The organism is Sphingomonas sp. (genome assembly GCF_017745215.1).
Lineage (GTDB): Bacteria > Pseudomonadota > Alphaproteobacteria > Sphingomonadales > Sphingomonadaceae > Sphingomonas.
Map to the genome: position 1 here is coordinate 1 of NZ_JAGHZV010000016.1, position 83990 is coordinate 83990.

The 83990-nt window shown below is 69.1% G+C and carries 82 protein-coding genes and 1 tRNA gene; 30 read left to right on the forward strand and 53 right to left on the reverse strand.

What is annotated here, in order from left to right:
- Positions 1–242 precede the first annotated feature (242 nt).
- From J7495_RS15305 to J7495_RS15315, 3 genes are read right to left on the reverse strand one after another with little or no spacing between them, the layout of a single operon-like run.
- A complete protein-coding gene (locus J7495_RS15305) occupies positions 243–1055 on the reverse strand; it encodes an alpha/beta fold hydrolase (RefSeq protein WP_294057572.1) in 813 nt (270 codons plus the stop codon).
- A gap of 10 nt (positions 1056–1065) precedes the next feature.
- The gene (locus J7495_RS15310) at positions 1066–1944 is read right to left on the reverse strand and encodes an alpha/beta hydrolase (RefSeq protein ID WP_294057573.1); all 879 of its coding nucleotides are present in this window, start codon (positions 1942–1944) and stop codon (positions 1066–1068) included.
- Between the two features lie 14 nt (positions 1945–1958).
- Positions 1959–2603, reverse strand: a complete 645-nt coding sequence (locus J7495_RS15315; protein WP_294057574.1) for an isochorismatase family cysteine hydrolase — start codon at positions 2601–2603, stop codon at positions 1959–1961.
- Between the two features lie 401 nt (positions 2604–3004).
- Between J7495_RS15315 and J7495_RS15320 the strand changes: the two genes are divergently transcribed.
- Positions 3005–3376 carry a response regulator gene (locus tag J7495_RS15320; RefSeq protein WP_294057575.1) on the forward strand — a complete coding sequence of 124 codons (372 nt, stop codon included), beginning with the start codon at positions 3005–3007 and terminating at the stop codon, positions 3374–3376.
- Between the two features lie 80 nt (positions 3377–3456).
- A complete protein-coding gene (locus tag J7495_RS15325; RefSeq protein WP_294057576.1) occupies positions 3457–4080 on the forward strand; it encodes a response regulator in 624 nt (207 codons plus the stop codon).
- A 311-nt stretch (positions 4081–4391) separates the two neighbouring features.
- On the opposite strand, the gene J7495_RS15330 is transcribed toward J7495_RS15325, so the two are convergent.
- Positions 4392–6902, reverse strand: coding sequence for a PAS domain S-box protein (locus J7495_RS15330; protein ID WP_294057577.1), 2511 nt, complete (start codon positions 6900–6902; stop codon positions 4392–4394).
- 80 nt (positions 6903–6982) lie between these two features.
- Positions 6983–9517, reverse strand: coding sequence for an ATP-binding protein (locus J7495_RS15335; protein ID WP_294057578.1), 2535 nt, complete (start codon positions 9515–9517; stop codon positions 6983–6985).
- A 169-nt stretch (positions 9518–9686) separates the two neighbouring features.
- Here J7495_RS15335 and J7495_RS15340 point away from each other — a divergent pair, with 169 nt between their 5' ends.
- Together J7495_RS15340 and J7495_RS15345 are read left to right on the forward strand one after the other, a co-directional pair.
- A complete protein-coding gene (locus J7495_RS15340; RefSeq protein ID WP_294057579.1) occupies positions 9687–10055 on the forward strand; it encodes a response regulator transcription factor in 369 nt (122 codons plus the stop codon).
- Positions 10056–10057: 2 nt separating this feature from the next.
- Entirely contained in the window at positions 10058–10579 is a 522-nt protein-coding gene (locus tag J7495_RS15345; RefSeq protein WP_294057581.1) for a response regulator transcription factor, read from the forward strand.
- On the opposite strand, the gene J7495_RS15350 is transcribed toward J7495_RS15345, so the two are convergent.
- Complete coding sequence (locus J7495_RS15350) at positions 10511–11005, reverse strand: GAF domain-containing protein (RefSeq protein WP_294057582.1); 495 nt, start codon at positions 11003–11005, stop codon at positions 10511–10513. The genes J7495_RS15345 and J7495_RS15350 overlap by 69 nt on opposite strands.
- Before the next feature lie 178 nt (positions 11006–11183).
- On the opposite strand from J7495_RS15350, the gene J7495_RS15355 reads away from it, so the two are divergent.
- Positions 11184–11768 (forward strand): DUF4142 domain-containing protein, encoded by a 585-nt coding sequence (locus tag J7495_RS15355; protein ID WP_294057583.1) that lies wholly within the window; start codon positions 11184–11186, stop codon positions 11766–11768.
- Between the two features lie 27 nt (positions 11769–11795).
- Here the strand turns inward: J7495_RS15355 and J7495_RS15360 are convergent.
- Positions 11796–11885: transfer RNA gene (locus tag J7495_RS15360), tRNA-Ser, on the reverse strand.
- 134 nt (positions 11886–12019) lie between these two features.
- On the opposite strand from J7495_RS15360, the gene hspQ reads away from it, so the two are divergent.
- From hspQ to J7495_RS15380, 4 genes are all read left to right on the forward strand, one after another.
- Positions 12020–12400: a heat shock protein HspQ gene (hspQ, locus tag J7495_RS15365; protein WP_294057584.1), complete on the forward strand. Its 381-nt coding sequence runs from the start codon at positions 12020–12022 to the stop codon at positions 12398–12400.
- Between the two features lie 261 nt (positions 12401–12661).
- Complete coding sequence (rplU, locus tag J7495_RS15370; protein ID WP_294057586.1) at positions 12662–13054, forward strand: 50S ribosomal protein L21; 393 nt, start codon at positions 12662–12664, stop codon at positions 13052–13054.
- A gap of 23 nt (positions 13055–13077) precedes the next feature.
- Positions 13078–13347, forward strand: a complete 270-nt coding sequence (gene rpmA / locus J7495_RS15375) for a 50S ribosomal protein L27 (RefSeq protein ID WP_294057587.1) — start codon at positions 13078–13080, stop codon at positions 13345–13347.
- A gap of 177 nt (positions 13348–13524) precedes the next feature.
- Complete coding sequence (locus J7495_RS15380; protein ID WP_294057588.1) at positions 13525–14097, forward strand: GNAT family N-acetyltransferase; 573 nt, start codon at positions 13525–13527, stop codon at positions 14095–14097.
- 214 nt (positions 14098–14311) lie between these two features.
- Here the strand turns inward: J7495_RS15380 and J7495_RS15385 are convergent, their stop codons facing one another.
- Positions 14312–15154, reverse strand: coding sequence for a metal-dependent hydrolase (locus J7495_RS15385; RefSeq protein ID WP_294057589.1), 843 nt, complete (start codon positions 15152–15154; stop codon positions 14312–14314).
- 56 nt (positions 15155–15210) lie between these two features.
- On the opposite strand from J7495_RS15385, the gene J7495_RS15390 reads away from it, so the two are divergent.
- The 7 genes from J7495_RS15390 (at position 15211) to J7495_RS15420 (ending at position 21107) form a co-directional block, all read left to right on the forward strand.
- On the forward strand, positions 15211–15810 hold the full coding sequence (locus J7495_RS15390; RefSeq protein ID WP_294057590.1) for a helix-turn-helix domain-containing protein: 600 nt from the start codon (positions 15211–15213) through the stop codon (positions 15808–15810).
- Between the two features lie 20 nt (positions 15811–15830).
- The gene (locus tag J7495_RS15395; protein ID WP_294057591.1) at positions 15831–16196 is read left to right on the forward strand and encodes a hypothetical protein; all 366 of its coding nucleotides are present in this window, start codon (positions 15831–15833) and stop codon (positions 16194–16196) included.
- Between the two features lie 355 nt (positions 16197–16551).
- Positions 16552–17601, forward strand: coding sequence for a GTPase ObgE (obgE, locus tag J7495_RS15400; protein WP_294057592.1), 1050 nt, complete (start codon positions 16552–16554; stop codon positions 17599–17601).
- Between the two features lie 47 nt (positions 17602–17648).
- Complete coding sequence (locus J7495_RS15405) at positions 17649–18206, forward strand: Uma2 family endonuclease (RefSeq protein WP_294057593.1); 558 nt, start codon at positions 17649–17651, stop codon at positions 18204–18206.
- An 89-nt stretch (positions 18207–18295) separates the two neighbouring features.
- On the forward strand, positions 18296–19072 hold the full coding sequence (locus J7495_RS15410; protein ID WP_294057595.1) for a hypothetical protein: 777 nt from the start codon (positions 18296–18298) through the stop codon (positions 19070–19072).
- Between the two features lie 29 nt (positions 19073–19101).
- On the forward strand, positions 19102–20205 hold the full coding sequence (proB, locus tag J7495_RS15415) for a glutamate 5-kinase (RefSeq protein WP_294057596.1): 1104 nt from the start codon (positions 19102–19104) through the stop codon (positions 20203–20205).
- On the forward strand, positions 20202–21107 hold the full coding sequence (locus tag J7495_RS15420; protein ID WP_294057598.1) for an NAD(P)H-binding protein: 906 nt from the start codon (positions 20202–20204) through the stop codon (positions 21105–21107). Before proB ends, J7495_RS15420 begins: the two co-directional genes overlap by 4 nt.
- 110 nt (positions 21108–21217) lie before the next feature.
- Here the strand turns inward: J7495_RS15420 and J7495_RS15425 are convergent, their stop codons facing one another.
- Together J7495_RS15425 and J7495_RS15430 are read right to left on the reverse strand one after the other, a co-directional pair.
- Positions 21218–21643 carry a hypothetical protein gene (locus J7495_RS15425; RefSeq protein ID WP_294057599.1) on the reverse strand — a complete coding sequence of 142 codons (426 nt, stop codon included), beginning with the start codon at positions 21641–21643 and terminating at the stop codon, positions 21218–21220.
- A 14-nt stretch (positions 21644–21657) separates the two neighbouring features.
- Complete coding sequence (locus J7495_RS15430) at positions 21658–22191, reverse strand: Pycsar system effector family protein (RefSeq protein WP_294057601.1); 534 nt, start codon at positions 22189–22191, stop codon at positions 21658–21660.
- Between the two features lie 76 nt (positions 22192–22267).
- On the opposite strand from J7495_RS15430, the gene J7495_RS15435 reads away from it, so the two are divergent.
- The 6 genes from J7495_RS15435 (at position 22268) to lptG (ending at position 30119) form a co-directional block, all read left to right on the forward strand.
- Entirely contained in the window at positions 22268–23818 is a 1551-nt protein-coding gene (locus J7495_RS15435; RefSeq protein WP_294057602.1) for an HAD-IIIC family phosphatase, read from the forward strand.
- 193 nt (positions 23819–24011) lie between these two features.
- The gene (locus J7495_RS15440; RefSeq protein ID WP_294057603.1) at positions 24012–24254 is read left to right on the forward strand and encodes an acyl carrier protein; all 243 of its coding nucleotides are present in this window, start codon (positions 24012–24014) and stop codon (positions 24252–24254) included.
- A gap of 1 nt (position 24255) precedes the next feature.
- Positions 24256–25518 carry an aminotransferase class I/II-fold pyridoxal phosphate-dependent enzyme gene (locus J7495_RS15445; RefSeq protein ID WP_294057605.1) on the forward strand — a complete coding sequence of 421 codons (1263 nt, stop codon included), beginning with the start codon at positions 24256–24258 and terminating at the stop codon, positions 25516–25518.
- 224 nt (positions 25519–25742) lie between these two features.
- A complete protein-coding gene (locus tag J7495_RS15450; protein ID WP_294057606.1) occupies positions 25743–27674 on the forward strand; it encodes an ATP-binding protein in 1932 nt (643 codons plus the stop codon).
- A gap of 136 nt (positions 27675–27810) precedes the next feature.
- Positions 27811–29013: an LPS export ABC transporter permease LptF gene (lptF, locus tag J7495_RS15455; protein WP_294057608.1), complete on the forward strand. Its 1203-nt coding sequence runs from the start codon at positions 27811–27813 to the stop codon at positions 29011–29013.
- Positions 29010–30119, forward strand: coding sequence for an LPS export ABC transporter permease LptG (lptG, locus tag J7495_RS15460; protein ID WP_294057609.1), 1110 nt, complete (start codon positions 29010–29012; stop codon positions 30117–30119). Before lptF ends, lptG begins: the two co-directional genes overlap by 4 nt.
- A 170-nt stretch (positions 30120–30289) precedes the next feature.
- Here the strand turns inward: lptG and J7495_RS15465 are convergent, their stop codons facing one another.
- Positions 30290–31390 (reverse strand): fatty acid desaturase, encoded by a 1101-nt coding sequence (locus J7495_RS15465; protein ID WP_294057610.1) that lies wholly within the window; start codon positions 31388–31390, stop codon positions 30290–30292.
- Positions 31391–31541: 151 nt separating this feature from the next.
- Here J7495_RS15465 and J7495_RS15470 point away from each other — a divergent pair, with 151 nt between their 5' ends.
- The gene (locus J7495_RS15470; protein WP_294057611.1) at positions 31542–32711 is read left to right on the forward strand and encodes an N-acetyltransferase; all 1170 of its coding nucleotides are present in this window, start codon (positions 31542–31544) and stop codon (positions 32709–32711) included.
- 120 nt (positions 32712–32831) lie between these two features.
- Here the strand turns inward: J7495_RS15470 and J7495_RS15475 are convergent, their stop codons facing one another.
- The 8 genes from J7495_RS15475 to J7495_RS15510 form a co-directional block, all read right to left on the reverse strand.
- On the reverse strand, positions 32832–33107 hold the full coding sequence (locus tag J7495_RS15475; RefSeq protein WP_294057612.1) for a hypothetical protein: 276 nt from the start codon (positions 33105–33107) through the stop codon (positions 32832–32834).
- Between the two features lie 236 nt (positions 33108–33343).
- Positions 33344–34168: a transporter gene (locus J7495_RS15480; protein ID WP_294057614.1), complete on the reverse strand. Its 825-nt coding sequence runs from the start codon at positions 34166–34168 to the stop codon at positions 33344–33346.
- Positions 34169–34175: 7 nt separating this feature from the next.
- A complete protein-coding gene (gene xth, locus J7495_RS15485) occupies positions 34176–34946 on the reverse strand; it encodes an exodeoxyribonuclease III (protein WP_294057615.1) in 771 nt (256 codons plus the stop codon).
- Positions 34947–34956: 10 nt separating this feature from the next.
- On the reverse strand, positions 34957–35292 hold the full coding sequence (gene erpA / locus J7495_RS15490; protein WP_294057617.1) for an iron-sulfur cluster insertion protein ErpA: 336 nt from the start codon (positions 35290–35292) through the stop codon (positions 34957–34959).
- A gap of 227 nt (positions 35293–35519) precedes the next feature.
- Positions 35520–36707 carry a M23 family metallopeptidase gene (locus J7495_RS15495; protein WP_294057618.1) on the reverse strand — a complete coding sequence of 396 codons (1188 nt, stop codon included), beginning with the start codon at positions 36705–36707 and terminating at the stop codon, positions 35520–35522.
- A 121-nt stretch (positions 36708–36828) separates the two neighbouring features.
- Entirely contained in the window at positions 36829–37623 is a 795-nt protein-coding gene (locus tag J7495_RS15500; RefSeq protein WP_294057619.1) for a ferritin-like domain-containing protein, read from the reverse strand.
- On the reverse strand, positions 37623–38096 hold the full coding sequence (locus tag J7495_RS15505) for a peroxiredoxin (RefSeq protein ID WP_294057620.1): 474 nt from the start codon (positions 38094–38096) through the stop codon (positions 37623–37625). Before J7495_RS15505 ends, J7495_RS15500 begins: the two co-directional genes overlap by 1 nt.
- Complete coding sequence (locus tag J7495_RS15510; RefSeq protein WP_294057621.1) at positions 38096–40789, reverse strand: bifunctional [glutamine synthetase] adenylyltransferase/[glutamine synthetase]-adenylyl-L-tyrosine phosphorylase; 2694 nt, start codon at positions 40787–40789, stop codon at positions 38096–38098. The genes J7495_RS15505 and J7495_RS15510 overlap by 1 nt, the downstream gene beginning before the upstream one ends.
- A 74-nt stretch (positions 40790–40863) precedes the next feature.
- Between J7495_RS15510 and J7495_RS15515 the strand changes: the two genes are divergently transcribed.
- The gene (locus J7495_RS15515) at positions 40864–41049 is read left to right on the forward strand and encodes a hypothetical protein (RefSeq protein WP_294057622.1); all 186 of its coding nucleotides are present in this window, start codon (positions 40864–40866) and stop codon (positions 41047–41049) included.
- A 67-nt stretch (positions 41050–41116) separates the two neighbouring features.
- Here J7495_RS15515 and J7495_RS15520 read toward each other — a convergent pair whose 3' ends face one another.
- Both J7495_RS15520 and J7495_RS15525 read right to left on the reverse strand, forming a co-directional pair.
- The gene (locus tag J7495_RS15520; RefSeq protein ID WP_294057623.1) at positions 41117–41770 is read right to left on the reverse strand and encodes a sigma-70 family RNA polymerase sigma factor; all 654 of its coding nucleotides are present in this window, start codon (positions 41768–41770) and stop codon (positions 41117–41119) included.
- Between the two features lie 314 nt (positions 41771–42084).
- On the reverse strand, positions 42085–42888 hold the full coding sequence (locus J7495_RS15525) for a response regulator (RefSeq protein WP_294057624.1): 804 nt from the start codon (positions 42886–42888) through the stop codon (positions 42085–42087).
- A gap of 247 nt (positions 42889–43135) precedes the next feature.
- Here J7495_RS15525 and J7495_RS15530 point away from each other — a divergent pair, with 247 nt between their 5' ends.
- From J7495_RS15530 to J7495_RS15540, 3 genes are all read left to right on the forward strand, one after another.
- Positions 43136–43309, forward strand: coding sequence for a NepR family anti-sigma factor (locus J7495_RS15530; protein ID WP_294057625.1), 174 nt, complete (start codon positions 43136–43138; stop codon positions 43307–43309).
- Positions 43310–43318: 9 nt separating this feature from the next.
- On the forward strand, positions 43319–44893 hold the full coding sequence (locus J7495_RS15535; RefSeq protein ID WP_294057627.1) for a histidine kinase dimerization/phosphoacceptor domain -containing protein: 1575 nt from the start codon (positions 43319–43321) through the stop codon (positions 44891–44893).
- A gap of 271 nt (positions 44894–45164) precedes the next feature.
- A complete protein-coding gene (locus J7495_RS15540) occupies positions 45165–45302 on the forward strand; it encodes an entericidin A/B family lipoprotein (protein WP_294057628.1) in 138 nt (45 codons plus the stop codon).
- Between the two features lie 35 nt (positions 45303–45337).
- On the opposite strand, the gene tatC is transcribed toward J7495_RS15540, so the two are convergent.
- From tatC to J7495_RS15565, 5 genes are read right to left on the reverse strand one after another with little or no spacing between them, the layout of a single operon-like run.
- Positions 45338–46114, reverse strand: coding sequence for a twin-arginine translocase subunit TatC (gene tatC, locus J7495_RS15545; protein WP_294057629.1), 777 nt, complete (start codon positions 46112–46114; stop codon positions 45338–45340).
- A complete protein-coding gene (gene tatB / locus J7495_RS15550; RefSeq protein ID WP_294057631.1) occupies positions 46111–46596 on the reverse strand; it encodes a Sec-independent protein translocase protein TatB in 486 nt (161 codons plus the stop codon). The genes tatC and tatB overlap by 4 nt, the downstream gene beginning before the upstream one ends.
- A 54-nt stretch (positions 46597–46650) precedes the next feature.
- Complete coding sequence (locus tag J7495_RS15555) at positions 46651–46884, reverse strand: twin-arginine translocase TatA/TatE family subunit (protein WP_294057633.1); 234 nt, start codon at positions 46882–46884, stop codon at positions 46651–46653.
- A gap of 27 nt (positions 46885–46911) precedes the next feature.
- Complete coding sequence (gene scpB / locus J7495_RS15560) at positions 46912–47514, reverse strand: SMC-Scp complex subunit ScpB (protein WP_294057634.1); 603 nt, start codon at positions 47512–47514, stop codon at positions 46912–46914.
- The gene (locus J7495_RS15565; RefSeq protein ID WP_294057635.1) at positions 47511–48245 is read right to left on the reverse strand and encodes a ScpA family protein; all 735 of its coding nucleotides are present in this window, start codon (positions 48243–48245) and stop codon (positions 47511–47513) included. Before J7495_RS15565 ends, scpB begins: the two co-directional genes overlap by 4 nt.
- A 295-nt stretch (positions 48246–48540) precedes the next feature.
- On the opposite strand from J7495_RS15565, the gene J7495_RS15570 reads away from it, so the two are divergent.
- Positions 48541–50280, forward strand: a complete 1740-nt coding sequence (locus J7495_RS15570; RefSeq protein WP_294057637.1) for a cytochrome c — start codon at positions 48541–48543, stop codon at positions 50278–50280.
- Positions 50281–50360: 80 nt separating this feature from the next.
- Here the strand turns inward: J7495_RS15570 and nagZ are convergent, their stop codons facing one another.
- The 5 genes from nagZ to J7495_RS15595 form a co-directional block, all read right to left on the reverse strand.
- Positions 50361–51368 carry a beta-N-acetylhexosaminidase gene (nagZ, locus tag J7495_RS15575; protein ID WP_294057638.1) on the reverse strand — a complete coding sequence of 336 codons (1008 nt, stop codon included), beginning with the start codon at positions 51366–51368 and terminating at the stop codon, positions 50361–50363.
- A gap of 136 nt (positions 51369–51504) precedes the next feature.
- A complete protein-coding gene (locus J7495_RS15580; protein ID WP_294057640.1) occupies positions 51505–52203 on the reverse strand; it encodes an SPOR domain-containing protein in 699 nt (232 codons plus the stop codon).
- 3 nt (positions 52204–52206) lie between these two features.
- Positions 52207–53931 (reverse strand): arginine--tRNA ligase, encoded by a 1725-nt coding sequence (argS, locus tag J7495_RS15585; protein WP_294057642.1) that lies wholly within the window; start codon positions 53929–53931, stop codon positions 52207–52209.
- 209 nt (positions 53932–54140) lie between these two features.
- Positions 54141–55310: a DUF1501 domain-containing protein gene (locus tag J7495_RS15590; protein WP_294057643.1), complete on the reverse strand. Its 1170-nt coding sequence runs from the start codon at positions 55308–55310 to the stop codon at positions 54141–54143.
- A 3-nt stretch (positions 55311–55313) separates the two neighbouring features.
- Entirely contained in the window at positions 55314–56825 is a 1512-nt protein-coding gene (locus tag J7495_RS15595) for a DUF1800 domain-containing protein (RefSeq protein WP_294057644.1), read from the reverse strand.
- Positions 56826–57059: 234 nt separating this feature from the next.
- Between J7495_RS15595 and J7495_RS15600 the strand changes: the two genes are divergently transcribed.
- A complete protein-coding gene (locus J7495_RS15600; protein ID WP_294057645.1) occupies positions 57060–57356 on the forward strand; it encodes a hypothetical protein in 297 nt (98 codons plus the stop codon).
- A gap of 265 nt (positions 57357–57621) precedes the next feature.
- Here J7495_RS15600 and J7495_RS15605 read toward each other — a convergent pair whose 3' ends face one another.
- The 22 genes from J7495_RS15605 to J7495_RS15710 all read right to left on the reverse strand — a co-directional run bounded on the left by J7495_RS15605 (position 57622) and on the right by J7495_RS15710 (position 83080).
- A complete protein-coding gene (locus J7495_RS15605; RefSeq protein ID WP_294057646.1) occupies positions 57622–58788 on the reverse strand; it encodes a deoxyguanosinetriphosphate triphosphohydrolase in 1167 nt (388 codons plus the stop codon).
- Complete coding sequence (locus J7495_RS15610) at positions 58785–60527, reverse strand: SPOR domain-containing protein (RefSeq protein WP_294057647.1); 1743 nt, start codon at positions 60525–60527, stop codon at positions 58785–58787. Before J7495_RS15610 ends, J7495_RS15605 begins: the two co-directional genes overlap by 4 nt.
- Positions 60528–60743: 216 nt before the next feature.
- Complete coding sequence (gene ftsZ / locus J7495_RS15615) at positions 60744–62273, reverse strand: cell division protein FtsZ (RefSeq protein WP_294057648.1); 1530 nt, start codon at positions 62271–62273, stop codon at positions 60744–60746.
- 169 nt (positions 62274–62442) lie between these two features.
- On the reverse strand, positions 62443–63705 hold the full coding sequence (ftsA, locus tag J7495_RS15620; RefSeq protein WP_294057649.1) for a cell division protein FtsA: 1263 nt from the start codon (positions 63703–63705) through the stop codon (positions 62443–62445).
- 6 nt (positions 63706–63711) lie between these two features.
- Positions 63712–64692: an FtsQ-type POTRA domain-containing protein gene (locus J7495_RS15625; RefSeq protein ID WP_294057650.1), complete on the reverse strand. Its 981-nt coding sequence runs from the start codon at positions 64690–64692 to the stop codon at positions 63712–63714.
- On the reverse strand, positions 64689–65639 hold the full coding sequence (locus tag J7495_RS15630) for a D-alanine--D-alanine ligase (RefSeq protein WP_294057651.1): 951 nt from the start codon (positions 65637–65639) through the stop codon (positions 64689–64691). Before J7495_RS15630 ends, J7495_RS15625 begins: the two co-directional genes overlap by 4 nt.
- Positions 65606–66490, reverse strand: a complete 885-nt coding sequence (gene murB, locus J7495_RS15635; protein ID WP_294057673.1) for a UDP-N-acetylmuramate dehydrogenase — start codon at positions 66488–66490, stop codon at positions 65606–65608. Before murB ends, J7495_RS15630 begins: the two co-directional genes overlap by 34 nt.
- An 8-nt stretch (positions 66491–66498) precedes the next feature.
- The gene (gene murC, locus J7495_RS15640; RefSeq protein ID WP_294057652.1) at positions 66499–67917 is read right to left on the reverse strand and encodes a UDP-N-acetylmuramate--L-alanine ligase; all 1419 of its coding nucleotides are present in this window, start codon (positions 67915–67917) and stop codon (positions 66499–66501) included.
- On the reverse strand, positions 67914–69065 hold the full coding sequence (murG, locus tag J7495_RS15645; RefSeq protein ID WP_294057653.1) for an undecaprenyldiphospho-muramoylpentapeptide beta-N-acetylglucosaminyltransferase: 1152 nt from the start codon (positions 69063–69065) through the stop codon (positions 67914–67916). Before murG ends, murC begins: the two co-directional genes overlap by 4 nt.
- Positions 69062–70198, reverse strand: a complete 1137-nt coding sequence (locus J7495_RS15650) for an FtsW/RodA/SpoVE family cell cycle protein (RefSeq protein ID WP_294057675.1) — start codon at positions 70196–70198, stop codon at positions 69062–69064. Before J7495_RS15650 ends, murG begins: the two co-directional genes overlap by 4 nt.
- Positions 70199–70305: 107 nt before the next feature.
- The gene (gene murD / locus J7495_RS15655; RefSeq protein WP_294057654.1) at positions 70306–71595 is read right to left on the reverse strand and encodes a UDP-N-acetylmuramoyl-L-alanine--D-glutamate ligase; all 1290 of its coding nucleotides are present in this window, start codon (positions 71593–71595) and stop codon (positions 70306–70308) included.
- Positions 71592–72662: a phospho-N-acetylmuramoyl-pentapeptide-transferase gene (gene mraY, locus J7495_RS15660; RefSeq protein WP_294057655.1), complete on the reverse strand. Its 1071-nt coding sequence runs from the start codon at positions 72660–72662 to the stop codon at positions 71592–71594. Before mraY ends, murD begins: the two co-directional genes overlap by 4 nt.
- On the reverse strand, positions 72650–74029 hold the full coding sequence (gene murF, locus J7495_RS15665; protein ID WP_294057657.1) for a UDP-N-acetylmuramoyl-tripeptide--D-alanyl-D-alanine ligase: 1380 nt from the start codon (positions 74027–74029) through the stop codon (positions 72650–72652). Before murF ends, mraY begins: the two co-directional genes overlap by 13 nt.
- On the reverse strand, positions 74026–75441 hold the full coding sequence (locus tag J7495_RS15670; RefSeq protein ID WP_294057658.1) for a UDP-N-acetylmuramoyl-L-alanyl-D-glutamate--2,6-diaminopimelate ligase: 1416 nt from the start codon (positions 75439–75441) through the stop codon (positions 74026–74028). Before J7495_RS15670 ends, murF begins: the two co-directional genes overlap by 4 nt.
- Positions 75438–77150 carry a penicillin-binding protein 2 gene (locus J7495_RS15675; RefSeq protein WP_294057660.1) on the reverse strand — a complete coding sequence of 571 codons (1713 nt, stop codon included), beginning with the start codon at positions 77148–77150 and terminating at the stop codon, positions 75438–75440. The genes J7495_RS15670 and J7495_RS15675 overlap by 4 nt, the downstream gene beginning before the upstream one ends.
- Complete coding sequence (locus J7495_RS15680; RefSeq protein ID WP_294057661.1) at positions 77147–77689, reverse strand: hypothetical protein; 543 nt, start codon at positions 77687–77689, stop codon at positions 77147–77149. Before J7495_RS15680 ends, J7495_RS15675 begins: the two co-directional genes overlap by 4 nt.
- Positions 77690–77691: 2 nt before the next feature.
- Positions 77692–78636 (reverse strand): 16S rRNA (cytosine(1402)-N(4))-methyltransferase RsmH, encoded by a 945-nt coding sequence (gene rsmH / locus J7495_RS15685; RefSeq protein ID WP_294057663.1) that lies wholly within the window; start codon positions 78634–78636, stop codon positions 77692–77694.
- Complete coding sequence (locus tag J7495_RS15690) at positions 78633–79121, reverse strand: division/cell wall cluster transcriptional repressor MraZ (protein ID WP_294057664.1); 489 nt, start codon at positions 79119–79121, stop codon at positions 78633–78635. Before J7495_RS15690 ends, rsmH begins: the two co-directional genes overlap by 4 nt.
- Before the next feature lie 518 nt (positions 79122–79639).
- Positions 79640–79900, reverse strand: coding sequence for a hypothetical protein (locus tag J7495_RS15695; protein WP_294057666.1), 261 nt, complete (start codon positions 79898–79900; stop codon positions 79640–79642).
- A 95-nt stretch (positions 79901–79995) separates the two neighbouring features.
- Positions 79996–80988, reverse strand: coding sequence for a cysteine synthase A (locus J7495_RS15700; protein WP_294057667.1), 993 nt, complete (start codon positions 80986–80988; stop codon positions 79996–79998).
- A 56-nt stretch (positions 80989–81044) separates the two neighbouring features.
- Positions 81045–82445, reverse strand: coding sequence for a hypothetical protein (locus J7495_RS15705; protein ID WP_294057668.1), 1401 nt, complete (start codon positions 82443–82445; stop codon positions 81045–81047).
- Positions 82442–83080: an ABC transporter ATP-binding protein gene (locus J7495_RS15710; RefSeq protein ID WP_294057670.1), complete on the reverse strand. Its 639-nt coding sequence runs from the start codon at positions 83078–83080 to the stop codon at positions 82442–82444. Before J7495_RS15710 ends, J7495_RS15705 begins: the two co-directional genes overlap by 4 nt.
- Positions 83081–83398: 318 nt before the next feature.
- Here J7495_RS15710 and J7495_RS15715 point away from each other — a divergent pair, with 318 nt between their 5' ends.
- The gene (locus J7495_RS15715; protein ID WP_294057672.1) at positions 83399–83875 is read left to right on the forward strand and encodes a methyltransferase domain-containing protein; all 477 of its coding nucleotides are present in this window, start codon (positions 83399–83401) and stop codon (positions 83873–83875) included.
- The last annotated feature ends 115 nt before the right edge of the window (positions 83876–83990 follow it).

The following is an 83990-nucleotide window of genomic DNA, read 5'->3' on the forward strand; positions in this document are numbered from 1 at the left end:
GACGCTCCGCGGCTTCACACCCTACGAATATGTCGCACGCATCTGGACAGAAGACCCGGCCCGATTCAAAATCGACCCGTACCGCCTCTCCTCGGGACTAAACACGTAGAGGCTGTACGGATCGGATTGAACCAGGTCGTCATCCCGGCGAAAGTCGGGACCCAGAGTTACAAAGGGCGTCGCTCGTGGCCCTGGGTCCCGGCTTTCGCCGGGATGACGATTCAAATTGAATCGGACACGCTCTAGGCCGCGATCCCCGCGGGCACGGCGCCCGGCGTCGCCAGCCGCAGCCCGTCGATCCAGCCGAGCACCAGGTCGACGACGCGCTCCCACCCCGGCTCGGCGATCAGCAGGTGCGACTGGCCCGGCAGCATCGCGAACTCGGTCGGCGCGGGCGCCCGGCGCTGGATGCGATAGGCCGCGCGCGAGAGATAGGGTGTGACCAGCAGGTCGCGGTCGCTGCCGGTGATCAGCAGCGGCTGGGTGCGGCGGCGCGGACCGATGCGCGTGCCGAGCCACAGCGCGGCCTGGTGGAACACCTTGCCCGGCGCCGGGATCACATAGCGCGCCATCGCTTCGTCGATCAGCGCCTCGGGCGCGCCGGTGGCGTAGAGCGCGGCGAAGCGCCGGCGGCTGAAGGCATAGGGCCGCGCCCAGCCGCGCGGGCGCAGCACGATCGGCGCGATCGCCTGGAGGGCGCGCGGGCCCGGCACGATCCCGCCGATCGGCACCGGGTTGAGCACCGCTGCCGCCACCCCCAGCCCGCGGTCGAGCAGCAGCTGGGTCAGCAGCCCGCCCACCGAATGGCCCACCAGGATCGGCGGCTCGGGCAGGCTCGCGACGAACGTCGCGAGATGGTCGACGATCCGCCCGACGCCCAGCGCGCCGAAGCCCTGCGGCACCGAAGCGTTGATCGCGGCGGCGTCGAGCCCCTCGATCAGCGGCCAGCTCGGCGTGTGGACGACATGTCCCGCCGCGCGCAGCCGCCCGGCGAACCGGTCCCAGCTCGCCGGGGTGACCCAGGCGCCGTGGATGAGGACGATGGTCTGCGACATCTCCCCGGCCTCAGGCGATGTCGGCGCGGCTTCGCGTTCGCACGAAGCTCGCGATGAGGTCCGCAACGAACCCGGGCGCCTGGTGCTGCGGGCCATGGCCCATCTGCGGCAGCACGACGAGGTGCAGGCCCTTCCATTCGCGGTTGAGCGCGAACCAGTTCGGCGTCGGGAAGACGATCTCATGGTCGCCCGCGATCACCAGGATCGGGATGCCAGCCGTAGCGAGGAAATCGCGATAGCCGCCGCGATCGGGGAAGATGTCGTCGGCGCGGCGTTCCTGGAGCAGGCGGAGATAGGTCTCGGGCAGCACCGGCGGGCTGCGGTCGCCGGTGCGCTCGGCGATCCGCCGGTTCGAGGCGCGCGCGGCGGCGCGGCTCGACGCGCTCTCGGGCTCGAAGAACAGCACTTCCTCGTCGGCGAGGTCGTTGATCGGCTTGAGCGCGCGCTCGAGGAATACGGGCTCGGACGCATGCTCGGCCTTGCCGGGCGGGATGGTACCGATCAGCACGAGCTGGCTCACCCGCTCGGGCGCCATCACCGCCACGACCTGCGCCGCCATCCCGCCGAGCGACCAGCCGCCGAGCACGAACCGGTCGATGCCGAGCGCGTCGGCGAGGTCGAGCACGTCGTTCGCCATCGTCTCGGGGATGTAGCTCGCGGCGCCGGTCGACTGGCCGAGGCCCGACCAGTCGAAGGTGATGACGCGGAAACTCGTGGAAAGCGCATCGAGGAAGGCGGGGTCCCAGCTGTCGAGCACGCCGCGGAAGCGCAGGCACAGGATCAAGGGCGTGCCCTGGCCGATCTCGCGATAGGCGAGCGCGCGTCCACGCGCTTGCACGAAGCGCGTGGCGACGTCTCGGGCCGTGGGCGTGAGCATGTCGATCGTCATCTCGGGCAATTCCTTCAGGCGGGCTCGGCGACGGCGAGCGCCGCGACGAGCTCCTGGGTGGTGAGGATGGCGTGAGCGAAGGTCGGCCCGTTGATCTCGTGCGCCGAATGCAGCGCCTCGGGGCTCGCCGCGGCGGTGGCGTCGCGCACCAGCGTGACGTGGTAGCCGAGCTCGGAGGCGAAGCGCCCGGTGGACTCGATGCAGGTGTTGGCGATCAGCCCGACCAGCACGACATGGGTGATGCAGCGCTGCTTCAGCCGCAAGTCGAGATCGGTGTTGGCGAAGCCGCTGCCGCCCCAATGTTCCTTGACGACCGTGTCGCCGGGGCGCGGCGCGAAATCGGGATACCATTCGGCGCCCCAGCTGCCGCGCGCGAACACTTCGTGCCGCGCGGCGCCGAGCTGATAGGGCGTGGGATGGTCCCAGTCGGCATAGTCGCCCGGCTCCCATTGCCGGTGCGGCACGATGAACACCGCGAAGCCCGCCGCGCGCGCGACGCCCAGCGCGATGCGCAGATTGGCGTGGAGGTTGGTCTGCTCGGCGACGGCGGCGACCAGCGGCCAGAGCTTGCCCCTGGCGTCGAGGAAATCATTGTACGGATCGACGAACAGCAGCGCCGTGCGGGCCGGATCGTAGCTGGGCAGCGGCGTCTCGGGCATCTCGGGGCTCCCTCCTGGATACCCGTGGAGCCTAGGGTGCGCGGCGGGCTCGCGTCATTTCTACGAGCGATTGACCGGCTCATACCTTCGCATAGCGGCGTGGCCGACCCGCCCCGAAGAGGGGGCGGGCGGGCCGGCGTCTGGGGGGAGGATGCCGGCCCGCCCGGGTTGCATCGGGGGCTGCCCGATTGCGCGTTGCACCCGGATGGCGAGGGGGGATGCCAGGTGCCCCTCTCCTATCCCCGATCGGCGCCGCGGCCGCCATTAGACTTAAGGGTTAACGCGCCGCGACTGCGGTTGTGCCGGGGCGGGGCAGCGCTCAACCATCGTATAGTTGCGGTTGATCCCCGCACGGACACACTCGCCGAGGCCCGTTCGCTGCGGGCGGAGGCGCGCAACGCATGACGGAGGCCCCGGTGATCGCAGTCGTCGACGACGACGAGTCCATCCGCACCGGCGTGGCCCGCCTGCTGCGCGCCGCCGGCTATGGCGTGCGGGTGTTCGACAGCGCCGAGGCCTTCCTGGCCGACGATGCCAATCCCGCCACCGCAGCGCTGGTCACCGACATCCAGATGCCGGGGATGAGCGGGCTCGACCTCCAGGCGATGGTCAACCGCGAGCGCCCGGAGCTCGGGGTGCTGATGATGACCGGCTATCCCGATGCCTTGACCCGCCAGCGCGCCCTCGACGCGGGCGCGCGCTGCGTGCTGAGCAAGCCTTTCGACGCGGACGAGCTGCTTGCCGAACTCGAAACCGCGATCAGGGGGAGCTGACCATGTATCAGCGGACGGGATTTTACTCGACTTTGGAGCGGATTTTGCCCGCGGCCGAAGAGCAGGATATAGTCCCTTTGATGGACTCGGCCGCTCTCGTCCACGTGATCGACGACGATCCTTCCATGCGACGCGCGGTTGCCGCGCTTCTGCGCTCGGTAGGGATCGAGTCCGCGACCTATGAGACGTGCAGCGCGTTCCTAGCCGCCGAGCTTCCCGACCAGCCCTCGTGCCTGCTGCTCGACGTGCGGCTGCCGGGGATGAGCGGGCTCGATTTCCAGGGCCAGCTCGAGGCGCTGGGCATCCGGCTGCCCGTCATCATGATGACCGCGCACGGCGACGTGCCGATGACCGTGCGCGCGATGAAGGCCGGCGCGATGGACTTCCTGCCCAAGCCCTTCCGCGACCAGGATCTGCTCGACGCGGTCGCCGCCGCGCTCGAGCTCGACGGCCGGCGCCGCAAGACCGACGGCGAGCTCGCCACCCTCTCGCGCCGCTACGAGGGGCTGTCGTCGCGCGAGAAGCAGGTGATGCAGCTGATCACCGCGGGCCGGCTCAACAAGCAGGCGGCCTATGACCTGGGGCTGAGCGAGATCACCGTGAAGCTCTACCGCGCCGCGGCGATGAAGAAGATGGAAGCGCGCACGCTGGCCGACCTGGTCAAGATGGCCGAGCGGCTGAAGATCGGCGAAGCGGTGGTCTAGGGCGCCTGCAAATCGAAGACTTCGTCACGCTGAACTTGGGAACGTCATGATTTGCGAGAGGGGATTGGATTCCCCAATCGTCATCCCGGCGAAAGCCGGGACCCAGGGCCGCGAGCGATGCCCTTCGTAACCCTGGGTCCCGGCTTTCGCCGGGATGACGGCTGTGGGGCGAGGCCAGTTCGGCGATTGAGGACACATCCTTGTTTCAGGGTCCATGCCGAGGACTTTCCAACGGCCGGAGGGCTTGAGGAGACGGCACGGCATCGATGCTGAAACAGGTTCGGCAGACGGGGCTGTCAAAACGGGCGTGCTCAAAGCCCCGGCGGCACCGGGAGGGTGAAGCGGAAGCACGCGCCTTCCGGCCCGTTCTCCGCCGCGATCGAGCCGCCGAGCGACTGGAGGATCGAGCGGCAGATCGGCAGCCCCATCCCCATCCCGCCTTCCTTCGTCGTGAAGAAGCCGGTGAAGAGATGGCCGAGATGCTCGGCCGCGATGCCGGGCCCGGTATCGCGCACCGCCACTTCGATCTCGCCCGCGCCGCCCCGCGCCGTGACGACGGTGATCCGCCGCTCTGCCGGATCGGCGGCGACGATCGCCTGGATCGCGTTGAGCGCAAGGTTGACGATGACCTGCTGGAGCTGCACCCGGTCGGCGACCGCGGGCGGCAGCCCGCCGGCGAAGCGCGTCTCGATCGTCACCTGGCGTGCCATCGCTTCGTGGCGAACGATCAGCAGCGCTTCCTCGATCATCGCATTGATGTCGACCGCGCCCGGATCGGGCTCGCGCTTCATCGCCATGCCGCGGATCCGCGCGATGATCTCGCTCGCGCGCCGGGCATCGGCGACGATGTCGGTCGCCAGCGCCGCGACTTCGCCCAGGTCGGGCTGCGGCCGGTCGAGCCAGCGCAGGCTCGCCTGCCCCGACGCGGCGATCGCGGCGAGCGGCTGGTTGACCTCATGCGCGATCGAGGCGGTCAGCTCGCCCAGCGTGGTGATCCGCGAGGCGTGCGAGAACTCCGCCTGGATCTCGCGCAGCCGCACCTCGGCGGCGCGGCGGTCGCTGATGTCGAGCGTCGCGACCACGGTGATCCCCTGCTCCTGCAGCGCGGGCGCGAAGGCGACGGTGAAGGCGACGTCCGCGGTGCCGCCGTCGAGCGTGCGGATCTGCGTCTCCTCGCTGTGCCCCATGGCGCCCGCATACCGCGCCTCGATTGCGTGGCGGAAGGCGGCGGTGCTCTGGTGCCAGAAGTCCCAGCCGGTACGCCCGGCGAAGTCGGCGGCGCTGGTGCCGCGGCACAGCCGCACCGCTTCGCTGTTGACTTCCTGGATCGTCACCAGCCTGAGGCAGCGCTCGAGCGCTTCGGCATGCGCGTCGAAATGCCGCGATAGGCTCACCACGCCCTGCGCGCGCCAGCCCTCGAACAGCCCGCCGAGCCGCGAGGTGTCGCACTGCCACAGCGCCACCGGGATATGCTCGAACAGGTCGCGGTAGCGATATTCGCTCTGGCGGAGCGCCAGGCTCGCCTGCTTGCGCTCGCTCAGGTCGATGAAGCCCACGACGTTGATCCCGCTCTCGACCAGCGTCAGCGGGAAGGCCATGGTGTAGATCACGTCAACCGGCTCGCCGTCGAGCCGGTTGACCACTGTCTCCTCGGTATAGTTGGGCCGTCCGCGCAGCCGCGCGGCGAGCGAGCGCCGGATCGTCTCGGGCCGCGCCTTCCACGCCCATTCGATCGGCCCGCGCAGGTCCTCGACGCTCTCGGCGCCGAACAGGCGGAGCGCCTCGAGATTGGCCTCCTCGATCGTCGGCAGGCGCAGCACTTCGTCGAGGAACTCCGGGGTGCGCTCGACATGGTCGGCGAGCTCGCTCGTGCCCGTGGCGTGGAGGTCGCTCAGCCGGTCGTAGAGCGGCTGGAGATTGATCTGCGCCAGCGCGATCGGCATATGCTGGAACAGCGTGCGGTAGCGTTCCTCGCTCGCCTCGAGCTTCTGGAAGGCGTGCTTGCGCCCGGTGATGTCGATCACGCCGACGAGCACGGTGCCGCGCGCCTTGTGGCCGCTCGGCCAGCAGACGGTGAACAGCGCGTCGATCCGCCGCCCGTCCCAGCCGCTCAGCACCGTCTCGACGCTGAAGCTGTCGCGCCGCTCGGCCGCGGCGACGAGCGATTCGGCGAAGACGTGGCGGCTCTCGGCGGGCCAGGCCCAGGCGGTGTCGCGCGCCAATGCCGCTTCGCGCGAGGGGATGCCGAACAGCTGCAGCGTCGTCTCGTTCACGTCGATCACGCGGACCATCGGGATCAGCCGGTCGACGAGCGCCGGATCGCCGCGCAGCCGCCCGACGAGATCGGGCTCGCCCGCCGCGACCAGCCCGCCGATCGTCTTGCGCACCTCGGAGAAGTCGAGCTCCCAGAAGGCCGCGGCCATCGCGTGGAACAGGTTCGAGAAACGGTGCGCGGCGATCTCGCTCTCGCTCACCTGCTCGGCCTCGCGCGACCATTCGAGGACCATATCGGCATCGGCGCGGAGCATCCGCCGGACGCTCAGGTGCAGCTCGCGCCCGTCGCCCGCCGTGCGGAACAGCTCGCCGTCCCAGCTGCCCTCGGCGGCGAGCTGATCGCGCAGATAGCCGAGCCCGAACGGATGGCGCGTCGCGAGCAGCTCCTCGATCGCCATGCCGATCGCGCGCGCCGCCGGCCAGCCATAGACTCGCTCGGCGCCGGGGTTCCAGGCGCGGACCACGCCTTCCCGATCGAACCCGATGATCGCATCGGGCACCAGCGCCGCGAACGCGTCGGCGTCGCGGTCGAGGAGCGGCAGAACCATCAGTTGCCGTAGCGTCGCCGGTGCATCGCGCAATGATGGCATAGCTGCGCAACTGCGCAAGGACGTTTTCGCCCGCTAAATCAGGCGGCTGCGCGCATCATCTCCACCACCGTGCCAACGATCCTCGGCACGGCGTCGGGCGAGGCCGCCTCGAGCTCTTCCTCGAGCTTGCCGGCGAAGTGCCCGAGCTCGAGCTCCTTGAACATCCCCGCCGAGCCGGCGAGCTTGTGGAGCAGCCCGCAAAGCTCTTCCACGGCCCCGGGATCGAAGCTGCCCGAGGCTTGCAACTGCTCGGCGAACGCCAGCAATTCGGCCTTGCGCGCATTGTAGCGATCGACGAGCGAAGGCTTCGCGGTGATCGCGGGCATCTCGGCCGGCGGCGCCTCGCGCACGGGACCCGCCGCGGGCGCCCAGCGGTGGAGCGCCTTGTCGAGCTGGGCGAGATCGAGCGGCTTGGCGAGATGCGCCTGCATCCCCGCGCTCAGGCACGCCGCGATGTCGTCGGCATAGGCATTGGCGGTGAGCGCGACGATCGGCAGCGCGGCTGCGTCGAAGCCGGCGTCCCGGATCGCGCGCGTGGCGTCGAGCCCGTTCATCACCGGCATCTGCATGTCCATCAGCACGATGTCGAACGGCTCGTCGGTCCGCCCCGCGCGCACCACCGCCTCGACCGCGAGCGCGCCGTCGCCGACGATGGTGGCGCGATGGCCGAGCCGCGACAGCATCGCTTCCATCAGCGCCTGGTTCACGTCATGATCCTCGGCGAGCAGCACGCGCAGCGGCCGGGTCGCGACGGTCTCGCCGAACATCGGGGTCCTGATCGTCCCGCCGCCGCCCGCGGGGACGAACGGCAGGCGCAGGATCATCGTCGTCCCATGGTCGGGCACGCTCTCGAGCGTGAGCTCACCGCCCATCAGCGCGGCGAGCTGGCTGCTGATCGTCAGCCCCAGCCCCGTGCCGCCGTAGCGCCGCTGGGTCGAGGCGTCGGCCTGGACGAACTCGCCGAACACCGCCGGCTGGCGATCGAGCGGGATGCCGATGCCGGTGTCGATCACGGCAATCTCGATCGTGTCGTCGAGGCGGTAGGCCGTGAGCGTGACGCTCCCCCGGGTGGTGAACTTGACTGCGTTGCCGAGCAGGTTGAGCACCACCTGGCGAACGCGCAGCCCGTCGACCATCACGAACTTGGGCAGGTCGGCGCCGAACTGGAAGTCGAGCTTGAGGCCCTTCTGGATCGCCGCGGGCTCGGCGAGGCGGACGCAGTGGCTGAGCGCATGGCGCAGGTCGGTCGGCTCGGTCGCGACCTGCATCTGTCCCGCCTCGATCTTCGAGAGGTCGAGGATGTCGTTGAGCAGGTGCATCATCGCCTTGCCCGAATCGACGATCAGCGCGGCCTGGCGATGCTGGTCGGGCGAAAGCTCGCTGCGCAGCAGCAGCTCGGCGAAGCCCAGCACGCCGTTCATCGGCGTGCGGATCTCGTGGCTCATGTTGGCGAGGAAGCTCGACTTGGCCTGCGCCGCCGCTTCGGCGCGCTCGCGTGCGGCGTCGACTTCGAGCTCGAGCCCCTTGCGCGACGTCACGTCGCGCAGCGAGGCGATGACTTCGCTCGGCTCGCCGGTCACCGGGTCGCGTACCAGCCCGGCGTGCGCCTCGATCCACATCAGCTGGTTCGGGTCGTCGTAGCGATAGGTGCGATAGAGGATGACGCCGCGATCGATCGCGCCGCTCGCGAGCAGCCCGTGGAACTGGAGGATCTCGGCCTGGTCCTCGGGCGAGACGGCGCCGTCGAGCGGCTTGCCGAGCAGCGCGCTCGGCTCCACGCCCAGCACCTGCCGCGCCGAGGGCGAAGCGTAGATGCAGCTCCCGTCGAGCGCGATGCGCAGCACCGCGTCGGTCGCATTGGCCGCGAGCAGTCCGAGCTCGGCCTCCGCGCGCTCGCGGCGGACGATGTCCGCTTCGAGCGCGGCATTGGCGGTGCGCAGCGCGGCCATCCGCTCGCGCCGTTCGCGCACGAACAGCCAGCCGATCGCGAAGGTGAGCAGGCCGCTCAGCGCCAGCGTGATGATCAGCGGCACTTCGAAGGCGCGCGCGCGTGCCAGCCGCTCGGCGAGCAGCCGCTGCTCCTCGCTGCGGATCGCGCCGATCAGATTGACCAGCTGCTGCGAGGCGCGCTGCGCGGCGGGATCGTGGATCTGCGCGGCGATCGCGGCGAGCTCGGCCTTGTCGAGCCGGGTGACGGTGTGGCGCGCGATCGTCAGCCGCTCGCGCGCGAGGGCGCCGAGCAGGAGGGTGCGCCGGTGCTGGGGCGGATTGTCCGCAGTGAGCGAAGCGAGCGCGTCGAGGTCCGCGGGCAGGCCGGCGGCGATCTCCTCCAGCCCGGCAGGATTGCGCGGGTCGGCCGCAAGCACATGGTTGCGGCGCAGCAGCTCGGAGCGGAGCATCTTGATGCGGATGCCCGACAGCCGGTCCGAGACTTCAAAGGTGTGGCGCACCCATTGGTCGGCCAGCTGCTTCTGCCAGGCGAGCCAGACCCCCGATCCGGCGCAGCAGCTCAGCAGCAGCAGCGCCGCCGCGAGCATGCGCTGCGATCGATGGCGGGCAGCACGGGTCAGCATCACAACTCCCAGAACGCCGGAACGGAGAAGCGGGAAGTAACCATATAAGGCTAACGGGCCGTTAGGACCTCTTGTGGCAATTCCTTAAGTGTTCGGAAGGCCGAAGCATCGTAGAGGCCGCGGGACTGGAGTAACGTTCGCCGATCCGGCGACCGAGGCGAGTTGGTCCATGGCGCGTATCATCATTGCCGAAGACGACGAGATCGTGGGACAGATTGCGCAGGACGCGCTGATTGCTGCCGGCCATGGCGCCGGCGTGGTCGGCAACGGCGTCGAGGCGCTGCGCGTGATCAAGGCGCGGCGGCCGGACCTGGTGATCCTCGATTGCAACATGCCCGAGCTTTCGGGCGTTCTGCTTGTCCAGGAACTGCGCAAGATGCCCGAGTTCGCCAAGCTGCCGGTGATGATGCTCACCGGCCGCCGCGGCGAGCGCGACGAGGAGCTGGCGCGCTTCGCCGGAGCGGACGACTATATGAAGAAGCCCTTCGATCCCGATGAGCTCGTCTTCCGCGTCGACGAGCTGCTCGCCAAGGGCTGAGCATGGCGCGCATCATCTATGTCGAGGACGATCCGCTGGTCGGCGAGGTCGTCCAGTCGATCCTCACCGAGGCCGGTCATCTGGTCGGCGTGATCGCGCACGGCACGCTCGCCTTCGACACCATCGCCTTCAAGAAGCCCGACCTGGTGATCCTCGATCGCGGCCTGCCGGGCATGACCGGCGTCGAGATCCTCGAGGCGATCCGGCGCCTCCCCGGCCTCTACCTCACGCCGATCCTGATGCTCAGCGCCAAGGGCAGCGAGGAAGCGATCGCGGAAGCGATGGAATCGGGCGCCAACGACTATCTGGTGAAGCCCTTCGAGCCCGAGGAGCTGGTCCGCCGCGTCGGGCAGGTGCTCAGGGCGAACAACTGGAAGCGCGAGGAGAAGGCGACCGCCGCCGCGGAAGTCGTCGAGACCGCCGAGGCTCCGGAGACGCCCGCGGCGCCCCCGTCCTCAGTTGAGCATGGTGGCGGTGATCTGACGCCCGAGCTCGCGCAGCTCGTGAGTCTGTTCCGGCAATAGCCGGGCGCGCGGCAGCGAATCGATCGCGCACAGCGCGCCGAAGGGCTGGCCGCAGGGCGTGACCAGCGGCAGTCCCACGTAGAAGCGGATGCGCGGCGTACGCTGTACCAGCGGGTTGCCCGCGAAGCGCGGGTCGAGCGCCGCATCGAACACGCACATGATCTCGTCTGGATTGGCGATGGCGTGGCCGCAGAAGGAGATGTCGCGCTCCACTGCGTGCATCTCCATGCCCTTGGCGGCCGAGACGACCTGCCGGTTGCGATCGATCACCGTCGCCACGCCGACCTGCGTGCCGAACAGCTCGGCGACACGCTCGACCAGCGGCTGCGCCCTCTCGGGCCGCCGCTTCGCCAGTCCGTAGCGATCCACCGCCGCCTGGCGCTGGGCCTCGTTCTTCAATCGGGGGGCGAGCGCGTAGAAGTTCACGGAAAGTCCTCGGAAATACGGTTCCAGGTCTTTGCGCGACAAAGGTGAGCGGACCGTAAATCCCGCGTCCCGGTGTTGTCCTCCCCGCCGCGACGCCGCGTGGACACGACATTCGTCGCATTCGCCGGAACGGGCCCTCTCCGGCTTCGTTGAGGCGCCGCAGAGAGGAGAATTCCTGATGAAACATGGGTTTATTTTGGCGCTCGGCGCGTGCGCGCTCGCCTTGTCGGCCTGCGGGAGCAAGACCGACACCGAGACCACGGCGACCAACAGCGGCTCGGTGACCGACATCTCGACCGACACCGACAACGGCACCGAGAACGCCACCGTCGCCGTGCCCGCGATGAGCGGCCAGGAATTCGCCGACGCCGCCGCTTCGACCGACGCCTATGAGATCGAGGCGGGCAAGCTCGCCGAGCAGAAGGCGACCGACCAGAAGCTCAAGGACTTCGGCAAGATGATGGTGGACAACCACACCACCTCGACCGCCAAGCTCAAGGCCGCGGCCGGCAAGGCCGATCCGGCGATCACGCCCAACCCCAAGCTCGATCCCGAACAGTCGGGCAACCTCGAAGCCCTGCGCGCGGCGACCGGTGCGGATTTCGACGCGCTCTACAAGCAGCAGCAGGTCGCCGCCCACCAGAAGGCGCTCGCTGCGATGAAGGGCTATGGCGAGACGGGAAGCGTGCCCCAGCTCAAGGACTTCGCCTCCGACACCGCGTCGATCGTGCAGACGCACCTCGACAAGATCCTGGGGCTGTAGTCGCGAGGATCCGCCTCGCAGGGAAGGTGGCGGAGAGGGTGGGATTCGAACCCACGTTACGGTTGCCCGTAAACCGCATTTCGAGTGCGGCGCGATCGACCACTCTGCCACCTCTCCGCAGAGGCGTTTTTCGGTTGCAGTCCCGCTTCGGGACCTCATCCGGGTCGCTGTGAGGCGCGGCCCTTAGACCAATCATTCGAGCCCCGCAAGCGCCCGCTTGTGCGACGCCGAACGCACACTAGATTATTGGCATGACTGGCGTACCCACCCGTTCCGCGCCGCTTGATCCCGGAGTTCCCCTGCCCCCGGTCGCGAGCGCACGCTTTGCGATCGGCGATGTCGTGAAGCATCGCCTCTTCGATTTCCGCGGCGTGATCTTCGACGTCGACCCCGTCTTCGCCAACAGCGAGGAATGGTATGAGGCGATCCCCGAGGACGTCCGCCCGCCCAAGGACCAGCCCTTCTACCATCTCCTCGCCGAGAACGCCGATTCGACCTACATCGCCTATGTCAGCCAGCAGAATCTGGTGACCGACGACAGCGGCGATCCGGTCGACCATCCGGCGATCGAGGGGCTGTTCGATGGTTACACCGGCAGCCGCTACACGCTGAAGCCGCTGCACCGGCATTAGACACGCCTCCGTCCCTTCAGTCGTCCCAACCCTTCCTTCGTCATCCCGGCGAAAGCCGGGACCCAGGACCGCGAGCGATGTCCTGCTTGACCCTGGGTCCCGGCTTTCGCCGGGATGACGGTTGGTGAGGCGCTTCCGGCCATCACACCGTCACAAAACCGGAACTAATGGTTGACTTCGAAGCGCCGCTCCCTTAGCTGCGCGCTTCCTCCTGCCGGGTCGCTGCCTGGCGGGCACAAGCATTTGGACAGAGAAGAAGCCATGTTCGCAGTGGTGCGCACGGGCGGCAAGCAGTATCGCGTTGCCGCGGGAGACAAGATCGTCGTCGAGAAGCTCGACGGCGAGGCCGGCTCGTCGGTCACGCTGGGCGACGTCCTGCTCGCCGGCGAAGGCAGCGAGCTGAAGCCCGTCGACGGCCTGACCGTCTCGGCCGAGATCGTCGCCCAGGCGAAGGGCGAGAAGGTGATCGTCTTCAAGAAGCGTCGCCGCCACAATTATCGCCGCAAGAACGGCCACCGCCAGCAGCACACGATCCTGAAGATCGTCGCGATCGGCGCGGCCGAGGAGAAGAAGGCGACCAAGGCCAAGGCCAAGAAGACCGCCGACGCCCCTGCCCCCGAAGCGGCTGCCGAAGCCCCGGCGGCGGAAGCCTGAGCGAGCGAAGAGGAGTATAGACAATGGCACATAAGAAGGCAGGCGGCTCTTCGCGCAACGGCCGCGACTCGCAGAGCAAGCGTCTCGGCGTGAAGAAGTTCGGTGGCCAGGCGGTCGTCGCGGGCAACATCCTCGTCCGCCAGCGCGGTACGAAATTCTACCCGGGCACCAATGTCGGCATCGGCAAGGACCACACCCTGTTCGCACTCGTGAACGGCCGCGTGTCGTTCCACGACGGCAAGCTCGGGCGGAAGTTCTGTTCGGTAGAGATGATTGCCGAGGCGGCCGAGTAACATCGGGCAACCAGCCGGGTTGCCCACCAGGGCGACCCGGGTCCGGACACGGACCAACGCATAAGGGAGACGGGTCGCCCCGGTCTCCCTTTTTTGCTGCTCCCTCAACCCGCTAATGTCTCGCTGGCGTCATCGTGGCGCGCCAGGGGCATGGCAAAAGAGTCGAGGAGAGTACGGATGTTCGTGCGTACCGAGAGACTGACGCTCAGGCCCTTCTGGCCCGAGGATGCGCCTGCGCTCGCTCGCGCGATCGGCCATGAATCGGTCGTGCGCAACCTCGCCAAGGTGCCCTGGCCCTATGCGCTCGGCGATGCCGAGAGCTTCGTCGCGACCCGCCACCGCGAGACGCCCGGCCCGGTCTTCATGATCTGGGCGCATGAGGGCGACGTGATCCGGCTGATCGGCGGCATGGGGCTGCACCCGCTCGAAGACGGCAGCCACGAGTTCGGCTATTGGCTGACCCCCGCGGCCTGGGGCCGCGGCTATGCGACCGAGGCCGGGCGCGGCGTGCTCCAGACCGCGCGCCACACGCTGCGGCTGAAGCGCGTCGTGGCGGGCCATTTCGTCGACAATCCGGCGTCGGGCCGGGTGCTGCGCAAGCTCGGCTTCTGCCCGACCGGCAAGGTCGAGCCGCGCCACTCGGTCGGCCGCGGCGGCGAAGCGCCGTGCGCGACGTTCGAACTCGAACTGGGTGGTGATGGGGTGGACTGCAATGGCCCGCAAGACGACCGAATGGCCGTGGCGGCGTGACTGGAGCTGAAGGCCCATCCTTTGTTGGGGAGGTCCTCCAGATCCAGCCGCCATCCCGGCGAAAGCCGGGCCCCAGGGCCACGAGCGACGTCCTCTGCAACCCTGGATCCCGGCTTTCGCCGGGATGACGGTGGAGGGATGCCCAAAAGCTCGTCTCGATTGGTGTCACGCCCCCATTTCAGGGTAGCGGTTCTTCGATCGCGGGCGCACCAACCTAAGCCAGCACCGCGGCGGCATAATCGCTCTCGGCCTTGCCGATCAGCGGCCGGTCGTCATGGTTCCAGGGGTGGAAGCCCGGCAGGTAATAGGCGACCAGCGCCGGCACCAGCCGGCGGAACAGCCCCGGCCTGCCCAACAGGAACCAGGTCAGCCCCCACTCCGCGCGCCAGCCGGTGATCCCGTCCTGCCGCAGCAGCTCCCGCGCCCCCGCGACGCGCTTGCGCCAGAAATTCATCGTCACGACGGTCATCATCACTGCCTTGAGCTTCCAGCGCTTCCACCGCGTCCAGTCGCGCGTGGCATGCAGCCAGGTGTCATAGGCGACGCCCTTGTGCTCGAGCTCCTCGATCGCGTGCCACTTCCACATGTCGGCAAGCTCGCGGTCGGTCTCGCCGAAGATAGCAGGGTCCTTGAGGAACAGCGTCGCGAGGATGGCGGTGTAATGCTCCAGCGCCATCGTCGCGGCGAGGTTCACGATCGCCGGGCGCCGGCGGATGATCGCGAGCGTCTCCTCGACCACCTGCTCGAGCGGCGCAAGATCGTAGCCCGCCTCGGTCACCCGCTTGTTGAACGCGACATGCTCGCGGCTGTGCATCACTTCCTGCTGGGTGAAAGCGCGGATCTCGGCCTCGAGCCGCGGCGGCGTGCCTTCGCGGAACGCCTTCACCGACTCGATGAAGAAGGCCTCGCCGGTCGGAAAGGTGATCGACAGCGAGTTGAGGAACGCCGTCGCCACCGGATCGCCGTCGTACCACCAGCGTGCCTGCGCCTTGCCCCGCCCGAAACGGCGGTCGCGCGGGGTGATCACGAGGTCCGCGGGAGTCTTTGCTTTCGCCACGGCGATTCCTCCATTAAGCCGGGAAGCTTCAGGGGGCGTAGAACTTACTTACATTGATGTCAATAACTCGCAAACGACTGTCCCCCGAGGAATCCCGCGACGCCGCCATCGAGGCCGCGCGCGAGCTGCTGCTCGAGGCGGGACCCCAGGCCGTCACGCTCAAGGCGGTCGCCGCCAAGATCGGGCGCACGCACGCCAACCTGCTCCACCATTTCGGCTCGGCCGCCGGGCTGCAGAAGGCGCTCGCGCAGAGCATCACCGGCTCGGTGCGCGACCGGATCGCCGACGCGGTGCTGCGGACGCGCGCGCGCGGCGACCATGATCCGCGCGAAGTGGTCGACCTGACCTTCGACGTGTTCGGCAAGGGCGGCGCCGGCGCGCTGGCGAGCTGGATGATCCTGACGGGCAATCAGGAAGCGCTCGCGCCGATCCTCGAATCGATCCGCGGCCTTGTCGACATGATCGGCAAGGACCATCCGCACAACGGCACCGCGCTCGAGGAGGAGACGCTCCACCTGGTGCTGCTCGCGCTCGGCGACGCGCTGCTCGGCGAGCCGATGGTCAAGGCGCTGGGCCTGAAGCGCGACGCCGCGCGCGGGCTTGCCACCCAGGCATTGATGGCGCCACACCTCCATGCCGAGGACGGCGAAGGCTAGGAGTCGCGGAGATGGTCGCAATGATGTTCGCCCTGATGCTCGCGGCTGCGCCGGCCGAGCCGCTCGCCAAATGCCCGGTCTCGGCGCATTGGCGCGACGGGCTGGTGGATACCCGGAAGATGGTGATCACGCCGCTCAGCAACGTGATCGACGTCAACGACGACAAGCTGTTCTGGAACGGCAAGCCCGTCGAGTTCGACACGCTGGTCGGCTATGGCACCGAAGTCGCCAAGCTCCGCCCGCGCCCGTGGATCAAGATCGACGCGAGCGGCGCCGATTGCACGACGCTGACCAAGGTGATGGAAGCCTTCGGCGATGCCGCCGCCTGCACGCCCGAGGCCTGCATGGTCTCGCGCAAGGCGATCCCCGAGGGCGAGCGGCACTAGGGTGCCGCTGGGGCGTCAATAGTGATGCAGTCACGCTGAACTCGGGGCTGTCATCAATCGCCGAACGGGTTTTCGGCATTCCTACACCGTCATCCCGGCGAAAGCCGGGACCCAGGGTTACTGAGGACATCACTCGCGGCCCTGGGTCCCGGCTTTCGCCGGGATGACGGCTCGAGAGGCAGCGCCGCTCCCGCAACACCTGCTTTCAAACCCGCCTCTGGGCGGTGCGCCCGTGGAGGGTTGGACCCTGAAACAAGTTCAACGTGACAAGTCCTCGGATGGAGCGCACGCTTCGATCTGAATGCCCAAACGAGCCGGGCTGGCGCTCCCGCCTCCCCTCCCCTAAAGCGCGGCGATGCATTTCCTCGACCAGGCCAAGATCTTCGTCCGCTCCGGGACCGGCGGCGGCGGCGCCGTGAGCTTCCGGCGCGAGAAGTACATCGAATATGGCGGGCCCGACGGCGGCGACGGCGGCAAGGGCGGCGACATCATCTTCGAGGCCGTCCCCGGCCTCAACACGCTGATCGACTTCCGCTACACCCAGCATTTCCGCGCCCAGCGCGGCCATGGCGGCGCCGGCAGCAACCGCACCGGCGCAGGCGGCGACAGCCTCGTCATCAAGGTGCCGATCGGCACCCAGATCCTCGCCGACGACGACGAGCGCACGCTGCTGCTGGACCTCACCAAGGAAGGCGAGCGCGTCGTCTTCCTGCGCGGCGGCGACGGCGGCCGCGGCAACGCGAGCTACAAGACGTCGACCAATCGCACCCCGCGCCAGCACGGCACCGGCTGGCCGGGCGATGAGGCCTGGGTGTGGCTCCGCCTCAAGCTGCTCGCCGACGCGGGGCTGGTCGGCCTCCCCAACGCCGGCAAGTCGACCTTCATCAACCAGGTGACCAACGCCCAGGCCAAGGTGGGCGAATATGCCTTCACCACCACGCGCCCGCAGCTCGGCGTCGTGCGCCACAAGGGCAGCGAGTTCGTGGTCGCGGACATCCCCGGGCTGATCGAGGGCGCTGCCGAGGGCGCGGGCATCGGCGACCGGTTCCTGGGCCACATCGAGCGCTGCCGCGTGCTGCTCCATCTGGTCGACGCCAACGACGAGGATGTCGCGACGAGCTACCACATCGTCCGCGACGAGCTCGAGGCCTATGGCGCCGGGCTGGTCGACAAGCCGGTGGTGGTGGGCCTCAACAAGATCGACACGCTCGACGACGAGCTGATCGCGGCGCTCTCCGAGGAGCTGGAGGAAGCGAGCGGGCATCCGGTGATCCCGCTCTCGGGCGCAAGCGGCGTCGGCGTCGACTGGGTGCTCGACAAGCTGCTCGAAGCGATCGGCCCCGAGCGCGGCAAGGTCGGCGAGGACGACGACGGCGAGGACGCGATCGAATGGTCGCCGATCTGAGGGCCGCATCGCTTGGTGCCATCGCCCAGCGATGGTAGAAGGGCGGCATGCGCGCCGACCCTGCCTATCGCAAGATCACTGCGGACGAGTTTCTCGAAATCGACTTCGGCACCGACCGGAAGTTCGAACTCGAGGACGGCGTCATCGTGATGATGACCGGAGGCACCGAGGCGCATGCCTGGGTGCAGGGCAACATCTTCGCTTGGCTGCGCACGCGGCTGAAGGGCAGCGGCTGCCGGCCCTATGGGTCGGAGATGGCGGTCCGCGTGAGCGAAACAGACGTGCGCTACCCTGATATCAGCATCTATTGCGGCCCTCGCGACGCGGTCACCGAGGCGAAGTCGCTGAGCGACCCGGTGGTGATCATCGAAGTCCTGTCGCCGAGCACCACCACCCTCGACCAGGGGACCAAGCTGGAGGAGTATCGGCGGATCGCCAGCGTCCGCACGATCGCCTTCGTCGATCCGATCAACGAAATGTGCCGAACCTTCGAACGCCAGTCCGAGAACGGCTGGCACGATCACATGTTCTCGGGCCGCGGCGGGATCGCGATCCCGGCACTCGACTTGACGATCCCCCACGACGAGATCTTCGCGCGCGACTGACCGCGATTCCGCGCCGGCGGAGTCGCGGGGCTGACGCAAATCGGGCAGAGAGCGTGCGCCGCGGCGTGGCGCCGAGTCGGGGGGACGCGATGAGTCTGGGCGATCTGTTCCGCCGGTTGTTCGGCGCGAAGGCAACCGTCGCTCCGGCGTCGCCCGAACCGCCTGCGGGCGACCCGCTCGCCGAGGCATCCTTCGACGCCCGCTCGCGCTTCTGGGCCCGGGCCGGCGCAGTCGAGCCCGACGTCCTCGCGCCGCTGATCAGCCCCGCCTTCCTCGGCGGGTCGCATTGGCCGACGCTGCGCCAGGCCTATCGCGTCGTGCGACGCCCCGAGGGCGGCGTGCTGCTCGCCACCGACGGGCTCTCCGATCCGTTCGAAGAAGGCGGCGACGCCAACGGCTACGGCCTCGAGCTCTTCCTCGAATGCGCCGACCTGCCGCCCGCGCTCGCCGGCGCGCCGGGCACCATCGCGCCGCTCCGGAAGAGCTGGATGTTCGCGCTGCTCAGCCATGTCGCCGGCATCGTCGCCGACAATGGCGGGATCGTCTCGCGGCTCGACCGCCACGGCGGCATCCTCTCGATGGAGCTCCCCGGCGTCTCCGAAGCCGAGACGATCCATTCGCAGCTTCCCGCGCAATTCGTTACCGCCGACGACGTGCTCGGCATCCTGATCGGCGGCCCGGCGCCCGATTTCGCGACCGACATGCCGGACATGCCGCTCTCGCCGGTACGCGCGGTGCCGATCGTGCTGCTCACCGCCGCCGAGCTCGCCGAGGTCCGCGCCGGCGACGACAGCACGCGCGACGCGGTCGCCCGCGCGCTCGCGAAACAGCCCTACACCCACCTGGCGCGCGACTCGCTGGTCTGAACCGCGGCACGCTGCTAACGCCCGGCGCCATGCTCTTCCCGCCCTCCTCCTGCCCGCGCCTGGTGGTCAAGATCGGCTCGGCGCTGCTCGTCGATCCCGACGGGCGCGTGCGCCGCGAGTGGCTCGAGGGGGTCGCCGCCGACATCGCCGCGCGGACACGCGAGGGCCAGCAGGTCGCCGTCGTCTCCTCGGGCGCGATCGCGCTCGGCGCACGGCGGCTCGGCCTCCCCAGGGGCGGGCGCGCGAGCCTCGAGGATGCGCAGGCCTCGGCCGCGACCGGCCAGATCGCGCTCAGCCAGGTCTGGGCCGACGTGCTCGGCGCTGAGGGCCTCACCGCCGCGCAGATGCTCGTCACGCTCGACGACCTCGAGGACCGCCGCCGCTACCTCAACGCCTCGGCGACGCTCGATCGCCTCCTCGGCCTCGGCGTCGTCCCCGTGCTCAACGAGAACGACAGCGTCGCCACCGAGGAAATCCGCTTCGGCGACAACGACCGGCTCGCCGCACGCGTCGCGCAGGCGGCGGGCGCGCAGGGCGTGGTGCTGCTCTCCGACATCGACGGGCTCTACGACCGCAACCCCGCCCAGCCCGGCGCGGTCCACATCGCGCGCGTCGAGAAGATCGGCGCCGAGATCGAAGCGATGGCCGATACCGGCTCGGGCTCGGGGATGGGCTCGGGCGGCATGGTCTCCAAGATCGCCGCGGCGCGCATCGCCAATGCCGCGGGCGCGGCACTCGCCATCGCTTCGGGCCGGATCGAGCGCCCGCTCTCCACCGAGGCGCGCCACACGATCTTCGTCGCGCAAAAGGCCGCTCCGGCACGCAAGGCGTGGCTGCGCGGCGGGCTCACCGCCAAGGGCACGATCCACATCGACGCCGGCGCGGCCAGGGCGCTGACCTCGGGCAAGAGCCTGCTCGCCGCCGGCGCGACGCGGATCGAAGGCAGGTTCGACCGCGGCGACCTGGTCGTCGTCGCCGGACCCGAAGGCACGCCTCTTGCTCGCGGCCTCGCCGAATATCCCAGCGACGATGCCGCACGCATCGCCGGCAAGCGCAGCGAGGAGCAGGCCGCGATCCTCGGCTATGCCCCGCGCGCGGCGCTTGTCCACCGCAACCACATGGCACTGCTGTGAGCGTGCTCGCGATCACCGGCGGCACGGGCTTCGTCGGCTCGCGGCTGATCGCGCTGGCGCTCGAGGCCGGCCACCGCGTCCGCGCGCTCACCCGCCGCGAGCAGGCCGAGCGCGTGTCGGTAGACTGGATCCCCGGCGACCTGCACGACACCGCCGCGCTCGCCCGGCTGGCCGAGGGTGCCGACGCGGTCATCCACGTCGCCGGCGTGGTCAATGCGCCGACCCGCGAGGGCTTCGCCAGGGGCAATATCGACGGCACCCGCAACATGCTCGCCGCTGCCGAGGCCGCTGGGGTGGCGCGCTTCGTCCACGTCTCCTCGCTCGCCGCGCGCGAACCGCAGCTCTCGTCCTATGGCTGGTCCAAGGCCGAGGCCGACAGGCTCGTCGAGGCGAGCCCGCTCGACTGGACGATCGTCTGCCCGCCCGCGATCTTCGGTCCCGGCGACCTCGAGATGCTCGAGCTGTTCAGGCTCGCCGCCAAAGGCCTTGCGCTCACCCCGCCGGGCGGCCGGCTGTCGGTGATCGAAGTCGGCGAGCTCGGCCGCCTCCTCCTCGCGCTGGCGCTCAGCGACTCCTACCGCCAGGTGATCGACGTCGACGACGGCCGCGCGAACGGCTGGGACCACAAGGAGTTCGCTCGTGCGATCGGCACCGCGGTCGGCAAGCGCGTCGCCGCCTTCGCGCTGCCGCGCCCGCTGATGATGGCCGGCGCCCAGCTCGACCGGCTCGTGCGCGGCAAGGGCGCCAAGCTCACCCCCGACCGCGTCGCCTATTTCTGCCACGAGGACTGGGTGGTCGACGCTGCGAAGCGCCCGCCCGCCAACCTCTGGCAGCCGCTGCGCACCACCGAGGACGCCCTCGCCGCGACCGCCGCCTGGTACCGCGACCAGGGGCTGCTCTGAAGCCATCACGCCGACGCCGTCATCCCGGCGAAAGCCGGGACCCAGGGCCGCGAGCGATGTCCTCCGTAACCCTGGGTCCCGGCTTTCGCCGGGATGACGGGTTGGTGGGATTAAACGGGCGGCTTGGCCAGGAACAGGATCCAGAACAGGCCGTAGAAGATGATCGCCACCGCCACCGCGCCGGCGATCCACTTCACCACGCTCAGCAAAGTCCGGAACCCACCCGAAGCCGGAAACAACACCATCAGCACGCTCGCCGCCCCGGCGACCACCGCGGCATAGAAGCCCGGCACCTCGAACAGCCAGGGCCCCTTGACCCAGTCGTTCATCCACGGCGTCTCGGAGGCGTAGAGCCGCGCCACATAGGCCGCCGGATAGTTCTTCGCGCAGAAGCGCAGCGCGAACAGCAGCGTGACGCAGTAGAGCACCGTCACCGCCAGCGCGACGAGCTTCGACGGCACGTCGATCCGCCAGCGCAGCAGCAAGGTCGCCAGGCTCAGCACGCAGAGTACCGCAAGCACGATCAGGTCGGTCATTCGGCTTCTTCCCCTTAGCCCAGATACGGCCGAGCGACGTCGAGCAGGAACGCCGCGAAGCTCGCCACCAGCCCGGCCAGGAACACGCGATAGGCCCAGCCGAGCATCCGGTATTTCTTGCGCCGCAGCACCTGGCCGTTCTGGTAGATGTCGCGCGCCATCAGCTCGAGGATGGTGCGGTCGCTCTGCGCGGCGTTGCGCAGTCCGGTAACGAACTCGGCTTCGGGCAGTTGCGTGAACGAGCCGAAGAACAGCAGGTTCAGCGGCGCGGGCTTTGCGTTCCGTCGCTTCCCCGCGCTCGGCAGCACCACCAGCATCGCGAGTACGGCGGAGACGAAGGCGAAGCCGCCGAGGATCGTCAGCGGCAGCGGCGGCAGCGCCCCGCGCGCCTGGCCGATCGCGAGCGTGAAGGTCAGGAAGGTCGCGCCCATCAGGATCGAGGCCTTTTGGTCGGCCATCTGGCTCAGCTGCAGGTGGATCGTCTGCGTGGTGCGCAGCATGTGGATATACTGCGGCGAATAGGCCGGCTCGGGCGCTTGCTCGTCCATCGCGTGGACCTCCCCCTGTCGCCGCGGAGCTTCGCATGCCCGTACGCCGCGCGCAATTCCGTCCTAGAATGAAGCCATGTGGACCGCGCCGATCAAGCTCATCATCTGGGACCTCGACGACACGCTGTGGCGGGGCACGCTCGCCGACGGCGACGACGTGACCCTCCACGAGACCCGCGCCGAGCTGGTCCGCGCCTTCAACGCGCGCGGCGTCGTCTCGGCGATCTGCTCGAAGAACGACCCTGGTGCCGCCCGCACCAGGCTGGTCGAGCTCGGCCTGTGGGACGAGTTCGTCTTCCCGCGCATCGCCTTCGCGCCCAAGCCCGAGGCGATCCGCGAGATCATCGTCGACATGCAGCTGCGCCCCGCCAACGTCCTCTTCGTCGACGACAATCCGATCAACCTCGGCGAAGTCCGCCACTGCCTCCCCGAGATCCAGACGCTCGACGCCACCGCGCCCGACGCCGACGACCAGCTCGCCGGCCTGCTCGCGCTCCAGACGGGCGCGCGCAGCCGCATCGACGACTATCGCATGCTCGAAGCACGCGTCCGCGACCGCGCCGCCGCGCCGACGCTCTCGAACGAGGATTTCCTCCGTTCGTGCGCGATCAGGGCCTGCGCGCCGCAGCGGATGGACAATCTCGAATTCGCCCCGCGCATCGCCGAGCTGATCAACCGTTCGAACCAGCTCAACTACACCCAGTCGCGCGTCGACCAGGCCGATCTCGAGCGCGACATCATCGACGTCGTCGGCTTCGACAGCTGGTCGATCTTCGCCTGGGACCAATATGGCCGCCACGGCCTGATCGGCTTCGCGATGGTCGACCGCAAGGCCGGCGCGCTCAAGCATTTCACCTTCTCGTGCCGGATCATGCACATGGGGCTCGAGGAATATGCCCTCGCCAAGGTGCGCGAGCTGTGGCCCGCGATCGACACCAGCGCCTGGGACGGCCGCTTCAGCCGCACCGCGCCGGACTGGATCGCCGACGCCGACTTCAACGACGCGCAGATCCGCGCGAGCCTGCGCGCCGACCAGTCGGCCCCCGCGGCCGAACCCGCGATCCGCATCATGTTCGACTGCCAGTCGGCCGGCATCGCGCATTTCAGCCGCTTCCGTCCCGCGATCGAGTTCGACAACCACCCGCGGCTCTTCGCGATGCGGATGATGGACGACGGCAGCTTCGCCGAGCAGCAGTTCCCGCCCTTCCTCGTCTATGGCGCGACGGTCGACTATCTCGACGTGCGCTGGCCGGGGAAGTGGCATCTCATCGACCTCGGCCTCTACGAGACCTGCGTGATCCGCACCTGCATCTTGCTGCTCGAGCGCGGCCTGCGCATGCTCGTCGTGCTGCCGCCGGAGGAAGCCGAGGAATCCAAATGGCGCCGCGGGCTCAACCACACCCCCGAGCGCGCGCGCCGCTTCAACGCGATCTGGCGCAAGGCGGCGCGCGAAAACCCCGCGCACGTCTATGTCCTCGAGGTCGCACACCTCCTCGACGACCCCGACGAGATGGCCGATGTGACGCATTATCACGCGAGCCTGCTCAAGAAGATCGCCGACCAGCTCGACGGCTGGATCCAGGACGTGGCCTTTCCTAAAGGCGAGGATCGCGCCGAAGCGGCCTGAGCCCAAATTTCCAACCGTCATCCCGGCGAAAGCCGGGACCCAGGGCCACGAGCGACGTCCTGCTTGGCCCTGGGTCCCGGCTTTCGCCGGGATGACGACTTGAAGGGTGGCCACTCTCCCCCGCCCCACCAGCGTCCCCTTTGCGCCGCATTCGCTTGGCACTGCCGGGCGATACCGTTAAGGACCCGACCCCATGAGCGACCGCCAGAGCATTTTCGAGACCGTTTCGGGTCTGATCGAGCCTTTCAACAAGAAGGGCGTGGCGCTGGCCGACGGCACCACCTTCGCCGGCGACCTGGAGTGGGACAGCCTGACGGTGATGGATTTCGTCGCCGCGATCGAGGACGAGTTCGACATCATCATCACGATGAACATGCAGGCCGAGATCGAGACCGTCGGCCAGCTCGTGGATGCGGTGCAGAAGCTGAAGGCCTGACATGACCGACGCGATCCAGACTGCCGACGCGACGCCGCTCAACCCGGCGCCGATCGCGCCCGAGCGCGACCTGATGAGCAAGTTCGACCCGCTGATCAACGAGCGGCAGAAGCTGCTCGACAGCGGTGTCACCGATCCCTTCGCGATCGTGATGGACGAAGTGAAGTCGCCCACGCTCGCGGTGATCAAGGGCCGCGAGACAATCCTCCTCGGCACCTACAACTACATGGGCATGACCTTCGACCCGGACGTGATCCAGGCCGGCAAGGACGCGCTCGACCAGTTCGGCTCGGGCACCAACGGCAGCCGCATGCTCAACGGCACCTTCCGCGACCATATGGCCGCCGAGCAGGCGCTGCGCGACTTCTACGGCACCACCGGCGCGATCGTCTTCTCGACCGGCTACCAAGCCAATCTGGGCATGATCTCGACGCTCGCCGGCAAGGGCGAGTACGTCATCCTCGACGCCGACAGCCATGCCTCGATCTACGACGGCTGCTCGATGGGCAATGCCGAGATCGTCCGCTTCCGCCACAACAGCGTCGAGGATCTCGACAAGCGCCTCGGCCGCCTGCCCGCGGAGCCGGGCAAGCTGGTGGTGCTCGAGGGCGTCTATTCGATGCTCGGCGACATCGCGCCGCTGAAGGAAATGGTCGAGGTCTCGAAGAAGCACGGCTGCATGGTGCTGGTCGACGAGGCGCATTCGATGGGCTTCTTCGGCCCCAACGGTCGCGGCGTCTATGAGGCGCAGGGGGTCGAGGACCAGGTCGACTTCGTCGTCGGCACCTTCTCCAAGTCGGTGGGCACGGTCGGCGGCTTCTGCGTGTCGAACCATCCCAAGTTCGAGGCGATCCGCCTCGCCTGCCGGCCCTACATCTTCACCGCCTCGCTGCCCCCCTCGGTGGTCGCAACCGCGGCGACCTCGATCCGCAAGCTGATGCACGCGCACAACAAGCGCCAGCACCTCTGGGAGAACGCAAGGCGCGTCCACGGCGGGCTCAAGGAAATGGGCTTCAAGCTCGGCACCGAGACTCCGGACAGCGCGATTATCGCCGTGATTCTCGAGGATCAGGAGCGCGCGGTGATGATGTGGCAGGCACTTCTCGAGAGCGGCCTCTACGTCAACATGGCCCGCCCCCCCGCCACGCCGGCGGGCACCTATCTGCTGCGCTGCTCGCTCTGCGCCGAGCACACCTCGGAGCAGGTCGAGCAGATCCTCGGCATGTTCAAGGCTGCAGGCCAGGCGACCGGCGCGATCGGCTGAAGACGCTGCCGCTGTCCTGTCCTTGGATCGTCATCCCGGCGAAAGCCGGGACCCAGGGCCGCGAGCGACGTCTTCCGTAGCCCCGGGTCCCGGCTTTCACCGGATGACGGTTGAGGGGCCGCAAGCCGTTCCCGCAGTAAATTGCTCGGCCCGGAAGCCGAAATCGGTGACGGTCCGCGTGCACACGGTTTGACCCGGTCGAGTTCGAAGCTAGAACCAAGTGCATGAGCGGCAATGGAGACGAGGCGCTGGCGAGGCAGCTCGACTGGCGCGCGATCCTGCTTGGCGTGCTCGCCCTGCTGGGCGCGCTGGTGCTCGTTGCGCTCGTCAACCTCCAGATGTCGACCGACCGCGAGCGCGACGAAGCGCTCGCCAAGCAGGCGCGAACCTATGAAGTGATCATCCGCGCCGGCCAGCTCTCGACCACCATCGCCCAGGCCGAGAGCTCGCTCGGCCGCTACGTGGTCAGCGCCGACAAGGCGATCGGCCGGCAATATGCCGATGCGATGGGCCGCGCCACCGACCAGATCGAGCGGCTCGACGCGACGACGCGCGACGATCCCGCGCTCCAGCAGCGGATCGGCGCACTGCGCAGCGCCTTCAACGCGCGGAGCAAGGAACTCAACGAGACCGCGCTCTATTCGGTGTTCAAGCGCGACCGCGACGCGCTCGGCGCCTATTATCAGGTCAGCGACACCCAGGCGCGCGCGGCGCTCGAGACGCGGCTCACCGCGGTGGTCGATCGCGAGCGCGACCTGCTCGGCCAGCGCAAGCTCGAAGCGGCAGCGCTGCTGGCCAGCTCGCGCACCACCACGACCGTGCTCGCGATCTTCGGCCTGCTCACCGTGCTCGGCTCGATCGTGCTCGGCGCGCTGATGGTCCAGGCGGTCCGCGAGCGTGCGCACGCCGATGCCGACGCCGCGGCCTCTGCCGCGCGCGCCGGGCAGCTCCACGAAGCCGTGGTCGAGGCGACTGCGCAGCTTCGCGAGGAGGCCCGCGAGCGCGAACAGGCCGAGGAGCGGCTGCGCCAGAGCCAGAAGATGGAAGCGGTCGGTCAGCTCACCGGCGGGATTGCGCATGATTTCAACAACATGCTCGCCGTCGTCCTCGGCGGGCTCGAGCTTGCAAAGCGTCACCTCCACCAGGGTGGCACCGACGCGGCGCGGCACATCGAGAATGCGATGGAAGGCGCCAATCGCGCGGCCACGCTCACGCGCCGCCTGCTCGTCTTCTCGCGCGAAGAGGCGCTGCTCCCCGCGTCGGTCGAGGCAGGCAAGGTGATCCACGGCATGTCCGATCTGCTCGATCGGACGCTCGGCGACCAGGTCACGGTCGAGACGCGCGACCAGGGGCTCGGCTGGCGCGTGTGGATCGACCGGCACCAGCTCGAGAATACGCTCCTCAACCTCGCGGTGAATGCGCGCGACGCGATGGACGGGCGCGGCACCCTCACCATCGCTACCGGCGGTGCGGCGCTCGGCGAGAATGAAGTCGGCGAGAATGCGGCGGGCGATTACGTCGTCATCACCGTGTCGGATACCGGCAGCGGCATGACCCCCGAAGTGCTCGAGCGCGTGTTCGAGCCCTTCTTCACCACCAAGCCGGTCGGCAAGGGCACGGGGCTCGGGCTCAGCCAGATCTTCGGCTTCGTCCGCCAGTCGGGCGGCGAGATCGCGATCGATACCGAGATCGGCCTCGGCACCTCGGTGAAGCTCTATCTGCCGCGCTACACCGGCGAAGCGGTCGCCGAGGAGGACGCCGAGGCGCATGTCGAAGCCGAGGGAGGCGAGCGGGTGCTCGACATCCTGGTGGTCGAGGATGATCCGCGCGTTCTCAACGCCACGGTCAGCGCGCTCACCGAGCTCGGCCATCGCGTGACATCGATCGACGATCCGCTCGCCGCGCCGGCGGCGATCGACCGGCTCGAATCGCTCGACCTGGTCGTCTCGGACGTGCTGATGCCCGGCCAGACCGGCCCCGAGATGATCGCGGCGCTGGAGCCGCGGCTCGCGGGCGTCGGCGTGCTGTTCCTCACCGGCTTCGCGGGCGAGGCCGGGGCGGACGCGTTCGGCGGCCATCCGGTGCTGCGCAAGCCCTATACCATGGCGGCATTGGCCCGCGCCGTCGCTGCGGCAGCCGCGCCGCGCAGCATGTGATTTCCGCCAGCCGTCCCATTGGCCGCAACTTTGCTGCTGACGCCCTCGGGAACCGCCTCTATAGCCCTGCGTCATACGCCTGCGGGTCCATCCCAGTCCCGCCGGGCCCAGGCAGTAAAGGCACAAGCCGCAGCGCATGAATTCGATCGATCGCTATATGGCGCGGCTGATCGCGGTGCCCTTGATCTCCACCCTCGTCATCGCTGCGATGCTGCTGGTGCTGGACCGCATGCTGCGCCTGTTCGACTTCGTCGCGACCGAGGGCGGGCCGATCAGCGCGGTGTGGCGGATGCTCGCCAACCTGCTCCCCGAATATCTCGGCCTGGCCGTGCCGATCGGGCTGATGCTGGGCGTGCTGCTCGCCTTCCGCCGCCTCGCGACCTCCTCGGAGCTCGACGTGATGCGCGCGGTGGGCTTGAGCTACACCCGGCTGCTGCGGGTGCCCTTCATCTATGCCGTGGCACTGGCCGCGGTGAACCTCGGCATCGTCGGCTTCCTCCAGCCCTATGCCCGCTACAATTACGAGGGGCTGCGCTTCGAGCTGCGTACCGGCGCGCTCGGCGCTTCGATCAAGGTCGGCGAGTTCACGCAGTTCGGCAGCCGGATGACGCTGCGGATCGAGAGCAGCCAGAAGGACGGGCGCGAGCTTTCGGGCATCTTCGTCCACGCCACCGCCAAGGACGGCACCTGGTATTCGGTCTCGGCGCGCAACGGCACCTTCCTGCGCACCGACAATCCCGACGAGATCGTCTTCCACCTCACCAACGGCACGCTGATCCAGAAGGGCAAGGATTCGCCGGTGCCGCGCGTGCTGACCTTCACCACGCACAACCTGCCGATCGCGCTCCCGAAATACGAGACCTTCCGAACGCGCGGCGGGCGCAACCTCGAGCTGACCCTGCCCGAGCTCGCGCGGATCGGCGGCGATCCCAAGGCCTCGACCGAGCTGCGCGACACCAGCCGCGCCGCCTTCCACTATCGCATCGCCGAGATCGCCTCGATGTTCCTGCTGCCCTTCCTCGGCGCGGCGCTCGGCATCCCGCCCAAGCGCTCGACCTCGGCGCTCGGCGTGTTCCTCTCGATCATCCTCATCGTGACCTATCACAAGGTCAACGAATATGGGCAGGCGTTCGGCGGCCTGGGGCGGGTGGACCCGATCATCTCGCAATGGGTGCCGTTCGCCGCCTTCGCGGGGCTGGTGTTCTGGATGTACTATACCGTCGCCTACGTCCCCGGCGGCCAGCCGATCGGCGCGCTCGAGCGCGGCTTCGCCAAGCTCAGCGCCTTCGTGATCCGCCACCTGCCCTTCCGCCGCGACCTGGGAGCCAAGCCGGCATGAGCGCGCTCGGCAATTTCGCCAACTTCTTCCCGTCGCGGACCATCTCGCTGTACATGGTGAAGATGTTCATGATCCGCACCTTCGCCATCCTGGCGGCGCTCGTGCTGGTCCTCCAGATGCTCGACCTGCTCTCGGAATCGGGCAAGATCCTCGCGGTGCCGGGCAATGGCGATGGCGAGATCTGGCGCTACGTCAGCATGCGCACGCCCGAGATCATCTCGCGCTTCCTGCCCTTCTCGGCGCTGCTCGGCACGATCATCACGCTCTCGCAGCTCAACCAGAACAGCGAAGTCGTCGCGATGAAGAGCTCGGGGCTCTCGGCGCACCAGGTGCTCGCGCCGCTGATCGTCGCGGGACTGGGCGTGGCGATCGTCTCCTTCGCGTTCAACGAGCGGATCGTGGCCCGCGCGACCGCGACGCTGGAGGCGTGGAAGGCGGTCGACTACAACAGGCTCCCGGTCGACCATGGCGATCGCAGCAACGTGTGGGTGCGCAGCGGCGACGACCTGATCCAGGTCGAGCAGATCAACGGGCGCGGCGACGCCGCGCGGCTGCGTGGGATCACGATCAACGAGCGCGACAAGGGCGCGCTCACCTCGATGATCATGGCCGACAGCGGCACGCGCGAGGGAAAGGGCTGGCGGCTGCAGAACGCCCGGCGCTTCGACGTGATGACAGGCAAGCTCACGCCGCTCGGCACGGTGCATGCCGCCGACGGGGTGCGGCCCGACCAGTTCACGCTGGCGCAGGTCGATGCGGATTCGCTGTCGTTCATCGGCCTGTCGGAGGCGATCACCGACCTCAAGGCCGCCGGCCGCCAGACCGACGCGCTCGAAGGCGCGCTGTGGCACAAATTCTCGGGGCCGCTTTCGGCGGTGCTGATGCCCTTGCTGGGCGCCGTGGCGGCGTTCGGCATCGCGCGTTCGGGCAAGCTGTTCCTGCGCGCGGTGGTCGGGATGGCGCTGGGCTTCCTCTATTTCGTCGCGGACAATTTCGCGCTCGCGATGGGCAACCTCGGTGCCTATTGGCCCTTCCTCGCCGCCTGGGGACCGTTCCTGCTGTTCCTGATGATCGGCGAAGCGGTGCTGCTGCGGACCGAGGAATAGTCCGCTGACCGTCACTCCGGCGACAGTCGGGGCCCAGAGTTACGGAGGACGTCGCTCGCGGTCCTGGCACCCGGCTTTCGCCGGGATGACGACCGAAGAGGGTGCGAACATGAAAAAGGCCGGAGCATCGCCGCCCCGGCCCCCGTTCCTGAAAACCCGGCCCTGAAAGCTCAGCGCGCGATCATCGTGCTCCGCACCAGCCGGACGACCAGCCCGGGCAGCCCCGGATAGCTCGCCTTGTGGTAGGCCGAGTCCCGCCCAAGCGCCTCGCTCAACCGGCGGTGTGCCTCGCCCAGCGCGTGATAGGGCACGCCCGGCAGCAGGTGATGGAGCGCATGGTAGCGCAGCCCCACCGGCGCCCAGAGCAAGGGCAGCATCCCCGGCGGCGGCACGTTGACCGAGTCGAGATATTGCGCGGTCACGCTCATCGGCTCGCCTTCATTCTCCCAGAGATGCGCGACGAGCGTGCGAACCTGGTTGATCACCGCGCCCACCGCGAACACGCCGAGATACGTCAGGAAGGCGCGCACCGGGATCACGTCGGCGACCACCATCGCGACCAGCGCGATCGCCCAGAGGCTGGTCGCGACCTCGAGCGCGAGCCAAAGCCGCTTCGCCTCGCCCTCGGGCGCGCGGCGGCGGAAGGCGGGGTTGATCGCCAGCGCCGAATAGCGTTCGACCACCAGCTTGCGCACCGGCGGGAAGACCAGCGAGAGCGGCGCGAACACCGCGAAGCGCACGATCAGCGCGACCGGCGCCAGCGCGGCGAGCAGCACGAACACCGGCACCGTCCAGGGCTTCATCAGCGCGAGCGGCAGATATTCGGGGTCCTCCGCGGTGCCGTAGCGGGTGCGGGCGTGGTGGAGGTTGTGCACGCCTTCGTACATGAACGAAGGCGCCATCGTCGGGATGCCGATCACCAGGTTCCAGTAGAGCCGAAACCCGGGCACCGCCGAATGCTTGATGTGCGAGACTTCGTGGATGAAGCTGCCCGCGCGGTAGAGCGCCAGCGCCGAGACGAGGCCCGCGACGATCGCCCAGCCGAGCGGCAGCATGATCGCGGCGCAGAGCGCGCCCCAGCCGACGATCACCGACAGCGTGAGATCGGTCCAATAGACCCAGGGCTTGGGCGCGTTGAGGTCACGCGTCAGGTCGGCGGCGGCGCGCAGCATCGCCTTGTCCTCGGCGCGGCGGACATCGGCAGCCGTCCGCGAAGACGCCTTGCCTGCGTCCGCGTCATGCCATTCGAAAGCGACGATACCACTGGTCATACTGGCCCCTTGCCCGGAGATAGTGGCTAGATGGTGGCATGGGAAGGGGTGCGCCCGGCCCGCCTGCCTCACCGCCGCCCTTCTCTAGGCGCTTGACACGGCCTCGCGCGAGCGAGACTGGATCCGCCGCGCAAAGACGAGGACCCATCACTTGGCACAAGCCGCACCGACCGTCCGCCCGATCTCGATCGACAACAAGGCGGACAAGAAGGCCTATATCGACCTGGCCTATCGCCTCAACGCCAAGGATCCCGCCTGGGTGCCGCCGCTGCGCGACGAAGTGGCGGGGATGATCGATCCCAAGAAGAACGGCTGGTTCAGCCATGCCGAGAACCAGCTGTTCCTCGCCGAGCGCGACGGCCGCGTCGTGGGGCGCATCTCGGCGCACATCGACTTCCTCGCGCTCGAGCAGCCGCCCGAGCAGGGCTTCGGCCCCGGCACCGGCTTCTGGGGCATGATCGAGGCCGAGGACGAGGCGACCGCGCAGGCGCTGATCGCCGCCGCCGAGGGCTGGCTCAAGGCCAAGGGCATGACGCGCGCGCTCGGCCCCGTCAGCCTCTCGGTCTGGGAGGAGCCCGGCCTGCTGGTGAAGGGCCATGAACAGTCGCCGACGATCATGATGGGGCACAACCTGCCCGAATATCAGGGCTGGATCGAAGCGCTGGGCTACGAGCGCGCGAAGACGCTGCTCACCTATGAGCTCGACGTGTCGAAGGAATTCCCGCCCGTCGTCCAGCGCATCGTCAGCTCGGGCGAGAAGAACCCGCGGATCAGGATCCGCATGGTCGACAAGAGCAAGTTCGCCGAGGAAGCGCAGGTGATCCTCGACATCATGAACGACGCCTGGTCGGGCAACTGGGGCTTCGTGCCGCTCACCCAGCGCGAAGTCGACGATGTCGGCAAGAAGATGAAGCCGATCGTCTTCGAGGAAATGATCCGCATCGCCGAGTACGACGGCAAGCCCGTGGCCTTCATGATCACGCTGCCGGACATGAACGAGGCGATCAAGCCGTTCAACGGCAAGCTCTTCCCGTTCAACTTCCTCAAGCTGCTGTGGTGGCTCAGGAAGCCGATGGTCCACACCGCGCGCGTGCCGCTGATGGGCGTGGTGAAGGAGCTGCAGACCAGCCGGCTTGCCAGCCAGCTCGCCTTCATGATGATCTCCTACATCCGCCGCGCGACCGTGGCGAAGTACGGCGCCAGGCGCGGCGAGATCGGCTGGATCCTCGAGGACAATATCGGGATGAAGTCGATCGCCGAAGCGATCGAGAGCCGCGTGAACCGCGAATATGTCATCTACGAAAAGCCGCTGACGGCCTGAATTGTCCGCGGCTTTCGGTACGGCTTCCGCGGCCGGGCGTGCCGTGGATGGGGGACCACGACACGCCCGTCGCAAGCCGGCAGCGCGAACGCGAGGGCGCTGCCGGAAGGTCGTGCCGGCTCAGCGAGCCTGAAGGTCCAGCGGATCGACGCCGTCTTCCTTGATCCAGCGCTCGCGGGTCTTGCAGGTCTGGTGGCCGATGCGCGAACCGGTGGTGAACTGCTTCACGCAGATCATGCGCGACTTGGAGACCTCGGCCTTTTCCTGGGTCTTGGCGACGGGCGCCTTGTCGCCGTCGGGCGACGCGGCGAAGGCGGGGGTCATCGTGCCGGCGAGCAGCGCAGCGGCGGCGATGGTGGCGGCGGTGCGGGTGGCGCGGCCGAACGTGGCGGTCATGTCTCTAACTCCCTCTCTGCTTCCTCCAGGCCAGGGGGGTCTCGGCCTGTACCCAAGGAATTGCATCGAGCGTGCCAGTTTATGATTTACTTTAATATCAATATCTTAGCTTAAACGAGAAGGCAGTGACGGTGCTATAGTACAGTAAATCACGCCAGCTTTTGGGAAAGCCCGCCGATGAGGCGGACGGAGGCGCGCAATGGCGAGCGGTTTTCCGAAAGGGGCCCGGGCCGCAATCAGAAGCGGCGGGCGATTCCGGCGTAGATCTCGGTGTCCGCGGCGTCGTGGTTGAGCCCCAGCGCGCCACCCACGTCGAGCTGGAGATCGTCCGAGACCGACCAGGCGAACGAGCCCCCGGCATAGCCCTGTGTCGTCCCGCCCGCGGGATCCTCGTCGCGGATCCACTGGCCCTCGAGCGTGAAGGACAGCGCCGAGGTGAGCGGCACGCCGAGCCCGACGACTTCGCTCGCCTGGAAATGGCGGCCATGCCCGTCGCCGTCGACCGCGGCGGCGAGCGTCGCGGTGCTCTGGATCGAGAAGTCGCCCGGAAGCGCGAGGCTGGCCGGAATGGCGAGCGCGGCGCTCCAGTCCCCTGCCCCGGCCGGCGCCTTGCCGACCGGCAGCATCACCAGCGGCTCGAGCGTGATCGAGAAGCCGCTGCCGTCTGGATGGACGAGGTTCTTGCGCAGGCCGAGCGTCAGGTCGCCCACCGCGCTGCCGGTAGCCACGCCGCCAGCATCGCGGACACGCTCGCGGACATAGGGGGTCCAGCCGATCTCGGCTTCGAAGCTGGTGCCGATCCCGGCGCGGACGAGCGTGTCGGCGAGCGTGATCGTGTCGGTCACCGCGCCGCCGCTCCTGTCATGCTGCCAGTCGGCAAGGCCCGTCTCGACCGAGACGCGGCCCGGCGCAATCGTGCAGGGCGTGTCGCCCAGGCCGGGGCGCGCGGGGCAATAGTCGCGCTCCTCCTGCGCCATCGCGGGGGTCGCGGCGGCCAGGGCGAGAGGTCCAACGATCCAGATCGGCTTCATCGCGATGCTCCAGTCTCCTGGACGCATCATAGCAGGCTCAGCGCAGCTGCACCCAGGTCGGCGCATGATCGCTCGCCTTCTCGCGGCCGCGATAGTCCTTGTCGACTCCGGCGTTGAGGAAGCGGTCGGCGGCGATCGGGCTCAGCAGCAGGTGATCGATGCGGAAGCCCGCGTCGCGCTGCCAGGCGCCGGCCTGATAGTCCCAGAAGGTCCAGACCCCGCCCTGGGGGAAGCGCGTGCGCAGCGAATCGGTCCAGCCCTGCGCGAGCAGGCCGCGGTAGCGATCGCGCGCCTCCGGCTGCATCAGCGCATCCTCGGCCATCGCGCGAACCGAGAAGGTGTCATCGTCGTTAGGGATGACATTGTAGTCGCCGGCAAGCACCACCGGCCGCTCCTCGGCGAGCAGCGCAAGGGCGCGGTCCTGCAGCCGCTCCATCCATTTGAGCTTATAGTCGAACTTGGGGCCGGGCTGCGGATTGCCGTTGGGCAGGTAGATCGACGCGACGATCAGGTCGCCGACCTCGCATTCGATGTAGCGACTGTGCGCGTCGTCGGGATCGCCCGCGAGCCCGCGCTGGCGCTCGACCGGCTGCTGGCCCTTCGCCAGCACCGCGACGCCGTTGAAACCCTTCTGGCCGTGCCAGACCGCGCCATAGCCGGCGGCCTCGATGTCCTTGGTGGGGATGCCCTCGTCGGCGCTCTTGAGCTCCTGGAGGCACACCACGTCGGGCTGCTGCTCGGCGAGATATTCGAGCAGCCGCTCGAGCCGGGCCTTGATGCCGTTGACGTTGTAGGTGACGAGCTTCAACGCGGCGCGCTCAGACCGAGAAGCTCGACCCGCAGCCGCAGCCCGAGGCGGCGTTGGGGTTGTCGACGCGGAACGCCGCGCCGCCGAGCGATTCGACGAAGTCGACGCTGGCGCCGCGGACGAGGTCGAGGCTGATCGAATCGACCACCAGCTTCACGCCGTCGGTCTCGGCGACGATATCGTCGCCCTCGATCCCCTCGGCGAAGCCGAACTTGTACTGGAAGCCCGAGCAGCCGCCGCCTTCGACCGAGAGGCGGAGGATCGCGGGCTTGCTGGTCTTCGCCGCGATCACGGCGACGCGCGCGGCGGCGGCGGGCGTGAGCGCGATGTCGGCGACGGTGGTCATGCGGGGGAGATAGTGGCGTGCGGGGCGAAGGGCAACCAGCCACCGCGCTCCATGACCGTCATCCCGGCGAAAGCCGGGACCCAGGGTCACGAGCGATGCGGCTTGCTGCCCTGGGTCCCGGCTTTCGCCGGGATGACGGCATCAGTATCGGGATTAGAAGTTCGCCAAAACGACGGAGGCCGCCTCTTCGGGCGGCCTCTCGCTCCTCTCCTGCTGGACTCGGAAACTCAGTCGGCGGCGGGGCCGCCCATCGCGCCCTTCTGCTGGATCGCGGCGAGATAGCCGCCGTTCTGCAGGAAGGGCACCGGGTTCACCGCCTTGCCGTCGACGCGCACCTCGTAGTGGAGGTGACTGCCGGTCGAGCGGCCGGTCGAGCCCATCAGGCCGATCAGCTGGCCGCGCTTCACCTTGGTGTTCTCGCCGATCAGGATCTTCGACATATGGCCGTAGCGCGTCGAGATGCCGTGGCCGTGGCTGATCTCGACCATGTTGCCATAGCCGCCGACGCGGCCGGCGCGCGCGACGACGCCATCGGCCGTCGCATAGATCGGCGTGCCGAGCGCCCCGGGGATGTCGACGCCCGGATGCATCGCCGCCGAGCCGCGGAACGGATCCGAACGCACCCCGAAGGTGCTCGAAAACGTGATGTTCTCGACCGGCTGGAGCGACGGGATCGAGATCACCGTCTGCTCGAGGTTGTCGAGCTTCTGCCAGGTGAGGAACAGCGAGCGGAACTGCGCGTCGGCATCGGCCGCAGCCGTATCGCCGCCATCGCCGTCGGCCGCTTCAAGCGGACCGCCCATGCCGCCCTGGACGATCGGGAAGCCGCCCTCGAAGCGCTGCGGATCGAGGCCGAGGCCGCGAATCTTCGCCGCGGTCTGGCTGTAGCGCGCGTTGAGCACTGCCTGCGCCTTGCCGGCGAGCGCCAGCTGGCGGCTCTCGAGCTTGCGCAGCGGCGCGAGGACTTCCTCGGCGATCGCGCTGGTCTTGTTCGCGGCGTCGGGGATCGGCTGGTTGATCTTGGCGCGATCGGCGTTGCCGGTCAGCGCGGCGGAGATCAGCGCCTGGTTGTGCTCGACGCGCGCGGCGTGCGCCTTGACCGAGGCCTTGGCGGCCTCGACGTCGTCCTGCATCTTCTGGACCTGCTTGGCCATCTCGGCCATCTGCGCCTGGGGCGAAGTGTCCTTGCCGGCCACGCCGCTCACCGAGATCGCGCCGACCATCGCCTGCGCCACGCCATAGCCCGAGAAGAGCACGGTGACGGCGCCCACGCAGGCGACCACCGCCTGGGTGCGCCCGGCGATGCTGAAGCGCTTCAGGTCGCGTCCGTCGTGAAAGATGAAGTCTCGCGTCGTGAACAGGGCGCGGATGCGGTCCGCGAGCCGCGCCTGTTTGCTGTACGATGCGTTAGCCATGAGTCCCCGGCAAACCAAGGAAGACAGCGCCGGTTGATCCCAGCGTCAGCCTTCGAATTTCACTATGTCGAACGCAGCCCCTCCGCGTCGCGACCCCTGCCACGACTTTTGGTATGGGAACTCATTGGGCCGCAAGTGGTTGGTAATAATCGCGCGTCAAACCGGCTGAGTCGCGCGCCGAGTCGTTGAACGGTGGCTTAACCAGCCCGCGGAAATGGCGCTCGACCAGCTCGCGCCACTTGGTTTCGGGCACGAAACTTTCGCGCGCGCAGCCCGATTCGAACCAATATGTCCCTGCCCGAACATGGCGGACCTCGTCGTTGAGAATCCGTGTGAGGATTCGGGCGCTGGCTGCATCGCCGACAGCCGAAAGCCGATCGATCGTCGAGGGCGTGACGTCGAGCCCGCGCGCCTCCAGCACCATCGGCACGATCGCGAGCCGCGCGAGCACGTCGTGCGCCGTCGCGGTCGCGGCGTCCCACAGCCCGTCGTGCGCAGGCAGCGCACCGTAGCGGCTGCCGAGCTGCTTCAGCCGCCGGTCGAGCAGCGCGAAGTGCATCGCCTCGTCGGCGCCCACGCCGAACCAGTCGTCGACGAACGCTCGCGGGAAATGCGCGCCGAACCGTCCGGCCATGTCGAACGCCAAGTCGATCGCGACGAACTCGATGTGCGCCAGCGCATGGATCAGCGCGATGCGGCTGCGTTCCGATCCCGCCTTGCCACGCTTGGGCATGCGGTTGGGCGGGAGCAGCTCGGGCTCGGCCGGGCGCGCCGGGCGATCGGGCATGGCGACGTCGAAGTCATGCGCCAGCCGGCCCATCCGCCAGCCGCGCGCAGCCGCTCGCGCCGCCATCACCTTGTCGCGCGGGTCGGCCGCCGCGAGGACGGCTCGCGCCGCCTCAGCGACGCTGCGCATCAGCCGTGGCCCAGGTCGCGCACGGCTTCGAGCACGTCGATCGCATGGCCGGGCACGCGCACCCGGCGCCAGGCGCGCACGAGCTTGCCCTCGGCGTCGAACAGGAAGGTCGAGCGGTCGATCCCCATGTATTTCTTGCCGTAGAGCGACTTCTCGACCCACACGCCGAACGCCTGCATCGCCTTGTCGTCGGTATCCGTCGCGAGCGGCACGGTGAGGTCGTATTTCGAGATGAACTTCTGATGCTTGATCGCGCCGTCCTTCGAGACGCCGAGCACCGCCGCGCCGAGCGCTTCGAACTCGGGCATCAGCGCCGAGAAGTCCTGCGCCTCGCGCGTGCAGCCCGAGGTATCGTCCTTGGGGTAGAAATAGAGCACGAACGGCTTGCCGACGCAGTCGCGCAGCGCGATCTTGCCGCCCGCAGGCGTGTCGAGCTCGATCGCCGGAATCTTGTCGCCCTCTTCGATTGCCATCAGCGTTTCACCTTGCCTCGTACCGACTGCCAGCACGCGCGCACCTCCTGCCGCGTGCGCTCGAACTGCGCAACCGTCTCGTCCCAGGTCGCAAGCCCGAGCGCGCGCGCGATCAGCGCCTGCGTGGCCGCGCCCGGCACCTGGCTGTCGGGCGCCACCAGCCGAAGCACGACGAGCAGGCGCGAGAGGAACTCATAGGCGGGGCGCATGCCCGGCTTGAGCTTCCTCGCCGCTGCGAGCGCGTCGATCGCGCGGCCGAGGTCGGGGTCGAAGCCCTTGCGGCTGGCGAGCTGGATCGTGTGGACCGCGAACTCGAGGTCGACGAGCCCGCCGTCGAGCAGCTTGGCGTCGAGCGGGCCGGCCGGCGGCTTGTGGGTGGCAATCTCGTGGCGCATCTTCACCGCGTCGGCGGCGATGTCGCGCTTGGGCCGCTTGCCGTCGAGCACGCGGCGGATGACCTGGACGACCGCCTCGCGCGCCGCCGGCGAGCCGTGGATCGGGCGAGCGCGGGTCAGCGCCATATGCTCCCAGGTCCAGGCTTCCTGCTCCTGGTAGCGGCGAAAGCCCTCGAGCGAGACGACCAGCGTGCCCTGCGCGCCCGACGGCCGCAGCCGCGTGTCGACTTCGTAGAGCGGGCCCGAGGCGGTCGGCATTGCCAGCGCGCCGCTCAGCCGCTGTGCGAGCCGATTATAGTAAGTCACTGCGCCAAGCGGCTTTTGTCCGTCGCTCTCGGCGAGATAGTCGCCGGTGAAGAGATAGATGAGGTCGAGGTCGGAAGCATGGGTCAGTGCCCCGCCGCCGAGCCGGCCGAGCGCGAGGATGACGAGCTCGCTGTTCGGCACCTTGCCGTGGCTGCGCTCGAACTCCTCCGCCGTGGCGGCGGCGAGCGTCTGGATCGCCGCCTCGGCGACACGGGCATAGCCGGCCGAGACCTCGAGCGGGTCCGACGTCCCCGCGACGATCTGCGCGCCCAGCGCGAAGCGTTTCTCGCCGACCAGCCGGCGGACGCGCTCGAGCAGCCGCTGGTAATCGTCGCCCCGCTCGCCCGCACGCATTTCGGCGGCGATGTCGTCCACCGACGCGACGGGCTCGAGCGCGCTCGCATCGATCAGCCCGTCGAGCAGCTCGGCGCGGCGGCTGAGCCGGTCGGCGAGCGTTGGCGCCAGCGCCAGGATCGCGCCGAGCAGCCGGGCGAGCGGCGGCTGCGCTTCGAGCAGGCGGAGGAAGTTGATCGCGCTCGGCAGCTTCGAGAGCATCGCATCGAAGCGCGCGATCGCCGCGGCGCTGTCCGGCCCTTCGGCGAAGGCCTTGACCAGCCCGGGCAGCACCGCCTCGAGCGCCTCGCGCGCCGCCGGGCTGCGCAGCGCCGGATAGGTGCCCGAGCGCCAGCCGTCGATCAGCCGCTGCGCGGTGGCGGGGTCGGCGAGTCCGGCCTCGGCGAGCGCCACGGCCATTGCCTCGCCGCCCGTGGGCAGTTGCGAGCCCCCCTCGCCCGCCAGTCCGTCATAGACGCGGCCGACGCATTCGACATGCGGGCGCAGCCGTGCGACCAGCGCCGCGCCATCGGCCATGCCGTCGAGCCGCGCGACATTGTCGAGCGTCGCCGGATCGGGCGGCAGCCGGTGGGTCTGCAGGTCGTCGACCATCTGCAGCCGGTGCTCGATCGTGCGCAGCTCGGTGTAGGCCCTAGACAGCGCCTGCGCCTCGACCCCGTCGACCCACCCCGCTTCGGCGAGCGCGGCGAGCGCGTCGCGGGTGGCGGGCGCGCGCAGGCCGGGATCGCGGCCGCCGTGGATCAGCTGGTGGATCTGCGCGAAGAACTCGACTTCGCGGATGCCGCCGCGCCCGCGCTTGAGGTCATAGCCCGGGCCGAACACCTGCCCGCGCGAATGATGGTCGCGGATGCGATGCGAGATGTCTCGGATCTCGCGGATCGCGCCATAGTCGAGCGCGCGGCGCCACACGAACGGGCGGATCGCGGCGAGGAAGCTCTCCCCCAGCGCAGTGTCGCCGGCGCAGGCGCGTGCCCGGATGAAGGCGGCGCGCTCCCAGGGCAGCGCCTGCGATTCATAATAGCTGATCGCCGCCTCGACCGGCAGCACGATCGGCGTTACTTCGGGCGACGGGCGCAGCCGCAGGTCGACGCGGAAGACATAGCCCTCGCCGTCGCGCTCCTGCATCAGGGCGACCACCCGGCGGCCGATGCGCACCGCGGCTTCCTCGGGCGCCTCGCGCTCGCGCGCCGGCAGCGTCGCGGGATCGAAGACCAGGATCGGGTCGATGTCCGACGAATAGTTGAGCTCGCGGCTGCCGAGCTTGCCGAGCGCGATCGCCGCGAAGCCGCGCGGCTCGGCGTCGGGGGTGCGCTCGCGGATCGCCGCGCGGATCGCACGGCCCAGCGCCTGGTCGGCGAAGTCGCTGAGCACGTTGGTGACGCGCGTGAGGTCATAGGCACCAGAGAGATCGCCCAGCGCGACGAGCAGCGCGAGCCGCCGACGCTCGCGCCGGAGCGCCGCGCCTTCGCTGGGCGCGTCCACACCCGCCCGCGCCGCCGCGATCGGATCGGCGAGCAGCGCGGGCGCGTCGGCGACCAGCGCGGGCTCGCGGTCGATCAGCTGGGCAAGGAACGGCGCGTGCGCGCGCGCGCGCGCGATTGCCGCATCGAGATCGGCTTGCTGGGGTGTCGAAACCATGACCTGCGGCGCCTTGCCCCAATCAATCCCTGCAATGTCAAGCAACAAATATGGAGAACGACCGTTTTAGGGGCATGGCACGCGAAGACGCCTTTCTTGATGCAGATCAGCACCAGCCCGGCCTCCGGGTCGAGCGCCCGCGCGCGGGCGACGCGATCGGCTTTGCGCTCCGCGATGCCTATGCCGGCGAGCGCGGCTTGCCTGACGATATGATGGCGATGCTCCGGCGGCTCGACGTGCCCGGGCCGCACGCGGGCTGATCCCGCACTCAATGTTCTCACGTAAAGCCGTCATCCCGACGAAAGCCGGGATGACGGCAATCGGAAATCAGCGCTCGCGGCTGAGGTCGTCGACCTGCCCCATGATCGCGTCGAGCGCGCTCTCGCCTGACGGAAGCCCGGACTCGCGCCGCGACGGCAGGCTGCCATCGTTCAGCAGCGCCTCCAGCGCCACGCGGCCGCGCGCGACGCGGCTCTTGATCGTGCCGACCGCGACCTGGCAGATTTCGGCCGCCTCCTCATAGGCGAAGCCGCCCGCGCCCACGAGGATCAGCGCCTCGCGCTGCGGCTGTGGCAGATGGAGCAGCGCGCGCTGCATGTCCGAGAGCTCGACGTGCTTGTCCTGGCTCGCCGGCGCCGCCAGCAGCCGGTCGGCGACCAAATCGTCCCACTCGCCCTTGAAGCGCGAGCGGCGCATCTGGCTGAGGTAGAGGTTGCGCAGGATGATGAAGGTCCAGGCGCGCATGTTGGTGCCGGCCTGGAAGCGCTTGCGCGCGGCCCAGGCCTTGAGCAGCGTCTCCTGCACCAGGTCGTCCGCCAGGTCGCGGCTGCCCGAGAGCGAGCGGCCGAAGGCCCGCAGGTGCGGGATGACCTGCGCCAGCTGCTGCTTGAACTCGGGATCCGACAGGGAGACATGCTCCACGGGCGTATTCTCGCCGGCGGCTTCCTCGTTCTCGTCCACGGATTTTTCGGGCTGAGTCATGCGATTCCATCGATTTGGCCGCGCGCCCGGGCGGCCGGAATTGAACCTAGGCGCGGCAGCGGCGCTTGCCAATTGCATCGTCCGACGCCCCCTCGCTCAAAGCAGGTAATAGATGAGGAGGAAGGCGATGATGACCAGCGCGAGGCCGAAGCCCAGGATGTAGCGAGTCATGTGCGGGGTAGCGCCGGCGCGGGCGTCTTCCGTGTCGATCTGCATGGGTTCCTTCTCCGCCATGCCACACCAACGCGCGCAAACCGTTTTGGGTCCGTATCAGGTGGAACTCGCCCAAACGGTTCGCCGCGCCCGCGCTACCGTCAGCCGTGCGCCGGAACGGTGGCCTGATCGAAGAACAGCGCCTGCGCGATCGTGGTCTTCACCGTCTCGCGCTGGAAGGGCTTGGTGATCAGGAAGGTCGGCTCGGGCCGCTCGCCGGTGAGCAGCCGCTCGGGGAAGGCCGTGATGAAGATCACCGGCACCGAGAATTCGGCGAGGATGTCCTTCACGGCGTCGATGCCGGAGCTGTCGTCGGCGAGCTGGATGTCGGCGAGCACCAGGCCGGGCCGTTCCTCCATCGCCAGCGCCACCGCTTCGTCGCGCGTGACGGCGACGCCGGTCACGTCGTGGCCCATGTCGCGCACGATCGTCTCGAGGTCCATCGCGATCAGCGGCTCGTCCTCGATGATCAGCACGCGCGTGCGCGTCTGGCGTTCGATTTCCGAAATCGCCTCGGCGACCAGCCCCGAGACGTCGCCCGCGGTCCGGCCGATCAGCATTGCGGTATCCTCCGTGGTAAAACCCTCCATCGCGGTCAGCAGCAACGCTTGGCGCGAAAGCGGCGCGAGGCGAGCGAGGCGGCGCCGGGCGATCGCCTCGGGCTCGCTCACGTCGCCGGCATCCTCGTCATGCTCGTCGAGGTGCGTGGTCTGCCAGATCGCCTGGAAGGTGCGGTAGAGCCCCAGCCGGGCATCGATGTCGCGCGGGAATTCGTCCGGCGCGGCCACGATCGCCTCGAGCGTGGCGCGGACGTAGCGATCGCCCTCCACCTGGCTGCCGGTGAGCGCGCGCGCATAGCGGCGCAGGAAGGGAAGGTGCGGCGCAAGCTGCTGTCCAAGCGACATAGTGAACTGTTTCTCCCTGGGGGACGGCCAGCTTTTGTCGCGCTCCCGCCCCCGCATTGCAATTGCCTTCATGCCCTTCCGCACATGCCCCTGCACGGAATCGCATCGGGTGTGGAACAAACGAGCCGCTGTTTGGTTTCATGCCCCATACGCCGCCATGCGCGGCACTCGCCACCGACGAGCGCTTGTGCTCGTCGGCAACAGTTTATATCCGAGCCCCCGGCCGGTCCGGGTTCCTCAGGGGGGAATGGTGCGTTCCGCGAAAAAGACCGTGAAGAAGCAGGATAGTACAGCGCAAGGCGGAACGAACGGGCGCAAAGGCGGAGGCTCCGTCGGCGCCGCGTTGCGGGAAGCCTATGACGAGACGCTGGGCGAATCGATTCCTGACGAGATGCTCGAGCTGCTGAAGAAGCTCGGCTGACGCCTGGCGATGACTCCTTCCAACCCGGAGACGCGCGGCAAGGGTGCAGCGGGTCTCCTGGCGCGCATGCCAACGGGCGCGAAGGTGTTCGCCATTCTGGTCGTCGCGCTGCTGCCGCTCGCGCTGATCGCGCTCATCACCACGCTCCAGACCACGCGCGAGGCCGACCTCGATGCGCGCGCGCGGCTGCACGCCGCCGCTGAGGAGAGTTCGGGCGTGCTCGCCAATACGCTCGCCAACCAAATCCCCGAGCTTCGCGACGCGCTCGCCGCGCTCGAGGCGAGCCCGGCCGACGCGCCGAGCTGCATGCGCGTCCTGGGTGCCTATGGTGCGCTCAGCGCCGCGGGCGTGCGGATCGCCATCACCGGCCGGCGCGGCGAGCAGCTTTGCGGCCAGCGCCTTTCGATTTCCGGCACCACGGTGCTGCGCGCAGGCCAGGTCGAAGCGACCATCGTCGACGAAGCGCTGGTGCTGCGCGTCGGGGGTACGCGCGGCGGCATCGCCACGGCCTATTACCCTTCCACCGCGCTTGCCGCGATCGCGCGGCCGAGCGGCTTCGTCCCCGATTACGGCGCGACGCTGGTGAAGGAGGACGAGCGGCTCGAACTGCGCGCGCTCGCCAGCACCGGCACGCTCGGCCGCAACGAGCGCGTCAATACGCCGCTCGGCATCGACGGGCTCGTGCTCGAGATGACGATGCCCGGCGCGCAGCTCACGCGCCCGCTGGTCATCGCGATGGTGATGCTCGTGCTGATGTGGATCACCGCGGCGGGAATCAGCTGGTTCGTGGTCGACCGGCTGCTGATCCGCCCGCTGCGACGGCTGCGCCGCGAAGTCAGCGCCTATGTGCCCGGCGAAGTGATCGATCCCGCCTGGTCGGGCGCGATGCCCGCACAGGAGATCCGCGAGCTCGGCAACACCTTCCGCGGCATCAGCCAGACGGTGAAGGACCATGAGGCGGGGCTCGCCGAGGGGCTGGTGCGCCAGACCAAGCTGACCCGCGAGGTCCATCACCGCGTGAAGAACAACCTCCAGGTCATCGCCAGCCTGATCAATTTCCACGCGCGCGGCGCCAGGAGCGCCGAGGCGAGCGACGCCTATGCCTCGATCCAGCGCCGCGTCGATGCGCTCGCGGTGGTGCACCGCCACCATTATGCCGAGATCGAAGTCAACCGCGGGCTCGAGCTCCGCTCGGTGATCGGCGAACTCGCCTCGAGCATCCGCGCGACGGCGCCCGAACATGCCTCGGGCTTCGGCATCACGCTCGAGATCGAACCCTATCTCGTCTCGCAGGACACCGCGATCGCCGTGGCCTTCCTGCTCACCGAGCTGCTCGAGCTGGCGATCACCTGCAGCGACAGCGCGCAGGTCCGCATCAGCGTGAAGCCCGAGGCCGAGCCCGATCGCGCGCTGCTGCGCGTCACCTCGCCCGCGCTGGTCGAAAGCGCGCAACTCGAGGAGCTGCTCGAGACGCGCCACGGCCGCATCATCGCGGGGCTCGCGCGGCAGCTGCGCACGCGGCTCCACCACGAGCCGCTGACCGGCGCCTATGAAGCGACGATCGCCGTCACCGGCCACGCCTGAACTTTTTTCGAAAAATTTTGAACTACGCGGGAACCAGGACCCACAGAGGACGTTCTACACCCCGGATAGTGACCATTTGCCCCCCCGCTCTCGCTATCCAAGACATGGGCCCGGAAGCGTCAACCCTCCCCCCCCCGGTGACGCTTCCGGGCCTAACATTTTCCAGCAGCATCGTTTTTCCACTCGCCGCAGGGCTCGGCCCATGCGCGGAACGATTTGCTGCGGCCGCGCATTGAGTGCGCGCCATCCCAGTTCCCAAAGGAGAGTATCGATGCGCAAGATTTTGGGCTTGACCCTCACCGCCACTGCCGCGCTGCTGCTGACGGCGTGCAACACCGTCGAAGGCGTCGGGAAGGACGTGCGTTCGGCCGGCGATACGGTCGCCAAGACCGCCGACGACGCCAAGTAAGAAATACCGAAGGCCCCTCCCCCATGCGGGAGGGGCTATTCCGCAGCGGCTTCCTTGGCTTCGGCCTCCACCTCCCGCTCGCGCCGCCGGCGCGTGAACCATATTCCCAACAGCGACAGGAAATAGAGGCCGCACAGCGGCACGGCGAGCAACAGCTGCGAGCCGACGTCGGGCGGCGTAAGCACCGCCGCGATCCCGAACGCGCCGACCACCGCATAGCGCCAGGCGCCCTTCAGCTGCTCATAGGTCACGATCCCCGAGCGCTCGAGCAGCATCAGCAGCACGGGCAGCAGGAACGAAAGCCCGAAGCCGAAGATGAACTGCATGATGAAGCCGAGGTACTTGCTGACATCGGGCATCGCCTGCTGATGCACGGGACCGAGGTCGCCCTGGAAGCTGAGCAGGAACTTCAGCGCGGTGGGGATCGCGACATAATAGGCCATCGCCGCGCCGGTCAGGAACAGGATCGGCGTCGCCAGCAGGAACGGCAGCAGCGCGCTCTTTTCGCGCCGGTAGAGCCCAGGCGCGATGAACTGCCACAGCTGGTTGGCGATGATCGGGAACGACAGCATCAGCCCGGCGAAGAAGGCGACCTTCACTTCGACGAGGAAGCCGCCGTAGATCTCGGTGTTGATGATCGTCACTTGCCCCGCGCTGCCCAGCGGCGCGACGAGGAAGGCGAGGATCGGCCGAGCAAAGACCATGCACAGGGCGAAGCAGATGACGAGCGCCGCGACCGACCAGAGCAGCCGCCGACGAAGCTCGAGCAGATGTTCGAGCAGCGGCGCCTGGGTATCGTCGATATCGTTCACGGCTGAGCCTTGGCGCGGGGCTTGCGCGGCTTGGGCGCCGGGGATGCGGACATATCCTGGACCGCCGCCTTGGGCTTGGCGGCCCGGCGCCTTGGGGCGGGCGCGACAACCTCGGACTCCGCCGGGGCGACCGGCTCGGGCGGGATGTGAATCAGCGGCTGCTCGACCATCACCGGCTCGGGATCGGCGGCCTCCGGGCCCGTATCCGAATGCCCGATCAGCGCGTGCGGCGCATTCAGCGACGGCTGGGGAAATTCGCGCATGATGCGCTCATTCTCGGCCTTCCACTGCTTCTCCATCTCGGCGAGCTCGGCCTCGCGCACCATCGCGTCGAAGCCCGAACGGAACTGGCGCGCGACTCCCCGCGCGCGGCCGACCCATTTTCCGGCCAGCCGCATGGCCTTGGGAAGGTCCTTGGGCCCGATTACCACCAGCGCCACCACGGCGACGACCAGCAACTCGGCAGGGTTGAAATCCAGCATTCAGCGATTAGCCCGGCAGGCGCGCATCATAATCGGCGCGCGGAAACGAAGCGCTCAGCGCTGCTCCTCGCGGACGCGCTCGGCGTCGCGGTCGACCTGCGGCTCGGGCGCGGCCTTGCCTTCGATCCGCGCGGCAGGCTTGGCCTCGTCGTCCTCGGACATGCCCTTCTTGAAGTTCTTGATGCCCTTGGCGACGTCGCCCATCATGTTCGAGAAACGCCCGCCGCCCAGCACCAGGATCGCGATGCCGGCGAACAGAAGCCAGTGCATCAGGCTGAAACCACCCATTTCAAATCTCCTCGATTCCGGGTGTATCTAGTCATCTTCCTCGACAGTTTCCACCTCGGTCGACTCGCTTTCGTCGATCATGAGGTGCTCCATTGCGAGATCGACCGGATCGAGCAGGCCCGCGGCGCGCAGGTCCTCGATCCCCGGCAGGTCGCGGCGGCTCTCCAGCCCGAAGTGCGTGAGGAAGCCCGCGGTGGTGGCGTACGTCAGCGGACGGCCCGGCACTTCGCGGCGTCCGGCGGGGCGCACCCAGCCCGCCTCCATCAGCACGTCGATCGTGCCCTTGGAGATCTGCACGCCGCGAATCGCTTCGATCTCGGCGCGGGTGACGGGCTCGTGATAGGCGATGATCGCCAGCGTCTCGATGCCCGCCCGGCTGAGCTTGCGGCGCTCCTCGCGGTCGCGGCGGAGCAGGTGGGCCAGGTCCGCGGCGGTCTGGAAATGCCAGCGGTTGCCGCGGCAGACCAGCTCGATGCCGCGCCCCGCATAGAGCCCCTGCAGCACTTCGAGCGCCCCCGCCACATCGGCCTCGGCGCCGACGTGCGCGCGAATCTCCTCGACGCTCACCGGCGATTCGGAAGCGAAGATTACGGCCTCCACCGCGCGTGACAGGTCGTCGGGCGCGATCATGCGCTCGCCTTGAGGTAGAGCGGCGCGAACGCCGACTTCTGGCGCAGCTCGAGCCGCCCCTGGCGCGCGAGCTCGAGCGCGGCGACGAACGACGAAGCGAGCGCCGACTTGCGATAGCTGCCGCTCGCGCCTTCGGGGAGGAAGGTCTCGATCGTGCTCCACTCGATCCGCGCGCCGATCAGCTGCGAGACGCGCTCGATCGCTTCCTCCAGCGTCATCACGTCGCGCTGCGCGACCACGTGCATCACCGGCCGGGTGCGCGCGCTGATCCGGCCATAGGCAGCGATCAGGTCGTAGATCTCGGCCTCCCAGCGCGCCTTGCGGAGCAGCTTGAGCCCCTCGGGCGCGCCACGCGAGAAGACGTCGCGCCCCATCCGGTCGCGCGCGACCAGCCGGGCGCCCGCCTCGCGCATCGCGTTCAACCGTTCGAGGCGCAACTGGAGCCGCAGCGCCAATTCCTCCGGGCTCGGCGTCTCCTCGGGGTTGCGCGGCAACAGCAGCGCCGATTTGAGGTAAGCCAGCCACGCCGCCATCACGAGATAGTCCGCCGCCAGCTCGAGCTTGAGCGCGCGCGCCTCGTTCACGAAGGCGAGATACTGTTCGACGAGCTGGAGGATCGAAATCTGGCGCAGGTCGACCTTCTGGTTGCGCGCGAGCGCGAGCAGCACGTCGAGCGGGCCTTCCCAGCCGTCGATGTCCAGCTTCAGCGTCCCCTCGGTGTCGGCGTCCATCCCGGGGTTTAAGCAGGGCGGCACGCGCTTGTCACGGGCCAGCAAGGTAAGCTCCCTCCCCCTAACGTCATCCCGGCGAAAGCCGGGACCCAAGGCAGCAAACCGCGTCGCCCGTGGCTCTGGGTCCCGGCTTTCGCCGGGATGACCGCCAGGAGGCCGGTCGCGCCATTTCGGCGACGATCGCGCATGACCCGCGCCCGGCCACCGCTTATCGTGACGTTCGCGGAAAGATACCGCGGGTCGCGCTCAACGAACGCTGGAACGGCAGCACAGCCTCTCTGGGGAGGGAATGGCGATGCGCAGGCTTTTGGGTTTGACGATCGGCTCGCTCGCGCTGGCGGCGAGCGCGGCGCTCTGGGCACCTTCGGCAAAGGCGCAGGTGGCGTGCCTGCCGGGATCGGACGTCTTCTGCCTCGACCAGGGCAGCAAATGGACCAACGCCACCCGCAAGGCCTTCTACAGCACCGATCAGGGCTCGCAGCTGATGCCCTACGCCTGGCTCAAGGCGCTGAAGACGCCCGACGGCCAGCCCTTCCTCTTCGACAAGCTCGCGCGCTTCGGCTATCTGCCCGATCCGTTCCGCGCCGACCTGCCGATCGGCTTCACCACCAGCGCGAACACCTCGAAGGTCTGGGTCGGGATGACCTGCGCGGCCTGCCATACGCGGCAGATCGCGCGCGGCGGCTTCCAGTTCCGCGTCGACGGCGGCCCGGCGATCTCTGACTTCCGCGCGTTGCTCTCCGACCTGCTCGACGCAGTGAACGTGGTGCGCACCGACGACACGGCCTTCGCTGCCTTCGCCAAGTCGGTGCTCGGCGCCTGGGCGTCGAACTCGGCCAAGGCCAAGCTCAAGGAGGACGTCGAGCTCTGGTATCTCCGCGAGAACACCATGCGCGAGCGCGCCTATCCCACCGCGGACATCTGGGGCCTGGGCCGGCTCGACGCCGTGGCGATGATCTTCAATCGGCTGACCGGCCTCGATCTCGGGCCGCCGCCGAGCTACCTCATCCCCGACAACATCAAGCCCGCCGATGCGCCGGTCCGCTATCCGTTCCTGTGGAACGCGGCGATCCAGGACAAGACGCAGTGGCCCGGCTTCGCGGGCAACGGCACCGCGCTCCTCGGCCTCGCGCGCAACACCGGCGAAGTCTATGGCGTGTTCGCCACCTTCCATCCGGCCGAAGACTTCTTCAAGATCGGCAACATCAACTACAACGCCAACAATTCGGCGAACTGGCCCGGGCTGCGCGCGGTGGAAGAGCTGATCAAGAAGATCGGCGCGCCGAAGTGGCCCGCGCAATTCCCGATCATCACCGCGCTGATCCCGCGCGGCGAGGAAGTCTACAAGGCCAATTGCGCCTCGTGCCACAACCTTGCGCCGCCCAAGGCCGGCGAGCCGGGCTTCCCCAACGTGCCGACCTGGGCAACCCCGGTTCAGGACGTCGGCACCGACAGCCGCGAGTACGATATCCTCAAGCGCGAGGCCGATCCCGGCGTGCTCGCCAAGACGAGCTCGCGGCTGTTCCCCAAGCTCCAGGTCACCAACCCCTCGCCGGCGTTCGACCTGCTCAAATATTCGGTGATCGGCTCGATCCTCCAGTCCTGGTCCTTTGCGCCGGCGCTGGTGACCGACTTCCGCGACTCGCACTGGACCTTCAAGACCGTGGGAATCGACAAGGCGAAGGACCTGCTGGAGGACGCGATCACGCTGCAGGACACCGGCAACCAGATCAAATATGAATCGCGGGTGATGTTCGGCATCTGGGCGGCGGCGCCCTATCTCCACAACGGCTCGGTACCGACGCTGTGGGACCTGCTCCAGCCCGCCGACCAGCGGCCGGCGACCTTCAAGGTGGGGCCGGAGTTCGATCCGCTGAAGATCGGCGTCGCGGCCGACCAGCCGGGCAGCTATACGCGCACGACGACGGGCTGCGAGGACCGCAACTCGGGCAACAGCCGCTGCGGCCACGAGTTCGGCACCAACTTGCCCATTGACGACAAGCGCGCGCTGATCGAATTCATGAAGACGCAATAGGGGGGATCGCCCTCCCCCCTTTTCTCACCGTCATCCCGGGGCAAGCCGGGATGACGGTTTTTTGTTTCAGGCGACGGGCTTCAGGCCAGCGCGAGCAGCGCGTCGCGCTTGGCGACGAGTTCTTCGAAGCCGCCGGGCTGCGGACCGGCGGTGATCGTCGCCATCGCGCGGTCGAGCCGGGCGAGCATCGCTGGCGAGGCGTCGCCGATGCGGCCGGCGATCTCGACCATCTCGTCCATCCGCGCCCAGCAATCGAGCACGACGTCGCAGCCCGCGGCGAGCGCCGCCGCTGCCTTCTCGCCCGCGGTGCCCGAGAGCGCCTTCATGTCGATGTCGTCGGTCATCAGCAGTCCGTCGAAGCCGATCCGGCCGCGGATGATCTCGTTCACCACCGTGGGGCTCAGCGTTGCCGGGCGCTCGGCGTCCCACGCCTCGAAGACGACGTGGCAAGTCATCCCCATCGGCGCATCGCTGAGGCTGGCGAAGGGCGCGATGTCAGTCTCGAGCTCCTCGGCCGATGCGCTCACGCGAGGCAGTTCGAGGTGGCTGTCGACCAGCGCGCGGCCGTGGCCCGGCATGTGCTTGACGATCCCCACCACGCCGGCGCGGCGCAGCCCCTCGATCACGGCCTGGCCGAGCGCGGCGACGCGCATCGGCTCGCTGCCGAGCGAACGGTCGCCGATGACGTTGCTCGTCTCGGGGCGGCGGACGTCGAGCAGCGGCAGCGCGTCGACGTTGACGCCCACCTCGGCGAGCATCAGCCCAAGCGCATGCGCATTGGCGCGCGCCGCCTCGACCGCAGAGACTGGGGCGACCTCGTAGAGCGCGTCGAACACCGCGGGCGCGGGGAACGCCGGCCATTCGGGCGGTTGCATCCGTGCGACGCGGCCGCCTTCCTGGTCGATCAGGATCGGCACGTCGTCGCGGCCGGAGAGGGTGCGCAGGCTGTCGGTGAGCGCGCGCATCTGGGCGCGGTCGGCGCAGTTGCGCTTGAACAGGATATAGCCGAGCGGGTCGGTTTCCTTGAAGAAATCGCGCTCCCCGGCGGTGAGCTCGAGGCCGGCGAGGCCGAAGATGACGGGCTTCATGGAAGCGCCTTAGCCAATCCCATTTAAGTCGTCATCCCGGCGAAAGCCGGGACCCAGGGCCACGAGCGACGTCCTCTGTTGCCCTGGGTCCCGGCTTTCGCCGGGATGACGATTTAGAGAGGTCGGGCCGCAGCCCTCAATTCGCCACGTAGCAGCGCTCGCCCGCGGCGCTCAGCTTCGCGCAAATGTCCTTCGCCTGGCCGTTGCTGCCGGCGTTGACCCGCAGCCGATACACCGGCTTGCCGTTCGCGGTGCCGCGCTCGATCGACTTGCCCAGCCCCGCGATCTGGCTGAACCGGCCCGAAAGCCGCTGCCAAGCCGCATCCGCGCCCTGCTGGTCGGGGAAGGCGCCGAGCTGGATCAGCGCCCCCGAACCGGCGCTCGCAGGCGCCTTGGCCTCCAGCGTGCCCGCGCTCTCCGGCACCGCGACGCTCGCGGTGGCCGTGCCGGTCACCGGCGTGGCCGTGGCCTGGGGCGCGGTCTTGCCCTGCACGGGCGCCTCGGGCCCCTCGGCCATCGCGACATTGCCGTCGGCGGCCGCATCATTGCCCGTCGCGACGTCGCCAACGCCGTCGAACTTCTGGCCTGCGTCGTTGTCGGGGATCTTATAGTCGCCCGCCGGTGCTGCGATCAGCTCGCCGTTGCCGCTCAGCCCCTGCTGCTTCTGGTACCACCAGAAGCCGAACACGCCTGCGGCGACCACCGCCAGCACCAGCACCACCAGCAGCAGGATCCGCCCCACCGACGGACCCTCGCGATAATCCTCCTCGACGGTCTCCAGCCAGGGCAGCCGGTCGTCGTCGCCGAACCCCGCTCCGCCGCGATTGCTGCTCATCCGTCACATCTCCTCGACGGCATCGACCCCCATGATGCCGAGACCGTTACGAACTATCTGCCCGATCGCTCGCGCCAAATAAAGCCGAGCGCAGGTTAACTGGGGCTGATCGGCGATCAGGAAACGGCGGGACGGATCGTCCTTGCCGAGATTCCACGCGGAATGGAACTCGGCCGCCAAGTCGTAGAGATAGAAGGCGATCCGATGCGGCTCGCGCGCCGCGGCGGCGCCTTCGACGACGCGCGGGAATTGCGCGGCGAGCTTCATCAGCGAAAGCTCCTGTGTATCAAGCAGAGACAGGTCCGCCGAAGCACAGTCGATCCCGGCTTCGGCAGTCCGCCGCCCGAGCGAAGCAACGCGCGCATGGCAATATTGGACATAGAAGACCGGATTGTCCTTCGATGCCTCGACGACCTTGGCGAAATCGAAGTCCATCTGCGCATCGGCCTTGCGCGTGAGCATGGTAAAGCGGACGACGTCTTTGCCGACTTCGTTCACCACGTCGGCGAGCGTGACGAAATTGCCGGCCCGCTTCGACATCTTCACCGGCTCGCCCGCGCGAAGCAGCCGCACCATCTGGACGAGCTTGACGTCGAACCGCGTCCTGCCCCCGGTCAGCGCCTGCACCGCCGCGACGATCCGCTTGACCGTGCCGGCGTGGTCGGCGCCCCAGATGTCGATCAGCGCATCGGCATTCTGCGCCTTCTGGAAATGATAGGCGAGGTCGGCGCCGAAATAAGTCCAGGCGCCGTTCGACTTCTTGATCGGCCGGTCCTGGTCGTCACCGAACTGCGTCGAGCGGAACAGCGGCAGCTCGACCGGCTCCCAATCCTCGGGCGTCTCGCCCTTGGGCGCCTCGAGCATCCCGTCATAGACGAAGCCATGCTCGCGCAGCCACGCCTCCGCCGCCTCGGGCTTGCCCGCGGCCTGGAGTTCGGCTTCCGACGAAAAGAGATCGTGGTGGATGCCGAGCAGCGCGAGATCGGCCTTGATCAGCGCCATCATCGACGCGACCGCGGCCTGGCGGAACAGCACCAGCCATTCGCTCTCGGGCCGGCCGACGTACTTGTCGCCGAACTCCCGCGCGAGCGCCTGGCCCACCGGCTTCAGATAGTCGCCCGGATAGAGGCCCTCGGGAACCTCGCCGATGGCCTCGCCCAGCGCCTCGCGGTAGCGCAGGTGCGCCGAGCGCGCGAGCACGTCGACCTGGCCGCCGGCATCGTTGACATAATATTCGCGGATCACCCTGGCGCCCGTGAACTCGAGCAGGCTGGCGAGCGCATCGCCCACCACCGCGCCGCGGCAATGGCCCATGTGCATCGGCCCCGTCGGGTTCGCCGAGACATATTCGACATTGACCGTCGTCCCCGCACCCGCGGTCGAGCGGCCATAGCCATCGCCCGCCTCGAGGATCGCAGTGAGCTCGCCGCGCCAGCTGTCGTCGGCGAGGGTCATGTTGATGAACCCCGGCCCGGCGACCGACACCGCGGCGACTTCGTCGAGCTTCGCGAGCTCGGCGGCGATCGCCTCGGCGAGGGCGCGCGGGTTGGTGCCCGCGGGCTTGGCGAGCACCATCGCGGCGTTGGTGGCGAGGTCGCCATGGCTCGCGTCGCGCGGCGGCTCGACCGTGACCGCGCGTCGCTCCAGCCCCGCCGGAAGCGTTCCGGTGGCGACAAGGGCGTCGAGCGCGGCATCGAGATGCGCGGCAAAGCGGGCGTAGAGAGTCACTGCGGGTCCATCGCTGGGGGTTGGAAAGGCGCCGATCTAGCGATGGGGGGGCGGTTCGTCCACCTGCGGTGGGTGCGAGAGGATGAAGCGCTTGCCACAATCGACTCAATCGTCATCCCGGCGAAAGCCGGGACCCAGGGCCAAGCAGGACATCGCTCGCGGCCCTGGGTCCCGGCTTTCGCCGGGATGACGTTCGTAGCTTAGCGACGTCAAGCCCGCGCCAGCCCGTCGATCCAGGCCGTCCCCGGTACCTCCGGGAACAGCGCCCTCGCCACCCGAGGCCCCTCGATCCCGTAATGCCCGCCGACCGCACTCGCGATCACGCTGTCGAGCCCGGTGGTGGGCTTCAAATCACGGCCCTCGAACAGCGCCGCATCGCCCAGCCCCGGCCAGTCGGCGACCACGCGGCCGCCGTTCACCGCGCCGCCCATCAGCATCGCCAGCGAGCCGGTGCCATGGTCGGTCCCGCCCGTCCCATTGACCTTCACGGTCCGCCCGAACTCGGTCGCGACCACCACCATCGTATCGGCCCAGAGCGGCCCCAGCCCCTCCTTCAGCGCGCCGATCATCCCGTCGAGCCCGCGCAGCTGCGCGCCGAGCCGCCCGCGCTGCTGGGCGTGCGTGTCCCAGCCGCCGGTCTCGATCATCGCCACGCGCGCGCCATTCTCCGCCGCGAGCAGCTTGGCGGCGAGCGCGCCGGTCGCTGCGGCGTTCTGCCCGTTGCCCGCGGCCATGTCGCTGGTGAGCATCCGCGTCGCGGTCGCCTCGGCCCAGGCCGCGTGGAGCTGCGGGTCGCCCGCATACATCTGCGTCACCCGTCCCAGCAGGTCGTCCGAAGCATCGGGCAGCGCAGAGGGCGCATAGCTCGCGACGTCGACCGGCCCGCGCAGCGCGAGCGGGATCGTCGCCGCCACCGCGATCGCCTTGGTGTCGGCTGGCGGGAGCAGCGTGAGCATGCGGTTCAGCCAGCCGTCCTTGACTGAATAGGCCGCGTTCCCACCCGTCTCGAGCACATTCTGCCCGTCGAAATGCGAGCGGTCGCGATAGGGCGAGGCCACCGCATGGACGAACAGCGCCTCGCGCGCAGCATAGAGCTTCGCGACGTTCGCCATCCCCGGATGCAGCGCGAACATCGAATCGAGCCTGGGCGCAGTGGCGAAATCGGCCGCCAGGTCGCCGCGCTGGCTCACGAACGCCGGGTCGCCCACCGGCGCGAGCGTGCCGAGCCCGTCGGCGGCGCCGCGCTGGATGATGAAGACGAAGCGCCGATGAGTCGCGGCGCGCGCCACCGTCATCGTCGCGCCGAGGCTGGAGGACAGCGCCAGCGTCGCGCCGGTGGCGACGAGCAGCTTGCGCCGGGTGAAGATCGGGTGAGCCATGGCCTATCTCCGCATGAATTCGGGGGCGACGAGCATCAGCGCGAGGCCCTGGCCTGGGCTTTCGGCGCGCGCGATCGACTGGGCGGTCGACTCGCTAAGCGATCCGGGGAAGAGTTCGGCAGCGCGCTGGCGGGCGTCGATGAGGTTGTTGGTCCGCGCCGAGAAGCGCTCGGCCGCCTCGACCCGGCGCATGATCGCATCGGGCCCTGCCCAGCTCGCCGCGACGTCGTCATAGCCCGCCGGCGAGCCCGGCTGCCACACCGGCTGGCCGAGCTGGCGCATCAGTCCGGTGACCGCGAGCGGCTGGAGCTGGCGCGTTCCAAGCGCGCGGAAAGCCGAGACGCTCCACTCCCACGGCGTCTTGAACTTGACCGGCTCGCTCGTCCAGCACTCGCGGGAATCGACCAGCACGTGATAGATGGTCGGCAGATCGCCGCCCGACTTGAGGAACGCCCGCTCCAGCCGCTCGATCAGCGGCGCAGGCGGATCGTCGGCTGCGAAGTGGCGCGCGAGCTTGGTGGCGACGTGCCGCGCCGTCGCGGGATGCGTCGCGAGATGGTCGAGCACCGCCTGAGCCTGGCCCTCGCCCGCCTCGTCCCACTGGCGGCCGAGAATCGTGCGCGCACCCGGCTCGTGCAGCCGCTCGGCGAAGACGAAGCTGCCCGGCGTGCCGTCGGTGCCCGCGAAGCGCGCACCGGCGCCCCTGCCCAGCCCCGCGACGGTCCAGCCGGTCATCGCGCGGGCGAATTCGGTCACGTCGGCCTGGGTATAGCCGGTGCGCACGCCCAGCGTGTGGAGCTCAAGGATCTCGCGCGCGAGATTCTCGTTGAGCCCGAGCTTCTGCGCACCGGCTCGCCGCGCGGCGAACCGGCCGGCCATGCTGTTCGGCCCCACCGATTGCGCCTGGTCGAGGTAGAGCAGCATCGCCGGGTGCCGCTCGACCGCGTTCAGCATGTCGCCGAAGCGGCCGAGCACATGCGGGCGGATCGCTTCCATCTCGACCATGCCCGAGAGGCCGACGACGGTGAGCTTGTCGGCCGAAACCGCGAAATGGTTCGCCCAGAAATGCACCAGCCGCTCGACGAAGGGCGCGGGCGTGTCGAGCGCGATGGTCGCGCGCGCGGCGACGGCGCCGGCATAATATTGCCGGCCCTGGCGCTGCGCGAACTGCCGCGCTTCGGCGACCGGATCGCGCGTCGCGGGGTCCTTCTTCGCGGCCATCGCCCTGCCCGGCGCGTCGCCCATCGCCGGGTCGCCACCCTGCATCGCGGGCGGCGCATAGCCCGGCGGCTGCGGCGCATCGGCCCGGTCGCGGCGGAGCGCGCGGAGCTGCTGGAGATAGTCGCCCAGTTCGGCGGCGATACGGCTCGACGGCGCAAGCCCCGCGACCGGCTGCGGCTTCGGATCGTAGCGCGCGAACTGGCCCTTCAGCCAGGCGCGAGGCTCGCCGATCGGTCCCTCCCCCGCGCGGGCGCCGAGCCCGAAGCGATTGAGCGCGATACTGGTGTCGGACATGGCGGCATCCCCTGGCGCTTCTACGACCGTGGACCTGCGAATAACGCGCGGCTGTCGCAGAAGTTTGTCACGATCCCGCTCCGCCCCGCCGCCGAAACGCCCTATCGTTGCAGAAATTGCAATCCACGCCGCAATCTTTGCGGTTGAGACAATTGCTGCGTCGCAACATTTTCATACCCAAGAACAATAAGAAGGATGCTGATCTGGCTCTTTTGATCATCAAGGAGAAAGATCATGACTCGTTATTTCCTCGGCGCTGCCGCCGCACTCTCGCTCGCTATCGCTGCTCCGGCTCTCGCCGGCGACGATGTCCACAGCTTCACGCATGAAGGCATCACCTACAGCTATACGACGACCAAGGTTGACAACGTTGTCGTTCTCGAGGGCACGGCGCGTCCGATCGGCGGCAAGTTCCATCTCGAAGTCCGCAACGGCCGCGTGACGGGCTTCGTGGGCAATGCCCGCGTGTCGTTCCTGGTGCGCGACGTCGTCGACCTGCCCGAGAGCGTTAAGGTCGCCGCTTCGCGCTGAGCGCGGGCGACCAGCCGGCCATGAAATCGGCCGTGTGAATCTGGGCGTGTCGCGTGTGCCCCTCGCGGCACGCCCCGATTTTTGGTCCGCTTGCGATGTTGGATATGGTCTGCTTACGTTCCGACGTCGCTCTTTGAACTGTCGGATCCTGCGAGTCGAAACGAGGCGCAATTCCGCGCACGGGTCGTGACTCTTGTGACTTTTGCCGGATCGGGAGCCGATCCGCCCCGGCGCCCATGGAAAAATTTTCGGCCGCCCGCCCCAGCTAGAACCCCTCGGGCAGCTCGATCTCGCCCACGGCTTCGCGGTAGCGCGCGATCGCATAGCGGTCGGTCATCCCCGCGATGAAGTCGGCGATGTGACGGCTCCGCCCGGGCTCGGCTTCGGGAAGCGCCGCGCGCCATTCCTCGGGCATCAGCCCCGGATCGGCGCGATAGGCCGCGAACAGCCCCGAGACGATCGCCCGCGCCGCATCCGCCGCCGTCAGCTGGTTGGGGTGGTGGTAAAGGTTCGCATACATGAAGCGCTTCAGGCCCCGCTCGGCCTCGCGCATCGGATCGGAGAAGGCGGCGATCGCCTGGCCCGCCGCGCGCACGTCGGCGGCGCTGTCGATCCCCAGCCCTTCGATCCGCCCGCGCGTCGCGTCGATCAGGTCGTTGACCATCCGGCCGATCTGGCTGCGCACCAGTTCGCCGATCCTCTGCTTGAGCCCCGCCCCCGCGCATGCCGCCTCGACGTCGCGCCAGCCTTCCGCCAGCATCGGCACTTCGAACAGCTGGTCGAGCGTCAGCAGCCCGGCGCGCAGGCCATCGTCGATGTCGTGGTTGTCATAGGCGATGTCGTCGGCGATCGCCGCGACCTGGGCCTCCAGCGACGAATAATGCGCCAGTTCCAGCGGAAAGGCAGCGTCGGCCTCGGCGAGCGCCCATTGCGGCTCATGGATCGGGCCATTGTGCTTGGCGAGGCCTTCGAGCGTCTCCCAGCTGAGGTTCAGCCCGTTCCAGCGCGGATAGGTGCGCTCCAGCGTCATCAGCACGCGCAGCGTATGGCCGTTGTGGTCGAAGCCGCCATGGTCGCGGAGCGCTTCCTCCAGCGCATCCTCGCCGGCATGGCCGAAGGGCGGGTGGCCGATATCGTGCGCGAGGCACAGCGCTTCGGTGAGGTCCTCGTTGAGCCCGAGCGCGCGCGCGATCGTCCGCCCGATCTGCGCGACTTCGAGGCTGTGGGTCAATCGCACGCGGAAATGGTCGCCGTCGGGCGCCATGAACACCTGGGTCTTGTGCCTGAGCCGGCGGAAGCCCGCCGAGTGGATGATCCGGTCGCGGTCGCGCTGGAAGGCATCGCGGGGGCCGCGCGCGGTCGCCGTGCGCTCGTCGTGGAGGCGGCCGCGGCTGGCGTCCGGCCGGGATGCCCAGGGCGCGGGGTCGCTCACTTGAGCGCCAGCTTTTCGATCTTCTGCCCCGCCTCGCTGGTGAAGACGAACGCCGAGATGCCCGCCTTGCGCAGCTGGTTGACGAAACCCTGCGCCTCGTCGTCGCTCTTGAACGGCCCCGCGAGCAGCCGGTTGGTCGCGCGCAGCGGCGTCGTCCAGGCGGTGCGGCCCTTGAACGCGGCGGGCGCGTCCTTGCTCAGCCGCTTCCAGGCGCCGGGCAGCGCATCCTCGTTCGCCCCGCCCGCGACCTGGACCCAGATGCGCGCGGGCTCGGCCTTCTTGGGATCGGGCTTGGGCGGGGTCTTCTTCGCCTTGGGGTCGGGCTTGGCCGCTGCCTTGGGGTCTTTCGCGTCGGGCTTGGCCGGCAGAGGCTTGGCAGCGGCGGGCTTCTCTGCCGCGGCGACGCGCACCGGCTCGGGCCTCGCCGATGCGGCCGCGGCCGGCGGCACGGTCAGGGCCTCACGCTCCGAATCGGGGACCGAGATGTTGTTGATGATCGCGGCGAGCACCGAATCCTCCTCGCCGGCCTTCGCCGCCGGCTTCGCGGCGGGCTTGGCCGCGGTCGGGCGCGCGACGAGCTGGACGGGCGCCGCCTCGGTGACGTCGTCGTCACCGCTCGGCTCCTCCGTGCGAGGCACCGGGCGCGCGGTGATCCGGGTACGCTGGGTCGAGCCCGAGGACGGCGGCGGCAGCGGCACCGGATCGGGCGGCGGCGCGACATAGACCGGCGGCGGCGGCAGCGGTTCGCGCCGTGCGAGCTGCACCGGCTGCGGCGGGGGCGGAGGCGGCGGCGTCGCCGCGCGCGTCATCGCGGCGAGGTCGCCCTGCCCCTTGCGCGAGCGGCTGCTCCGCCCCGCGACGGGCCCCGACACCGGCGGCGGCGCCGCACCCGGCGGCGGCGCAGCGGTCAGCTGAGTCGAGGCGAGCCGCGGCACGGGCACATAGGCCGGCACCGACGGCGCGGTCCGCGCATCTTCGCGCCGGACGGCAGTGGGCGAAAGCTCGCCGAAATGGACGGCGAAGGCGCGGTCGATCACGCTCATTCCTTCCAGCCGGCGGAGGAAGGGCAGCAGGCTCTGCGCCATGTTGCCCGGCAGCATCGAGGTGGCGATCGACTCGGCACCCGCCATGTCGCCGTTCATCGCGAGGATGAAGGCGCGCGTCCGCCACGCCGCGCGGTCGCTGCGGCGGAGCAAAGGATCGAGCTGCTCCATCGCCTTGTCGGGCTCGCCGGTGATGCCGAGCGACAGCGCATAGCGGCGCAGCGTCTCGTCGTCGCGCCCCTGCGCGAGTGCGAGCTGGTAATCCTTCTGCGCGAGCTGGGGCGCGCCGAGCAGGTCGTAGGCGAAGCCGCGGTCGCTCGCGAAGCGCGCCACCGGCAGCCCGCGCGCCTCGGCGGCCTGGAACATGCGGAGCGCCTCGCCCGGCCGCTCCATCCGCACCATCACCATCGCGCGGCCGGCGATGATCCGCGGATTGGACGGGTCGACGCTCTCGGCGCGCGCGAAGAAGCCGAGCGCCGCGGCGAACTCGCTCAGCCGGGCGCTCGCCTCGCCCGCGACCAGCAGCGCTTCGAGGTCGCGCGGATTGGCAGCGAGCACGCGCATCTGGTCGGCGAGCCGATCGGCATCGCCGTTATGCGGCTGCACGACTTCGGACTGCGCGAGCGCGGGCGGCGCGCAGGCAGCAACCAGGGCCAGCGCGAGCGCCACGCCGCCGGAGAGGGAGATTCGCTTCATTGCCATCGGACCAGTGGATGAGGGCCCTTCGATTGAACCTGATCCATCATCCCGGCGAAAGCCGGGACCCAGGGCAACGAGCGAGGTCATCCGCAACCCTGGGTCCCGGCTTTCGCCGGGATGACGGCTGAAGGAGGATCGTAGCTCACGCCGCTGAACCGCCAATGGCATGCCGCGCGCGGTACGGCGAACCGCACCGCGCGAACGGCGAATGCCTTATTGGTTGTTCTGGCTGCGCAGGAACCGCGGGATGTCCAGCGGATCCTTGTCGTCGTCGTCCGACTTGGAGCCGCGCGACACCGCCGCCATCCGCTCGAACAACGTGCCGCCCGACTTACGCGCAGGCTTCTCCGCCGGGACGGGCGCCGCGGGCTCGTCGTCGCCGCCGGTCAGCCAGCGGCGGCGCGTGGCGATCTCGGGCTCGCGCGGCTCGGCCGCGTCGGCGGCGAGGTCCTCGGGCTTCTCGAGGCCGTCGTCGACCGCCGAGTCGCTGCCGAGCACCAGCTCGTCGGACTCGGCCGCTTCGACCGGCGCGGCTTCGGGCTCGGCAGTGCTGAAGCCGGGCTCGGGCGCCGCTTCGGCGACGGGCTCGGCCGCCGTGTCGTCGAAGGTTCGGACCGGCTCGGGAGCCGGCGCGGGCTCGGGCTCGACCGGCGCGGCAGCCTGCTCGGCCGTGGGCGCGGCCGGGGCGGGCTCGGCGCCCACGGTGCGGCGCGGACCGGCGAAGGAGAAGACGCGCGGCTGCTCGGCGGCCGGCGCCGCGACGGGCATCGGCTTGGCGTCGGCGTCGATGCCGGTGGCGACCACCGACACGCGGATCTTGCCCTCGAGCTCGGGATTGAACGCCGAGCCCCAGATGATGTTGGCGTCGGGATCGACCAGCTCGCGGATGTGGTTCGCGGCTTCGTCGACTTCGAGCAGGCGCATGTCCTCGCCGCCGGTGATCGAGACGATCACGCCCTTGGCACCGTTCATCGACACGCCGTCGAGCAGCGGATTGGCGATCGCCTTCTGCGCGGCGATGATCGCGCGATCGTCGCCCTCGGCCTCGCCGGTGCCCATCATCGCCTTGCCCATCTCCTGCATCACTGCGCGGATGTCGGCGAAGTCGAGGTTGATGAGGCCGGGCATCACCATCAGGTCGGTGATGCCGCGCACGCCCTGCTGGAGCACTTCGTCGGCCAGCTCGAAGGCTTCCTTGAAGGTCGTGTTGGCGTTGGCGATCAGGAAGAGGTTCTGGTTGGGGATGACGATGAGCGTGTCGACGTACTTCTGAAGCTCCTCGATCCCCGCCTCGGCGGCGGCGGCGCGGCGGCGGCCCTCGAAGGCGAAGGGCTTGGTGACCACGCCGACGGTGAGGATGCCCATGTCGCGCGCCATCTTGGCGATGACCGGGGCGGCGCCGGTGCCGGTGCCGCCGCCCATGCCCGCGGCGAGGAACACCATGTGCGCGCCCTCGAGCGACTTCTTGACCGACTCGATCGTCTCCTCGGCGGCGGCGCGGCCGATCTCGGGCCGCGAGCCCGCGCCCAGGCCCTGGGTGATCTTCGCGCCGAGCTGGATGCGGTGCGCGGCGGCCGAAGTCTTGAGCGCCTGCGCGTCGGTGTTCGCCACCAGGAACTCGACGCCCTGGACGTCCGCGCGGATCATGTTCGCAATCGCATTGCCGCCCGCGCCGCCGACGCCGATCACCGTGATCCGGGGCGTCAGCTCATCCACGTCCGGCGGCAGGAATTCGATACTCATGCCTTCAATCTCCTTAGACGCTCGTGTCGGCGCGCCTTGGCGACTCGTTCTGCACCAACGCGGCAACCGACTCTAGTCAAATCCTACACTTCAAGCCGCTCCGGCCGGTGCCGGAGCGGTTTGTTGTGGATTAGTTGCGGCCAGTGGATGGCACCGCGCGTCGACCCGCTCAGTAATTGGCCCGGAACGCCGCGACGAGGCGCGAGAAGACTGCGCCGACACTCGCGCGATGCACCATCTGGTGCGCCGGCTGGAGGTCGCGGATGTCGACCGGATCGGCCGCGGCGAAGCGCGCGAGCCCGACCATCGTCGCGAAGGCCGGGCCCGAATGCGCCTCGGGCAGCGCGGTCAGCCCGCGCGGGCGGCCGACGCGCACCGGGCAGTTGAGCACGCCCTGCGCATAGTCGGCGATCCCCTTCAGGTCGGCGCCGCCGCCGGTCAGCACGATCTGGCGGCCGACCTGGTCGGCGAAGCCCAGGGTGCGCAGCTCCTTCTGCACGTCCTGCAGCAGCCGCTCGAGCCGCAGCCGGATCACCGCGTTGAGCTGCGCCTTGGTGACCTTCGCCGCTTCGCCGCCATGCGCCTCGGGGTTGGCGGCGACGAGGTCGATCATCTCGTGGTTGTCGCGCGGGCTGATGTTCGCCGAGCCGTGGAAGCACTTGGTCCGCTCGGCCCAGTTGCGCGGCGCCGCGAAGGCCGAGGCGATGTCGTCGGTGATGTCGGCCGAGCCCTGGCCGATCGAGGCGAGCCCGGTCAGCACGCCGCCCTGGAACACCGAGACGTTGGTCACGCCTGCGCCGACCTCGACCAGCGCGACGCCGAGCTCGCGCTCCTCGTCGGTCAGGCAGGCGAGCCCCGTCGCGACGGGCGCGGCGATGATCGACTTCACTTCGAGGTGCGCCGAGCGGACGCAGAGGTCGAGGTTGCGCACCGGCGAGCCTTCGGTCGCGACGACATGGATGTCGACGCCGAGCCGGTCGGCATGCAGCCCGAGCGGGCGCTTGACCCCGGTCAGCCCGTCGAGCGTGTAGCGCGTCGGCTGGGCGTGGAGCACCATCTTGCCGCCGGGGTTGATCGCGTCACGCCCGGCCTTGAGCAGCTCGTCGATGTCGTTCTGCTCGACGCGGTGGCCGCCGAGGTCGACCTCGAGCTTGACGATGTCGGACACCAGCCCGCCCGCGGAGAAGCTGACCCAGACGTCCTCGATGTTGGTCCCCGCGATGCGCTCGGCCTGCTCGACCGCCTCGCGGATCGCCAGCTCGGTCGCGACCATGTCGGCGACATAGCCGCGCTTGACGCCGCGGCTCTCGCGCTGGCCGGTGCCGAGCACCACCAGTTCGCCATTGTCGGTCTTCTGCGCGATCAGCGCCGACACCTTGGACGAGCCGACGTCGATCGCCGTGATCAGCCCTTCGGGTGCTGCCTTGGCCATGGTTCCTTACCCCTCACGCTCAACTGAAGACGGTTTCGATTGCTGCTTCGCCGCCGGCGACGCCGTGGGCGACGGGATGGGCGACGGCCCCGCGCTCGGCGCCGCGACCGGCACGACCGCAGGCGCCGCGGCGGCCTTGCGGATCACCAGCCGGTCGGGATCGCGCAGGTCGAACCCCTGGTAGCCGCGCCCGAGCAGCCGCTGGCTGGTGTCGAGCTCGGCGAACTTGATCAACGCCTTGGCGGCGTCATCGTCTCCCTCGGGGAGCATCAGCGTCTCGCCGGTGTCGAAGGTGAGGTTCCAGCGGCGGTTGCCGATCCAGGTCGCGGCCTTGACCATCGGACGCAGCATCGGCGCCGCCTCGAGCAGCGTGCGCCGCGCCAGCTCCTGGGTGTTGGCATTGTCGCCGACGAGCAGCGGCAGCGCGGGCATCGCTTCGCGCGAGACCGGCTCGATCGAGGCGCCATCGACGTCGATCAGCGTCAGCTGGCCGCCGGCATGCTGCCAGATCGCCGCCGGCTCGCGCTCGACGATGTGGATGACGAGCGTGTCGGGCAGCCGCCGCGAGACGCGCGCGTCGGCGATCCAGGGATATTGGAGCAGCCGCTGGCGCACGCCTTCGAGGTCGATCAGCGGCATCGCGCGCGACTTCTGGTCGAGCGCCTGGGCATAGACGGTGTTGCGGTCCATGCGCTTCAAGCCGGTGATGTCGATCTTCGAGAGGCGGAAGCCCGCGTCGCCGACGATCTCGGCGGTCGCGACGCCCGCGGCGCTCAGCGCGCCGGTCCAGCTCGCGACCGCGAGCGCCGCGGTGCCGAACAGGATCACGATCGCCCAGCTCGTCACGCGCCGGATCGTCGCCTCGCTGACCGGGAGCGCCGCCAGCGCATGGTCGAGCGGGCCCGGGCGCGGGGCGCGCCGCTGCGGCGCGCGCTTCTTCGGCGTCGCACGGCGCGTCGTCGCGCTGCGCGTTGCCCGCTTGGTCATGCCATGGCCTCGTCGACGATCCGCTGCACCAGCTCTGCATAGCCGATTCCGCAATATTTTGCCTGCTCCGGAACAAGACTTAGCGGCGTCATCCCCGGCTGGGTGTTGACCTCGAGCAGGAACAGCCCGTCGACGCCCTGGCTGTCGTCCCAGCGGAAGTCCGAGCGCGAGGCGCCCTTGCAGCCGAGCAACCGGTGCGCCTCGCAGGCGATCCGCATGCAAGCCTCGGCGATCTCGTCGGGCACCTGCGCGGGGAAGACATGCTCGGTCATCCCGTCGGTGTATTTCGCGTCGTAATCGTAGAAGCCGCTCCTGGGCTTCAATTCGGTAACGCCCAGCGCCTTGTCGCCGATCACCGCCGAGGTGAGCTCGCGGCCGCGGATATAGGGCTCGGCGAGCAGCTCGGGGAATTCCTGCCAGGGGCCCTTGGCTTGCGGACTGATCGGATTGCCGTAATTCCCCTCCGCGGTGACGATCGCGACGCCCACCGACGAGCCTTCGTTGACGGGTTTCAGCACATAGGGCCGCGGCAGCGGATCGTGCTGGTACAGCTCCTCGACCTGCACCATCCGGCCGCCGGGCATCGGGATGCCATGCGGCACGAGCGCGTTCTTGGTCAGCTGCTTGTCGATCGCGATCACCGAGGTGACGAGGCCCGAATGGGTGTATTTCAGCCCCATCAGGTCGAGCATGCCCTGCACGGTCCCGTCCTCGCCGGGGGTGCCGTGGAGCGCGTTGAACACGACGTCGGGCTTCGCTTCGTGGAGCTTCAGCGCCACGTCGCGGTCCATGTCGATCCGCGTGACCTTGTGCCCCAGGCTCTCGAGCGCATCCGCGACGCCGCCGCCCGACATCAGCGAGACGTCGCGCTCGTTGGACCAGCCGCCCATCAGCACTGCAACGTGGAGCTTGCTCACCCGGTCACTCCCACGCGCTGAATCTCCCATTCCAAATTCACCCCCGAATGCGCCTTCACCTTGGCGCGGACCTCTTCGCCCAGCCCTTCGATGTCGGCGCTGGTCGCCTCGCCGAGGTTGAGCAGGAAGTTGCAATGCTTCTCAGAGACCTGCGCGTCGCCCTTGCGAAGCCCTCGGCAGCCCGCCGCGTCGATCACGGCCCAGGCCTTGGTGCCTTCCGGGTTCTTGAAGGTCGAGCCGCCGGTCTTCGAGCGCAGCGGCTGCGATTCCTCGCGCGCGGCGGCGATGCGGTCCATCTCGGCCTGGATCGCGGCGGGCTCGTCGATATGGCCGCGGAAGGCAGCGCTCACCACGATCGCGCCTTCGGGCAGCTCGCTGTGGCGATAGGTGTAGCCGAGCTGCTCGACGCCGAGGATCTTGCGCTGGCCCGAACGCAGCACGACTTCGCAGGACAGCAGCACGTCCTTGGTCTCGCGGCCATAGGCGCCGCCGTTCATCCGCACGAAGCCCCCGACCGTGCCGGGGATCGAGCGCAGGAACTCGACCCCGCCGATCCCCCAGTCGCGCGCCTTGGACGAGACGAGGATGCCCGAAGCGCCGCCGCCGCAGGCGAGCGTGGTCGAATCTTCCCGCACGACGCCGGCGAACGCCTTGCCCAGCCGCACCACCACGCCCAGCACGCCGCCGTCGCGCACGATCAGGTTCGAGCCCAGCCCCAGCCCCATCACCGGCACCGCGGGGTCGAGCTCGCGCAGGAAGTCGCTCAGGTCGCTGGCGTCCGCCGGCTCGAACAGCCACTCGGCCGCACCGCCGCTCTTGAACCAGACGAGCGGCGCCAGCGGCGCGTTGGCGGTCAGCTTGCCGCGGACCTTGGGGAGCATGGCCAGGCTCACGCTGCCGCCTCGGCGCGCGCTTCGGCGATCGCATTCGCCAGCCCCGCCGCCCATTTGGTGATATCGCCCGCGCCGAGGCAGACGACCATGTCGCCGGGCTGCACGACGTCGGCAAGCGCCCGCGCCAGCGCCGTCGCGTCGGCCACCGCCGTCGCCGAACGATGCCCGCGGCGCTTGACGCCCTCGACCAGCGCCTCGGCCGAAACGCCCTCCACCGCCGCTTCGCCCGCGGCATAGACTGGGGTCACATAGACCATGTCGGCGTCGTTGAAGGCCTGGGCGAAGTCCTCCATCAGGTTGCCGAGCCGCGAATAGCGGTGCGGCTGCATCACCGCGATCACCCGACCCTCGGCGCTCTCGCGCGCGGCGGAAAGCACCGCGCGGATCTCGACCGGATGGTGGCCATAGTCGTCGATGATCGTGACGCCCTCGGTCTCGCCCACCTTGGTGAAGCGCCGCTTGACGCCGCCGAACTTGCCGAAGCCCTGCTGGATCGTCGCATCCTCGATCCCCAGCTCGAGCGCCACCCCGATCGCGGCGAGCGCGTTCTGGACATTGTGGCGGCCGGGCATCGGCAGCTCGACGCCTTCGATGGTCCGTGTCGAGCCGTCACGCTGGCGGATCACCGCATCGAAGCGATTGCCGCCCGGAAAAGGCGCGACATTGGTCCCGCGCACGTCGGCGGAGGCCGCGAAGCCATAGGTGACGATCCGCCGGTCGCGCACGCGCGGGATGATCGCCTGCACCTCGGGATGGTCGAGGCACAGCAGCGCCGCGCCGTAGAAGGGGACGTTCTCGACGAACTCGACGAACGCCGCCTTCACCCGATCGAAATCGCCATAATGGTCGAGATGCTCGGGATCGATGTTGGTGACGATCGCATAGGTGCCGTCGAGCCGGAGGAAGCTGCCGTCGCTCTCGTCGGCCTCGACCACCATCCAGTCGCTGTCGCCCAGCCGCGCGTTCGAGCCGTACTGGTTGATGATCCCGCCGTTGATCACCGTCGGGTCGACCCCGCCCGCGTCGAGCAGCGCCGCGACCATCGAGGTCGTCGTCGTCTTGCCGTGCGTTCCCGCCACCGCGACGGTGGACTTCAGCCGCATCAGCTCGGCGAGCATCTCGGCGCGGCGCACCACCGGGACGCGCCGCTCGTACGCGCATTCGACTTCGGGGTTGGTCCGCACGATCGCGGTCGAGACCACCACCACCGCGGCGTCGCCGAGGTTCTCGGCCTTGTGCCCGATCGTCACCTGGATCCCGCGGTCGCGCAGGCCCTGGACGACATAGCCGTCGGCCACGTCCGAGCCCTGAACCTTGTAGCCGAGGTTGTGCATCACCTCGGCGATGCCGGACATGCCGATGCCGCCGATGCCGACGAAGTGGATCGTGCCGATGTCGGTCGCGACGCCCTTCACGCAAAGGCCTCCCGGCCGGAGAGCGCCGCCTTGCGGACGCCGACGGGCGCGGTCGGCGCGTCGATCGACTCGACCAGGTCGGCGAGGTCGCGCGCGGCATTGGGCCGGCCGCAGCTCCAGGCGCGCTTGGCGGCATTCTCGAGCGACTGCGGCTCGAGCCCGAGCTTCTGGATCTGCTTGGCGAGCTCGGTGGGCGTGAAGTTGCGCTGGGCGATCGTCCGCGCGCCGCCCGCCTCGGTGATCTCGCGCGCGTTCGCGGTCTGGTGGTCGTCGGTCGCGCTCGGCAGCGGCACGAGGATCGCCGGACGGCCCGCCGCGGTCAGCTCCGAGATCGTCGAGGCGCCGGCGCGCGCGATCACGATATGCGCCCAGGCGAGATGCTCGGGGAGATCGGGCAGATAGGTCGCGACCTCCGCCGGGATGGCGTGGGCCTGGTACTTGGCGCGGACGTGCTCGATGTCCTCGATCCGCGCCTGGTGCGTCACCTGCATCCGGCGGCGGAAATGGACCGGGAGCAGCGCCAGCCCGTCGGGCACCACCTGGCTCAGGATCGTCGCGCCCTGGCTGCCGCCGGTGACGAGCACGCGGAAGATGCCTTCCTCGTCAAGCATCGGATAGGGCCGCGACCTGAGCGCCAGCACCGCCTCGCGCACCGGATTGCCGACCATGTGGGTCTTGGCCGCCCAGCCCTTCTTCATCCGCTCGACTTTTTCGTACGAGGTGGCGATCGCGCTCACCCGGTCGCCGACGAAGCGGTTGACGCGGCCGAGGATAGCGTTCTGCTCGTGGACGATCGTCGGCACGCCGAGCCGGAACGCCGCGAGCAGCGAAGGCAGCGCCGGATAGCCGCCGAAGCCGATCACGCACGAGGGCTCGAGCTCCTTGTAGAGCTTGAGCGCCATGCTGCGCCCCGCCATCATCTTGCCCGCCGCGCGGAACCAGCCGAGCGGCCCGCCGCCCAGCCGCCCGGCCGGGAGCACATGCGTCTCGACGTCCTCGAACAGCCCCGGGAAGCGCACGCCGCGGTCGTCGCTCACCAGCACGACGTGATGGCCGCGCGACGCGAGCTCGACACCGAGCGCCGCCGCCGGCACCATGTGCCCGCCGGTTCCGCCCGCCGCGAGGACATAGGTTCGTGCCTTGGTCATGAAGCCTTCCATCGCACCGTATAGGGAGAGCGTTTGAGATACGGGTTTCGCCGCGTGAAAGCGAGCAGCAGCCCCATGCCGATCGACAGCGCGATCATCGACGAGCCGCCGTAGCTGATGAACGGCAGCGTCATCCCCTTAGACGGCGCGAGCCCGGTATTCACCGCCATGTTGATCGTCGCCTGGATGCCGAACTGCGCCGCCAGCCCTGCCGCGGCGAGCAGCTTGAACGCATCCTCCTCGTCGATCAGCTTCAGGAACACGCGCAGCACCATCGCGAGATACAGCGTGGCGATCACCGCGCACGCCAACAGGCCGAACTCCTCGCCCACCACCGAGAAGATATAGTCCGTATGCGCCTCGGGAAGCCGGAACTTCACGGTGCCGCCCCCCGGACCTGTCCCGAAAAAGCCGCCTGCGCTGAGCGTCGCATGCGCCATGTCGATCTGGTAGCGGTCGACCAGCGCGGCTTCCTTGCTGGGGAACAGGAAATTGTCGATGCGGATGCGCGCGGTGTCGTAGAAGAGATAGGCCGCGACCACGCCGCCCAGCGCGCTGCCGAACAAGCCCCCGATCGCCAGCGGCGACGCGCCCGAGATCATCAGCAGGATCACCCACACCGCGCCGAACACCATCGTCTGGCCGAAGTCGGGCTGGAGCATCAGCAGCACGCCCACCACCGCGGTGAGCCCGCCGGTGATCCACTGCATCGGCAGCGCCGGATCGGCGGCGCGCAGCGAGAGCATCCAGGCGATGCTCGTGATGAAGAGCGGCTTCAGGAACTCAGAGGGCTGGAGCTCGGCGACACCGAAGTCGATCCAGCGCACCGATCCGTTCACTTCGCTGCCGATGAAGGGCAGCAGCGCGAGCAGCAGAAGGAACACCCCTGCCCCGGCCAGCGCGAGCCGCCGCGCGACCGCGACCGGCATCATCGAGACGATGAACATCACCGGCACCGAGACGGCGACCCACACCAGCTGGCGCCAGAAATAATACATCGACGCCATCTGGTGGGTCGCGTCCGAATAGCGCCGCGCGCTGGCCGGCGACGCGGCGGCGACCGCGACGAGGCCGATCGCCATCAGCAGCAGCGCCATCAGCAGCAGCACGCGGTCGACTTCCCAGAACCACATGCCGGTGCGCGAGCGATCGGTGCGCGCGAGCTGGGTCCCGCCGGAGCGGCGGCGGACCTGCGGCGCCTCGGGGGCGTCGATCGGCGCGGGCTCGTCGGTCGCGGCGCTCATCCCAGCGCCTCCACCGCGGCGCGGAATGCGCGGCCGCGTGCCTCGTAATCGCTGAACTGGTCGAACGACGCGCAGGCAGGGGAAAGCAGTACCGTCTCGCCGGGCTGTGCCTCGGCCGCGGCGTGGCGGACCGCGGTGGCGAGGTCGCCCGATTGCTCCACCGCCATCTCGGGGGCGAGCAGCGTCTCGAACATCGGCCCAGCCTCGCCGATCGTATAGGCTTTGGCGACATGGCCGAAGCTGGGGCGGCAGGCGTCGAGGTCGTCGGTCTTGGCGAGCCCGCCGAGGATCCAGCGGATGCGTGGGAACGAGGCGAGCGCGGGCGCGGTCGAGGTCGGATTGGTCGCCTTGCTGTCGTTGACGAACAGCACGCCGTTCCGCGTCGCCACTCGCTCCATCCGGTGCGGCAGGCCGGGATAGGTTCTGAGCCCCTCGTCGATCGCCTCGTTCGCAACGCCAATCGCTTCGCAGGCGGCGATCGCGGCGAGCGCGTTCTGCGCGTTGTGCGGGCCCTGGAGCGACGGCCAGCGCGACTGGTCCATGCACACGCCCGGCGCGATCTTCGTCACGTCCTCCGCCCGGCCGGCGCGGGCGAGGCGCTTCGCGATCTCCGCGCTCGGCCCGTCGCCGATCCCGATCACCGCGGCATGGCCCGGCGACTGCATCCGGAACAGCCGCTCCTTCGAGGCGGCATAGCCCGCGAAGCCGTCGTAGCGATCGAGATGGTCGGGCGTGATGTTGAGCAGCACCGCGACGTCGCAGTCGAGGCTGGAAGTCAGGTCGATCTGGTAGCTCGACAGCTCGAGGACGTAGACGCCGCCCTCCGGCAATGGGTCCTGCCCCAGGATCGGCAGCCCGATGTTGCCGCCCAGCTGTGCAGGAATGCCGGCGGCCTCGATGATATGATGGATCAGCGCCGTGGTGGTCGACTTGCCGTTGGTGCCGGTGATGCCGATCGCCTTGTGCGCCGGCAGCTCGGCGCGCGCCCGGGCGAACAGCTCGATGTCGCCGATCACCGGCACGCCCGCCGCCGCTGCGCGCGCCACGATCGGATGCTTGTTGAGCGGCACGCCCGGCGAGACGACCACGCCGTCGAATCCCGCCAGGTCGATCTCCAGCGGATCGGCGAGCTCGGCGCCGGGCGCCTTGGCCCTCGCCTCTTCCTTCGAATCCCATGCGACGACGCTCGCGCCGCTCGCCAGCAGCGCGTCCACGGTGGCGATCCCGGAGCGTGCCAACCCGAGGACCGCATAGCGTTTGCCGCGCCAGGCAGCCGAGGTGATCATCGCAGCTTGAGCGTCGCCAGTCCCGCGAGCGCCAGCACGAACGCGATGATCCAGAAGCGGATCACCACGGTCGGCTCGGACCAGCCCAGCTGCTCGAAATGATGGTGGATCGGCGCCATGCGGAACACGCGCTTGCCGGTGCGCTTGAAGAAGAAGACCTGGATGATGACGCTGAGCGCCTCCATCACGAACAGCCCGCCGATGATGCCGAGCACCAGCTCATGGTGCGCGACCACCGCGATCGTCCCCAGCGCGCCGCCCAGCGCCAAGCTGCCGGTATCGCCCATGAACACCGCCGCCGGCGGCGCGTTGAACCAGAGGAAGGCCAGCCCCGCCCCCACCATCGCCCCGCAGAAGATCGCGAGGTCGCCCGCACCCGGCACGTGCGGGATGCCGAGATAGGTGGCGAACACCTTGTTGCCGGCCAGGTAGACGATCAGCATGAACGCAAGGCTGGCGATGATCACCGGCATCGTCGCCAGCCCGTCGAGCCCGTCGGTGAGGTTCACGGCGTTGCCGAACGCCACGATCGTGAAGGCCGCGAAGACGATGTAGAAATAGCCGAGGTCCGGATGGATCCAGCTGAAGAAGGGCACATAGAGGTGCGTGCCGTTCTGCGCGATCACGATCCAGCTCGCGATCCCCGCCACCGCGAACTCGCCCGCCAGCCGCACCCGGCCCGAGACGCCCGCGGTCTTCTGCTTCCGCACCTTGTCGTAATCGTCGAGGAAGCCGATCATCCCGAAGCCGAAGGTGACGAACATGCACGCCCAGACATAGGGGTTGCTGAGGTCCATCCACAGCAGCAGCGAGAGCATCAGGCTGGTCAGGATCATCAGCCCGCCCATCGTCGGCGTGCCGCGCTTGGCGAGGTGGCTCTGCGGCCCGTCGTCGCGGATCGGCTGCCCCTTGCCCTGGCGCACGCGCAGCCAGCCGATGAACTTCGGCCCGATCAAGAGGCCGATGAACAGCGCCGTCGCCACCGCCCCGCCGGTGCGGAAGGAGAGATAGCGGAACAGATTGAAGATGCCGGGAAAGCCCAGCCAATCGGCAATCAGGTAGAGCATGGTTGCCTTTCCGCCAGCGCTGCGACCACGCTCGACAGCCGCACGCCATTCGACCCCTTGATGAGAACCACGTCGCCAGGCGCCAGCAAATCCTCCAGCCGGTCGCGCGCCGCCGCGGCATCGGGCACATGGACGAAATCGACATGGCCCTCAAGCGCGTTTGCGAGGCTGGCCATCGCTTCGCCGACCAGGATGGCCTGCTGGACGCCCGCCGCCTCGATCGGACCCGAAAGCTCGGCGTGATAGGCGTCCGAATGCTCGCCCAGCTCGCGCATCTCGCCGAGCACGGCGATCCGCCGCCCGCGCTCATGGCCGAGCACTTCGAGCGTCGCGCGCATCGAGGCCGGGTTGGCGTTGTAGCTCTCGTCGATCACCAGCGCTTCGCCGTCCCCGACCGGGACGGTGAGCCGCGCGCCGCGCCCGCCGATCCCGCCGAGCTCGGCAAGCGCAAGCCCCGCGAGCTCGAGGTCGGCGCCCACCGCGTCGACCGCGGCGAGCACGCCCATCGAATTGGCGACCCAATGCATCCCCGGCTGCGAGATGGTGAAGCTCAGCTCGCGCTGCCCCATCCGCGCGGTGACGAAGGTGCCGCCGCTCCGGATCCGCATCGTCTCGATCGCGCGGACGTCGGCGCCCTCGTTGAGCCCGAAGGTGACGATGTGCGCGGCGAAGGGCTTGGCCGCGGCGACCAGCCGGTCGCGGTGCGGGCTGTCGAAGGGGATCACCGCAGTGCCGCCGGGCTGGAGCCCCTGGAAGATTTCGCCCTTGGCGTCGGCGATTGCGCTCTCGTCCTTGAAGAAGGCGGTGTGCGCCGGCGCAATGGTGGTGACCATCGCCACATGAGGCCGCACCAGCCGCGTCAGCGCCGCCAGTTCGCCGGCGTGGTTCATCCCCATCTCGAACACGCCATAACGGGCGTCACGCGGCATGCGCGCGAGGCTCAGCGGCACGCCGGTGTGGTTGTTGTAGCTCTTGACCGAGCGATGCGCGCAGCCAGGGTCGTTGCGGTCGAGCGCGGCGAACAGCGCTTCCTTGGTGCCGGTCTTGCCGACCGAGCCGGTGACGCCGATCACCTTGCCGCCCATCCGCCTGCGAGCGGCGCTCCCCAGCGCTTCGAGCGCGGCCATCGTGTCCTCGACGCTGACATGGGGATGCGACGTCTCCTCCGAGACCACCGCCCCAGCCGCGCCGTTCGCGAACGCCTGGCCGAGGAAGCGATGCCCGTCCGAGCTTTCGCCCTTCATCGCGAGGAACAGGTCGCCGGCCCCCACTTCGCGCGAATCGAAGGTCACGCCCGAGGCTTCGAACGCAGCCGATGCCGTGCCGCCGGTCGCCTGCGCAATCTCGTCGGACGTCCACAGCCTCACGCCACGCACTCCCTCGCCACGCTCACATCGTCGAACGGCAGGACGAGATCGCCGACGATCTGCCCCTGCTCATGCCCCTTGCCCGCGAGCAGCACGATGTCCTCGGGCTCGGCCAAGTCGATCGCCGCGGAGAAAGCCTCGCGCCGATCACCGATCTCGACCGCGTTGGGCGCACCCTTCAGGATCGCGGCGCGGATCGCCGCGGGGTCCTCGGTGCGCGGATTGTCGTCGGTGACGATCACCACGTCGGCGCCCTGCGCCGCGACCTGCCCCATCGGTTCGCGCTTGCCGGGGTCGCGGTCGCCACCCGCGCCGAGCACGAGGATCAGCCGGCCGTGGGTGTGCGGCTTGAGCGCGGCGATCGCCGCCTCGATCGCATCGGGCGTGTGCGCATAGTCGACATAGACCGGCGCGCCATTGGGCTTGATCACCGCGCGCTCGAGGCGTCCCCGCACCGGCTGGAGCCGCGCGAGATTGGCGATCGTCTGCGCGACGTCGCCGCCGGTCGCGATCACCAGCCCCGCCGCGACCAGCGCATTGGCGGCCTGATAGGCGCCAATCAGCGGCAGGTTGACCTTGTGCGCCTTCCCCTCGGCTTCGATCGTGAGCATCTGCCCGAGCAGGGTCGGCTCGCGCGCGACCAGTCGCAGCGCATCGCCATGCTCGCCGACCAGCAGGATGCGATTGCCGCGCTGCCGCGCCAGATCCTCGACGCGCTCGGAATTGGGATCGTCGGCCCAGATCACCGCCGCGCCATCCGCGTCGAGCACTTCGGAGAAGAGGCGCAGCTTGGCAGTGAAATAGGTCGCCATGTCGCCGTGATAGTCGAGATGGTCGCGGCTGAGGTTGGTGAATGCCGCCGCGCGCACCGCCAGTCCCTCGGTGCGATATTGCGAGAGGCCGTGGCTCGACGCCTCGAAGGCGACATGCGTCACGCCCTCGCGCGCCAGCCCCGCGGCGTTGGAGAGGAAGGTCACCACGTCGGGCGTGGTCAGCCCCGTGGTCACACGATCGTCGGCCGTCGTCACGCCGAGCGTGCCGATCGACGCGGCGTGGAACCCCGCCATCCGCCACAATTGGCGCGTCATCTCGACGGTCGAGGTCTTGCCGTTGGTCCCCGTCACCGCCACCGCGACTTCGGGAAACGGTGCGAAGAACTGTGCCGCCGCCCGGGCGAAGCGCTCGCGCGGATTGCTGTCGGCGATATGCACCGCCCCCTCGACCACCGCCTCGGGCCGCGCCACCACCGCGATCGCGCCCGCCTGCACCGCCGCCGGGATGAAGTCCTCGCCGTTGACGCGCAGCCCCTGGAAGGCGCCGAACACCGTACCGGGCGCCACCTTGCGGTGATCGATCGCGAAGCCGGTGACCACCGCCGCCTCGTCGCCGCCCGTGATCGCGCCAAGCTTCATTCGGACCCCGCCTTGAGCGGATCGGCGACGCCCTGCACCAGCGGCAGCACGTCGCGCAGGTCGATCTCGCGGCTGGCGTCGGGGATCACCCCCAGGATCGCGCCGGTGCGCGTCACCACGCGGCTGACGACCGGAGCCGCGGTCCAGGCCGCGGTGGTGAGTCCGTGAGTCTCGGCATTGCCGATGGGAGAATCGAGCATGGCAAGCACCACATAGCGCGGTGCGTCGATCGGGAAAGCCGCCGCGAAGGTCGAAACATTACTCTTGCGATTGTAACCACCGCCCTGCGCCACTTCCGCGGTCCCCGTCTTGCCGCCGACGCGGAAGCCGGGCGCCTCGCCCTTCTTGCCGGTGCCGTAGAGCACGATGAGGCGCAGCATCTGGCGCATCCGCGCGCTCGTCGCCGGGCTGAACACCTGCTCGCCCCGGGGCGCCTTGCCCGGTGCGATCCTCATCAGCGTCGCCGGGCGCCAGATCCCGCCGTTGACCAGCGCGGCATAAGCGGTCGCGAGGTGCAGCGGCGTCACCGCGATGCCGTGCCCATAGGCCGTCGTCATCACCGTCGTCCGCGCCCAATAGCCCGGCCACAAGGGCCGCGCGGCATAGGGCAGCTCGATCGCCGGGCGCTTGTCGAAATGGAGCTTGCGGAACATCGCCTGCTGGCGCGCCGCCCCCACTTCGTCCGCCAGCCGCGCCGTCGCGATGTTCGACGAGAAGATCAGCGTCTCGGGGATGTTGAGCCAGCGGTTCTGCGCGTCGCTGCGGTCGTCGTGGATGGTGAAGCGTCCGACCTGGAGCGGCTTGGTCGCGTCCAGCCGGTGCGCCATCGAGGTCACCACGCCGGTATCGATCGCATTGGCGACCGAGATCGGCTTGAAGGTCGATCCCAGCTCGTAGACGCTCTGCGTCATGTTGTTGCGCGGCACCGGGCCCGCGATCGCGTTGGGATTGAAGCTGGGCAGCGAGACCAGCGCCATGATCTCGCCGGTGTCGACGTCGAGGATCACCCCCGCCGCGCCCTTGGCCTGGAGGCTGGTCATCGCGTTCGAGAGTTCGCTCTCCAGCGCCGCCTGGACGCGCACGTCGATCGAGAGCGGCACCGGCGTGTCGCGCCCCGCTGCGCTCAAGAGCTGCTCGTTGAGCACGCCTTCCATCCCCGCCGCGCCCCGGCCCTTGTCGTCGAGGAAGCCGAGCACCTGCCCCGCCAGCGTGCCCTGCGGATAGAAACGGTCGGGCTCGCGCATCAGCTCGATGCCCGGCTCGCCCAGCGCATTGGCGGCGCGGACCACGTCGGCCGGCGCGCGGCGCTTGAGCCAGGCGAAGCGCGCGCTCGAATTGAGCAGCGCATAATATTGGCCTTCGCTGCGCCCCGGGAACAGCTTCGCGAGCTTGCCCGCCAGCTCGGCCTTGTTGCCGATCACCTGGTTGGGGTGGATCGCGATCGACCAGCCGTCGACCGTGCGCGCGAGGGGCTTGCCATTGCGGTCGACGATGTCGCCGCGCGCCGGACGCAACCCCGCGGCGGGATCGGCCGGCGGCGCGGGCGCCGCGGACAGCGCCAGCACCCCCAGCTTGATCACGATCGCCAGCATCCCCGCGCCGAACAGCGCGGCGAGCATCACCAGCCGTACATGGGCGATCGCGACGAGCGATTGCCGGGGCCCGCCCGGTCGGCGCGCATGCGCCGGCGGTGCGACGACGATGCTCAACGCAGGGCCGAAAGCTCGGCTTCGCCCCGCTTCTTCAACTCCTCGAAGGTCTTGTCGTCGAGCATCGCGACAGCCTGGCGCACCTTCGGCTTGAGCTCGCCCTGCTGGGCGGTCCCGCGCGGCGTCTTCGACTCGACGTCATCGCGCGACACCGACGCGGTCTGCACGGCCGGCGCCGCGACGATGCCGCCCGGCACCACCAGCTTGGCGGTCTGCTGCGGCGCGGCGCCCGGCTGCGTCGTCGCCGGTGCGGCGTCGAGGCTGGCGAGCGCCTGCTCGTCGGGGAGATACTGGCTCGCGGTCGGCGCGTTCAGGCCGAGCACCTTGCCGTTCCACTCGCCTAGCTGGAGCATGTTGGCGCGCGCGTCGAACTGCGTCTCCAGGTCGCGGATGTCCTTGTGCGCCTTGGCGATGCCGGCGTCGAGCGCCGCCAGCCGCGCGCGTTCGCCCGCGCCCTGCGACGTGGCCATATAGCTGCCGAGCGCCACCGCAACGGCACACCCGAACCAGCCCAGTCCCCTGAAGCCGTAGATTGCCACTGTCATGCTCCTTCGCTTGGCCACGGCGCTGCATCTGTGCGCCTGGCAACCCGAAGCGTCGCTGAACGCGCGCGCGGGTTTCTGTTAATCTCGTCGTCGCTGGGGCGGACCGCCTTCGCCGGCGTCTCGAAGCTCGGCGCGGCGCGCGCCGCCGTCTGCGGACGATGCCGGGAGCCCGCGGGCTCGCTGCCCGAGCGCTCGCGCAGGAACCGCTTCACGACGCGGTCTTCGAGACTGTGAAACGTCACCACTGCCAAACGCCCACCTGGCTTGAGAACACGCTCGGCAGCAGCCAGCCCTTCGGCCAGCTCGTCGAGCTCTCGATTGACGTGGATACGGACCGCCTGGAACGTCCGCGTCGCCGGATCCTTCTTATCGTACGGCTTAAATCCTAACGCCTTCCTAACCACGTTTGCCAGTTCGGAAGTCCGCGTAAGGGGGCGCGCGGAAACGATCGCGCGGGCGACGCGGCGGGCGCGCGGCTCCTCGCCATAGCGGTGCAGCACGTCGGCGATCTCGGCCTCGTCGGCTTCGTTCAGCCAGTCGGCCGCGCTCATCCCCTCGCCCGACATCCGCATGTCGAGCGGGCCGTCGCCCTGGAAGCTGAACCCGCGCTCGGCCTGGTCGAGCTGCATGCTCGACACGCCGATGTCCATCGTCACGCCGTCGACCGGCACGAAGCCGCGCCGCTCGAGCTCGGCCTCCATCGCGCTGAACGGCGCCTCGATCAGCGTGAGCCGTCCGGCGGACTCGGCCACGAGGGTTTGGCCGCCCTCGATCGCGCGGGGGTCGCGATCGAAGGCGGCCACCTCGGCACCCCGCTCGAGGATCCGTGCCGTATAGCCGCCCGCGCCGAAGGTCGCGTCGACGTGGCGCTCGCCCGCCCGGACGTCGAGCGCGGCGTCGACTTCGTCGATCAGCACGGGGATGTGGGGCGCCTCGCTCACAGCGCGACTCCCTTCTGCTGGCAGAGGAATTCGCAGATCTCGCGGATGTCCTCGAACTCGGGGCCGGTCGTCGCCATCAGCACTTCGGGCGACCAGATCTCGAAGCTGTCGCCGGTGCCGCAGAAGAAGGCCCAGCGCCCGATCTTCGCCTTGGCGCGGAAGAAGGGCGAAAGGATGAAGCGGCCGCTGCCGTCGAACTGCGAACGCTCGACGGCGCCGAAGGCGCGACGCTTCGCACCCGCGGCGCCGTCCGAGCCCGCATCGAACATCGACTGGGAGGGATCGTCGATGCGGTCGTATTTCTGCTGCGACCAGCCCTGGTCGTGCGCGGTCAGGCAATTGGCATGCGGATGCTTGCCGACGACGACGGTCTTGAGGTCCGAGTTGCGCTCGATGGCGGCGCGCAGGTCAGCCGGGATCGCGACGCGGCCCTTGTCCTCGTCGACCGCCTGAAGCGCAAAGCCTTCGTACAGCTCCCTGGCCACCCTGACACACCCCGAACGTCAGGCACGCCGCTCCACGCTCCGAGAAGCGGCCCCTTTCGCCGCCACCCGGTCCCTCTGCGCTTCGCAATGAAAGCGGACGTACCCCGTATTTAGTCCGTCTTCCGTACGCCGAAGCGAACGGGGATTCAATGGGCGAAACGGGGATTAGCTGCCACTTTTCGCCATTTCTTGGCTTTGTTCTTTTATTGTTCTCGCAATTCTTCATTTGTTCTCGGATTGCGGGCGGTTCCGGACTATCTTCGACGGCGGTTTTTTATATCGGTCCCGGAACGGGGTGGCGCTCGCGGCGCGGGGCGCGGCGGCTGGTCGCGCGGTTCGGGGCGAATCTACGCCTGCACCGACTCGCAGTCAAAGCGCAAAGCCGCAGAAATCCGCGAGTCGCCTCCCCCCAACCGTCATCCCGGCGAAAGCCGGGACCCAGGGTTACAGAGGAATCGTTCACGGCCCGGGGTCCCGGCTTTCGCCTGGATGACGGTTGAGGGAATGAGAACGCGAGCCTAGCGCTTGGACCCATCCGCCCCATTGGGCGTCTCGGGCGTCCCGGCGCTAGGCGCGACGCCCAGTTCGGCGAGCGGCTCCTCGCGGGTCTTGGCGACCATCACATTGCCGTCGGTGATGTTGGCGACCACCGCCGCGTTCGACGCGCCGATCGCCTCGACAGGGTCATCGCGGTTGGCCGAAGTGAGCACCACGCTTCCCAGCCCGATCATGACGAGCACGAGCGCCAAGCCGGTGATCCCGACTCGCACCCGCTGCATCGCTTGGGCGGTTTCCTCTGGCGAACCCGGCTTCATCTGTGGCTTAAATGTAACGCTTCGCCGCAAACTTGTCGAGCCCGGGCGATTCCGCTTGCTCAGTTGCGCGCGAGCCATTCCGGGACGGGAAGCCCCTTCGACTCCAGCCACTCGGCATTGTAAAGCGTTGAGAGATAACGAAACCCCGTGTCGCACAGGATCGTCGCGATCCGCTTGCCCGGGCCCAGCTCGCGCGCCAGCTGCACCGCGCCGGCGACGTTGATCCCCGAGGAGAGCCCGAGGCACAGCCCCTCCTCCGCGAGCAGCCGGCGGACCCATTCGAGCCCTTCCTCGTCCGAGATGCGATACTGCGTGTCGACCGGCGCACCTTCGAGGTTGGCGGTGATCCGCCCCTGGCCGATCCCCTCGGCGACCGAGCTGCCCTCGGCCTTGAGCTCGCCATGCGCATAGTAGTTGTACAGCGCCGCGCCATAGGGATCGCTGAGCGCGATCGTCACGCCCTCGTCCTTGGCCTTGAGCCCCAGCCCCACGCCCGCGAGCGTGCCGCCGGTGCCGACCGCGCAGGTGAAGCCGTCGACGCGGCCCTCCATCTGCGTCCAGATCTCCTCGGCCGTGCCGGCGATGTGCGCCTTGCGGTTGGCGATGTTGTCGAACTGGTTGGCCCAGATCGCATTCGCCGTCTCCTCGGCGATGCGGCGCGAGGTGTGGACGAAATGGCCGGGGTTCGAATAGGCGGCGGCCGGCACCAGCACGAGCTCGGCGCCGAGCGCGCGCAGCGTGTCCATCTTCTCGCGGCTCTGCGTCTCGGGCATGACGATGATCGTCTTGTAGCCCTTGGCGTTGGCGACCAGCGCCAACCCGATCCCGGTATTGCCCGCCGTCCCCTCGACGATCGTGCCCCCGGGCTGGATCAGCCCCTTCTCCTCGGCATCGTTGACGATGAACAGCGCCGCCCGATCCTTCACCGAGGCGCCGGGATTGGCGAATTCGCACTTGCCGTAGATGTCGCAGCCGGTCGCCTCGCTCGGGCCCTTGAGGCGGACGAGCGGCGTGTTGCCGATGAGCGCGAGCGTGTCCTGAGTCACATGCATGGCCGCCAGATAGGCGCTTGCCCCCGCCTGCCGCAAGCAAGCCCGGCTATCCCCAATCAATTGGCGGAGAAATAGGCGTACCAGAGGATCAGCAGCACCAGCCGAGGCGCGAAGGCCGATCGCGAGACCGCGCCGAGCGCCATCGCGATCGCCGCGAAGGCCGCGCCGGTGCCCGCCGCCAGCTCGAGCGGCAGCCAGTTCCCCGCAGTGCTCGCACGCACGATCCCCGGCGCGCCCATCGTCGCCGACCAGAGCGCGCCCGCCACCACGAAGGCGATGCGCCGCGCGATCGGCGAGACGCGCATCGTCCGCGTCAGCGCGAGCAGCTTGCCGCGCTCGCTCCGCCCGGCATGCGCGCTCAGCCCGAAGACGAGCAGCAGCAGCGCCGCCGGGCTCGCGACATGGCGGAAGTCGACGATCGCGCTCGCCGCCGTCACGGCCAGGGCAAGCAACAGCCACAGCCGCCCGCCCGCGATCAGCCGCAACTCCTCGGCGAGCAGTCCCAGCACCGGCACCGCGGCGAACCGCGCGGGCGGCGCCGCCGGGTTGGCGGCCTTCGGCTTGCCCGGCGCGAGCAGCTTCGCGAGCCACCCCATCCGCCGACGGCGCCGCGGCTTGTGCTGGGCATAGGCCAGCCCCGCGACCCCCGCGACCAGCACCGAAATCCCCAACCAGCCGAAGCGCGAGGCGATGTAGCCGTCGCTGTTCACCCCCGCCATCACGTCGAGCGCGATCTTCTTGCGCCCCACCGAGGAGGAGCCGATCGCGATATCGGTATCGCCCTTCTTCAGCGTGTAGGTGAGCGGCTGGACGAAGCCGGTGAAGTCGGTGAGGTTGTAGGCGATGCCCGTGCCCGGCTGCCCGCCGACGATCGGCACGATGATCGCCGCGAGCCAGAGGATGAAGAACAGGAACTCGCCCCAGGCCCCGCGCGCGATCGGGACCGCGTCGAACAGCGTCCGTACCGCCGCGACGCCCGCCAGCGCGGGCGCTGCGATCAGCCAGAGCGTCGCCGCGATCACCAGCGGATCGAAGCCGCCGCGCGGCAGCATCAGCCAGCCCATCGGCCAGCCCGCCAGCGTCATCGCCGCGAGCACCGCCATCAGGATCAGCGTGTCCGCCCCGAACCGCCCGAGCGCCATCGCGACGCGCGATCCCGCGGTGACTTCCTCGATTTGCCAGGGCTGGATCCGCGTGGTGTTGGCGCGGAGATAGAGGAAGGCCACCGGCAGCAGCAGCATCGAGATGACGATGCCCAGCGACACGCCGAGCACCGCGGAGGTCATCACCGGCGCCATGTCGTGCACCGCGATCACCGCACGCGGCTCGTCGCCCGAGGAGATCCACAGCCGCGCCTCGATCGGCGCGACGAGCAGCAACAGCCACAGCCCCCAGCTGCGCGAATAGCGCGCGAGCGAGGTGGCGAGCGACGAGCGCAGGACCGCGGGCGCGCTCATGCCGGGACGACGGCCCCACCTTCGACCCGCAGCACCTTGCCGTGCTGGGCGAGCGCTTCGATCGCATGCGAGGTCATGATCACGATGGCGTCGCGCGCCCGCTCGAGGATCAGCGCATTGACGCACCGCGCGGTCTCCGGATCGAGCTCGGAGGTCGGCTCGTCGAGCGCGAGCAGCTCGGGCTTGCCGAGCAGCGCCTGCGCGAAGATCAGCCGCCGCCGCATCCCGCCCGAGAAGGTGGCGATGCGGTTGTTGATGTCGGGGTGGAGTCCGATCGCATCGGTGATCGCCGCGAACTGCCTGTCCGCCGCGCCGAGCGCCAGCCCCTTCAAGGCGGCGACGTGCATCGCGAACTCGCGCGCGGTCAGGTCCTCGGGCAGGTCGACCGCCTGGGGCGCATAGCCGAGCGTCCGGCGCAGCGCACGCCGCGCGCGCGGCAGCGGCGTGCCGTCCCAGCGCATCCGCCCGGCGCTCGGTCCCTCGGCGGTGGCGATGATCCGGAGCAGCGTCGTCTTGCCCGCCCCGCTCGGCCCCGCGAGCAGGGTGAGCCCGGGCGCGAAAGCGTGCGTCACGCCCTCAAGCACGGCCTTGCGGCGATAGCGTTTGGCAATCCCTTCGAGTTCGAGCGCGGCCATGGGTCCTCCTGCGGCACGTGTATTATTTGAATAATACAGTTCGTCAAGGGGAGCCGACCTTATGGAATCCCTATGCAGGGGGCCCTCGTCCCGTCTCGAAGCCCTATGCGGGGAAGCGCAAATCCATCCCCGGTCGACAACCCGAGACGGACCCATGACCCGATATGACTCTGATCCTCACTTGCGGCGTGGTCGCCCTCGCCGCGCTCGTCCTCATGCTGACGCTCCCCAGGGCGCCGGCTTCCGATCCCACCCGCGGCTTACGGGACCCCTGTCGCTGAAGCGCTTCCGGGCCGCGGTCGATGGGGATGACCAGCGATGATGACGACGCATTTCTCGTTCGCCGGGCTGCTCCGCTCGGCGCACCTCACCACCGCCGACTGCGAGGCGCGGCGGGGCCCGAGCCTCGAGCGCGTCTTCGCGATGTTGCGCGAGCACCGCGACGCCGGTCACCGCGCGATCCGCATCCTCGATCTCGGCTGCGGCGACGGCGAGCGGCTGCTCGCGGCGGTCGAGCGCGCGCACGAGCTGGGTTTCGTCGCGATCGAGGCGCGCGGGGTGAGCCGCTCGCTCCACGGCGTCCGCCGTGCCCGCCGCGCCGCGCGTCGAGGCCAGCACCCGACCTGGGGGGTGAGCTTCGAAGTCGCCGAGCCCATCGCCGCGCTCGCGGGCGAGCACGACGGCAGCGCCGACCTGATCCTGCTCGCGGAACCCCTGCCCTATCCGGCGAGCCCGCTGGGCACGGCGCTGGGCCGCGTCAACGCGGGCGTGATCCTCGCTCCGCCCAGGTCCTAGGTGTTTGATCCCGCAGTGTGGTGGTACGTTTGACCATCACGCATGGTGGGAGGAGCTATGGGTCAGGTTCTACACGGGAGCGCCCGCACGACTGAGGCAGTCCGTCGAGCGATAC

Coding starts and splice junctions, on each gene's coding strand:
- J7495_RS15710 (WP_294057670.1), bottom strand. CDS start 83,080: ATGGCCGCGCTCGAACTCGAAGGGATTGCCAAACGCTATCGCCGCAAG.
- J7495_RS15540 (WP_294057628.1), top strand. CDS start 45,165: ATGCGCAAGATTTTGGGCTTGACCCTCACCGCCACTGCCGCGCTGCTG.
- proB (WP_294057596.1), top strand. CDS start 19,102: ATGCTCTTCCCGCCCTCCTCCTGCCCGCGCCTGGTGGTCAAGATCGGC.
- J7495_RS15580 (WP_294057640.1), bottom strand. CDS start 52,203: ATGAGCAGCAATCGCGGCGGAGCGGGGTTCGGCGACGACGACCGGCTG.
- J7495_RS15410 (WP_294057595.1), top strand. CDS start 18,296: ATGAGTCTGGGCGATCTGTTCCGCCGGTTGTTCGGCGCGAAGGCAACC.
- nagZ (WP_294057638.1), bottom strand. CDS start 51,368: ATGAAGCCCGTCATCTTCGGCCTCGCCGGCCTCGAGCTCACCGCCGGG.
- J7495_RS15505 (WP_294057620.1), bottom strand. CDS start 38,096: ATGGCAATCGAAGAGGGCGACAAGATTCCGGCGATCGAGCTCGACACG.
- J7495_RS15425 (WP_294057599.1), bottom strand. CDS start 21,643: ATGACCGACCTGATCGTGCTTGCGGTACTCTGCGTGCTGAGCCTGGCG.
- J7495_RS15395 (WP_294057591.1), top strand. CDS start 15,831: ATGATGTTCGCCCTGATGCTCGCGGCTGCGCCGGCCGAGCCGCTCGCC.
- J7495_RS15705 (WP_294057668.1), bottom strand. CDS start 82,445: ATGAGCGCGCCCGCGGTCCTGCGCTCGTCGCTCGCCACCTCGCTCGCG.
- murG (WP_294057653.1), bottom strand. CDS start 69,065: ATGACCAAGGCACGAACCTATGTCCTCGCGGCGGGCGGAACCGGCGGG.
- hspQ (WP_294057584.1), top strand. CDS start 12,020: ATGACTGGCGTACCCACCCGTTCCGCGCCGCTTGATCCCGGAGTTCCC.
- J7495_RS15340 (WP_294057579.1), top strand. CDS start 9,687: ATGGCGCGTATCATCATTGCCGAAGACGACGAGATCGTGGGACAGATT.
- lptF (WP_294057608.1), top strand. CDS start 27,811: ATGAATTCGATCGATCGCTATATGGCGCGGCTGATCGCGGTGCCCTTG.
- J7495_RS15700 (WP_294057667.1), bottom strand. CDS start 80,988: ATGCATGTGACTCAGGACACGCTCGCGCTCATCGGCAACACGCCGCTC.
- J7495_RS15330 (WP_294057577.1), bottom strand. CDS start 6,902: ATGGTTCTGCCGCTCCTCGACCGCGACGCCGACGCGTTCGCGGCGCTG.
- J7495_RS15500 (WP_294057619.1), bottom strand. CDS start 37,623: ATGCGCAGCGTCGCTGAGGCGGCGCGAGCCGTCCTCGCGGCGGCCGAC.
- J7495_RS15310 (WP_294057573.1), bottom strand. CDS start 1,944: ATGACGATCGACATGCTCACGCCCACGGCCCGAGACGTCGCCACGCGC.
- J7495_RS15325 (WP_294057576.1), top strand. CDS start 3,457: ATGGACTCGGCCGCTCTCGTCCACGTGATCGACGACGATCCTTCCATG.
- lptG (WP_294057609.1), top strand. CDS start 29,010: ATGAGCGCGCTCGGCAATTTCGCCAACTTCTTCCCGTCGCGGACCATC.
- J7495_RS15630 (WP_294057651.1), bottom strand. CDS start 65,639: ATGGGAGATTCAGCGCGTGGGAGTGACCGGGTGAGCAAGCTCCACGTT.
- J7495_RS15590 (WP_294057643.1), bottom strand. CDS start 55,310: ATGGCTCACCCGATCTTCACCCGGCGCAAGCTGCTCGTCGCCACCGGC.
- J7495_RS15510 (WP_294057621.1), bottom strand. CDS start 40,789: ATGGTTTCGACACCCCAGCAAGCCGATCTCGATGCGGCAATCGCGCGC.
- J7495_RS15445 (WP_294057605.1), top strand. CDS start 24,256: ATGACCGACGCGATCCAGACTGCCGACGCGACGCCGCTCAACCCGGCG.
- J7495_RS15345 (WP_294057581.1), top strand. CDS start 10,058: ATGGCGCGCATCATCTATGTCGAGGACGATCCGCTGGTCGGCGAGGTC.
- J7495_RS15525 (WP_294057624.1), bottom strand. CDS start 42,888: ATGTCGCTTGGACAGCAGCTTGCGCCGCACCTTCCCTTCCTGCGCCGC.
- murD (WP_294057654.1), bottom strand. CDS start 71,595: ATGATCACCTCGGCTGCCTGGCGCGGCAAACGCTATGCGGTCCTCGGG.
- J7495_RS15520 (WP_294057623.1), bottom strand. CDS start 41,770: ATGACTCAGCCCGAAAAATCCGTGGACGAGAACGAGGAAGCCGCCGGC.
- J7495_RS15465 (WP_294057610.1), bottom strand. CDS start 31,390: ATGACCAGTGGTATCGTCGCTTTCGAATGGCATGACGCGGACGCAGGC.
- murB (WP_294057673.1), bottom strand. CDS start 66,490: ATGCTCCCCAAGGTCCGCGGCAAGCTGACCGCCAACGCGCCGCTGGCG.
- J7495_RS15555 (WP_294057633.1), bottom strand. CDS start 46,884: ATGGGTGGTTTCAGCCTGATGCACTGGCTTCTGTTCGCCGGCATCGCG.
- obgE (WP_294057592.1), top strand. CDS start 16,552: ATGCATTTCCTCGACCAGGCCAAGATCTTCGTCCGCTCCGGGACCGGC.
- J7495_RS15530 (WP_294057625.1), top strand. CDS start 43,136: ATGGTGCGTTCCGCGAAAAAGACCGTGAAGAAGCAGGATAGTACAGCG.
- erpA (WP_294057617.1), bottom strand. CDS start 35,292: ATGACCACCGTCGCCGACATCGCGCTCACGCCCGCCGCCGCCGCGCGC.
- J7495_RS15335 (WP_294057578.1), bottom strand. CDS start 9,517: ATGCTGACCCGTGCTGCCCGCCATCGATCGCAGCGCATGCTCGCGGCG.
- J7495_RS15480 (WP_294057614.1), bottom strand. CDS start 34,168: ATGATGCGTCCAGGAGACTGGAGCATCGCGATGAAGCCGATCTGGATC.
- scpB (WP_294057634.1), bottom strand. CDS start 47,514: ATGATCGCGCCCGACGACCTGTCACGCGCGGTGGAGGCCGTAATCTTC.
- J7495_RS15595 (WP_294057644.1), bottom strand. CDS start 56,825: ATGTCCGACACCAGTATCGCGCTCAATCGCTTCGGGCTCGGCGCCCGC.
- J7495_RS15650 (WP_294057675.1), bottom strand. CDS start 70,198: ATGTGGTTCTGGGAAGTCGACCGCGTGCTGCTGCTGATGGCGCTGCTG.
- ftsZ (WP_294057648.1), bottom strand. CDS start 62,273: ATGAGTATCGAATTCCTGCCGCCGGACGTGGATGAGCTGACGCCCCGG.
- J7495_RS15695 (WP_294057666.1), bottom strand. CDS start 79,900: ATGCAGCGGGTGCGAGTCGGGATCACCGGCTTGGCGCTCGTGCTCGTC.
- J7495_RS15355 (WP_294057583.1), top strand. CDS start 11,184: ATGAAACATGGGTTTATTTTGGCGCTCGGCGCGTGCGCGCTCGCCTTG.
- J7495_RS15450 (WP_294057606.1), top strand. CDS start 25,743: ATGAGCGGCAATGGAGACGAGGCGCTGGCGAGGCAGCTCGACTGGCGC.
- J7495_RS15670 (WP_294057658.1), bottom strand. CDS start 75,441: ATGAAGCTTGGCGCGATCACGGGCGGCGACGAGGCGGCGGTGGTCACC.
- J7495_RS15390 (WP_294057590.1), top strand. CDS start 15,211: ATGTCAATAACTCGCAAACGACTGTCCCCCGAGGAATCCCGCGACGCC.
- J7495_RS15315 (WP_294057574.1), bottom strand. CDS start 2,603: ATGCCCGAGACGCCGCTGCCCAGCTACGATCCGGCCCGCACGGCGCTG.
- J7495_RS15715 (WP_294057672.1), top strand. CDS start 83,399: ATGATGACGACGCATTTCTCGTTCGCCGGGCTGCTCCGCTCGGCGCAC.
- J7495_RS15565 (WP_294057635.1), bottom strand. CDS start 48,245: ATGGACGCCGACACCGAGGGGACGCTGAAGCTGGACATCGACGGCTGG.
- mraY (WP_294057655.1), bottom strand. CDS start 72,662: ATGCTCTACCTGATTGCCGATTGGCTGGGCTTTCCCGGCATCTTCAAT.
- rpmA (WP_294057587.1), top strand. CDS start 13,078: ATGGCACATAAGAAGGCAGGCGGCTCTTCGCGCAACGGCCGCGACTCG.
- J7495_RS15440 (WP_294057603.1), top strand. CDS start 24,012: ATGAGCGACCGCCAGAGCATTTTCGAGACCGTTTCGGGTCTGATCGAG.
- J7495_RS15610 (WP_294057647.1), bottom strand. CDS start 60,527: ATGAAGCGAATCTCCCTCTCCGGCGGCGTGGCGCTCGCGCTGGCCCTG.
- J7495_RS15600 (WP_294057645.1), top strand. CDS start 57,060: ATGACTCGTTATTTCCTCGGCGCTGCCGCCGCACTCTCGCTCGCTATC.
- J7495_RS15435 (WP_294057602.1), top strand. CDS start 22,268: ATGTGGACCGCGCCGATCAAGCTCATCATCTGGGACCTCGACGACACG.
- J7495_RS15515 (WP_294057622.1), top strand. CDS start 40,864: ATGGCACGCGAAGACGCCTTTCTTGATGCAGATCAGCACCAGCCCGGC.
- J7495_RS15430 (WP_294057601.1), bottom strand. CDS start 22,191: ATGGACGAGCAAGCGCCCGAGCCGGCCTATTCGCCGCAGTATATCCAC.
- tatB (WP_294057631.1), bottom strand. CDS start 46,596: ATGCTGGATTTCAACCCTGCCGAGTTGCTGGTCGTCGCCGTGGTGGCG.
- J7495_RS15405 (WP_294057593.1), top strand. CDS start 17,649: ATGCGCGCCGACCCTGCCTATCGCAAGATCACTGCGGACGAGTTTCTC.
- J7495_RS15495 (WP_294057618.1), bottom strand. CDS start 36,707: ATGGCTAACGCATCGTACAGCAAACAGGCGCGGCTCGCGGACCGCATC.
- J7495_RS15475 (WP_294057612.1), bottom strand. CDS start 33,107: ATGACCGCCACGTTCGGCCGCGCCACCCGCACCGCCGCCACCATCGCC.
- J7495_RS15320 (WP_294057575.1), top strand. CDS start 3,005: ATGACGGAGGCCCCGGTGATCGCAGTCGTCGACGACGACGAGTCCATC.
- J7495_RS15535 (WP_294057627.1), top strand. CDS start 43,319: ATGACTCCTTCCAACCCGGAGACGCGCGGCAAGGGTGCAGCGGGTCTC.
- J7495_RS15625 (WP_294057650.1), bottom strand. CDS start 64,692: ATGACCAAGCGGGCAACGCGCAGCGCGACGACGCGCCGTGCGACGCCG.
- J7495_RS15570 (WP_294057637.1), top strand. CDS start 48,541: ATGCGCAGGCTTTTGGGTTTGACGATCGGCTCGCTCGCGCTGGCGGCG.
- J7495_RS15380 (WP_294057588.1), top strand. CDS start 13,525: ATGTTCGTGCGTACCGAGAGACTGACGCTCAGGCCCTTCTGGCCCGAG.
- ftsA (WP_294057649.1), bottom strand. CDS start 63,705: ATGGCCAAGGCAGCACCCGAAGGGCTGATCACGGCGATCGACGTCGGC.
- rplU (WP_294057586.1), top strand. CDS start 12,662: ATGTTCGCAGTGGTGCGCACGGGCGGCAAGCAGTATCGCGTTGCCGCG.
- J7495_RS15305 (WP_294057572.1), bottom strand. CDS start 1,055: ATGTCGCAGACCATCGTCCTCATCCACGGCGCCTGGGTCACCCCGGCG.